Below are 115,343 nucleotides of genomic sequence, written 5' to 3'. Positions count from 1 at the left end.
ACTGGAGAATAAAGCCTGGGCCGTTGAAAAGGTAGCGGATGACCCCGAATATTTCAGCAGGCTGGCTCACCTGCAAACACCCGAGTTCCTCTGGATCGGCTGCAGCGATAGCCGGGTACCGGCCAATGAGATCACCGGAACCCAACCCGGCGAGATCTTCGTACACCGGAATATCGCCAATATGGTGGTCCATACCGACCTCAACCTGCTCAGCGTACTTGACTATGCCGTTGAACACCTTAAGGTGAAGCATGTGATCGTTTGTGGTCATTACGGCTGTGGCGGGGTGAAGGCCGCTATGACCCAGCACAACTTCGGCATCATCAATAAATGGCTGCGCAATATCAAGGATGTGTACCGTTTCCATCGGGAAGAAGTGGATAGCATCCCTGATATGGAAGAGAGGACCAACAGGCTGGTTGAACTGAATGTTCAGGAGCAGGTGATCAACCTGGCCAAGACCAGTATCATCCAGAAGGCCTGGAAGGAATTCCAGCGTCCCCACCTGCATGGCTGGGTCTACGGCCTGAAAGACGGCTTGATCAAGCCGGTTTTCGACATGCCACCCGGAACGCATATCGATGAAATTTACGAGTTTGACGACCTTTAACCGAGCTAAGGATAAGAAGGGCACCCAATGGTGGTGCCCTTTTTTTATGAATACCTTCCGGGCAGCGTCCCATCCTGTTTTTCTCATGTCATTTTTCAGTAGGTTTGTTGCACTATGTCCATTTCGGTTCAGTCTTTAGTGAAGGTCTATGACCAACAAACTGCAGTCAACAACGTTTCCTTTGAGGTACGCAAAGGCGAGATCGTAGGCTTCCTTGGCCCTAACGGCGCCGGGAAATCTACCACCATGAAGATCCTGACCGGTTATTTGCTCCCTACCGGAGGACGGACCGTTGTGTGTGGCATCAACGTGCAGGACCAGCCCCTGGAAGCCAAGGGCAAGATCGGCTACCTGCCGGAAGCCAATCCCCTCTATTTTGACATGTTTGTGCGGGAATACCTTCATTTCATGGCCGATGTGCATACCCTTCCCGACAAGGCAAAAAGGGTTGAAGAGGTGATCACCATGGTAGGACTCGGACCGGAAAGCAACAAGAAGATCGGACAGCTCTCGAAGGGATACAAGCAAAGGGTTGGGTTGGCCGCAGCACTCATCCATGACCCTGAAGTCCTGATCCTTGACGAACCCACTACAGGTCTGGACCCCAACCAGATAATTGAGATCAGGGAATTGATCCGCCAATTGGGCGCCAGCAAAACCGTACTTTTCTCTTCCCATATCCTGCAGGAAGTAGAAGCCATATGCGACAGGGTGGTCATCATCAACAAGGGAAAGCTGATCGCTGATGATTCACTGGCCAACCTGAGGCAACACAATAACCAACCCATCCTTAGGGTTCAATTTGCAGAACCCCTTGAAAGCCAATGGCTGGAGAGGAACGTCAGCAATATGGCGAACCTTACCCGGATCAGCCCGCAGGAATGGGAGATCAGCTCATCCGACCTAAATGAAACCAAGAAGCAGGTCCTGGAAATGGCCGTGGCCAATAACCTGAACATCATCTCCCTGCAAACAGGGAGCAAGGGATTGGAAGAGGTATTCCGGGAACTGACGAAGGCCTAAAGCCAGATTCCCTTATTTTTGTTTGCTTGCTATCCGCAAATACATTGTAAAACAAACCAAGCTAAATTAAACATGAGCTACATTACCGAAGTCCATGCCAGGCAAATTCTCGACAGCCGTGGCAACCCAACTGTTGAAGTGGATGTTATCACCGACGAAGGCGCATTGGGTCGCGCCGCGGTACCAAGTGGAGCCAGCACCGGTATTCACGAAGCCGTAGAATTAAGGGATGGTGACAAAAAGAAATACGTAGGCAAGGGCGTATTGAAAGCAGTAAAGAACGTAAACGATGTTATTGCAGATAAACTGCTGGGCTGGGAAGTTGCAGACCAGGCCGGCATCGACAACCTGATGATCCAGCTGGACGGCACGGCCAACAAGGGCAAACTGGGTGCGAACGCAATCCTCGCGGTGAGCATGGCCGCTGCAAAGGCAGCAGCCCAGGAAGCCAACCTTCCCCTTTACCGTTACATCGGTGGCACCAATGCCAGGACCCTGCCCATCCCCATGATGAACATCCTGAATGGTGGTGCGCACGCAGACAACAAAATTGATTTCCAGGAATTCATGATCATGCCCGTGGGAGCGCCAGACTTTAGCGAAGGGCTTCGCTGGGGCGTTGAGATCTTCCATACCCTGAAGAATGTATTGAAGAAAAAAGGCTACAGCACCAATGTGGGTGATGAAGGTGGTTTCGCTCCCAACATCCAAAGCAACGAAGAGGCGATCGAAACCGTATTGGAAGCGATCACCGCTGCAGGCTATAAAGCTGGTTCACAGATCGTTATCGCAATGGATGCCGCCAATAGCGAACTCTGGGATGCCAAGGCCAAGAAATATGTATTCCACAAAAGCGATGGCAAGAAGCTGTCCAGCGAGCAACTGGTGAAATACTGGGAAAGCTGGGTGAAGCAATACCCCATCGCTTCCATTGAAGACGGCATGGCGGAAGACGATTGGAACGGCTGGAAAATGCTGACCGAGGTCATTGGTAAAAAATGCCAGCTGGTGGGTGACGACCTGTTCGTAACCAATGTAGAGCGCCTGCAGCAAGGAATTGATAAGGGCATCGGCAATGGATTGCTGGTGAAAGTGAACCAGATCGGTACCGTAACCGAAACCATCAATGCGGTTACCCTTGCCCAGCACAACGGCTACAATACCATCATGAGCCACCGAAGCGGCGAGACCGAAGACACCACCATTGCTGACCTGGCAGTAGCCCTGAATTGCGGACAGATCAAGACCGGTAGTGCCAGCCGTACCGACCGTATGGCCAAATACAACCAGCTGATCCGTATCGAAGAGATGCTGGCAGAAAACGCCGTATATCCGAAAGGAAAGATTAAATTTGGTAAATAACCCATAAGGGAAGGGTAGTTCGGCAGCGAGCTACATTGAGGCCAGGCTACCCTTCCTTTTCTAATGAATTGACATTGAAAAAGTTGCCTTCCTTCCTCAAGAACAAATACCTGCTCACGCTGGCGGGTTTCTGTATTTGGATGGTCTTCTTTGATGACCGGGATGTGATCACCACCCATTTCCGGTACAAAAAGGAACTACGGCAACTGGAAGAAAGCAAGGAATATTACCAGGGCCAGCTGACCGCGACGCGTGCAGAACTGGATAAACTGCAAACAGATCCCGCCCTGCTGGAAAAATATGCCCGTGAAAAATACCGGATGAAAAGGGATAACGAAGACCTCTTCGTTGTGCCATCTACTGATAATCAATACCCTGAAGAATAATCTACCTGTTGTTGACCGACATTATCGCCAAACTTTCTAAATTATTTTTTGGTTAAGGCAATAATATCACCCTCACCCCGTTTTTAGTATCGGACGAACCCGACTGGACCTCGGGTATTTATAACTGGACAAAAAAAATGGTTTGCGTATGTCAATCTTTACTCAGGAAGATTTACTGCTGTATTTGTACAAAGAAACTTCCCCCGAACAAACTGCTGCTATTGAAGCAGCCCTCAAACAAGACTGGTCACTTCGTGAGAAACTGACCATCCTGCAGGAATCTATCAAGGAATTAGAACAGCCACTGCAATCGCCCAGGATGGAATCCATCCTGAATGTTTTGGCCTATGCCCGCGAAACAACCGTGGAAACGACTCATTAATGCATTGATTTGCATTAAATTCGTGGCCGGTTTTTTCCACACATGACAACCAGGGAACGTTACCAGCACGTAATAGATTATTTCCAACAGCATGCCCCCAATGCTGAAACGGAATTGTTGTACGACAATCCTTTCCAGCTTTTGGTGGCTGTTGTTTTATCTGCCCAATGCACCGATAAAAGGGTGAACCTGACCACTCCTGCCCTGTTTGAGCGCTATCCGGATCCGGAATCACTGGCCAATGCCAGCTACGATGACCTCTTCCCGCTGATCAGGAGCATTTCCTATCCCAACAACAAGACAAAACACCTGCTGGGCCTGGGGAAAAAACTGGTGGAAGAGTTCGGTGGCGAAATACCGATGACCGTAGAGGAACTGGTAAAACTCCCCGGGGTTGGCCGTAAAACTGCTAATGTCATTACCTCTGTGATCGATGCCCAACCCAATATGGCCGTTGATACCCATGTTTTCAGGGTGTCAGCCCGGCTGGGACTGACCAGGAAGGCCACTACTCCCCTGGCCGCGGAAAAGCAACTGATCTCCCACCTGCCCAAGGACCTGATCCATAAGGCCCATCATTGGCTTATCCTTCATGGCCGTTATGTCTGTACCGCCCGTAATCCCAAATGTGAAGCCTGCGGCCTGAGTGGAATCTGTAAATTTTATAGCGCATCAAGAAAAAAGAACAGGCCTTCGAAAGCACAGTAACCCGCTTGTAAATTCCCTGGTTTTCAAATATTTATCTCCCTTCCTTCCCCTTCACTGGGGAATTTTACGATTGCCTGGCCAGTTTTTACGCTAAAAAGAGGCCGTCCCGCATACAAAAAAGGTGGAAAACTCGTTTAATAGACAGTAATCCGAATTCTATCAAAATCTGGTCTATGAAAACAAAGTTCTACCTCGCAGAACTGGTATTGGCCAGCCTATTCCTGGGCTCCATACTTTTCGAGGACAAATCATCCCCCGCAACCAATGAGTTGCCGATAAGGGAAACCAAAATAATGCCCACGGAGGCGAAAGTGGCACTGGCTGCCAAAACACCCAATGGCAAGAAAGCCTTGCTGGCGAGTAATTCCACCTACCTGCAAAAGAAGGCCAACAAAAAGATCAGGATGGTGAACGAATCCTATGGCAAATCAGCCATTGCCGCCAGTAACAAGAATGCGGTAAAAGCCCCAGCTAAACTGGTGAACCTGAAACCCAGGATCAATACGGTGATGGCGGCCAAGATCGTACCCCTTCAACCGAAGAATTCCATCAACCCGGAACTGATATCAGCTGCCAGGGAAGTTCCCACCCAGGAACTGTCAGGTGAACCCGTGGCCAGGCAGGAAAAAAAGCAGCCTGCCGCCAATACCAGGACAATTGTGACAAATGTAGCCTATCCGGCCAAGGCAAATGAGACCATGAAGGTGAAGGTGAATAACGAAACAGTAACCACCCGTAACCTTACACTGGTTGATAATTCCGCCATTGACGCGGCCGAGGAAACAGAATCCAAAACGGTGAAGTACCGCGGCAAACTGAATGTGAAATACCACTTACTGAAATACATTCCACCCCAATATGATGGCTTCTCTGAAGAGATCGGAACCAACCGCTATGATGCACAGGAACTTACCCGGAAAGCCAACAAACTGGCCAATATGGCTAAGCAGAGGGGATACAATACCGAATATGCCTTCCTGATCGACATGGGAATGAAATCGAGCAAGAAGCGCTTTTTCGTGATCAACCTGAAGACCATGAGCATAGAAATGTCAGGCATGGTAGCGCATGGTAAAGGCAAGGAAAAATTCTCTATCGATAAGGACTATTCAGACCAATCCGGCAGCAGGTGTACCTCACTCGGCATCTATAAAATGGGCAGGCAATATGAAGGTGATTTCGGGATGTCCTACAAGATGCATGGCCTTGACCCCACCAACAAGAATGCGGAGAAAAGGGCCATCGTATTGCATGCCATGGGCGTAATACCCAATGAGGAAACCAACTTCCCCATCTGGCAAAGTGAAGGTTGTCCCTCCGTTTCCCCCGACTTCCTGGAATCCCTCAAGGGCGTAATGGAAAAAAACAAAAAGCCCATCCTCATGTGGATCTTTGATGACAACTACCTGCCGGATGAGGCCACCAATACTGGCGACGCAGGTCAATAAACTGAAAACCATAAGATTAGATAGATAGAATAGCAAGACCAGAGAATAGATTAAAAAAGCCTGTCAGCCCGACAGGCTTTTTTAATGGCCGGACAACTGTAAAATTTTCATAATAAATGCCGGGCGGAAAGGCCCTGATTTCCGGTATCGCTGGACAAAAGACTAATTTTGTACTATTAACTACCTAAAGGCAAGCGATGGAACCATTTTTACCCAAAGACCCGAAGATCAGGACAAGTCTATCTTTCAGGCCCCTGGTGAATGCGATCGAGAAAAAGGCTGTTTCCGGAAGCAAGGGAGCCAGTAAACTCTATGCCCGTTTATTTGCCCGTATCCGCCGCTATCCTGAACTGCTTGCCACCATTGATAATGAAGATATCCTGGCCCAACAGGCGGAATGGGTAGATATGCTCATGACCACCCTCTTCCCTGTTTCGGTTTCTGATGAAAAGGACCTGTATGCTGTCGGTGTGCCTTTCTCCTATAAAGTGGTCTATGCTTCGCAGTTGTTCAGGGAACATTTCCTGGACGAGGCGGGTAACCTGAAATACAAACCCGAATACAACCTGCCGGAACACCCGGTCAATTTTGAGCACTCCATTGCCTATAAACTGATCCTCTCTAAGTTCTATAACCAGAAGATCGATGGCAACATCTCCACCATCCATCATTTCATCAATGAGGAAACCGGGCTGATCAACTATGTAGAATTGGAGCTGGACCCAACCTTTATTGATGTTATAGCCTTAACAGAACTCCCTGAGCTGGGGGCACAAAAGATCCATTGCTGTAACATCAGTGAATTATCCAAGATAGACAAGCTGGAAGAATACTTGCCCCTGGAAAACTTCAGGTTTGAGGGTTTCACCATTGTCCGGCTCAAGGATGTAACCCACCGGGAGGTATTGAACAAGATCAAAACAACCCTGCTGGAACTAAATTCCATCCAGGACAATACAGTATTTGCCCGGTTGGAAAGGGATATCCAGGCATTGATCGGCATCAGTGACGCCAAGATGGGCATCACGCCCTTCTTCAGGGTTAATAACCAGTATGTCATCTCCGAAGAGTTCACCAAACACAGCCTTTTGCTGCACCCGGTGAACGGCATGGCCACCAGGCAGGACCTTTGCAAGGCCTTCATTGACCTGTTTAAAACCAGCGACCGTCCCATCCTTTTTTCCGAGATCAATGAATCAACCATTAAGGAATATCAATTCCTGGAAAGGATTTTGGAGCAGGGATACAGAAGCGCCGCATTTTTCCCATTGAAGGACGACGGCGAATTATTAGGAGTACTATCTGCGGTACACCATGAACCCTGCAAACTGCAGGCCCAGCACCTGGAACCGGTAACCAGTTCCCTTCCCCTATTCGTACTGGCATTAGAGAAGTCCGCCGAGATCCTGGCGAATGAAGTGGATAAGGTGGTAAAGCGGCACTTTACCGCTGTACAGTCTTCTGTTGAATGGAAGTTTACCGAGGCTGCCCTGCATTACCTGCTCAACAAAAGAATGGGAAAGAAGGCGAAGATCGAGCAGATCGTTTTCGACCAGGTGTACCCGCTATTCGGCGCTATTGATATCCGCAATTCCTCGATTGAACGCAACAATGCGACCCAAAAGGACTTGCTGGAACAACTGGAAGCTACCGGGGAGATCATCCGGCAGGCCCAGCAATTAAGTAGCCTGCCGATCCTGCAGGAAGTGGCCTATCGCATTGAAAAATACCGTTACAGCGCTTCCAACATCCTGTTCACTGGGGATGAGGTGACCATTGACGCCTTCCTGAAGGAGGAAATGGTGGAGTTGCTGGAGCACCTGAAATTGATCCTGCCGGAAATGAAGGACAGGATCGAACAGTATTTCCAGCAAATTGATGAGAAGGCCAAGCTGATGGTCCACCATCGCCATCATTTTGAGGAGAGCATTACGCTGGTCAATCAGGAGCTATCGAGGTTCATTGACCAGGAACAAGAAACCGCCCAGAAGATATACCCCCATTATTTTGAACGCTTTGTTACGGACGGCATTGAATTCAACATGTATATCGGCCAGTCCATAACACCGGGCCGGCCCTTCGACAACTTCTTCCTGAAGAACCTAAAAATGTGGCAACTGACCACCATGGCCAATGCTGCCATTTTGGTTGACCAACTTCAGGAGAAACTGCCCATTCCATTACAAACCACCCAGCTGATCCTGGCCCATAGCACCCCACTTTCCATCAGTTTCAGGAATGCGGAAAGGAAATTTGATGTGGATGGCGCCTATAATATTCGGTATGAGATCATCAAAAAACGGATTGACAAAGTACACCTTAAGAACTCCAATGAACGCCTGACCCAACCGGGAAAGATTGCTATCGTCTATTCCCAGCCCAAGGAAGCATCGGAATACCTCGATTACATTGAATTCCTCCAGAACAAGAAATTACTCAAGGACGACCTCGAGGAACTGGAACTGGAAGAACTGCAAGGGGTGGTGGGCTTAAAAGCCCTTAGGGTAGGCATCAATATGGTACCAGCTGTATCGGAAAATGAGGAAGGGTTGCCCAAAGTCACTGCCTCGGCATAACTGGGAGCCCTGCCGGCCCGATGTCAAAACTGGAAACCCGCGGATAGGAAAGGCAAGCCACCGTCATCTGAAAGCGCATAGCTGACCGTGAAAACATACCTGCCTGCAGGGGCAAACCACAAGCCTGCTCCATACCCACGGTGCCAGATACCGGATGATTCACCGGGATACCATACACGGCCGATATCATGGAATAATACCAGGCCGGTAGCCAGGGGAAGGATATAGCCCCTGAGGTCCGCCAGCCTAAGGCGAAGGTCTATATTATTGTAAAACTGGTTTTCCCCGGCAAAGCGAAACTTCCTGAAACCCCGCAGGTTGTCATGCCCTCCAAGGTATTGGGCATTGAAAAACTCATAAGTCCCGGCATTGAACCCGCCTCCTAACCTCACGGCTATGACCAGGTTCCCTTTTGCATTGAAACTGGTGTAACAGCTCAGGTCCGTACGGCCATAGGCAAAAGCATAGGCTTCCTTGTTCAAGCCTCCCAGCCATCTCATAAAGGTATTCCAATAAAGCCCCCGCGTCGGTATCACCTTATTGTTCCGGTTGTCCACCACCGCCTGAAATTGCCAACCCATATAGGTCTTGGGCCGGTACAGGGATACCTGGTCCAGGCCGCTTTCGGGACTGGTAATGAACCTTCCCCTGTTATCTGTACTATCGATCCAGTAATGCTGGAAGACAGGCCCGGTCAGCAGGGAAAATGAAGGGCTGGGATCAGCCTTTAGCAAAGCGCCGCCTTCCACGATATTAAAGCGGCTTCGGTAATAGTCAATTTTCTGGCTGCCCTTATTGGGGAACTGGGTACCATTGCCAAAGCCAAAAAAGTTCTGGGTGTTATTGGGCGCCCTGAAATTGGCCAGCAATCGTAGGTCGAGGCGGCCGATAAGGTCCACCAGGTCCAGCCGGTAGTTAAAATTATAGGCCCCGGTGGCAACAGCATAGCTGCCGCGCAATTGGTGCTGGGCACTAAAGGGTTCCTTGGCGAAAGCATGCCGGGTAGCCTTAAAGCCAAGACCAAGGAACAGGCCATCATCAGGGTTAATGGCCACGGAAACCAGTGGCGCAGTAACATTGTATTTAAAGGTGCGACGATCAAAGTCCATGGGAAACCAGGCCCCAACGCGCTTTACCCTCAGGCCTTTGTCGCCATCTACCACCGCAGAGTCCTTTTTGTTGATATAGGCAATGGCCTTGGTTGGGCCACTACCCTCCAATGCTGTTATTACCGTATCCCTGCCGCCGCCACCGATAATGCGTACCAGTGGCCCGGCAGACAAATCGCCGCTGAGATGGAAATGGTCTGCACCAGCCAGGCCGTAGAGCCTCACTTCCCTGGTGACAGAAGGGTCAAATTCCCGGTCATAAATGGCATCCTTCTTCTTTCCGGATTTACTGATCGGATAGACCCTGACCCGCAACTTGCCATCGGCGTTACGAACCAATTCAAACCATTCCCGTTTGTCGGAGCCGGCAATGCTGACTGACCTCGAGAGAAAGCGGTAATAGTCCAGCATTTCCTGTTCAAAGTATTGGCGCCTTTCCCTTAAGGTTGCAGCAATGCCCGGAGCAGCCTGGCTGCTGATCTCTTTGGGTTGGCGGAGTAAAGCCTGGTCAATAAGGCTATCTGTTATAACAGGCAGGAAGTCGGCAACAGCCTTTCTCCAATCCTTTTCGCCAACCGCATTCAGGAAGGAGCGATCAAAGAACCGGGCGTTGAAATTAAAGGTATTGATATTCCTTGCCCTGGCCCTGAAGCCCTGGAATTTGGGCTGCACCCAATCCCGGCTGAACATCCTTGGGAAAATTCCCTGGTTGGTAAAGAATACCTGGTCCCGGTCCCTGGGGATCGGAAAATAGACCTTCATTCCCTTCTCCCCCCGTACACCCCAGCGCCATTGGTCCTCATGCCGGTCAAAATCCATGAGGAACATATCCAATAAGCGGGCCTTCAATACAGCCTGCTGGTCAACCAGGTTATCATTGTCTTCTTCGATGGAAGCGATAACCTTGCTGGAACTATAGGTCTTCTTCATACCTTCCGGCTCACGGGGCTCAAAAAGGTAGAGATGACCGGCAAAATCCTTTCTGTTGGGACCAAGACGCGGGTCGTCCGGAACATAAACCAGCCGGGGCGGAAGATAGGGTATGCCTAATGCCCTGGCAAAGTCCGGAACAGAAAGGGCCGCAAACGGATAAGACGCAGAGATTCCATCCGTAACCACATCCTTTACAAAAGTGCGGCGGAACTCTTCAGGCAGGGTTTTATCGGGATACTTTTCAATGCTGCGGATAACATACTCCCGACCGGCACTATCCATCAACCGGAGGGAACGGGATTGAAAGCCCCCGCCGCGCTGGCCGGTGACCAACCCGCCTTTCTCACGACCTATATCCAAAACCGGGACCTTCACGGGTGTCGACCATTCGCTGCGGTAATTGGCACCCAGCAGGCGGGACTTGAACTTGCCCGCAGAATAATAAGGCGCAGGTACTGTTACGATCGAATCGGGAAAGAGAACAGTTTCCTGCTGAACGGTATCTTTTACATAGAGGGGCAGGTCAGCAAGACCTGCATGGTACAATGGCTCCCGGATGCCGGGACGATAAAAGGAAAGATCAACCTTCCCATTGCTCCTCACTTCGATCACGCCAAAACCAAGTCCTTCATCTACAAAAAGGGCATGCTCACCCTTCCTGACCCTGGTCTGGTGGATGCCTGCCCCGCTAACAATATAATGCTGGCCATTCTTCTCGATATGCTGAAGGCTATGTTCATGGCCTGCCAGCCGGAGACAATTAGGATGGGTGGATAATATAGTATCCATCCTTTGGACCATCTCTTTATACAAAGGATGCTTGAGGTCCTGGATGTTTCCGAAGCCACCCCTTACCAAAGGGTACAAGGAGCCAATCAATGGAAGCGGAAGATAAGCGTTAGGGGAAGCGTCGGTGAGGGGAAACAAATGTTGCTTGAACCTGTAATAGCCCCCATGGATGCCATAGGATTGAAAGGGGTGGTGGGTAACGAACAACAAGAGTTTATTACGGTAGTGATATACCAGCTCCTGCAAACGCAAGGCAACATCATCCTCCGACTGGCAATCACAATCGCTTTCGGAACCCGGACGATTTTCCTGTTGCAGCCACCATTGGCTATCCATGAAAACCACTGCAACCTGTGAAGACAATTCCACCACTTCGGGTCCGGGGCAACCCGGTGAAGGAAAGAAACGAATGGAGCTATCCCGGAGGGACCGGATGAGGTTGGCCTGGCGGTTGACTTGCTGTGCGCCATAGGAACGGCCCTTTGCCCAATCATGGTTACCCGGCACGAAGAATACCTGGGTAGCAGGAAGTTTGCTGACCAGTGCCTGCCAGATCAATATTTGCTCCTTGCTGCCGTAGGATTTATCACTCATCGGCGGAAGCCCGAGGGGATAAATATTATCACCCAGGTAGATCAGTGAAGTATTCGGTTGTTGCAAAAGTCCTGATTGCTCAAGGGCTGTAATGACAGGTTGTTCATCCTTGACCAGCGCGCCGGCATCGCCAACCAATACGATCCTTTGCACCACACTATCCTGTTGCCCAAAGGAAAGAAAAGGAGAAAGCAATAGCAGGGGAACTATTAACCAATACCATAAATTACATCGACCCTTACCATTCATAGATCAATTGTCATTTTCTGTATGGAAATACCAGGAGACTGGCCTTTGATTGCCTTCCTTCGTTGGTGATGTACATTTCGCCATCAGGGCCGAATGCGATCCCTTCAGGCTGGGGAAAGATATCAGGGTTGATGCCATATACAGCCAGTGGTTCACCTGCCGCGTTGCATCTCAATAGTACTTTACCTATTGATGCGATGATATACAGTTCATTGGTAACAGGATGGAAGGCTGCGGCAGAAGGCTGGCATTCCAGTGCATCATTCTTGGCAATTCTCCTGATCTCCTTCCATGCAATAGTGGCAATGGGTTGGCTGATGATGGCATCAGCAGTAAGATCCACCCGCCATATATTAACATAAGGCGCATTGGCACCGCAGGTCTTGCAGATCATTAAAAGTTGCCGGCTCCTGCTGTCATAACATAGACTCTCAAACTCTGTGAACTTATCGAAGTCACCCTTTATTACCTTCACCTCTTTTCCTGATCGGGAATCGATCTTGTGGATATTACCATTGCTCTTCAGCACATAATAGTGTTCCCCTACTGCTACGATATCTTCATAATCACCTTCCTTACCAAACTCCTGTTCAGTGAACTGACCGGTATTGGCATCAATAGTAAAAAGCACCCCATCCTCATCATTGATGCCCACCAACTTTCCGGGACTCGCATAGGTGATCCCTGAGATCTCACGAAGCGGCTTCTTGAGCAATACAGTCCTTAACGGCTTCTCCCCATAACCAGGAATAGCTGGCACAAAGGCCAAAGAATCCAGTCGGTTACAGGAAGTAAACGAAAGACCCAATATGCCCAGCAGGTGGAAGAATAGCATTCTTGGTTTTATAAGCATTTTATACAGGGACTTTGAAACAATCCTTTATTGTGTAAATTTAGCCGATAATACGGCAGAATGGAAGCAAATCACTCCTTAATTGCATTGGCTGAGCAGTACGTAAAGCAATTGTTCAATGACCAGGTACCATCAGCCTATCAATTCCATGACCTCCACCACACTGTAGGGGTGGTAGAGGCTGCCCGTACCATTGCATCCCATTACACTTTGACAGAGGAAGACAGGACCGCATTGATGTTGGCCGCCTGGTTCCATGATACCGGCTATAGCCGCCAATATGAAGGCCATGAACAGGCAAGCGTGGAAATCGCGAGGGCATTCCTGCATGCCAGGAATATTCCTGATCCGCTGATCGACAAGGTTAGCGCCTGCATCCTGGCCACCCAAATGCCGCAGTCGCCAAAATCAACCATCGAGGAGATCATTTGCGACGCCGACCTCTATCACCTGGGCACTACTGAATTTTCTACAGAACACAAACTATTAAGGAAGGAGTGGATACTGGTCTTTGGTAAGGATATCAGTAAAAAGGACTGGCGAAAAAACAATATTGCCTTCCTGCAAAAACACTCCTACTTCACGGAATATGCACGCACCCACCTGGAGCCGGTGAAGCAGGAACACCTGAAGCGATTGGTTGAAAAGAATGAAGCAGTAACAGCCGGGAAGTTGCCTGAATACAATCCCGAGAAAACAGCAGAGGTCATTGAGGCACTGGGAAAGAGCCCCGATAGCAATGGCCCGGACAATAAACCCAAGCAAAAGAAAGAATCGAGGACAGAAAGGGGTATCGCCACCATGTTCAGGATCATGAGTGACAATCATGTAAGCCTTAGCCAGATGGCAGATTCAAAGGCCAATATCATGATATCAGTAAACACCATTGTATTGTCCATCCTGGTTTCCGTACTGCTGGGAAAACTGCAATATTATCCCCAGTTCATCATACCCACCAGTCTCCTGGCTACCGTCTGCCTGAGTGCAGTGATCTTTGCCATTAGGGCGACAAGGCCCAATGTCAACAAAGGATATTTTACACAGGAAGATATCCGGATGAAGAAGATCAACCTTTTGTTCTTTGGAAACTTCTTCAAAATGGAATTACCGGATTATGAATGGGCCATGAAGGAGATGATGAACGACTCAGATTATCTCTATGGCAGCATGATCAAGGATATCTATTACCTGGGAAAGGTGTTGGCCAAAAAATACCACTACCTCAGGATCTCATACAATATCTTCATGTATGGACTGATCGTCTCGGTATTGGCATTTGCCATTGCAACCGTCATCGGCACCTTATAATCAGGTAAAGGGCAGGGCAGTTAATTAACCCATACCTCATCGCAAGCCAGCATCGCCTTGCGTTTTTTGTGCTGGCGCCAAATGGGCAGTTCAGGCTGGGGCAGGGCGATCACTTTTACGTACCTGGCTGGCACGCTTTCCTTTAAGGAGAACTGTACTTCCTTCCGCCTTATTGCATAGCCCTCCTGCTCGGGAAGTCCATGCTTCATTTCACCTGCCGGTTCGAAGTCCTTTCCATTGACCGAAACCCAAACCGAGATGGTTGAAGGAAGGAAGAACCAATGCCTGGGATCTTCGAGAAAACCAAGGGCAATACGATCCACTGTTTTCACTTCACCCATATCGAGGGTCGCCTGGAGTGGTTCATTATTGAAGCAAAGCCAGTTGTAACTGAAATCATCAAAACCATTATTGCCATCTACCAATATCCCGGCACTGGCAGCTGCATAATCCGGAATATGGGGACGCTCCAGTTGCACTCCTGCCCGGTAGGCAAGGTTGGGCCTGACCCCACCATTGAAAATGGAAGACCATTCCCTTTGGTAGGCTTGCAAATCCTTGCCGTCCTCATTCATCATACTCACTCCTTCTGCCCCACATCTTTTGATGAACTTATCATACCTGTCCCTGAATCCTTCCCTTACCTGCCACTCACCGCCAGTTGCCTTTTGGAAGATGCCATGCTTTTCCCGCCCATAGAAACGCGCCTGCTGGAAGGAAGCGTAATCCAGAGACAGCCTCAGTCTCAATACCCTTTCCAAATGCTGGGGCTCCTGTTCTACTGCTGCCTCTGCCTTATCAAGGATATGACTATAGTCTTCCATTCTGGCCGGGGAGAGGAACCTGCCGACCTCATTCACCGGGTTACCGTAGATATCAAGCGCGGCCTTCGTCTCAATGAGGGCATTATCCATTTGCTCGAGGTATTGCTGGATGAATAAACCAGCCTTGCCATAGTAGCCCTCCAGGAAATCATGTACGATGGAATCAACCAGGACACTGGGCTGCCATAACAGCCTCGCGATCAAATAGGCCTTTAATTCGGCCAGGTCACTATGATCGGCCCCGCTGCCCTGTGCGAAAACGCCTTTCACACCTTTCTCCTGCAGGTACTTATAATTGGGTTGCAAACAGTAAAGGTTCGGAAATGGTGAGAGGTAGTTGGTGAACTGGGTGCAGTAATCCCAGACAAAAATATTAGGTGTCTTTTCCTTCCAACCTTCCAGGTCCTTGCAGAAAGGCCGGGCAGTTGGTTCCTGGTAAAAGGGATAGGTCCTCAAAGCGTCAATGCTGCTTAGCATGATGGAAACATTCCTTGCCGGTTTGAGTTGCCGGGTGGGATGGGCGCTATACGTATAGGCCAGTGTGGAGAACTGATGCCCGGGAAAGGCAGCCGCCAGACGATTCACAAAGTTCACTAATGACCCCTGCGGGCCTCCCTCTTTTGCATCGGTTTTACTACATTGTTCACACTCGCAATAGATCGGTGAATCATTGGGACTGATAGACCAATACCTGGCATCAGGCCAGGCAGCGATTCTTTCGGCGAGTACTTTCTTAATAATCCTGAAAACAGCTTCGTTAGACAAGCAAAGTTGTGCGGGATTGCGTCCCTTACCTGTCAGGGCAAAATATTCCGGATGATCCCTGAAATAGTCTGCTGCAGGGAGAAGTTGTTCAAAACTATGGCCCCATAAGCCCCAATGGTCATCAAGGCGATGGAGGCGATGCCAATCGCGGTATTCCTCATCTGCCATGATCGGGAAATAGGCTTCCCGGTAGATAAATGCAGGTGATTCTCGTATATCCAGGCCGGCTGTTAATTCAAGCTTATCCTTGGGCATTACCAACGCAGGTCCCTGGTCATACTTCCGGCATCCGAGGTATTGTTCAATAAAATGATAGACCGCAAACACCACTCCCCTTCCTTCGCCTTCGATCAATAACCTTCCAGGCTTTGTCCTGATGCGAAAAGACTCTGGAGTTGAGAAAGTGCTGGGATTATCCAGGTATTTGGTATGGCCAATACTGATGACCATGGCCTGATGGTGCTGCTTTTTGGGGACCATTGGAATGGAAGCCCCGGTCACCTTTTGGAAATAGTCAGCAAAAACCTTAGCAGCCTTTTCTTCATATGCAGTTGGGCGCTCCGGCAACACCAACCCGAAACCAGTTTTTTTCCCTTCTGCGAGAAGGAGGTTTTGGGAGTAGGCATAACCAGCAGTCATCATTACCATGATCAGCGCGAGGAACTTTAGATACATAACCAACTTGGATACCCGGCAAATTAGAACATTTGCAAGAGGGTGAAAGTAATATCATACTGGTTATAGCTCTGCTTTTCCGCAATCCGCTGGTTGGTCCAAACCCCGGTTAGGTTTACAATTGTGTTGGTTTTGATGGTCTTCTGGATACCCATACCCGCCGAATGGGCAAGGAACCCAAGGAGATTATTGATCTGGTAGTTACGGCTCCTGTCATCGGGGCTGGTTCCCAATCCTCCAATAAAGGAGACATATTCATTAGGTTTTTTGAGGAAGAACCTGCTGGTCAGGGTATAGGCATGATACCACTCCCCTGCATCATTAATGATAAACCCACGGAAGTTGGTCCAGTTCTTTTTCCATGTCTTGCTGGCTGACCAAACACCCGACCAAACATTCTCACCGCCGGCATACAGGTACCGCGCACCCAATTCACCTTCCCAATTCTTACCCAGGTTTTTGAAGAGGGAATAACCTGCTCGCCATTGTGGCAATACATCATTGGTTGCCCATCCTGCCACCATGTAAGAATACAGGTACTGGTTGTGTTTCAGGTAACTCTCCAGCTCAAACTGCACACCTTGCTGGTTATTACGATCGGCAAAGTTTATCCTTCCCCCAATACTTCCTTTCTTATGGAAGCGCAGGTATTGTAAAGTGGTGATACTGGCCGTAGGGATATCATTATCGTAAATGCTCTGCAGGTGCATGACCCCAATTTGGTTGCGCTTGCTTTTGTACTGCAGGTAATTAACATAGGAGCGCAACTTCACATCGCCGGGATTGGATTGCAGCATTTGCCGGGCAGATTGGTAAGCTTTGGCATATTCACCCTTGGCTTCCAGTGCCTCGGTTTTCATGCTCTGGAACTTATAGGAAGCAGGCATGAGCAAAAGACCTTTCTCAATATAACCCAGTGCAGAATCGTAATGCTTCTCCTGGATCATGTTAGCAGAAAGGTATTGCAATGCGGCAGTATCCTTTGGAAAATCGGTATGCATCCTTGCCCATACCGCTGAGGCCGGCTTGATACTATCCTGCTTCATCAACCCTACACCATAACCCAACAACTGGTCATAATAGATTTGGGCGAAACGCTCATTGTCCGGATAGGACCTTGCCAAAAGGCCGGATGCATCAATAGCCTGTGCAGGCTTGCCGGATTCCAACAGGAAGGCCGACTGCTTCAACAGGAAGACAGAATCAACAGGATTGGCAGCCAGGCCCAGTTCACAATACCTGATCGCCTGGTCAAGCTGCCCGCTCGTATAGTAATGATTTACCAATGCGACCAAAGCATCCCGGTGCTGTGGATCAACTGCCAACAGTCGTTGCAAACCTCGGATCGCATTTTCGGTATTCCCCGTTCTCGCCTGCTCCCTGGACAACTGAAACAGTTGGTCGCAGTACATGGTTGTATATTTCTTATTGCCGGGAAATTGCTTGTATAAACTTTCGGACAACAAAACAGCTTCATCCAATTGCTTCATTTCCTCCAGCAAGTAAGCCTTCCTGAAGAGGAAATCCTCTTTGCCCGGCTGAACCTGCAGGGCCTGGTTAAGGTAAGCAAGTGCAGCATCATAGCGCTTCGCTTCAGATTCAAGGTTAAAGAGGCTGATGAGAGCGTCGGTATCACGTGGGTTCTTCTTAAGCAAGAGGAGGTACTCCTGCCTGCTAAGATCGGTTTCACCTGATACCCGGTAGAGCTTCCCCAGCAACTGGTGCACATCTGCATAATCGGGGCTCTGCCTTAGTGCGCGCTTGCATAATTCGATCGCCTTGGCTGTATTGCCCAAGGTATTGGCCTCATGCAGCGCCATTTTCAACAAATCATCCGAACTGGTGCGCCTGTCCTGTGCGCTGGAAGGCTGGCTCAGTAAAACCGCAGCCGGTATGGAGAGCATAACAATAAGCTTAGCTTTTTCCAGGATATTCATCACAATTGGATTTATCTGATAATTACACTTGGCTGATCTGCCTGTTGCCTGAATCCCTTCCGTTGCATATTCCCCCAGGCATGTTGCCTGCCGAACAGTTGGTTGAAGTATCCTTTCAGGGAGAAGAATATGATCAGCGGATGGTAAAGGAATGGTTCCAATACAGCAGCCATGCACAATTTCGCCAGCTCACGGGGACTGGAATAATTATTCATGGCGAACTGGTCATACATAATACTCAGCAGGGTAATAAACACGGAGAAGGAATACACGAACACCAACAGGATGCCTGCATGAACAAAATTGATCTGGCCAGTGGCAATCAATACAAAATAGGTGATCAGGCCCAGGAACTCAATAATCGGGGCGAGCAACTCAAAGAAGAAATTATACGGAAAGGTGATCAGGCCCATTCGCTTATAACGCGGATGGAGCAGCATTTTACCATGCTGGGCAAAGATCTGGAACAAGCCCCGCGCCCAACGGGTACGCTGGCGTCCAAATACCTTGAGGTTGTCGGGGGCTTCGGTCCAACACAATGCCTGTGGCACATAGCGTATAGCGTAGTCTTGTTTGTTGTCACACATATACTTTGCCATTCTGACGATCATGTCCATATCCTCACCAAATGACCGGGGATCGTAACCACCCGCCTTGATCAGGATATCCGTATCAAACAAGCCAAGGCCGCCGGAGACATTAGGCACGGCATTCATTTGTGACCAGCCAACTTTACCCAGCACGAAAGAGCGGATATATTCCACTTCCTGGAAACGAGGTATCATGCCTTCAGGCACTTTCACCTGCATCATGGTTCCCCTGTCTACCTCACAGGAATTAGCGATCCTCAGGCCCGCACCTACAGCGATCACCCGTTTGCCGTCTTCCATAAAAGGCTGGACCAGCTTCAATAAGGTGTCCCTGTCCAGGATACAATCCACATCAGTATTGAGGAGATAAGGATAGGAGGCTATATTGATACCTGCATTGACGGCATCTGCTTTCGACTTGCCGTTTACCTTGTCCACGACAATGAGATTGCTATACGCCATGCTGGTGGACTTGAAGAAACAGCGAATGGGTTGGGAAGGCACTTTTGATTCGTAAGGAATATCGTGGCGGACCAATTTGAACTCATTGATCAGTTTATCAAGAGTATCGTCTGTGGAACCATCATTTACAATGATCACCTCGAACCTGGGATAGTTCAGTGTAAGCAAAGACCGCACATTGGCAATGATAGTGGGCCCTTCATTGAAGGCAGGGGCAACAATGGAAATACCCGGAGTAAGGGGCGACTTCTCCAGGATAGTCTCCAGTCTCAATTTATTTCTTTCCCTGTTGCGGCGGATACCTTTATAGGCAAGTAAGGCCAGCATCAGGTACAAGGAAAACAGTCCTACTGAATAAAATAAGATCCCCAGGTCAAATGCCCAGATCACAGGATCCCAAAAAGAATAATTCATTAGTGTTTACTTATAGGATGAATGGATTGTTGGATCACTAACTTGTCAATACCCTTTGCCTCAGCGATCATGTCTTCAATAACTGATGCCGCCTGGCGTCCTTGCTCCACGAGGGAACGCATAGCCGATTTCTTGATGTCTACACTTGTGGCGCCATAAAATACATTCGCCAGGAAATGGATACACCTTCCTGAGGCAATCCTGCCAAGTGCCTTCAGGATCTCCAGCTTAACGGGAATGGATTCACTAGCATACCTCAACACCAATGCTTCCTCAGCCTCCAATGATTTGAATCTTCCCAATGCAACGATCGCTTCCTTCCTCAATTCCTGAGATCCTTCTTCCAGCAACCTGATCAGGACGGGAATGGCATCATGCTGTTTGAAATGAACAGCCATCTTAATACTAAAGGAAACAACACCCGGATTCAGGTCGGAACGGATCCATTGGGCAAACAAAGGCACATCCAGGCAATCGCGCCGAGCCATAATGGCATGCAATTCATATTGTTCCCAGGGAAGGAACTGGTCCTTTACCTGGTCCAGGAACTCGAAAGAAGCAGATGGAGCATGCTTGATCAGGAAACACCGGGCATACTTGCGGGTAAGTTCATCCTTATGGAACAATAAGGGCTGAACGATGGACTCATCCACTTTAATATCCATCATGTACAGTTCATGCATGGCTGCCAGCCTAACCTTGCGATGCTTTGACACTACATCGGCCAGGCTTTCTTTATGGAGTCCAAGCATCAGGTAAACCCTGGTGAGCATTTCATTGATCTCACCAGAGAAATTGTGCTTGTTATGGATCAGTCTTTTGGCCAGCACATCCCTGACCAATGGTTGGCGAAGGGGAAGCGACCTCAGCTGCTGAACACAACTGAGCAAGCCAACATCAGCATTGTGCTGTGACCAATCGGTCCTGGCAATGATTTGCTCGGTGAGGACCTGGTCAATTTGCTGGCTAAGCAAGGCTTCCCTTTGTTCCTTTTTCAATGTCCTGCTTTTCCAAGCCATCATCCTTATAAAAAGGAATATAGCCAGGGCTACAAAAAGGACACTAAAGGCCAAAACCAACCGGATAACGATTGGAAGGGCGAGGTAAAACTCAACTAGCGAGTGCATAGGCTTTATCGAATAGGATTCGGTTGATATTGTACAGGAATGATTTTGGAACAAAGGGCTTCTGGATGTAGGCATCCACCCCCATTTCAAAACATTCTGCAATAGTGGATTCATTCCCTATCGATGATATAACGAAGATTGAGGTATCCTTAGTATCCGCATTTTCCTTGGTTTCAGCGATGAGCTCAAAGCCGCTGCAGTAGGACATGGTAATATCTGTGATCACAAGGTCAAAAGAAGCCTCACGGATGGCCATCAGGCCCTGCTTACCACCAAGGGCGGTAACAACTTCAAAGTTTTCATTACGGAGGATAGTTGCCATGGCGTTCAGCAACTGCTGATCATCATTGATGAGGAGGGCTTTCTTAGCGAAGTACATACAATAGATTTAAAGGGTAATGATTGGTAATAGTGAGCCATTGGCTCTGGGGATCAAACAACAGGTCCTGCTGGCGGTTATGCAGCCAGGGGAGAATTAAGATTTGGGCAACTGTAATGATTGGGAAAAGCTCGTGCGCGGTCGGCACTTTGGGGTGTGGTAATAGTTTCCATCACTGGGTACGATTTAAAGGGATTAACGATTGGGGGGATACCAGATGATCAACAAGTGATGGCATTCAAACCTCGGATGAGGTAGGATAGATTGGAATCTGGATCAAAAGTATATCGCAGTTTTTGATCTTGCAATACCCCCCTTAAAAAATTTTCAGGAGGAAAAATCAGGGGAGAAAGGCCCGGGCAAACCGACTTTCACAAACCCATGGAGCACCTGGGGCTTCTGGCCAACCGGTAAAAGAATTATAGCCTATTGACAAACAACAACTTAATCATTGTTGCCAAGCCGGCCTGGAAAGCCCTTTCCGGTCGGGCAGTATGGCCATCCCAACTGAACAAGGACAGGAAAAATGCATACCAGTCACCTGCAAAATACCCAAGTTCCCTGATCGGGAAATCCTGCCATGCCGGGACACCTAACGGCTGGGTATGCACGAAAAGACCCTCCCTCAAGTTTAGGGTATGCCGTATTTTTGGGCCTGGATGATCGATTATATCAAGGCCTTTAAAAAATTCAGCAGCAGCTATTATCTCTATGAAGGGGTCAGGCTGACTGCGGGAGTGATGACACCTGTCCTGATTGCCAATTATTTTGACCAGTTGCAGACCGGTGTTGCCATGGCCCTTGGCGCCCTTTGCGTTGGCCTCACCGATAATGCCGGACCCATCCACCACCGCATCAATGGCATGACAGCTGCCATCATCCTTGTATTCCTCACCTCTGTCATAACCGGTATCAGCCTTTCCGTTCCCGGCTTGCTGGCCCTGCTGATCGCCACCGCGGGCTTCCTGTTTTCCATGGTGGGCGTTTATGGTTTAAGGGCCAATGCTGTGGGTGGAGCCGGCTTGTTGGTAATGGTATTGAGTATTGATGAAAGGGCTTCACTGGAAGAAATATTGAGGAATGGGCTGTTCATAAGTGCAGGTGGAATATGGTACATGATCCTAAGTCTCACCCTTTACCGGCTTCGCCCCTATAAGCTGGTACAACAGGCCCTGGGCGATGCCCTTATTTCCACTGCCGAATACTTCAGGATGCGCGCTGGCTTTTATGAAACGGAAGTAGACTATACCAGGACCTACAACCTCCTGATGGAGCAGCAGGTACAGGTCCATAATAAACAAAGCCTGGTGAGGGAAATGTTGTTCAAGACCAGGGCGATCGTCAAGGAGTCTACCCATACCGGAAGGATCCTAACCATGGTTTTCCTGGATAGCGTAGACCTCCTGGAAAGGATCATGACCTCCCAACAGGATTACAGGGTACTGCATGAGCAACTTGACGAATCCGGCCTGCTGCAAAACGCCCGGGACCTGATCCTTCGGCTGGCCAACGATACGGAAGAGATCGGCCTGGCATTACAGGAAGGACGCCGATCCAGGCCGGACACGGGAATAACGGAAGCCATTCAATCCCTGCGCCAGCAATTCCAGGAGAGAAGGGAAAAGGTAATGAATGAGACCAACCTGGAAGCTTTCATCAGCCTTCGGCATATCCTCGACAGTATCCAGGACCTGCATGGCAGGATCACCACCCTTCACCGGTACACCAGCTTTGACAAACAGGTGGGTGACACCTTCAGCAGGCAGGTGGATTATAATAAGTTTGTTTCCCCATCCGACTTCAACCTGAAATTATTCATCACCAACCTGAGTATCGATTCCAATATTTTCAGGCATACCATCAGGGTAAGCCTATCCCTGCTCGCCGGTTTTTTCCTGTCAAGGCTATTGAATGTTGGCCATGGCTACTGGATCCTGCTCACCATCATCGTGATCCTTAAACCTGCCTATAGCCTCACCAAACAGCGCAATATTGAACGTTTGTCCGGCACCTTCATTGGGGCAGTGGCAGGCGCGCTCATCCTCTATTTCATCAAGGATGACAGGGTGCTGGTTGGACTGATGATCATGGGAATGATCATCGCTTATAGCCTGATCAGGGTGCAATACCTGCTTTGCGTGATCGGCATGACGGTATACATCCTGATCGCCTTCCATTTCCTAAAACCCGGCGACTTTACTGAAGTGTTACGGGACAGGCTGCTGGACACCCTTGCCGGCTCAGCGATCGCTTTTATCGCCACCTTCGCCATCCCGCCGAAATGGGAACAGGAGCAGATCATGGACCTTCTGAAAAACACCATCAGGGCCAATGCCACCTATTTTCGTTTCATCACCCGGCCCTTCCTCGGCGAAACCCTCAGCAACACAGAGTATAAGCTGCACAGGAAGGAAGCACTGGTAAGCCTGGCGAACCTTTCAGATGCATTCCAACGCATGTTGAACGAACCGCGCCGCTACCAAAAGAAGGCCCAGGTGCTACACCAGCTGGTGGTATCGAACCATGTACTGGCATCACATATTGCCACCCTATCCTCCTACAGGAAGCTGGCAGAGGCATACAAGAGTGAGAATTTCAGGCCTATCATCAATGCCTCCCTGCTGCATATGGATACGGCTGCACAGTACCTGGACGAGGGAAAGGGCAAGATTACCCCTGCAGACAATGAAGCCAACTTTGTTATCCGCGAAGAGCTGAAACTCTTACTGGAACAACGTTCCAGGGAACTGGCCAGTGGCGCCCTCGAAACCAATACCCGGCAACGCCTTTCCGACCTCAAAACAATAGCTGACCAGTTCGAATACATCAACCTGTTGAGTATTGAACTGGAAAAGCTTACCGCCAAACTGGATATCGACTGAAATAAAAAAGGGACGCCATTGCATCCCTTTTTTTGAAGTTACTTGCTTATATCAATTCATGCCACCCAGCATTTCCTTGATAGCCAACACCAGTTCAGTTTTGGTGATGGGCACACCCATGATCTTGTTATAGCCTTTGGCATCTACCAGGTATTGGTCACGAATGATCTTGATGAGCTGGCCATTGTTGATCTCCGGGATCAGTACATGGTCAAAATTGCTGATGATCTGGCCCAGGTTCCTCGGGAAGGGACGCAGGTGGCGCAGGTGGGCGTGACTAACCGAATAGCCTTCAGCCTGCAGTTCGTACACGGCACTCTTGATGGCGCCATAAGTTGAGCCCCAGCCCAGTACCAGCAGCTTTCCTTTTTCAGGGCCGCTATCGAGTTGTTGTTCCGGGATATACTGGGCGATCCTATCCACCTTCTCCTGACGCAACTTCACCATCAACTGGTGGTTGTCGGGATCATAGCTGATATTACCGGTAATGTTTTGCTTCTCCAAACCACCGATCCGGTGTTCCAGTCCGGGTGTACCGGGCACGGCCCAGGGACGGACCAATTTCTCATCACGTTGGTAGGGTTGGAATTTCTCCTCCCCTTCATCGAGCCCCGTCTTGAATTTCACAGAGATGGCGGGAAGGTCAGCAGCCTGGGGAAACCTCCAGGGTTCGGCACCATTGGCAATATAGCCATCACTTAAGAAGATCACGGGGGTCATATGTTCAATAGCGATCCTCACCGCGTCGTATACCGCATCGAAGCAGTCGCTTGGGGTAGAGGCAGCTACTACCGGCATGGGGCATTCGCCGTTACGGCCATAGTAGGCCTGCAACAGGTCACTTTGTTCTGTCTTGGTAGGCAGGCCCGTTGATGGACCACCACGTTGGATATTAACGATCAGAAGCGGGATCTCCAGCATCACAGCCAGGCCCATGGCTTCTGTCTTCAGTGCCATTCCCGGACCTGATGTAGTAGTTACACCCAGGCTTCCTCCATAAGCGGCACCAATGGCCGCCGTAATACCGGCAATCTCATCTTCAGCCTGGAAGGTGCGCACACCAAAGGTCTTGTGGCGGCTAAGCTCATGAAGTATATCCGAAGCCGGGGTGATGGGATAAGTTCCAAGGAAAAGGGGCAAGCCGCTTTTTTGGGAAGCCGCTACCAAACCGAGGGCGAGCGACTGGTTACCCATAATGCTGCGGTAATTTCCCGGGGCCATTTTCGCCTTCTCCACCTTGTAACGGGTAGTAAAGGTCTCGGTGGTATCCCCGTAGTTGAACCCGGCCTGCAGGACTTTCAGGTTACTTTCCAGCAGTTCAGGCTTTTTCCCGAATTTCTCGGTAAGGAAATCGGAACTGCTCTTCATGTCACGGTTATACATCCAATAAAGGAAGCCAAGGACGAACATATTCTTGGCGCGGTCCTTCTCCTTGGTTCCAAGGGTGAAGTCCTTCAAGGCCTCACGGGTCATCTTGGTCACATCCATCCTGATGACCTCATAGTTATCCAGGCTGCCATCTTCGAGGGGGTTGACGCCATCGGGGTAATTTGCCAGCCTCAGGTTCTTGGCATCGAAACCATCGGTATTGACGATGATCTTCCCGCCTTTCTTAAGGCTTTTCAGGTTGGTCTTCAACGCGGCAGCATTCATAGCCACCAGTACATCGCATTCATCACCGGGGGTAAATACCCGGTCGCTGGAAAACCTCAGCTGGTAACCACTCACCCCCGGAACGGTTCCTTGCGGGGCACGGATTTCAGCCGGGAAGTCGGGGAAAGTCGCCAGGTCAATACCAAGCAAAGCTGTATTGGTGGTAAACTGGGTGCCTGTCAACTGCATACCGTCACCACTATCACCGGCGAACTTAATCACCACATCCTGCAAAATTTCTTCTTTCCGATCCATGGCGCGAAGTTAGGACAGTGGAACAGAGTAATAAAATTTAGAACGCTTAGCGGGACTTAATGGCCCCATAGATGATATCATGAACGGCAGGCCTTACATTCATCTTCAGGAAGCGGTTGGGGTCCCCGTTATTGTTCACCCTATTGCTCAGGAAGATATAAGTTAGGTTATAGCGGGGGTCGATCCAGACGCAGGTGCCGGTAAAGCCGGTATGGCCGAAGGTCTCCGGCGAGGCCGATGCACAAGGATAGGGCTCTTTCCTGCTGGCATTATCCTTTTCAGGCTTGTCGAAACCCAGGGCCCGTCGGCTGCTGTCACTGCCATAGGCCGTGAACTGGTCTACAGTAGCAGGCTGGAAGAAGCGGATCCCGTTCAGGGTGCCTTTGTTCAACAGCAGTTGGGCAAGGACCGCCAGGTCAGCGGCATCGCTAAATAACCCCGCATGGCCGGCAACGCCCCCGAACATGGCAGCACACGGGTCATGCACATCGCCCTGGATCAGTTGCTTACGGAAAAGGGGTTCGTCCTCGGTCGGGGCAACATATTGCTTATCAAAACGCTTCCTGGGGGTAAAGCCGGTAGTACGCAGGTTAAGGGGGCCATAAAACTGCTGCTGTACAAACTGGTCGAGCGACTGGCCGGAGATGGCTTCAACGATCTTTCCAAGGAAAATAAAATCATTATCGCTGTAGATGTATTTCCCCCTGGGCCCCAATTCACTTTGCAGGATCCTTTTGTAGAGCGTATCGGTCCAGTCTTTCCGCATATACAGGTTATCCGCAACCCTTACCTGGAAGACAGAATCGGCGCGGAAGGCGTAGAACCTCGCATCCGGGCTGCCATCAGCAGCGGTTATGGTCTCCCTGAAAAAGGGAATGAAGGCCTTCAATCCAGCCTGGTGCAACAATACATCACGGACAACCAGATTAGCCTTGTCGGACCCCTTGGTCCAGGGCAGGTAATCACCCAGGGTCTTGTCGATATCCAGGCGTCCTTCATCCACCAGTTTCATGACAGACAAGGTAGTAGCCATGATCTTGGTCACGGAAGCCAGGTCATAGATGGTTTCGCAATACACCGGTGAAGGGTCAGTATAGGCATAGGTGCCAAAGGATTTTTCGTAGGCGATCTTGCCGTCCCTGGCTACCAGCACCACACAACCGGGAATGGCCTTCTTATCAATGGCGTCCAGGCAAACCGAGTCAATGGCCTGCAGCTTCTGGAAATCGAGGCCAACATTGTCTGCATAGGTATCGGGCAGGAGACGGTGCTGTGTGATGCCCGTACCAGCCGGCAGTTCCGCACAAACCGAAACGGGCAGCCTGCCTTTGGCAGTGAATTTCCCGTTCAGCAGGTCGGCAGCTGTCTCCTGGGTAATGGGATCATCATCATAACAGGCCAACAGGGTTTTGTTGCTACATTGATTGGCAACTGCATAGGGGTTGCCGAAAAACAGGGAAACAACATTGGTCTCCCCTATCAACCCATTTGCCAGGTGAAAAGCCGAAGGGCTGATCCCGAAATTGTTAGCCGGGTTCCTTTTATAGGCATGGTAACCGATCACCACCACATCATAACGATGGCGCATAAGCGCTAATAACGCATCCGCCTTTGTACTATCCAGCGAATAGTCAAAATAATAGACATGGGCATTGTAATCCTTGCGCATCCGGGACGCGAACATATTATCACTGCTGAGGCCCATGCCAACATAGGCCACTCTTTTGCCTGAACCGGGCATCAGGGGATACACGGCACTGTTGTTATTGTGCAACAAGGTGATCGCCTGCTCCGCCACCCTTCTCCTCATGGCAGCGAGCCCCTTGTTAAGGTCAGCAGTGAGGTTGGTCAACTCAACTGGCTTCCAGTTGGCAAGGCCATATTGGTATTTGGCCATCAGCACTTTCTTCACCCTGGCATCGATATCTTTCCAGCTAAGCTTTTTCCGGCGGATGGCCTTTTTGATCTTGGCAATACTGCCAGGTATATCACCGGGCAAACAAAGCATGTCATTTCCTGCGATCAGCGATTGCAGGGAAGCTTCACCATCAGGATAATACTTCGCTACGCCCTGCATTTCCAGGGCATCTGTAAAACTTAGGCCCTGAAAGCCCAGCTCGTTGCGCAGCAGGTCGGTCACATTCTTCCTGGAAATGGAAGTAGGCCTGTTGGCAGTATTGTCAATGGCCGGTATGGCCAGGTGGGCGATCATTACGCTGCCTACTCCCGCCTTGAATATTTCACGGAAGGGATAGAGCTCAAGGGAATCGAGTTCCGCCCTTGTCTTATTGATAACAGGGAGATCGTAATGTGAATCAACAGCCACATCCCCATGACCGGGGAAATGCTTGGCACAACCCATTACACCGGCATCCTGCATGCCCTTCATGTAATCGATGGCATAGCTGCTTACCTTGTACTTATCCTCGCCGAAAGAGCGGTCATTGATAACGGGATTTCGGGGATTATTATTGATATCCACAACAGGGGCAAAATTCACCTGCACCCCCAGGCGCTTGCATTGTTCACCAACGAGGTGCCCGTATTCATACAGCAAGCCAGGTTGACTGGTTGCGCCCAGTATCATTTGCCTGGGCAATGGCATTACGCTATCGAGGCGCATGCCCAAACCCCATTCCCCGTCAACCGTAACCAGGATAGGCGTTTTCGCTGCTTGTTGATAGGCATTGATCCTTTGCGCATGCTGGATGGGTCCACCCTGGAAAATGCAGATACCACCAATATTATATTTACGGATAGCCTCTTCAACTTCCTTATCCAATAAAACAGGCCTGCCATCTTTTAAAGTGGAACTACGCACTACCATCAACTGGGCGATCTTCTCCTCTGGTTTCAACGTATTGAACACACTGTCCACCCACTGACTGGCATTCAAGGCAGATGACCTTTGCGCAGCAAGATCCATGGCAAACAGGATACAGGATAACCCGATCAATATTTTTTTCATAAAGCAAAAAAGATATTGACCGAAGTTAAGGAAGATGCCCAAGCAAACTCAGCAGCCTGGCATCATGCAAACAACCTTAACAAATAATCCTTGTTGAATTCAATGAAAGTTGCCTGTCCAGTCGGTGTGGTATTGGGTTGCGCGCAAACCAGCAGGTCTTCCGCCAGTTGCAGCATTTCGCGGTTGGTCAGGTTGGTTCCGGTCCTTATGGCATGCTGGGCCGCAAGAGAACGAATCAGGCGCTCCCGCTTGGAGAATTTCACATCACTGCTGAAGTGTTTGTATTGATCCAGTAAATGCTCGATGGCAACCCTTTCATTTCCCTGCAACACATCCGCAGGAGTTCCCTGGATAACAAAACTGTTCTGGCCAAAAGGCTCCACCAGGTAACCAAGTTGCGCAAGGTCAGGCAACAATTCATTCAGCAAGGCAGCATCTGCAGGCGGAAGGTCCATGGTGACCGGGAATAAGCTGCGTTGGGTGGACACAGCCCTTCCTACCAATGCAGCGGCATAGCGTTCATAGAGGACCCGTTCGTGTGCATATTGCTGGTGGATCAGGAGAAATCCCTGGGTAATGGGAGCAATGATATACTGTTGTTGGATTTGCAAAAACTCGGCATTCTCCAGCAACTGCCACTTCTTTTTGGGAATCTCCCAATCAAAGCCGGAAGGCTGTTCATATTCGAGTCGATCAGTTTGGCCGCCGGTTTCTTTTTGCGCTGGTTCAAAAAAATCGGACCAGTTCTTCAAGCCTGAAGCCGCCGGTTTCCCGCTGTCAATGAAATGGGCCTGGTGCTGCTGGGTGAAGCTTTTGAACAATCCGGAAGAACTGGCGGCAGCCTTCTTTTCTTCCGTGAAGGGTTTGGATACCGCATCCAGTTGCTGGATGCTGGCATCGATATCAAACTCCAGCGTAGGGGTGATACTGAACTGCGCCAGGGCATGCTTTACAGCGGCCTGTACAAAAGCATAAACGATCTTCTCATCCTCAAACTTGATCTCCTGCTTGGTGGGATGGACATTCACATCGATCTGCTCGGGGTTGAGGTCGATGAATAATACATACAAGGGAAAACTATCTGCAGCGATCAGGTCCTGGTAAGCCTGCATGATGGCATGGTTCAGGTAGGCACTGCGGATAAAGCGGTTGTTGACGAAGAAATACTGGTCACCCCTTGTTTTCCTGGCCGCATCGGGCTTCCCCACAAATCCCTGGATATTGAGGTAATCCGTTTTTTCCTGTACCGGGACCAGTTTCGAATTGTACTGGCTGCCCAACACCTGCACGATTCTTTGCTTCAGGGAGCCTTTATCGAGATGGAAGACCTGCTGTCCATTATGGGTAAGCGAAAAGAAAACATGTGGGAAGGACATGGCCACCCGGATGAACTCATCAATGATATGCCGCATCTCCGCAGCATTACTTTTCAGGAAATTCCGCCTGGCAGGCACATTGAAGAAGAGGTTCTTCATGGAAATGCTGGTCCCTACCGCCGCAGCGCAGGGTTCCTGGCGAACCACCATACTGTTTTCGATCTCAATATAGGTACCCACTTCATCATCGGCCCTGCGGGTCTTCATTTCCACCTGGGCAACAGCCGCGATGGAGGCAAGGGCTTCACCCCGGAAACCCATGGTCTGGATATGGAACAGGTCTTCGATCTGCCTGATCTTGGAAGTGGCATGCCGTTCAAAACAAAGCCGGGCATCGGTCTCACTCATGCCCTTACCGTTATCGATGACCTGCACCAAAGACTTGCCGGCATCATTGATGATGAGCTTGATCTCTGTTGCACCAGCATCAACAGCATTTTCCAGTAACTCCTTAACCGCGCTGGCAGGACGTTGGATAACCTCACCTGCAGCAATCTGGTTCGCAATATGATCGGGTAATAATTGTATGATATCAGCCAAAATGCACTCTCCTTTCAAACCCAAAGGTAGGAAAAGCGGGCGGATGGTCACGTGATCGCACCACCCATTGCCCCCAAATAAAATACATATGGAATAATGAATACATAGGAAGTCATTCCTTATCAGTAGGTCTTATAAAGGTGCATAAGGAATTGCTCCACGCTCCTCCTGACAGTAGATGCACTGGTATTGTGGTTATTGACCAATACCGAAAAAAGCAGGCGCTTCCCTTTACTGGTCTGCAGGTAGCCGCTAAGTCCTACCACACCGCTGAGTGTACCGGTCTTGGCATGGATCTTCCCTTTGATATCCTTGTAATAATTGGTAAGGGTGCCTTCATCTCCGGCGGGCAGTATCCACTCCAACCTTTTGGCTCCAAACTCGCGTTCCATTTTCTCCAACAGCCAGATAAAATCAGCCGGGGTGAAAAGGTTATACCTGCTCAGTCCGCTGCCATCGGCCCAGCGGGGGGCATGTGGCAGCCCCTTCAGGTCCGACCGGAGCAGGGTATCAATGATCCTTTCCGTATCCATTACCCCCAGCAACTGTTGGGAGGCCACTAACAGGGTCTGTTCAGCAAAAAGGTTATCACTGCGGTGCATCATGGGCGCCAGCATGGAATCCGTTGGCTGCGACCAGATGACCTTGGTGCCTTTCTTTGCCACTGAAGCCGGGATATAGGTGATCGACTTGCCGATCGTGTCCCGGAGGAGGTCGAGTGCAGAAAGCACCCCATTGGTCACAAAGGGAACTTCAACGGTCCTTACCGGCTCCTTGCCCTCCGTTATGGTGAAAATATTATTATCACGATCCCGGACAACCGAAAAACTCTTTCCACGTTCCGGCAGCAGCCGAACCTTCCAGTTTACTTCCGGATCGGAATAGACGAAAACATCCTCAACCGGCTCCCCCAGGGCATTCTCCATTTTGTCGATGGTCTGGGTCCATTTGATCACATTGCCGTAAACCGGAAGGGGGCTCCTTTCCGCCATATAGCTGCTGTTGTAATCATCCCAGCTCCACCCCATCCCCCATTGTTTGGACTGCCAGTTCGCATCGCTCAATACCAGTGGTTTCTGTTGGGCTTTCAACCAGGCAACCAGGGGCTGCTTCGGGTAATCGCTATGCAGGAAGCTGGGATCCCCTGTTGGCTCCAGGTAGATAGAATCAGCAGTTTCATGATAGCGGATGGCAGGCAGGGAATCCCCGATATATTTCAAGCCTGCATAGAGGCTAAAGAGTTTGGTATTGGAAGCAGGCACAAAATACTTGCCGGCATTGTGCTGGTAAAGGAATTGGCCACTGGCCGGGTCATAAATGGCTATGCCTATATGGGCGTTCGACATTCCTTCCTTCCCGATCACCTGTCGATCGGCCACTTTGGCCAGTTGCTTTTGCGTGGAACAGGCACCCAGCAAGAAGGCCGGGACGATCACTTTTGTAAGGGTAACAAATAGGTTGCGCATTGGCCAAATGTAGGGATTAAGCCCAGTTTTTCAGCGAAACATGACCCGAACCGCTTATCCAATTGACTGAACAATAGCCTTACCCCCCTTGTATATTCGTGACGCTAAACACGTAACACCATGAAACACTCTGGAAAACTTTTGGTTTTGGCCCTTGCAGCTGCTGGCACCATGGGCTTCACCCCTCCCGGTGGTGAAAAGCCAGCCAGGAAGCGCAAGTACATTGATCCGGCCAATATGGACATGTCGGTAAAGCCCGGCGACAATTTCTATCAGTATGCCAATGGCGCCTGGTTGAAGGCCAACCCTGTACCAGCTTCCAAAACAAGATGGGGCAGCTTTGATGAGCTGAGGGAAGAGAGTAGCGCCCGCCTCAGGAAACTGCTGGAAGAAGCCGCTGCAAAGGCAGGTACTGTTCCTTCAATGCAACAAATTGGTGATTTCTATTCAAGCGGAATGGATAGTGCCCGCATCGAACAGTTAGGCTATTCACCTATTAAAGCTGACCTGGACCGTATTGCAGCATTGAGAACCGTAGATGAAATGTTGCAGGAAATGGCCACTCAAAGGCCGCTTTCAGGCCCTTCCTATTTCATAGGCATGTTCATTGGCCAGGACAGGAAGAATGTAACCCAATACATCCCGCAGATCGGCCAGGGAGGAACCACCTTGCCTGACCGCGACTATTACCTCAAGAACGACCCCAGGAGCACCAATATCCGCAAGGAATACCTGGCTAACCTGGTTAAGATGTTCCAGCTGGTAGGCAAAACGGAAGCAGAAGCCACCCAGATGGCAGATGCTGTCATGCGCATTGAAACGACCATGGCCAAAGCGCAGATGAGCCGTGTTGAAATGCGTGACCCCTACAAGACCTATAATAAATTTGCCTGGAAGGACCTTTCTGCCACTACCCCATCCATCAACTGGCAGCAGTTGGCGGAAAAGATGCTGATAAAAGGTTCGGACAGTGTACTCGTATCCAATCCTTCCTACCTGAGGTCAGTGGACCTCCTGCTCACTGCCCTACCCATGAGCGATTGGAAGAGTTATATGCAATGGCATGTGATCCGCGGTGCCGCACCTTACCTCAGCAGCGCATTCGTTAACCAGAGTTTTGCCTTCAACAAGGTACTGACCGGGCAAAAGGAGCAGACGCCTCGCTGGCAGCGCATCAGCAGCCTGATCGATGGCCAGATGGGCGATGCCCTGGGACAGTTGTATGTAGAGAAGTATTTCAAGCCGGAAGCCAAGGCCCGCATGCTGGAACTGGTGGGCAACCTCCAGAGCACTTTTGCAGAACGCATCAACCGCCTGAACTGGATGAGCGCTGAAACCAAGGAAAGGGCCCTGCTCAAATTGAACAGCTTCAGCAAGAAGATCGGCTATCCTGATAAGTGGAAGGACTATAGCAGCATCCAGATCGACCGCAACGATTTTATGGGCAATATCCGCCGCAGCAGCCAGTGGGCCTATATGGATATGGTGAACAGGCTGGGTAAACCCATTGACAAGACCCTTTGGGGCATGACTCCCCCAACGATCAATGCCTACTACAACCCGGTGAATAACGAGATCGCCTTCCCTGCAGGCATCCTGCAGTTCCCCTTCTTCGACTTTGGTGCCGATGATGCCGTAAACTATGGCGGCATAGGCGCGGTGATTGGTCATGAAATGACCCATGGCTTCGATGACCAGGGAAGCAAATATGCCGCTGACGGCAACCTGAAAGACTGGTGGACGAAAGAAGATGCGGAAAAGTTTACCAAGCTGGCCGGGGAGGTAGTGGCGCAATACAATGGCTATACCGTGCTGGACACCATCCATGTGAATGGCAAGCTGACCCTCGGGGAAAATATTGCCGACCTCGGCGGATTGGCCATGGCCTATGAAGCCTTTACCAAGACAAAACAATTCAAGGAAGGCAAGAAGATCGATGGCTTTACACCAGCCCAGCGTTTCTTCCTGGGTTGGGCACAGGTTTGGCGCAACAATGCCCTTCCGGAGACCCAGGCTCAGCTGATCCTCACCGACTCCCATGCACCGGGCGTCCACCGTGCCAATGGTCCCCTGACCAATATGGACGAATGGTATGAAGCCTTTGGGGTAAAGGAAGGCGACAAAATGTATAAGGCCAAAGATAAAAGAACGAAGATCTGGTAAGGAAGACCAATAGGTTCACCCTACAATGATCCGTAAACAATAAAAAAGGATGGAAGCATATACACTTCCATCCTTTTTATTTCTATAGAGTCAAATAATAAGCAGTTCTAAAATAGCCTCCATGACTTTTTAAAGTCAATCAACTCACAAACTCCTTTCCTGCGCCCTGAGCCATCTTTCAGGGATATCATTGTGGCTGGCCACCAGGTAATCCTTATAGGAGCAGGCGATGAACTTGTCATCGGGCATGCGCATCCACCACCTGCCGGTCCGCTTGCTTTGCAGGAAAGTGGTCTCCACTTCCGCAAAAGCAGTATGGTATTCATAGAACGACTCCCTGTCCTTCAGGTCTGCTTCCCTTTTGCCTTTGCTGATACCGTCAATCAGGTACCAGACCATCTGGCTCACCTGTTTGGCCGTGAGCCCATCAGGATCAGCCTCCGGACGGTAACCATATATTCCAAAACTATTCACCTTCTCGCTCATGCCTGCATAACGGGTAAGCGCACACGCTTCTTCACCTGTTAGTCCGTTAGGGGAAATGGCCGTTCCCGGTGCATAGGCATGGGCCAATGCAGAAAGGTCAAAGCTCATAAGGTGGCAATGGCGGATCACCGGTTCCATTTCTTCCAAATGCTCTTTCACATGACCTACCCTGAAGCAGTCGAAGCGCAGTTTGTCCATGTTCTCCAACATATAGGGATGCACATAGTAGCTCTGGAAAGCCAGGTGGCTATAATGGCGAATGAAATTAGGTTCACCGGTCAGGATCTCCATCAGGAAATGCTCTGTTTGGGGCAGGGCATCCATATCCAGGTTGATCAAGGCATCTACGCAGGCCGCCTCGATCACCTGCTTGCGGTCAGCATAAGCATGGTATTGCGAAAGGGTAAGGTCATGCGAACCACCCAGGATCAGTACGATCTTTCCCGCATCGGTCAGGTCCTTGATCACCATCTTCAGGGCAGCATAGGTATCGCTAAGGGATTCCCCTGCCCGGATATTACCGATGTCGGCCAGCTTCACATCCGAATGCCAGTAGAAGAGCTTATAAAATGCCTGCCTGATCACATCGGGTGCAGCAGAGAATGGCCTACCCATTCCCATCCCGCGTTCTTCCCCACAGCCAACAAGCACCAGGTCGATATCGGAAAGATCGGGAAACTCTTCCTCATAAACCATGATATGCCTTCCCATCTGTCCGGCTTTAAAACCCTCGTCTTCACTCAATTGTGCAAGGGACAGCGGCTCCAGGAAATCCGTTAAATGTTGCAGGTCACTCATGGGCGCAAGATAATAATTGCCGGCTGATGGAAAGGGCACATTTCAGAAACTGTTGGCTATTGCCTAATTTTGGCGGATAATCAATCAACATGACGATCCATAGGGAAGGATACAAATCCATTGCTATCGCTGCAATCATCTTCGCCGTACTGAATTTCCTATCCTTCAGTTTTATCAGCGCCTCTTATCCGGTATTGAGCTGGATCATACTCTTTGTATTGCTTGGCCTTTTGTTATTCATCATATCTTTCTTCAGGATCCCTTCACGAACCATGACCTATGGTGATCACCAGGTGATCTGTCCCGCGGACGGAAAGGTGGTGGTGATCGAGGAAGTGGTGGATGAAGAATATTTCAAGGAAAAGAGGCTGCAGGTGAGTATTTTCATGAGCCCTGCCAATGTACACGTGAACAGGAACCCTATCGCCGGTGACGTGGTGTACAGCAAATACCACAAAGGGAAATACCTGGTGGCATGGCATCCCAAATCTTCCACAGAGAACGAAAGACATAGCGTAGTGCTGAAAAAGGGCAACACTGAGATACTGGTCAAGCAGATCGCTGGCGCCCTCGCCAAAAGGATCGTGAACTACCTGCAACCCGGAATGGCCGTAAAGCAAAACGAGGAACTGGGCTTTATTAAATTTGGCAGCCGGGTGGATGTCCTGTTACCGGTCGGCACCAGGGTTAACGTAGAACTCAACCAGCACGTTAAAGGTGGGGTGACCGTCCTGGCCACAATTTAACCGTCGCAAAAACGTTATAGGGTAAATTTTGATAATACTATTCCCCTAAACCAAGAAAAGTATGAAAAAACTATTCCTCCTTTCCATGGCTGCCCTGCTGACCACAGGAGCCGTAATGGCTTGCGAAGGCAAGAAATGCGACAAGAAAGATTGCTGCAAGAAAGAGGCCAAGGCAGAAGACAAGAAATCCTGCTGCAAGAAAGCCTCTTCTACCAAAGCATAATAAAAAAGCGCCTCAGGAAGGCGCTTTTTTATTGAAGGCGGTTAAAATATCCCTTCCAGTTCCTTTAGCGAATAAACCGTATAGGTAGGCCTGATCGCCGGTACTTCGTTGATATGGTTTACAAAAACCTGGTCCATGCCGGCATTCATGGCACCCTGGATATCCACCTCAAGGTTATCCCCCACCATGATACTGGTTCCCGGGTCGGCCCCCGTTTCCCGGAAAGCATACTCAAAGATCTCCCTATGGGGTTTCAGGCTGTTGCTACCCTCTGAAGTGATCACTTTCCCAAAAAATTTTTCGAGTCCTGAGTACTTTAATTTCTTGTGTTGCGTTTCTTCAAAACCATTGGTTATCAAATGAAGTGCGTAACCCTTATCCGCTAAATAACCAAGGATCTCCAGGGCATACGGAAAGAGTATGGTCCGGCTGGGTAGCAGGTCAAGGAACCTGGTGCTCATTTCACGGGCCAGTTTCTCGTCACCGATCTTGAAATCGAGCAGGGTATGCCACATCCTTTTCCAGCGCAGTTCATCAACCTTGATGTAGCCATTCCGGTAGCGTTCCCAGAGGCGATCGTTATGAGCGCTGTATTGCTGGTGGAAGCGCCCGAAATCGTCTACCCCCTTTTCGGCAAGGGATAACCCATGGTAAAGGTCCTCCAGGGTTTGTTTGGCATTAGCCTCAAAATCCCAAAGGGTATGATCAAGGTCAAAGAAGATATGTTGATAGGTTTTCATAAAAATAATGTGCAAATATATTGTAGTGTCCAGACAGGCTGTGTATATTTAGATACCGTAAATCCCGTACCCTAAATTCAATACTTATGAGAAAACTATTGGCAGCAGCCCTCCTGCTCCTGATTGGCCCTAACCTATGGGCCGGTGAAAAAGATAGTTCCCAGGTTTCCCCTTCTAAAGAAACGCTCCAGGCTATGGAGCAATGGATCACCAGGCTGGACTCCACTGAAGCCGCCATGGATTATATGGCCGGCACCATTTCACTCAATGACCACATGGCCAGCCTAAGTATTCCCAAAGGCTACAAATTCATTGGCAGGGACCAGGCCCGTTTCATCCTGGAAGAATTATGGGAAAACCTTCCCGATGAGCGGGTGTTGGGCATGATCGTACCGGAGAACTTCCAGGTCAACCAGCTCAATGGTGAATGGGCCTTTGTCGTGAGCTATGACAATATCGGGTTTGTGAAGGACAAGGATGCCGACGATATCAACTACGAGCAATTGCTACAGCAATTGAAAACAGATGAAGCAGCAACCAACATGGAAAGGGAAAGGCTCGGCTACAATACCATGAACATTATGGGCTGGGCAGCCGCACCCTATTATGACAGGGAGAAAAAGATATTGCACTGGGCGAAGGAATTCAGGATCCAGGGCAATACCCTGAATACCCTGAACTATGAAGTAAAGATCCTGGGAAGGAAAGGACTGATTAGCCTAAATGCAGTTGGCACCATGGAACAGTTCCCTGCAATAAGGGAACAACTGCCCCATATCATTGGCATGGTACAGTTCAACGAAGGTCATCGCTATGCCGATTTTGATTCAGGTGTTGATGTGGTGGGAGCATGGAACCTCGGCAGCCTGGTAGTGGGAAAGGTAATGACCAATGATGGCATCCTGCAATGGCTGCTTAGCTCCTGGAAGTACATTGGACTGGGAATGGTGATCCTGGCAGGGATTGGTTGGCGACAGCTGAAAAGCAGGAAAGATTCAGCGCTGAATCCCAAAGAGATCCTCGATATGAAAGCATAAGCAATGGAAATAGTAATTTTACAAAGCGGTAAGCAAAATGCTTACCGCTTTGTTATTATACAAAAGCCGAAAGATGAACATAGTCATAACAGGTGGAAGCAAGGGAATTGGAAAAGCAATCGCAGAACAGTTTGCAGCCGATGGTCACAACCTATTCCTTGCCAGCAGGGGGGAAGCAACCTTATACAAGACCATGGAAGAGCTGTTGAACAGGTTCCCGACTGCCAGCATCAAAGGTTTCCCAGCCGACCTCTCAAAAAAGGAAAGCATCAATGCACTAGCCGCCTGGGTTTTAGGGTATGGTGTCCCTGACATTGTAGTCAACAATGCCGGGCAGTTCATTCCCGGCAGTATCTACAATGAGGAAGAAGGCGTATTGGAAGCCATGCTGCAACAGAACCTTTACAGTGCCTATCATTTCACCAGGGCCCTCTTGCCTGCCATGATGGAACGCAGGCAGGGTCATATCTTCAACATCTGCTCTATTGCATCGCTGCACGCCTATGCCAATGGCGGCTCCTATAGCATCAGCAAGTATGCATTGCTGGGATTTAGCCGGAACCTTCGGGAAGAAATGAAACCCCATGGCATCAAGGTAACGGCTGTGATGCCCGGGGCAGCCTACACAGCCTCCTGGGAAGGCGCAGGCGTTGATCCCAACAGGCTGATGAAGGCAGAGGATATTGCCGTGATGGTGGCCGCAGCAGCCAAACTCTCACCCCAGGCTTGCGTGGAGGATATTATCCTGCGACCCCAGTTGGGCGACCTCTAAACGCTAACCTTTAACCTGGCCTTAACGCCTTTCTTCAAAAGACGTTAAGGCTTCCGGCAAGACAGGTGTAATTTCATTCCATCATCCAGGACCTTGAAGCAGATAAAGACATTCATCATCACCATATTTTTCCTGTTACCCTGCTGGGTAATGGGCCAGGCCAGGTTTTCCACCATTGCCGATGAACTCACCATTACCACCCAGGATGTTTTGCAGGTACAGTATGTGGTGGAGAACGCTGAAGACTTCACAGCATTCAAGACCCCTGAGTTCAGGGATTTCAGGATCGTGCAGGGACCGGTGGAAACCACGGGGATGAGCTTCATGAACAATACCCTGACCCGCTACAAGGCCATCAGCTACGTTTTACAGCCATTGAAATCCGGACGCCTGCTCGTTCCGGGCGCCCAGGCAACAGTGGATGGCAAAAAAATGGTATCCAATAAGCTGATGATCGAAGTAGCCGATGCCGGCAAGCGCTCCCCAACACCTGTTAGTCCCATCAATCCGGGAATCAGTGGCCTTTATGAGCGACCTGAAGAAGATTATACGATCAGGGAAGGGGAATCGGCTACCGAAAAGATCAGGGAGAACCTGATGGTTAAACTGGAGACCGATAAGACCAGCGCTTATGTTGGCGAACCGATCGTTGCCACCTACAAACTATATACCCGACTCAGGTCGCAGTCGAGGGTGAGCAAAAGGCCATCCATGAATGGTTTCAGTGTTTATGATATGGTGGAGCCCGACGGTTCCATGACCAGGGTAGAAAAGTTAAATGGCAAGTCCTTTACAGTACACCTTATCCGACAGACCCAACTACTGCCCTTGCAGGAAGGAAAGTATGAGTTGGAGCCGGTTGAGTTGGAAAACAATATCAGGTTCCTCAGGCTCAACAAAGAAGCGGGACCGGTAAGGTCTGGAAGGACCCCACTGGAACAAATGTTCGAGGAGTTCATGGATGAAGAGAGAGGCAAATGGGAAGAACACCAGGTTACCCTCACCAGCAGCCCTGCCACCATCACCATAAAACCACTACCATCTAATGCACCTGAAAGCTTCAATGGGGCAGTGGGCAACTTCACACTTTCGGCAAGAATGGTAAGCAATACGGTTGGAGCGGGCGACAATGGCAACCTGGAATTGGTCCTGGAAGGCAGTGGCAACCTGCCGCTGGTCAATGCGCCCCAAATCAATTGGCCAAAGGGTTTAGACAGTTATGATCCTACTACTACTGAGAACATCAATAAGACGGTGGCACCGATGGCAGGCAAAAAAACCTTCACCTATGCCTTCACCTCTTCCACCCCCGGTAAGTATGAATTAGGTCCTGTTGCCTTCAGTTATTTCGACCCGGCAAGCAAAACCTATAAAACGCTCCAGACAGAGCGGTTCACCATTTCCATAACGCCCTCCTCTAACCGTAAACCTGCGACTGCACCAACAGGATCGCAGGGTGGTGAAACACCCCGTAACCAATGGCCGGTTTGGCTTGGGGCTGGACTTTCAATCCTATTGCTGGCAGGGGGTATCCTATTCTGGACAAGAAGGAGAAGAAAAAAAATCGAGCCTGTTGAAGAAGCCAATCCACCGGCAGTGCCAGTGCCTGTTGAGGAAGTAGTAGCGATAGACCGCTTATTGGATGCAAAGCAGGCAGCCGCCAACAACGATATCCATGGATTTTACCAGCACATTGAAAGGGTGCTTGGCGAAATCGTGTACAATAAGGTTTCACTTCCTCCTTCCAGTCAGCTTAAACAGGAAGCACTGAAAAGACTCGCAGAAAAAGGAATACCACAGGAAACACTGGCGGACCTGCAAGGAATTTGGCAGGAGATCGATTGGGTGAGGTACGCAGCGGGAAGCACCAGTGCCATCAACCAGGAATTGCTGGTTAAATCAGAAAAGGTAATGGACGCCGTTGACCGGCTTAGCTAGGCTGGCCTGCTTGTTCATTTTCCTTACTCGCTGTACTTATAGCCCACCCCCCTGACAGAATGGAAATAGCGCGGGTTACGGCTATCCTCTTCAAAGTATTTACGGAAGTTGAGGATAAAATTATCAATAGTGCGGGTAGTAGGATATACATTATACCCCCATACAGCCTGTAATATCTTTTCCCTGGTTACCACTTCATTCTTGTTCTCGATGAGCAGTTTCAGTAACATGGCCTCCTTCTTGCTGAGCTGGATCTTTTCGCCGTTCTTGGTAGTCGCCTCCTGTGCCTTGAAGTCCACCTTATTGTTACCAAAAGTATAGGTGTCACCTATGGTTTCCTTGTCCTGCAATTTCTTATTCTTCTCGATCAGTTTGCTCACCCTCAACATGAGCTCTTCCAGGTTGAAGGGTTTGGTCAGGTAGTCATCAGCCCCCTTCTTCAATCCCAATACCCTGTCGGCACTGGTATTGCGCGCACTAAGGATGAGGATGGGCACCTCATTGTTCTGGATACGGATGGTTTCCATGACCGTCAGGCCATCCATCTCAGGCAACATGATATCAAGGACGATCAGGTCGAAATATTCGTTTTGTACGGCCTTTACAGCTTCCAGTCCATTCCATGCAGAAGTCACCTGGTAGCCTTCCAGTTCCAGGTTAAGCTTCAATGATTCATGCAGGTTCTCCTCGTCTTCTACCAATAGTATTGATGGCTGGTTCGTACTCATGTTAGTTGCTTATGCCTTCACAAAATTAGAACTGAATGATGAATTTACTACCCCGCGGTGTATTATCTTCGATATGGATACTGGCCGAATGGTCCTCCGTAATTTTCTTACACAGGTATAGGCCAAGGCCGGTACCCTTGGTCTTCCTGACCTCTTCATTCCCTATCCGGTAAAACCGCTTGAACACTTTGTCTTTTTCCTCATCGGGTATTCCTTCACCTTCATCCGTCACTATGATACAAGGTCCTGCAGGCTTGCTGACCAGGGCAAACCTGATCAATCCAGCTTTCGGTGAATACTTGATGGCATTGTCGATCAGGTTACTCATTAGGATCTGGATGAGCAGGGCATCGCCCTTGATCTCCAAACCCGGTACCACTTCCCACTCAAACCTCCGGTCGGGAAAACGCTGGCGAAATTCCGCCATCATCTTATCAGCCATGGCAGACAGGTCAAGTTCCTCGCGGGTAAACTTATAGCCCCCGCCTTCCAATTGGGAAGAGATCAGGATATTATTAGTGAGTGTATTGAGCCGGTTCGTTTCCTGGAGGGTCATGCTGATCAGCTTCTGTTGCTTGCTTTCCTCCAATTTATGCTTCTGCAGGGTTTCCAGGTTGAGCTTGGCTACAGCAATAGGGGTTTTCAGTTCATGCGTGATGGCCATCATGAAATTCTGTTGTTGCTGGGCTACGCGGAACTGCCTTCTTACAGCGCGGTAAACAAAAACCGCCCCGATGAGGATCACCAAAAAGAAAGTAACTCCTTCGCCAATGAACTGCGTATTCTTCCTGGCGGCTTCTGTAGTGATCTTATCAACTTTCTGGAGGTAGGATGGGTCATCCGCCACCAATTCCATGAGCTTATAGTTCGCCATCTGCTCATTCTGCTGGCGTAACTTCACGAACCAGAAAAAGAGGGCAGCAATGATATAGAAGAGCAGGAACCAATAAATGGCCGTTGCCAGTGCCAGTTTCTGTTTGGGAAGGAAACGTAAGGGCATAATCAGATTTTGGCTCTTTCAACACGCAACCCAACGTTCAACACATGGTCAAGGGGTTCATCGCGCATGATTTGCTCCAGCCTGAAACGGTATAAACCGGGCTTGAGCTGCACAGGCCTGGCGGTGATCCTGACACGATGCTCAAATATATCATCCATCCCTGTGCCAAGCCATCCCTTTTCATTGGTGGCCAGTTGCAGGTCCAACACCTGCTTGTCTGGCTGGGCGGCACCGGGTGCCTGCGTGTAGATATTCATCCAAAGGTTATTGTACCGATAGGCATCAGTATGCCTTACCACTACATAGATATTGTAAAGGGAGCTGGTATCCGCTATGGAGAAGTTGATCTCCGGGTGCAGGGCTGATGACCACTTTTGTTGGGGAATGGCAATATTCTTTTCGAATACATCAACCTTTTCACAACCGGTTACCACGGTAGCCAGGACCGACAATCCCAGCAGGTATTTAATTGCGCCTTTCATGCTCGTAAAAATAAGAAGGGATCAGATTAGTTCATGGTTACAGTACATTCAAGACCTGCTCTTTGGCCTTCTCCAACTCATCCTTCATGATCACCACACTCTTCTGGATGGTGGCATCATAGGCTTTGGCACCTGTGGTGTTGATCTCACGGCCGACCTCCTGTAACAGGAACGATAATTTCTTTCCGATCTCGGCATCATTATCACTGAGCAGGGTCCGGAAGTAATCACAGTGGTTCTTCAAACGCACCTGTTCTTCACTGATGTCAATCTTCTCGATATAATAGATCAACTCCTGCTCCAGGCGATTCTTATCGTAATTATCGGCACCCACATTCTCCTCCAGGAGTTTCACCAGGCCTTCGCGGATCTTCTGCTGGCGCCTGGGCTCCAGTTCTGCGATCACCACCTGCTGCGCTTCAATATTGGCGATTCTGGTTAAGAGGTCATTCTCCAGGATCTTCCCTTCTTCCACACGATGGTAGTCGAGGTCTTGAATGGCCGCATCTATCACGGTCTGGAATTCATGCCACTCCTCTGCAGTCAGTGTATCAGAAGTTGGGGTGATCACTTCCGGCAGTTTGAGGATATTACCCAATATCTGGCTCGCATCAAGCCCCAGTTCATTGGACAAGGCCGCAATGGGTTCATAATATGCCTTAGCAAGAGAAAGGTTGATGGATACCGGCTTGGCCGAGCCTGTCTGCTTCAGGCTGATTGTGCAATCGATGGTTCCACGATTGAGGCGGGAAGACAACAACCGACGAATATCAAATTCAAAAGGCTTGAGGAAAGCCGGCATTTTCAGGGAAAGCTCAAATTGCTTTCCATTGAGGGACTTGATATCTACAAGAAAGGTCTTATCACCAACATTTCTTTCCGCCCGTCCAAATCCAGTCATCGATTTCAGCATGTAGCAAATTTTAGATAGCAAGGTAATAAATAAGGTCCAGCCTTAACGTTGTCGTTTAGGTTTGTTTGGCCAACCCGAAGTCCTGACCCGGGGCCTGGGCAAAGCTTCCTTTCCAAATAAAGCCCAATAGATCTCCTTTTGGTCCATCTCACGGCAGTCACCAGGCTGCATCCCATCTATGGTAAGCTTCCCGATACTGTATCGGATCAGTCTTAATGTTGGGTATCCAACCCTCGCGGTCATCCTTCTCACCTGCCTGTTCTTCCCTTCGGTTAAACCGAGACTGATCCAGGAAGTTGGAATAGCAGCACGATAACGAATGGGAGGATGACGATCCGGTACGCTTACTGGTCCTTCCAATTTATGCGCTTTGGCAGGTAAGGTGCGGTGCAGCTTTCCATTTACATTGATCTCTACACCTGTTGCCAATTCTTTGATCGCCGAAGCCGTGATGTCGCCTTCCACCTGCACCCAATAGGTTCGTTCATGTGCTTTCTCCGGTTGAAGCAGCGCTGCATTAAGACCTTTATCGTTGGTAAGGATCAATAAGCCTTCACTGTCATGATCCAGTCGGCCAACCGGGTAAACATCAGCAGGAACATCAAAACAATCTTTAAGTGTTCGCTTATCACCTTCAGGACTGAACTGCGACAATACTTCGTAAGGTTTGTATATGACGAAATAGCGAAGCATAGTAAAAGAAAAAAGCCCGGTAAAAACCAGGCTTTTGTTATTTGGATGGGTTAGTAAGTACGGGAACAAAATTTCCCTACACAATATTAAAAATAATTTTTGCGAACGAAAAAAATTTTACAAGAAATTTTATTCACATTTTTTATGTGGCTGTGGAAAAGCGAAAGCTTTCTGCTCGATAAAAAACCGGTGAGGCAACACAATAAAACGATCCTTCTATAAACACAAAACATGAAATGCAAAAACATCATTCGCTGAAACATGCATAAACAAAGGGTTTCATTGAAATGATCATGACATCATGGACAACTACAGTTGCTGTATACCCATAAAAAAGTCGTTTTGCATAGCGCCATTCAAGCCCTCCCAAATTATCATCCCTTCGAAATCCGGGCCGAAAAAAATTTTTCGCATCCATAAGGAAAGCCAAGTCTTTTTCAACAAAACAGCTCCCGGGAGTAATACCTTTGCCCAAAATTCACTCTATGCGTTTTCCGGCACCAGTTGCACTCACCTGGATTGCAGACCTCATTAAAGCCGAACTGCTGGGCAATAGTACCAGCATGGCAACAGGCATCAATGAAATTCATCGGGTAGAAAAGGGCGACCTTGTATTTGTAGACCATCCCAAGTATTATGATAAATGCCTGAAGTCTGCGGCTTCGTTCATCATCATCAACACCCGCGCGGTTGAAATACCTGAAGGGAAAGCACTGCTGGTGGTGGACAATCCATTTGAAGCATATGTCACCATCGTCAATCATTTCCGTCCCTTCCAGCCGGCCGGTTCTGCCATCAGTGAAACCGCAGTGATAGGCGAAGGGACTTATATCGCCCCCAATGTCACGATTGGCCACCATGTGCAGATCGGGAAGGATTGCATCATCCAACCCAATGTCAGCATACTCGACCATTGCATCATTGGCAACAATGTGATCATCCAATCGGGAACCGTGATCGGCTCTGATGCCTTCTATTACAATACCAAAAAGGACCGCGAGGTATGGTATAAGAAAATGCCGAGCTGCGGCAGGGTGGTGATCGAAGACTTCGTGGAGATCGGCGCGGGATGTACCATCGACCGTGGCGTAAGCCATGATACCCTGATTGGCCAGGGAACAAAAATCGACAACATGGTACATATTGGCCACGATACCATCATCGGAAAGAATTGCTTATTCGCTGCCCAGGTAGGTATTGCTGGTGCCACTACCATTGAGGACGGTGTTGTTCTATGGGGACAGGTTGGTGTCAGCAAAACCCTTACCATTGGCAAGAATGCCGTAGTACTGGCACAAAGTGGGGTACCTTCTTCACTGGAAGGTGGCAAGACCTATTTTGGCAGTCCTACTGAAGATGCTTCTATTAAGCGAAGGGAATTGGTCTGGATCAAACGCATTCCCGAGATCTGGGAAAGGATCAAAAACCTGCAGTAATAAACAGGACCATGTAAATAGCCGGACCGGACATAAATTTGTCCGGTCTTTTTTATGCAAGCTTTTGAAGGAAGAACCATCGCCATTGCCACCATGCATGGCAAAGAGAAGATCATCGGCCCAATCCTGGAGGAACTGGGCATGAAACCCTGTTTGCCGCATTCCTTCGATACCGACCAGTTCGGCACTTTCGCCGGCGAAAAAGAAAGGGAACTTTCACCACTGGATACAGCCATAATGAAATGCAAAGCAGCCATGGAGCTTTGCCATACAGATCTTGCCATTGCGAGTGAGGGCTCTTATGGCGCCCACCCCCTCATCCCTTTCATACCAGGTGGTGAAGAATTGGTGGTGCTGGTGGACAAAAAGAACAACTGGACGATCGCAGCCAGGCATATTTGTGAAGCCACCAATTTCAACGGTTCATCCATTACCAGCTGGGAAGAAGCTGGCTTATTCCTGAAAAATATCGGATACCCGGAACACGGGGTGATCCTCAAGGACCGGCAGAGTAATCCCGAAGTGATCTTCAAAGGCATCAGCGATTTAAAAGAACTGGAAGCGGCCTTGTCAGGATTGATGCAAAAAAATAAAATTGCCTGGATGGAATCGGACATGAGGGCCGTGCACAATCCAACCAGGCAAAATGAAATCGGGACGGCTACCAGGAAACTTGTCAATAAACTTTTTCAATGCTGTCCATCCTGTAATGCACCGGGTTTTGATACAGTAGACTACACAGAAGGACTACCCTGTTCCTGGTGCGGGCAACCCACCCGCAGCGTGCTAACGGTGATCTATGGCTGCGTTGCCTGCGACTTCAAAAAAGAACAATGGTATCCAAAAGGGAAAGAACAGGAAGATCCCATGTACTGCGACCATTGCAACCCTTAGTCGCCCGGTTCATAATCGTAGGGAACCGCTTCAGCCATTCGTTCGTAACTCCAATAGCCGGTATTGATCAGGTCGGCCTGTTCAAACCAATATCCATTCTCTTCGATGGTGAAAGCGTCAAGGATATCCAGTATGGAGAGTTGAACCCTGATCTGTGATGGCAGCTTGAATTCCTTCACAAACTTCGGATCCGGCAATTCATTCTTGTATTTGATACGGAACCTGCCCTTGAGATCGATGTCAACCATGGCACTATCTACCTGGTAAAAGTTGCTGTCATAAGGATTGGCAATCCTTGTTGCCTCAAAATTCTTTGCAGCTGTATTTACCCTTTCTATCTCAAACCCTTCATTCTCCAGGTCGCCTTCATACCAGCTGCGCATGAAATGCAATTTGCTGCCGCGATAGGCAATATCCCTGTTCTTCTGCCATTGCGTCTCCTGCTCTGGGGTCCCTGTCATCTTTTCGAAAAACGGGAAACCGGAAACAGTGCTGATAGATGTACCGTATTCAAAACTGAGGGAATCCAGTTGATACCGGATCTTATAACCAAGTGCATTGTTCACCACCTGCAGTTCTTCCTTCGCCAGCACCTTTAACCTGTTGCGCTTCTTGCTGTAGAAGAATCGCAAGGCTTCCGGATTCAGCAGGGTACACTGGGCGGCGTTAGCAGTGGAGCCAAAAAATTGCTCCTGGAAGAAACTGCCATACTTAGCCCAACCATCCGGCACTTCATTACTCCCGGCAACGGTAACCGCTTCCATACTTTTGTCTTTCGCCTTCAGGGCAATGAGCAATGGTTCAGAACTGGCTGTACTGATACGCTGGCCGGAAGACTGGTAACCGGTATAAGTAACTACCAGGTCATAACCGCCCTTGGGCAATTTGATGATAAAGCGGCCTTCAGCATTGGTAATGACACCAAATGTGGTGTTCTGGCAGAAAACAGAGGCACCGGTCAGGGGTTGTTGCGTAGCTGAGTCGATCACCTGGCCGGTCACGGTAAATTGCTCCTGCGCCTTTGCCGTCCGGGCAAATGAACATAGGGACAAGAGGAAAACAAGGATCAGTTTTTGCATAAGGATTCAGTTAAAAGGATAAAACGATCAAATTGGGCAGATGGTATGCGGAAGACCATACAAAAAAGAGGCCACGCTAAGCGTGGCGGTCGAGGTATTGTTTGCAGGAAAGGGCTATGGCCTCTTCCAAAGGGGTATAGCGAAATTCCGGCAGGAACTTTAACAGTTTGCGGTTATCAAAATAGGTCTTGCTATGGGCCACCTTGGCACTTTCCTTACTGAGCAGCGGACGTTGGCCGGAGATCATCGACTTCACCTTTTCCATCCGCCAGGCGATCTCACCAAGCAGGGGCGTAGCCTTCCGATTGGGATGCTTCTTGCGGAAGCCGTCTGCTATTGTATTCAATAATTGGCGGAAGCTCCAGTTCTCCCCATTGATGATAAACCTTTCACCAGAGATGTCGCTTTCCAGTAAAGCCACAATTGCCTTGGCAACATCATGCACATATACAAAACCATTAACGCCTTCGGTAAACCAGGGAAACTCATTGTAAACATTCCTGAACAGGGCACAACTGCTGTTGTTCCAATCGCCATAACCCAGGATGGTACTCGGGTTGAGGATCACTCCTTCAAGTCCCTCACCAAAGCCCCGCCAAACCTCCATCTCAGCCTTATACTTGCTGATGGCATAATGGGTATTGGTATTGCTCGCGGCCCATGCCTTTTCTTCATTCACCTTTTCCCCCTGGGCGCTCCGTCCAAGGGCCGCGACAGAGCTGATATGCACCAACCTTGGCACCCCCAATTCCAGTGCAACATTCACCACATTGGCCGTACCCTCTACATTGGCCTGGTACATTTTCTCGCGATCTGTCCTGATGAAGGATACTACGGCTGCCGAATGCACTACGGCATCCACACCTTCCATATGCTCCATCAGGGAAACCACATCCAGCACATCTCCTTCCACCCATTGGACAGCGGAAAGAATGGCCTGGTCAATAAAGAATGGGATGGCGGAACTAATGCGCTTCAAGGCTTTCACCTTATAGCCTGCCCGCAGGAGGTGTTCCATGATATAGGCCCCAAGAAAACCGGTACCACCAGTCAGTAATACGGTACCCCGTGACTCCAAAGGGCTATTGGCTTGCATCATAAATCAAAACTAAGCATTAGCGTTGAAAGGCTTCAATATTCGTAATAGCCCCTTCCTGTCTTACGGCCAAGGTTACCCGAACGCACCCTTTCCTCCTGGATGGGCGAAGGCTTCAACCGCTCCGGCGAGCCCAGTTGATCATACACACTGCAGCTCACTGCGTAGTTGATATCATTACCGATCAGGTCCATTAAACGGAATGGGCCCATTTTAAATCCACAGGATTCCATCAGCGCATCTATGGTGGCATAATCCAGTCCTTCTTCTGCCAACCGCAAGGCTTCAATATAATAAGGCCGCGCCACGCGGTTGACGATAAAGCCGGGCGCATCCTTACACAAAACGGGGGTCTTACCCATTGCCTTCGCCAGATCCACGATGGCTTGCACCACAGCTGGATCACTGGCATCCGTCCTGACCACTTCAACCAGTTTCATGATGGTGGCGGGATTGAAAAAGTGCATGCCCACCATCCGCGAAGGATCAGGAAGGGTGGCGGCAATAGCGGTCACGGGCAAGGAAGAAGTATTGGTTGCGTAGATCACACCAGGATCATTGATGGCCACCAGTTGGCTGAACAGGGATTGTTTGGCTTCCAGTTTTTCAATGATGGCTTCAATGATCACATCGGCCCTGGCATCATTGATAGAAGAAGTAAACAACATTCGCTGGAGGATGCGTTCCTTTTCTTCCGCACTGATCTTTTCTTTGGTCACTAATGTATCCAGGTTGGACTGCACAGCCATTTCGGCCTTCCCGATAACTGCTGCATTGAGATCGAACAGGACAACCGAAAACCCATGCTGGGCTGCCGCTTGGGCAATACCGGCTCCCATCGTTCCTGCACCGCATACACAGATTTGCTTAACCATCGTAAGTCTCGATTAAAGGTTAAAGGTAACCCCTTTTAGGGGCTCCCTGCCCAATAAAAAAGCCTTGCGATGGAAAACCGCAAGGCTGCTTGAACAAAGGAATAATTTATAAAGCCGCATTGAACTGCCTGAGGAAACGAACATCGTTTTCACTGAACAGTCGCAGGTCATTGATCTGGTATTTCAACATGGTAATGCGTTCAATACCCATACCAAAGGCAAAGCCGGTATACTTATTACTGTCGATACCGCTATTCTCCAGCAGTTGCGGATGCACCATGCCACAACCCAGGATCTCTACCCAACCGGTATGCTTACAAACATTACAACCATCGCCATTACAGAGCAGGCAGCTGATGTCCATCTCGGCGCTGGGCTCCGTAAAGGGAAAATAAGAGGGACGGAAGCGTACCTTCACATCCTTGCCAAACATTTCCTGCACAAAGAAATAGAGGGTCTGCTTCAGGTCGGCGAAGGAAACATGCTCATCAATATACAAGCCTTCTACCTGGTGGAAGAAGCAGTGTGCACGCGCGCTAATGGTCTCATTACGATAAACCCTTCCCGGGCATACCACCCTGATGGGCAACTTGCCTTTCTCCATTTCCCTCACCTGCACATTACTGGTGTGGGTACGAAGCAACCAGTCTGGGCCCTGGTTCAGGTAAAAAGTATCCTGCATATCCCTGGCGGGGTGGTTCTCCGGCAGGTTCAATGCTGTAAAGTTGTGCCAGTCGTCTTCGATCTCCGGGCCTTCGGCTACAGAAAAACCGAGCCTCCTGAAAATAGACACGATCTCATTGCGCACCAGGCTGATCGGGTGCCTGGAACCCAGTGGCATCGGGTCACCGGGCAGGGTCAGGTCAATGGAACTGCCCTTCTCCTCTGTAGCGGAAATAGCAGCTTTCCACTCTTCGTATTTGGATTCAGCAAAGGTTTTGAATTCGTTCAGGATGGCACCAAAATCCTTCTTCTGTTCATTCGGGACACTCTTCATTTCACCGAACAACCCTTTTACAATGCCCTTGGTACCGAGAAACTTGATCCTGTAGGCTTCCAGCGAAGCAGCTCCGTCAACCTGGTATTCCGATATTTCTTGCCTGTATGCAGCGATCTGCTGTACGATTGATTCCATAGGGCAAAGATAACCCTTTAAGGAGATGTACAGGAGTGAAATTCAGGGTTGCCGGAACGGCACCTTGTGAGACTATAACCCATGCTATTCGGCTTTTACCAACCTTCCATGAAGGCCCTTACATAGATCCAAACGAATGGGGTGGCAAAGAGCAGGGAATCGAAACGATCCAGGAAACCACCATGTCCAGGCATGAAACTGCCGCTATCCTTCACCCCTGCCATACGCTTCAGCTTGCTCTCCAAAAGGTCACCTATTGTTCCGGTGATCGCAGCAATGGCGGCTATGATACAGGCGTCAACAATCGGGAAACCAAATCCCCTGGCAATAAGTCCCATTACCACCACGCTCAGGATGATACCCCCGATGGTCCCCTCCCAGGTCTTCTTGGGGGAGATAACCGATAGCGGGGTTTTCCCGATCAGGGACCCTACGATATAGGCCATGGTATCGTTGATCCAGATGGAGAAGATGATGGCCAATGGCAAGACCTTCCCCAGTTCAAATGGACTTCCGTTCGCCCTGGTCCAAACCGCATCGATGCAGCGAAGGTCCAGCAACAATCCCCAGCTGAGGGAGATATAAAGAATGCCGAGAAAGGAAGCTTTGATATTCTTTGGCTGGATGCGCCGGGCGAAAAGCAGTTCAATGATGGGAAGGAAGAAGAAGAAAAGCAAGCCCATCCACCAACCCAGGGAATGAAGGCTTAAGCCACCCAATGCCAATTGGTCGCCACTGAGAAAGAGCATCAGCGCATAGCCTGCCAGCATCACACCAAACCGGTGGAAGGGGGTGATGCCCGCATAATCAGGCTCAAAACCCGCTGTCAGTTTTTGGTATTCATACCAGCAACCAAAATGGATCACCGAGAACAGGAGGAAGAAGGACCAATGGTTCCAGAGCAGGCCAGCCATCATCACCAAAACAAAGATGACAGCAGTGCCACTCCTGGTCCTGAATGTTTTCCAGTTGAATGCCATGGATCAAATATTATAAGGGTTTGGTGTCGTTATCAGTAGGCATGAATAATTCTTCATCATTATCGTACACCTCACCATAATGGGTATGGGAAATCCTGATACTGTACCAGATCACCGCAGCAATAAGGGCCAGGCTCACAAAGACCCAACCAGGGGAAAGGTTGGGTTCCTGGTCGGCAAAGGCCGGGTTTTTATACACCATGAATATCTGGAGGGCATTGTTGAGGAAATGGCCGATAATGCTTGGCCAGATACTGCCACTATACCAATACAACAAACCCAGCAGCACACCCAGCATCAGCCTGGGCAGGAAACCATAGAATTGTCCATGGAAGGCCGAAAATAGGGCAGCGGTAATGATCACGCCAACCAATGGCCTGGTGGTGATCTGGATAAACAAACGCTGCAGCACGCCCCTGAAAAACAACTCCTCACAAACAGCGGGCAATACCGCCAGCAGGAAGATCATGGCCACCAGGTCGCCGGTTCCCTTCATGGCCAGCATGGCCTTCAGTAATTTATTGGCATTCTCCTCAGCCAGTTTCATGGCATCTTCAGTGGATTTCATGGAAGCAGGCAAGTGCAGGTGCTGGTTCAGGTAGGACAACCAGCTGGCCACCGGGAAGGCCCCGATCAACAGGATCACTCCCAGTACATAAAAAACAGGGGGGATTGGTTTACGCAATCCCACATAGGGCAGGGGCCTGGGATCGGAAAGATAGGCGAAGACCAATGCAGGCAAAAGGAAGATGACCACAGAGAGCAATCCCTGCAGGAGTTTCATCGCCGGCAGCACCCCCGGCTTGTCAAAGGAAAGCTCCGTGAGTTGCTGAACTGGCAGGTTAAAGTATTGAGCCACACCATAAAAGGCTACAAAACCAAGTACGAGATAGATGCCGAAGGTCAGCGATCCAAAAATAAACAGCTGCAACCAGGCCGGTTTATATTTCAAATAGGTACTATTCATATCTCCAAAATGAAGTGATTAGCCTTTTAGTAAGTAATTTCGCGTTTTGCAAAAGGGCAATCCCCTGCAAGATGCGTATTTTTTAGCAACCCAGCCTGTGGTAAAAATAGATAACATAGCGTTACCCGAGTTTCCCTTACTGCTCGCCCCGATGGAGGACGTGAGTGACCCGCCGTTCCGTGCCGTTTGCAAGGACAATGGTGCAGACCTCATGTATACCGAGTTCATTTCCAGTGAGGGACTGATCCGTGACGCCATCAAGAGCCGTCAAAAGCTGGACATTTTTGACTACGAGCGCCCCATCGGCATCCAGATCTTTGGCGGGGATGAGGAAGCCATGGCCATGAGTGCCCAGATCGTGGATACGGTGAACCCGGACCTGCTCGACATCAACTTCGGCTGTCCGGTCAAAAAAGTGGTCACCAAGGGAGCAGGGGCTGCGGTGCTGAAAGACATCAACCTGATGGTTCGCCTCACTTCCGCTTGCGTAAGATCCACCCGCCTGCCGGTAACGGTAAAGACCAGGCTGGGTTGGGATCACGACTCCATCAATATTGTAGAAGTAGCAGAAAGGCTCCAGGATGTAGGCATCAAGGCCCTGTCCATCCACGGCCGTACCAGGAGCCAATTGTATAAGGGAGAAGCCGACTGGACCCATATTGCCAGGGTAAAGGAAAACCCCAGGATCAAGATCCCCATCTTTGGGAATGGCGATATCGATTCCCCTGAAAAAGCAGTGGAATACAAGAAGCGCTTCGGTGTTGACGGCATCATGATCGGCCGCGCGGCTATCGGTTATCCCTGGATCTTCAATGAGATCAAGCATTTCATGGCCACCGGTGAACACCTCCCCCCTCCTACCATTGAACAAAGGGTGGAAGTGATCCGCAAACACCTGCACAGGTCTGTAGAGTGGAAAGGAGCCCTGGCCGGCATCAATGAAATGCGCAGGCATTATAACAATTACCTCAAAGGACTTCCCAATATCCGCGAATACCGGCTGAAGCTGGTTACTTTTAAAACAGTGGAGGAGATCGATAGTGTGCTGGATGAGATCACCAGGACCTACACCGGCTTCCAGTTCGAAAGAAGGAAAGTGGATATGGGTGCGATGGCCTATAGCTGCGACAGCTAGGTCAGTTCTGCCTTCTTCCATACCAGGCTGTCGTGCAAGCCCGGCAACCGGCGGTCAAACATGGCCATATATTCTACATTCTTTACGGAGGGATCAGCATCTGTTGGTACAATATCCTGCAAATAGAACCCGAAAGAAGCTGCACTTTTCATCACATCCAGGACAGCTTGCTTCCTGAGCTTACGGTCCTTTACAATCCCCCCTTTCAGGTGGACTTTCGGTCCCACTTCAAACTGCGGCTTGATGAGGGCAATGATCTTCCCATCCGGCTGAAGGAACTGGTCAAGGTAGGGAAAGACAAGTGTAAGGCTGATGAAGGAAACATCGATCACGATCAGGTCCACTGGTTCTCCAAGATCGCCAGGTTTCAGGTCCTTGATATGCAACTGTTCCCAATAACGGATACGATCATCCGAACGCAGGCTGGGATGCAGTTGGTCTGTACCAACATCGATGGCAAAAACCTTCCTTGCACCATGCTGCAGGCTGCAATCAGTAAAGCCACCGGTAGATGCCCCAATATCCAGCACTACCTTTTCGGCCAGCTGAAGGCCAAAGGTCCGGATGGCCTTCTCTAATTTCAGGGCCCCTCGGCTAACGTAACGCAAGACCTTTTCGGTGACTACAATAGTATTGGATTCGACAACAAGAAAGGCGGGCTTTGTGACCACATTCCCGTTTACCTTCACCACCCCGGCCTCGATCATTTGCCTGGCTTTTTCCCTTGATTCCACCAGGCCATTTTGCACCAGCCATTTATCCAGTCGTAATGGTTCTTCCATTGTTAATGCGCAGTGATTAATTGTACGATCTGATCATCGAGGGGGGATACACCGGGATCAAAATACCCCAGTAGGCGTCCTTGTTCATTCACCAGGTATTTACTGAAATTCCAGGTAGGGGCCTGTTGGTTCCAGCCGTTCTGCGCAGGGTCAGACAACCAGGCAAAAACGGGGTTTTGCTGGCCACCATTGACAACCACTGATTTCTTCATCAACGGGAAACTCACGCCAAAGTTGACCTTACAAAAGGTGGCAATCTCCTCGTCGGATCCCTTCTCTTGCTCCTTAAAATCATTGGCAGGAAATCCCAGCACCACCAGTTCATTGGGAAAGCGTTCCTGCAGCGCCTGCAGGGATTCATACTGTGCCGTATAACCGCAATCACTGGCTGTATTCACCAGCAATACTTTCTTTCCCTTCAGTTGACTGAAGTCGAAACCAGTGCCATTGCCCAATTGGGAACGAAGGGAATAAAAATCAACAGGGGGAGCAATATCCTTTCCCTTCAATACTTTATCCCTTGCGCCGCCGAGGGACGACAATTTCATGATCACGGGATAGAACCATTTCAAAATACGTTGCCTACCGGTCATATGCTCGTTTGATTGAAAGATTACTAACAGTACAATGGCCAGCAAAGTTCCGGCAAGCAGGAGTTTCTTCCACATCAGCCCAATACTTTTTTAAAGAGTCCAAGCTTACCCTTGAATGGCGGGTACTTGATAGCGGGATCGAACCAGGTGGGCGTTTTCATTACGGACTTGCGGTGGCTGAACACATCAAAGGAGAACTTACCGTGATAGGCCCCGGTTCCACTAAAACCCCTTCCACCAAAAGGCAGGTTATGGTTGGTAAGGTGCCAGCTGGAATTGTTAACGCATCCACCGCCAAAAGGAACGGCATTGATCCATTCCTCCTCTTTCACACTACTGGAAGTATACACATAAAAGGCAAGTGGATTCGGGTGCCTCGCGATGATGGCCCTCGCCTCTTCAGCTGTCCGGAAGGAAATGATGGGCGGGATCGGACCAAATATCTCATCCTGCATTACAGGCACATCGAGGGAATAGGGCTCCATGAGTGTAGGCTCCAGGTAAAGGGAATCCTCATCAAAAGAACCACCATGCAAAATATTCCCATTGGCCAGATAGGAACGCAATCTGGCCAATTGACGGGCATTGATGATCCTTCCATAATTGTAACTCTGCTTTGCGTCTTCAGAAAAGAATTTGAGGATGCAGTGTTTCATCTCTTCGATAAAAGCAGCTTTCACGGACTCATGCACAAGGATATAATCAGGGGCAACACACATTTGCCCCGCATTGGAAAATTTGGTCACAGCGATCCTTTTCACAGCCACTTTCAGGTTAGCATCGGACTCCACTACGCAAGGGCTTTTGCCGCCCAGCTCCAGGGTAACGGGCACCATTCTTTTGGCAGCCATCTCATAGATGATCTTTCCAATGGCCGGACTACCGGTAAAGAACACATGATCAAAACTGAACTCATTCATCATGGCCGGGATCACCACTGCGCCATCCCCTTCCACCATACTGATATACTCCGGTTCAAAGGTCGACTCAATAATCTTGCGCATCACCACCGCCGTGGCAGGTGCAAACTCACTAGGCTTCAGCACCACCACATTACCTGCTGCTATGGCGCCCACCAGTGGACTGAACAATAGTTGCAGCGGATAGTTCCAGGGCCCGATGATCAATACCACACCCATTGGCTCCTTATAGATATAACTGGTCGATGGAAGATTGAGCATATTGGTGGACACACGCTCAGGACTCATCCAACGCTTCAGGTCCTTGATGGTAGCCTTGATCTCTGCCAGCACAAAACCGGTTTCGGTGATCCATACTTCCTCCTTATTCTTATGCAGGTCGCGATGCAGGGCATCATATAATTCCGCTTCATGGTGCAAGAGCGCTGAACGTAAACGCTCCAGCTGGGCGCGCCGGAAACCATAGGAACGGGTAGCACCGGATTGGAAATACTGACGCATGGCATTCAGTTTACCGGTCAGCGCAGAGGTGCTTACATCAGCAGATGGGGCAATCGATTGGGTCATCATGGACTAATTTTATTGTAATGATTCAGGTCAGCTTCAACGGGGACAGCCTCACTATACTAAGTTAACATCATTTCAATACTTGCGCTACAATTAGCCAGAAATGGACAAGAAGACCCTGGCAACAGGTTTTCCCAAACCAATCAGCCGAATGATTAATTTCGCTGTATGCTGAATGACGAGCATTTTATGCGACACGCCCTCCGGGAAGCCCAAAGGGCCTTTGAAGAGGGCGAAGTACCAGTGGGCGCAGTGGTGGTCATGAATGGCAGGGTGGTAGCGAGGGGTTATAACCAGGTGGAAAAACTGAATGACCCTACGGCGCATGCCGAAATGATCGCCCTGACCTCTGCCTTCAACCTTCTGGGTGCCAAATACCTTCCTGATGCCACCTTGTATGTAACGGTGGAACCCTGCCTGATGTGCACGGGTGCCCTATACTGGAGCAAGGTTGGCCGTATCGTTTGGGGCGCGAGTGATGAAAAGAATGGTCATGAACACATCACGCGCGACCAATGGCCATTTCACCAGAAAGCCACCATTGAAAAAGGAGTACTGAAAGAAGAATGCGCGCAATTGATGAAAGACTTCTTTAAAGCCAGGAGATAACCCATAAACTTTCCGGGAACAATTCAGGTAGGCACAAATATGGGGAACGTATTAATTCAACATTTACACCAAGAAACCATACACTAAGATTTCTGCTGCTTTTAAATATTCAAGTGCTGGCGGGGATCGCCATTACCAAGGTCAGCACCTTTACAGTTTAGGTATCCATCCCGGTATTCCCGGTAGTATACTCCTCCACAACATCTGCAATGGTGACCTTCCGGCTGACATGCCCTACCATTTTTTCGATGCCCTGTTTACGAAGGATATCCCGAACCTTGGAGTGAGCGTCAACAATACGGAGGAGCACCCCTTGCTTTTCCAACTGTTCCGAAAGCTGGAGCAGCATTTTGGAGCCCGATACATCTACATAGATCGAAACGGACAGGTCAAGCACCACCAGTTTCAAGTCCTTTCCCTTGTCCAGGATCTGCTGTGCGATCTTCGTTTGGAGGTTCTCGCTGTTGAAATAAACGATAGCTGTTTCCGGCCGAAGGATGAGGATACCCGGATATTGGATATTCTCAGGATGTCGCGCCACATCAGAATAAGAATGGGACTCCCCGATCCGACCCAGCACAGCAACATAGGGATCAGACCACCGTTTGATCAGCATCACCAGCGACATCATAACAGCCAGCAATACCCCTTTTAATATGCCAAAGAGCAGAACAGATCCAAAAGCGAACATTGCAACGGTAAATTCCATCCGGCTTAGTTGGCGAAGGCGTTTGAGTTCTTTCACTTTGATCAATCCCGACACTGCATGTAATACAATAGCAGCCAGCATCACTTCAGGAAGGTTATACAACAATCCCGTCAGGAACAACAGGATGATTGAAAGTGCAGCAGAACAGAATATAAGGGACAAAGGGGTTTTGGCACCTGATTTATCATTGACCGTTGACTGTGATAACCCTCCTGCCACCACATAGCCACTGAAAAATGCCGTGCCAAGATTGGCAAATCCCATGGACAATAATTCCTGCCTTGCATTGACATCATAACCATGCTTGATGGCAAAAGTGCGGGCCGCAGACACAGTTTCTATATATCCCATAAGGAAGCAGGCAATGGACAATTCCAAGACCCCATCCACGTCCTTGAAACGCAGGGATGGACGGCCGAAGGAAGGTAGCGTGCCGGGTATATTGCCGGTAACATGAATACCAAAAGACGCTAAATTGGTAAGGCTAACCACTACTATGGAAAGAATGACCACTGCAAGGGAAACGGGCTTACCAGGGAAATAGCGATCACCTAAAAAGAGCAGCAGTAATGCAACCAGGCCAAAGAGCAATACTACCCAATTTGAATCCGGAATCCGCTGCACCAGCAACCAAATGCGTTCAAAGAAATGGGCACCACCTCCTTCTACCCCAAAGAGTTTGGGAACCTGTGTGACCATAATAGAAAGGGCAGCCCCGGCTTTAAAACCGAGCAGGATACTGTCACTGATAAAATTCACCAATGAACTTAGACGGAAACCAAAAGAAATAAAACAGATCAATGCCACTGCCAGTGCAGACAAGGCGGCAATGGCGGCCCATCGGGCAGGATCACCGCCGGAAAGGGTGGCCACTGTAGACCCAACCATCAATGAGATAGCGGAGGTAGGACCTATAGCCATTTGTTTTGAGGTGGTGAAGAAGGCAAATACCAAACCTCCTACAAGGCAACAATAGATCCCGAAATAAGGTGGAACACCTGCCAGGGTAGCATAGGCCATCGACTCCGGTAATACAAAGGAAGCAAGGGTGACACCAGCCACCAAGTCACTGGTCAGCAGGCCCGTTTGATACCGTGGCATCCAGTTAAGGATAGGCATATAGGAACTAAGCTTCCCAATGATATTCGCTAGGGGCATTGGCTGAGATCAGGCTATGAATTTACCACTATTCCCGGGCAGCAGCATCACAGTACCCCATGTAACGGATAAATGATCATCCCGTATAGGGCATAAAAAAACGGGGTGAAATGCATTCACCCCGTTTGGTTCAATTCGAAAAGATCAGCGATCCCACCACAACCTTGATGTCACATCTGTAATATCAGGCGCATTGGCCCCATTCCGGCTGGTTTCCACAGTGGGGTAAACCAACCTCCTGACAAAAGCTGATGTAGAGGCGTTCAGCGGCAATCCAAAATCCTTGTACTGGTAATCCGCACGCCTTGCATCCGACCAGGTTTCCGGACTCAGGAAGAGCGCCTTGTACTTTTCCTTAAAGATCAACTCAAGGGTCAGGGCATCGGATCCAACTGCAACACTGGCATCATTCAGGTAGGCATCCCGGTCTGCAGCGGCAACACCCATCTTATCAAAACTTTCCCTGATTCCCTTCAGGTAGGCGGCATAAGCCCTTTCCCTGTTGCCTGCCCTCAATGCAGCTTCCGCTTCAATGAAACGCACTTCTTCCAAACTTGCAATATAAAGTGGCGAACCGGTGCTGGAATAATACCCGGTGGTATTGATATAGCATTCCTCATTATTGATGCCGGATCCGCTCCTTCCCCTTCCATTTGGCGTACCCCTGTAATCACCAAACTTGGTTGGGTCCGTCATTTTCTCGAGGCGCTTATCAAAAATGCCAAAGCTCTTGCCGTTCATGGCATCGATCAACTGCTCCGATAACCAGCCGTCGAGCAGCAACGCCTGGTTGTTGACCGCCACCTGGCACCAGGGGTTGCGCACATCGAAGGTCCTGATCGCAGCATCCTGTCCTGGTGCAGTATAAGCAGCTTCAACTTCTGCCAGAACAGCGGAAGCATTGTAATTGGTGGTCTTGCTTACCCTATTGAGCATACGGGCTTTCAATGCATGGGCTGTCCTGACCCAGGAGGCAACATTCCCATTATGGATCAGGTCGGAATTATCGGTTGGCAATGTGGTGCCAGCGGGTGTCTGGCCCAGCAAGGCAATGCCATCATCCAGCAATTTCAGGATACTGGCATAGATGGTTTCCGCATTGTCATAGGTAGGCGCTACACTTGCCCCTGTAAAAGCATTACTGAATGGTGCTGCACCCCAGAGGTCATGCACATGGATCAGGTCCATCGCCTGCAGGACCTTTGCCACACCCTGGTATTGGGTGGAACCATTCTCAACGCCCAACTGGTGCAGGTCGTAGGCATCACTCATGTTATCATACAACTCCGTCCAGGTACCACTCGCATCAATGGGTTCATAAGTATCGGCCGGACTGGCTGCGTTGGGCGAAGACAGGTACTGCACGTAATAGGAAGTAATATTGGAAACCCTGAATACATTTTGGGCTGCATCATAGGTCACCCTGGATAGCAAACCTTTAATGGGAGGTTTGGTGGCCGCGTTTGGATTGGTATTCACGTCCAGGTACTTCTCACAGGAACTGAGCCCCGTTACCAACCCGGCCATTATGATGAATTGGGTTATCTTTTTCATGATCGATCAGGTTAAAAGTTTAAGTTCAAGGTTAGCAACAGGCTTCTTACGGCAGGGTAGGTAAATCCACTGAAGGCATCCACATTACTTCCTGCTGAAGAACTGGAACTCTCAGGATCGAAACCTGAATAATTGGTAATAAGCCAAAGGTTGTTCCCTGTAAGGGTAATGGAAGCACCATCAATAAAGGTCTTGCCTAACAGGTCCCTGGAGAACTGGTAGCTGAGGCTGAGGTTGCGCAAACGAACCCAGGAAGCGTCTTCCACAAAATTCTCTGTGATAGACCGGTACACATTCCTGTAATAACCATTGCCATAATTGCGGCCATCGGGACCTACCCCTTGTCCCAACCATACGGACTGGGTATTGGTGGTTCCATTATTCAATACACCATTGAATACCCTAGTATCGTTACGGTTCTCTGTATAGGCCGCAATACCAAATGCACTCATGAAATTATCCAGCTGGTTGTAGCGGAACTGGCCCTGCTGGGTATCGAACAGGAAGGAAAGTGACAAGTTCTTATAGGTGAATGTATTGGTGATACCACCGATCCATTTGGGCTGAGAGTTACCAAGGATACGCTGTGCCCCGTCACGAACAGGGAATCCAGCATTAGAACCACTACTGGCGATCACCCATGGCAGGCTGCCATCAACAGTGGTCTTGTCATCTTCCTTATCACCGTAATACCTGAGATAGGTTGACCCATAAATATTGCCTACTGGATAACCGGGAACATACTTCATCGTTGCCGTTGAGCCTGCATAACCAAACTGGCTCGCAACCGTGATCTCGGTTAGGCCGGAGGTCAGGGCCAGCACCTTGTTGCGGTTACGGGAATAGTTCACACTTACGTCCCAACGGAAATCACGTGTTTCCACCGGTGTGGCGGTCAACCCGATCTCAATTCCCTTGTTCTCCAACTCACCCGCATTCAGGAAGAACTGCGTATAACCGGTGGATGGTGACACGCTTACAGGGATGATCTGGTCTACACTCCTGAGCTTATACCAGGTGAATTCCAATCCCAGCCTGTTCTTCAGGAACCTGAAATCCGCCCCCAGTTCAATGGTCTTGGTGCGCTCCGGCTTCAGGTTCAGGTCACCACGAGAATCCGCCCTGGTCCAGAGGATCTGGCCGTTGGATTGCAATTGGGTGGAGGTATAATAAGAGTTGTTCCGGTAGGGATCGGTATCCTTACCGATCTCTGCATAGGAAGCCCTGAGTTTTCCAAGGCTGATCCAATCCGGCAGGTTGAACATGTCAGAGAAGACATAAGACAAGCTGGCTGATGGATAGAAGAAAGAGTTGTTACCCTTGGCCAGTGTGGAAGACCAGTCATTCCTTCCGGTCAGGGTAAGGAAGAGGTAATTATCCCAGCTCAGGGTAAGGTCCCCGAAAACACTGACAATACGGTACATGCTATTGTTCTGGCTATTGGTCCTGAACTTGGTATTGTTGAGGCTCAGCAGGTCCGGTATATCCAGTTCCTCACCCTCGGCAACCAGGCTCTGGAATTTTCTGTCCCTAACGTCATGGCCTACCCGAAGAATTGTATTGAACTTATCTGTCCATGATTTGCGCATGGTAGCGATCAGGTTGGAGTTGAGGATCCTGTTGTTGATCCGGTACTCATACACGAAGCCTAAACCGTTATCCTCATATGGCCTTTCCCCGGTAATGCCCTTAGGGCCGGGAGCTGTATGTGTCCTGAAATCCGCATAATAGTCGATCCCGAAACGGTAGTCGATCGTCAGCCATTTCACAGGGCTATAGCTTACCAGGCCATTGGCAATGATCCTGTTCACGTCATCCTTGTAACGGTTGGTGGCCGTACCATAAACCGGGTTGTTGTTGCCATAGGTCTTCATGGTACCGTCGGGATTGATATAATCCATCACATCCCATCTGGGCGACCAATAGGTCAGGCTTTCATTGTAGCGATCTGCATTGTAGCGGTAGCCACCGGAATTGATGTAATAAATGGATGGGCTGAACTTCAACTTTTCACTCAACTTGAACTGGCCACCGATCCTTGCGGAGATATTCTTGTAATCCGTATTGGGAATGGTTCCGTTCTGCTTGAAATAGGAGAAGGAAGAGGTGAGCAATGCCTTTTCTGTACCACCCGACAAATTCACACTGGCCCGGAATTGGTTACCATCCTGGTAGCCCTGCTTGTAGTGATGGTAGATGCGGTCAGGATGGGTGGGATCAATCGCCTTGGCCGCTTCAGTGGTTGGCCCCCAGCTGGGCCAGAAACTGGCCGGATCATACACCCCAAGGTAACCCTGGGAATAGGTGCGTTGTACATCGGGGAACTTGTTCACCTGGTCAACACCATAAGTGGTAGAGAAATTCACGCGCATCTTGCCGGACTTTGCCGATTTGGTGGTGATCACCACCACGCCATTGGAGCCGGCCTGACCATATAGGGCTGTTGCGGCGCCGCCCTTCAGTACGGAAAGCGTTTCAATGTCATCAGGGTTGATATCGGCAGCACGGTTGGACATACCCCTCAGGCCGGATTGGTCATTACCCGACAGACCGGTGGTGGTACTGTTATCCATAATGATCCCATCGATCACGAACAAAGGCTGGTTGTCTTTGGAAGGATCCAATGACTTGATACCACGGATAACGATCCTTGAACCTTGTCCGGGTGCACCACCCGTACTGTTGATCTGCACCCCTGCCAGCTTGCCCTGCATGGCATTGAGCACGTTGGGTTGCCTGGCATTTACCAGGTCAGTACCCTTGATCTCCTGTGCAGAATAGCCCAGTGCCCGCTTCTCGCGTTTCACGCCGAAAGCGGTCACCACCACTTCCTCCATGTTATCACCTTCCTTTAGTACAATGGAGATAATGGAGCGGTTCCCTACTTTAACTTCCTGTTGTTGATAACCGGCGGAGGAGACCACCAGTACGGCATTGTTGTCATTGACGACCAGGTTGAAATTACCCTCTTCATTGGTGGAGGTGCCTGAATTGCCTCCTTTGACCAGGACAGATGCAGCATTGAGGGGTTCACCTTTCGCATTGGTTACTTTCCCGCTGACCTGCCGTTGCTGGGCAATACCCAGCAGGGGCAGACATAGTGTGGCCACTATGTTTACCCATAGCAGTAGTTTTCTCATACTGATAAAGTTTTAAGCAGTGTTTAGAAAAAAAGAATTGTGACAAGGTAATATATAAACAATTATTGCAGTTTTATGCAGTTAATCGCATTTTAATGCAAGTTTTACATGAACGGTCAGGGTAGATAATTTTTTCCTGAAACCTTATGCCATTAATTTTGTTTCTCCTTTACAAGTTTTATTCACGCTATAAATAAACATTAATACTATGGCATTCACACTACCCGCGCTCCCTTATGCACATGATGCACTGGAGCCACATATTGACACCCTTACCATGCAGATCCACCACGGCAAGCACCACCAGGCATATGTAGACAACCTGAACAAGGCCATTGCCGGCACCCCCAACGAAGGCAAATCACTGGAAGAACTGGTGGCTGTTGCAGGATCCATTTCTGCTGCCGTTCGCAACAATGGCGGTGGCCACTGGAACCACACTTTCTTCTGGGAAAGCCTGGCGCCTAACGCTGGCGGCCAACCGACAGGTGCGCTGGCCGATGCGATCAATGCTGCCTTTGGTTCTTTCGATGCGTTCAAGGAGCAGTTCAACAATGCAGGAATGACACGTTTTGGCAGTGGCTGGGCCTGGTTGCTCGTAAAGGATGGCAAACTGGCGATTAGTTCTACCCCCAACCAGGACAACCCATTGATGGATGTTGCCGAAGTAAAAGGCACCCCTATTTTGGGCGTTGATGTTTGGGAACACGCCTACTACCTGAAGTACCAGAACCGCAGGGCAGAATACCTGGGTGCCTTCTGGAACGTGATCAACTGGAACAAGATCGCGGAAAGGTTTGCTGATGCGGCCAAATAATGAGCGTTTTCACATTATCTTTATAACGATCCCGCAGGTAGCGGGATCGTCGCTTTTAATACATTACCATGAAAAAGAACCTTCTTGCATTTTCAATGATCGCGCTCCTCGCCGCATGTACGGCTGCCCCTGAGAAAAAGGTTGTCGTAATGGCCAGTGGCAAACTCACCATTAATGGCGATGCCATCAAGATCGAACCCGGCACTACCCATAATGAGGCAACCATTTCTGTTAAAGGGGATAAGATTACCGTTGAAGGATTTAATGGCGCCGGCTCTTTCCCGGTTACGGAAGCCGGAACCTATCTGCTGAACCTGAAGAAAGATACCCTTATCGGCGGTTACCAGTCCTTTGGGGAGGCCAGCACCAGGGAAGCCAGGATCAGCCAGGAAATATTGATGGAAAGGATGGATAGCCTGAAACAATTGATGGTAGGTGCCAATGTAAGCGAGGCCAGGAAGAACAATTTCCTTGCACCCGGGCAACTCAAGAAGATCTCCGCAATGGACAATGCCATACTGGTAGGCCCCTACAAAGGTTTGCCCGCCAGCCTGGAAGCCGACAAGGACGGCAAGGTCCCCGAGGTTTACAAATTCGTCACCAACAAGGACGCAAGGGAAACCATCGGCAGGCTGGAGAAGATGTTAAAACAGTAAGTTGTAAATTATCGATGGCTAAAAACCTGTCGGCTATATTGGTCGACAGGTTTTAATTTTGGATGCGGCTAACTTTGCGCCCCAACATCCAAACATGAATCCATCCATCATCATCAGCAACCTAACCAACCCTACACTGTTGTTTTTCCTGTTGGGTATTGTTGCCGCGATGATCAAGTCAGACCTTGAAATCCCACCCCAGATCTCCAAATTCCTGTCCCTCTATCTGTTGTTTTCCATCGGCTTTAAGGGAGGAATGGAACTTGCGCACAGCGGATTGAATAAGGAGATCATGCTGACGCTGGGTCTTTCCATAGTATTTTCCATCCTTGTTCCCCTGTATACCTATTTCATCCTTAGACGGAAACTGGATGTATACAATGCCGGTGCATTGGCAGCAACCTATGGATCGGTAAGCGCTGTAACCTTCATCACCGCCACTACCTTCCTTACAGACAAACAGGTTCCCTTTGGCGGCCATATGGTGGCGGCCATGGCATTAATGGAATCACCGGCCATCATCATCGGGGTATCCTTGATCCGCTGGTTTAGTAATGATGATACCAACACCAATCACCATAGTGTTGGCAGTATAATGAAAGAAGCTTTCAGCAACGGATCGGTACTGATGATCCTGGGTAGCCTGGTGATCGGAATTGTATCCGATGAAAAACAAGCAGAAGGGATCAAGCCTTTCACATCAGATATCTTTAAAGGCTTCCTCGCTGTTTTTTTGCTGGATATGGGTATTGTTGCGGCCAAGCGCATCAAGGCATTCGGGAAAGCCGGGTGGTTCCTTACCGCATTTGGGATATTCATTCCCCTGATCAATGCCGCACTGGCCATCCTGATCGCCCATTCCCTGGGCATATCCGATGGCAATGCCTTCCTGCTGGCCATCCTGGCGGGTAGTGCTTCCTATATTGCCGTTCCGGCCGCACTCAGGCTGGCCATTCCCCAGGCCGACCCGGGATTGTATATCCCGATGGCACTGGCCATCACCTTCCCATTCAATATTGTCGTGGGCATTCCCACTTACTATTGGCTGCTTAGTGTTTTGTAAGGAAGAGGGGTTAACGGACCGCCTTGGCCTGACACCCGGACCCATCTTTTTTTCATTGTTGCTTCGCGATTCAGGGAAGGGGGTCATAGCCACTGCCACCCCAGGGATGGCATTTGGACACCCGCTTCAGGGTAAGCCAAAAACCCTTGATAGGACCATACTTCTGGAAGGCCTGCAGCCCATAAGAAGAACAGGTGGGGGTAAAACGGCATTTGGGCCCAAGCAAAGGGGAGATCACCCATTGGTAGATCCTGATCAGGAGGATAAAAGGGAAGCTTAATATGGTCTTGAGCCAACTAGGCATGGCGTTCTTTTACCATTTGGGTCAATCGCTGAAGGGTTCGCCCTACCGTTTGTACACAATCAGCCAAAAGAGGCAATTCCTTGCCCGTAAAAATGAAAAATACCGCAAGCTGACCTCCCCTTGTCGCCATTGCCGCAAGCAGCTCATGCTTCTGTGTCCGGTAGGCCTCCCTGGTCAGTCGTTTGATCCGGTTCCTGTCCACTGCTTTCTTGAAATGCTTTTTCCCTACGCCACAGCCAAACAAAACGGGTGAGCCTGTACCGTTCACCAATGCGGGATCGAGCCAGAGGTAATAGACGCGATAGGGAAAAACAGCAAAGCTTTTGCCCTTTGAGAAAAGGGCATCCACTATTTCCTTTTTTTTGATCCTTTCTGTATGGCCTAAACTGTTCCTGATAACAAGGGGTTATTACAAAGGTATTCAAACAAAATTAGCTCCGTTCCGGCTAACCGGTGCGGAGCTAATGATTACTATCGTGAAACTCGCTCTTGGCGGGTTCGCTTACTTCAGTCTAGATTCGTCAGAAACGGTCAGCTTCTTACGACCCTTAGCGCGACGGCTAGCCAATACTTTACGGCCATTTGCAGTTTGCATGCGCTTGCGGAATCCGTGAACGGTTTTACGACGACGACGGTGTGGTTGAAACGTTCTTTTCATTTTTACAGTTTTTTACTAACCCAAAGATTTCGTCTGTGGAGAGCCAGACGATTGAATTCCAATCACATGGGGCCACCATGCCCGCTTGTGCCGTGAAAGGGACGGCAAAGGTAGAGAAATCTTTGGAATTTCGGAAAGCAGATTCAAGGTTTTTTGGAAACAAGCGTCTAACCACTTGCAAATCAATAGCTGTTCCGGCAACAATGACTACCTGACCTAAGGATTACTCCTTTTTTCTGGCCTGGATCAGCTTCCCAGGTCAATATGTTCTGCCTGCAAGGCCCGTCCATAGAACAGGGAAGCATGCCTTTCAAAATCAACGGCATCATCAGTGGTACAGAAGCGCCGCTGGCCACCCCTCGTGATCCTGGCCTCCATTTCGGGATGCCGGTGAAGGTAATCCACCAGGCTGGTCGCTACGATCTCCCCCTGTGACAGTACCGTAATGTTCCCTGGAAGGAAGGCCTTTATCTTATCCTGCATCAGCGGATAATGGGTACAGCCCAAAAGGATGGCATCTATTCCCTTGTCATTGGCCAGCAAACGGTCCAGGTGCTGGCGAACAAAATAATCAGCCCCCGGCTTGCCGTGTTCATCATTCTCGATCAGGGGTACCCACATCGGACAAGCTTCCTGGTATACCTCCACGCCGGGAAAGAACTTATCGATCTCAATCGGGTAAGATCCCGAAGCCACAGTCCCTGCAGTGGCCAGGATCCCCACCTTGCCTGATGCTGAATAATTACCGATCACTTCGGTGGTCGGCCGGATCACGCCCAGCACCCTGCGGTCAGGTGCCAGGCCGGACAGGTCATTTTGCTGGATGGTCCGCAAGGCTTTCGCAGAAGCGGTATTACAGGCAAGGATCACTAACGGGCATCCCTGATCGAAGAACCATTTCACGCATTCCAGCGTGTAACGATAAACGGTCTCAAAACTCCGTGTACCATAGGGTGCCCGGGCATTATCGCCCAGGTAAACATAGTCGTACTGGGGAAGCGCCTTCACGATCTCTTTCATCACGGTAAGGCCGCCATACCCCGAATCAAAAATGCCTATTGGTTGTGGTGTTTGCATAGCCAAAAATAACAAACGCCGGGATGCTATCCCGGCGTTCATACAGAGCCTATAAGAATCTTTATTTCAATCCTAGCTTTTTCTTAACCAGGGGCAACAGGTCGTCAGCGGGAGGATAAACGATCAGGGCTTCCTTAGGGAATACATAACCGTAACCATTTTCTTTGGCAACTGAATTAACAGCATCCATTGCTTTCTTCTGGATGGGCTCGCTCAGCTCTTCCTGCTTCTTCTGCAGTTCCTGCTGGATACGCTGCTCTTCACCCTGAAGCTCCTGGAGCTTTTGCTGCAATTCCTTGCGCTTAACTTCCTTAACAGCTGCAGTCATTTTGCTGGAATCAGCATTGAACTTCTGGATGCCTTCGTTCAAGGCATTCTCTTTTTCCTGTGCGCTCTGGATCAGGGCATCACGGAACTGCACCAGTGCAGAATCAGCCTTTTTAGCTTCAGGCATAGCAGCCACTACTTCATTCAGGCTAATGTAACCAATCTTATTCTGTGCATTAGCCTCTGTATGGAGAACCATCAGGCCCATTGCTACCACCAGAATGGAGAAAACTTTTTTCATGCGATTCTAAGTTGTTTCTTTTTAGTTGATTTAGTTATTGTTTTGGTTGTCAGTACTAGTTGATTTTCACTTTATTTAACACCCAATTCCCTAAGCACGTCCTCGCTCTTGTCCAGCTTGGGGTCGGCAAATATAACGGTAATTCCTTCACTTTTATCCAAAATAAAATCGTACATCCTGGCTACCGCAATTTTCTGGATGGCCGTGTAAACCTTGTCCTGTATGGGTTTTACCAGTTCCTGGCGCTTCTTGAACAGGTCACCTTCGAACCCAAAGCGCTTACGCTGTAATTCCCTCACTTCCTTCTCCCTTACAAAGATCTCGTCCTCCCGCTTCTTCTTCAATTCTTCACTCAACATCACCTGTTCGGCCTCGTAGTCCTTATACAACTTATCGAGTGCCTGCTGCTTCTGGTCGATCTCACGCTGCCACTGCTCACTGAACTGGTCGAGCTTCTTCTGCGCTTCCTTATAATCAGGCAGCCTGTCCAGGATATACTTGGTATCTACTATGGCATAACGCTGGGCCTGAACCGCAACGGTCGCAACCAAAAGAATGGCGATGGTAAAGAAAAGCTTTTTCATGGCATACATATTTTCAGGTTTAATGCATTGATTATTCTGGTTCAAAGCCTAACATGAAGGTGAACTTGGCGGCATCACGAAGGCGGCCATTGGGTGTAACACGGTCGAAACCGATACCATAGTCAAATCCAAGCAAACCAAACATGGGCAGGAAGAAACGCATACCCAAACCGGCACTTCTCCTGAGGCGGAAAGGATTATAGTCTTCATAATTGTACCAGCCATTGGCGGCTTCAAAGAAGGCGAGTCCAAAGATGGTACTGTTCGGGTTGGTGGAGAACGGATATCGAAGTTCAAAGGTGTACTTATTGAAGATCGTAAAGAACTGGCTAGGCCTTGAGATATCAGGATTCACATTCGGGTTGGAAGACTCATATACCGGGTAACCACGGTGGGCAATGATATCATAACCCAGTAATCCGAAGTTATTGGTCAAGCCCGCATCACCTACCTGGAACCTTTCAAATGGTGAGAAGTCAAGTTCGCTGTTGTACCTGCCCATGAAACCAAACTTGGCGGCGGCCTTTAACACGAACTGGCGACTCTTGTCGGCGCCCATCGGCTTACCAATGGGAACATACCATTCACCTGTAAAGCGCCACTTATGGAATTCCGGCAATTCATAAGGGTTGGCCGATTTCACCCTGCTGGGGTCAAGCAGCGAATACGGTGGCGTCAACTGCACGCTCGCAGTGAAATTGGAACCACTCCTCGGGAAGATCGGCTGGTCAATAGAGGATCGGCTCAGCGCCAGTTTCAAACTCACGTTATGTGCCGTCGTATTATCCAGGCCCGGGAAAAGGTTAGGATAATTCCTCAGCTTATACTGGGTGAAGTTCAATGAATACACCAGGGTGAAGAAGTCATCCGGCCACCTCAGCTGCTTACCGAGGGCAATGGAGAAGCCGGTTGTCTTCAGGAAGGAGGTATCCCCTGCCTTACGGTCATACCTACCCGTAAATGGATTGTAGGAGTTGGTGAACCTGGTAGAGTAGAAACTTAGGGTAAATGAGTTCCTGCGCTTTCCACCCAGCCAGGGCTCGGTGAACGAAGCGTTGAAGGAGCGGAACTGGCGACCATTACTCTGGAAGCGCACACTCAGCTTCTGGCCATCACCTGACGGAAGCGGATCCCATGTTTCCTTATTGAAGATATTCTTGATCGAGAAGTTGTTGAAGGAAACACCAAGTGTACCGGTCAGACCGATACCTCCGCCCCAACCAGCCGACAATTCCAGCTGGTCATTGGATTTCTCTTCCAGGGAGTAGTTGATATCCACCGTACCGTCTTCAGGGTTGGGAACGGGGTTAATGCCGATCTTCTCCTGGTTGAAATAACCCAGGTTAGCGATCTCACGCTGTGAACGAATCAGGTCGGCACGGGAGAACTTCTCACCCGGAACAGTACGAATCTCGCGTCGGATCACATGTTCCTTGGTCTTGTCGTTACCTGAAATATTTACATTCTTGATAGTAGCCTGGGGGCCTTCGCGCATCCTGATCTCGAAATCGATGGTATCATTATATACTGCGGTTTCAACGGGTTCTACCTGGAAGAAGAGGTATCCATCATCCATATAAAGACCGCTGATATCGCCGCCTTCCGGTGAAAGCTGCTTACCCAGTTTCTTGTTCAGGGTTTCAAGGTTATAGATATCCCCCTTCCTGATACCAAGGAGAACATTCAATAAAGAATCAGGATACTTCGTGTTTCCTTTCCAGGAAATATTTCCGAAGTAATACCTTCTTCCTTCATCCACCTTCAGGTCCACTTTCAGGTTACCCGTCCTTGAAAAATATTGGGTATCTGCCTTGATATTAGCGTCACGGTAACCCATGGAGTTATAGTATTCCAGCACCTTCTCCTTGTCCTCATCGTACTTCTTCTGGTTGAACTTGGCTGAGCTGAAGAGTTTGAAGCGGAAATACGGGTCGAGGTAGTCTTTTGTCTTGCTCAGGGAGAGGAATCCCCAGTCCCTGGCATACTCCTTGAAACTCGGGCGGTGCTTTGAACCATAGCTGCTGGAATCGAAAGTGGGATAAAGGGTGATCCTGGTCATTTCCTTTGTACCCTTCATTTGCTTCTTCAACTTCAGTTCACTCACATTCTCGTTCCCATAGAAGTTCACATCGCTGATCCTTACCTTGCTACCCTTGCTGATGACAAAGTCAAGGTGCTGCATATTCACATAGGCAGGGTCAACTTTCTCTTCGATCTTTACGGTGGCTCCCTTGAAACCCTTCTCCACGTAGTATTTGATGATCATCTCTACCGCAGTACGCTTCATATTCTCCGTGATCACCCTTCCCTTGATCAAGCCGGTCTTGCCTTCCAGGTCTTCTGCTTCGGTCTTCTTGATCCCTTTAAAACTAAAACCGGAAAGGGATGGCCTTTCCGAAACATTGATCTCGATAAAGATATTGGTGCCTTCTACCTTGGTATAGTAGATCTGGACATCCGAGAACAGGTTTTGCTTCCAGAGGTTTTGGATAGCCTTGCTGAACTGGTCGCCGCCGGGAATGACAATTTTATCACCAACTGAAAGACCGGAAATGGAAAGCAGCAAGGCCTGGTCGCGGTATTTGGTACCGGTTACCTGTATGCCTGCAATGGTATATTCCTTAGGGGTTTTAGCGTTCCTGAGGGCTTCCAGTTCAGGGTCAACTGCAGTAGTGATGCTGGTATCTGGTTGTTGCGCCTTTACCTGAAGGCCGATCCCGGAAAACAAAAACAATAAAGCAACAACGAGTAATCTACTATGCATCCAGTTGGTTTTATAAAGTCAGCAAATTAAGGGGATTGTTCGAAAAGCTTTGTTAAAAGCAAAAGGTTGATTGCTGTGAATCCTTTGTATGTCAAGGGTTCCACAAATGATCAACCATTGGCTAATTCTGATTGTATCTGGGCACTGGTCTTACCAAACCTTCTTTCCCTTGACTGGAAATCGAGAATGGCTTCATAAAGGTTTTCCTTCCTGAAATCAGGCCAGCGCACGTTGGTAAAATATAATTCAGCATAGGCCAGCTGGTATAACAGGAAATTACTGATCCTGTATTCCCCGCTGGTCCTGATCATCAATTCAGGATCGGGGAAATCGCTGGTACACAGATAGGATTGCAGGGTATCCTGATCAATTGCGGCAGGGTCCACCTTCCCGTCCTTAACATCATGGGCAATCTTCTTTACGGCTTCAACCAGTTCCCAGCGGCTGCTGTAGCTGAGTGCCACGATCAGGTTAAGTCCGGTATTCTGGCTGGAAAGTTCCAGTGCCTCATTCAACTCCTTCCGGGCATTTTCCGGAAGCATGTTGGTGTCACCGATCACATGCAGTTTGATATTGTTCCGGTTAAGGGTGTCGATCTCCTTCCTGATGGTATCGATCATCAGCTCCATCAGGCCATTCACTTCATAGGCAGGGCGATCCCAGTTTTCCGTGCTGAAAGCATAAAGGGTAAGGTATTCAATGCCCAGTTCTGCGCAACCTTCTACAATGTTGCGCACACTTTCCACACCATGGAAGTGGCCATAGAGACGGTCCTGCCCTTTCTCCTGGGCCCAACGTCCATTGCCATCCATGATGATGGCGATATGGCGAGGCAGTCTTTCCATATTTAATTTCGCTTTGAGCGAACTCATATTTGCAAATTTCAGGGTGCGAAGGTACAAAAATTCAATAGGAAAGCCCGCTTTGGCGGGCTTTATGCAAAAGTTTATAAATTGATCCGGGTCAAAGTTTTGCAGTAGGGCAACGATAGGAACTGAGGTTGAAGCTCAGGGTGACCATAGCTGTCACGAACTGGTCCTTCTGTCCCGAATACCCTCTCTGCCTGCCTTCCACCCCAATAGGGTCCCCCAACTCGTAGCTGCGGTCCTGGAGCAGGGAGGCAACGGATGGTGTACCATCGGGTAAGGGAGGGAATTTATCAATTCCTACATATGTAGTACTCACATCATCAAGGTAATCGGTGCCGGTGAAGCGGTACAATACTTCAAAACCGAGGTTCATTTTGCTGGTAAGCGCATATTTTACCCCAACCCCAAAAGGTATGGAAAGCGCCATGCTGCTATAGGCTTTCCTGTCGGGATAGGCTGCTGTACCCTGACCCTCCGTACCGAGCGGGCGCAGGAAATACTTGGTCCCATTCAGGTAAGCATAGGGGTCATAACTGAAAATCCCCACCCCCAGGGTTACATAGGGGGTAAAGATATGGGCAGGGTCATCCGGTGAGAATTTGAAAAAATTGAAATCGCCCTGCAAGCTCAGTTCCCAGATATTGGAATTGAAACTAAGGTTGCGGCGGTATTGGTAATCATTATCCTTATAGTATTTATCGGCATACCCTACCTTGGCATAGCTGGCACCCACCCTAAGTGCCACATAATTCCCGAACTGTTTCCGGAAGAAGGCACTAACAGCAAGTTTGGGGCGGTTTACCTTGGCACTGGTGTTGAGGTCCCCAAAATAATGGGCCGCACCAAGACCGATACCGATCTCCCCTTCGTGGGTGACTGATTCCATCTGGGCACTGGCGGTGGTTTGCAAGGTGAAGCCGGTAAGGAATAGCAGGACAAGTTTCTTCATAAACGCAATATAAAAGGTTTCCCCTGTTTAAAAGATTAATCACAACGGTAAGCGGGGGACTTTGGTATAAATAAAAACTTAATTTCTGGTATCGAGGCCCCAGGACAATTTGTTTCGCAGGGTCCTTAAAAAATTATTCTCATTGAGCCTGATGATGCTAACGTCGAATTTTTCCCTTTTTACCGCCAGTTGAACGGACCGGGAAACGATCTCCCTCCTGCTGTCCAATGCGCAGATGAAATGGTCGGCCCTACCCTCCACCTCAAAGGAAATGACATTGTCATCGGGCACTACGATCGGTCTTACATTGAGGTTATGCGGGGCCACCGGCGTGATCACAAAACTGGAAGAATCGGGAAAAACGATAGGCCCGCCACAGCTTAGTGAATACCCGGTTGAGCCCGTTGGGGTACTAACGATCAGGCCATCGGCCCAATAGGTATTAAGGAATTCCCCATTCAGGTAGGTATGTATCTTGATCATTGGGGAAGTATCCGTTTTGTGGATGGCAAATTCATTCAATGCATATGGAGTATCCCCGAACAAAAGACGATCGGCATCCAGGTGGATCAGAGAACGCTGGTCAACGACAAAGGTCCGGTTGACCAATGCCTCTACTGCAGAATACAACTCCTCCTTTCCTATACTAGCCAAAAAACCAAGTCGACCGAAGTTGATGCCAAGGATGGGAATATTCTTATCCCTCACCAGGGTAACCGTATCAAGCAAGGTGCCATCACCGCCCAGGCTGATGATGAACTCAATGGTTTCGTCGAGGTCATCAGAACTACTGAAAGTAGAAATGTTGTTGCCATTGAACCGGACAGAGTTGATGATCTGCTCAAAAAAAGGCTGATAGATCACCGGTTCAATTTGCCTCCTGCCCAATTCACTAAACAGAATTTGGATCTCGTTCTGGTCATCATAATCAATAACCCGGCTATAGATCGCCACTTTCATGCTTGCTTGTTTTGGAAGGGGGAAGATACCGCAAGTAGGGCATTCTAGCAATGGACCGAATACCTTAATTAAAAATCATTCTTGAAATGGAAGAAGAATCCACTTTCCCCTAACTGGTTAAAACCATATTCAAAGCGCATCACGATATCGTAAAAAGTCACCACATCAATGCCTGCGCCGGCAGTGTACAGCATTTTATTGACAAGGGAATTATCGGGGAAATTCTTGTTATGGGAATACCCCATATCGCCATAGGCCTTGGCGTATATCCTGAAGGGAATCCTGTCATGGCTCTGGCTTTTGATGGGGAAAGGGATGTAAAAGCTGGTCAGTTCCCGCCTGATGGTATTGCGCAACAAGGCACCAGCCACCCCATCCACCACATATTTTTCCAAACCCCTGAGGTAAAAATCGCCGTACCCGAAGAGCCTTGAATGCACAAAGGGCTGATCGAAGGGCAACCTTAGCACCCCGCCGAACTGCAGGGCCGCAGAGCTCTTCCAACCCAGGTCCCAGGCCTTTGTACCCCTTACACTTACAGAAAACATATTGACCCCATTACCAATTCCCCGCTGTGACAGGGTAAGGTCACCCATTACACCCTTCAGGGGATAAGGGGCATAATCCACATTGACATGGTTCACTGTATAGGATAACTCAGGATAGGCTACCCTCGTTTTACCATTATTAAGGTAGTTGGGATTGACCTCAATGACGGCGCTATCCACCTTATCCACATAGTAGCCGAGGCGGACATAATGCCGGGTCTGCTGCAGTCCCGGGCGGTAGCTGTACTGCAAGGTTCCACCCCATCTTTCCTCCAGGAATTTCCCGGCCTTTGGAAGGGAATCTGCCCGCAGGAAAAACTGTTTATTATCAATGGTAAGGGGGTTTACCTCTTTCTGTGCAGAATACACGAAACTCACGCCGAAGCCATGCTTCAAGGACTTGTCAGCAAAGGGCTGCTCATAGGACAACTGGATCTGCCTCGAATAACCTGTGATCAGCCATAACCTTAACTGGTCATTGCGTCCTGTAGTATTATAGTAGGTAAACTTTGCACCATAATTCACCCGGTCGAAACTATACCCTTTATCAGCCCATGCCTGTAGGTTGCGGTCAACCGGTTTGAAATAGGGAATGGGGAATATATACCAGCGCTCCTTTACATCCACCTGTACATCTACCAGGTACCCCCGGAAACTCTTCAGGGATATGACCACATCATTGAATAATCGCGTATTGATCAATTGCTGGCGACCTACCTGGAACTTCTCCACCAGTTCATTCAGCACCACAGAGTCCCCTTCCTGGAAAGGTAGTTCCCGCTTGATGATATACTCTTTGGTTTTACGGTTCCCACTAATGAAGATCCGGCTGACCAAAAAGGGTTTGCGAACAGAAGCGGAATCAGGAAAAGCAATGCCTTCAGCAGCGGCTGAGGAAACCAGGGACTGCAGGTTGGGGGGATTGAAATTATTCTGCGCCTTCAGGACACTGCACAAACAACAACCTGCCACCACAAGTAGAATACGATATTTCCTCACAATGTTCATTCAAATATGCCGGAGCATGAATATACGGATTAGCCCCCTAATATGCCAATTCTGTGGGAAATAATCAGAGATTAAGATAATTCATCAGGTGGTCATAATTGCTCTTCAACTCATTCTCATATTGTTCTTCGCCGAAATAATAACGGATATGATATTCATAGCGTTGGAAGGTCGCAAGAATGTCTGAGAGTTCGAACTTATTGATCTTCACGCTAACGAACAACAGGCCCTGGCTGTTATCAAAATAGGTATTGAGCTGGGTGATCTGGGCATCATTGGTTTCTACCAGTTTGGATATCTCTGAAAAGGAGAAATTCCGCTTTTCCATTTCCAGCACAATGATACCACCAGGTTCATCAGCCCCGAAGAAGTGCCCGGCGTATTTCAAAAGGTCCATGGAGGAGATTGAGCCCACCCAGGCATCATCCTTTTCTGCCACCGGCACAACGGTCAGGCCATACTCATTTGCCACCTGCACTGCAGTGGTAAAATGGCCGGATGGAAGCACCTTAACCCTGGACAGGTTAGGCACAAGACCTTCCAGCAAGGCCGCATCATCGGCATTCAGTAATTCATCCTCACTTACCAATCCCACATATTTGTCTTCGGCAACAATAGGAAGATGGACCACATTATAGTCATCCATCATCTGCAGAGCCCGGTAAACAGGATCTTGCAGGGAAAGAAGGGGCAAGGAAGCTGATATCAATTCCTTATTGACCACTTTGATTGTTTAAGTATAGACGTCGAAGTTCAGGCTACCGCTGCAGGCTCACTGAGCTTTGTCAAAAATTTATGCAGGATCCTGTTGAACTCATCCGGCACCTCCATCATGGGGGCATGACCGCACTTATCGATGAAATGCAATTCACTATTAGGAATCAACCTGTTGAACTCACGGCCGACAAAAGGCGGGGTGATGGTATCATTATTTCCCCAAACCAGCAAGGTCGGCTGGCTGATCTGGTTCAATTCTTCCCCAAGGTTGTTACGGATAGCGCTTTTGGCCAAAGCGATGATCTTGATCACCTTCAGCCTGCTATTCACGATATCATACACCTCATCTACCAATTCCTTGGTAGCCATTTTGGGATCATAGAAAGTAAGTTCCGTTTTCTTCCTGATATAGTCATAGTCGCCTCTTTTGGGATAGGTATCCCCCATCCCATTCTCGAAAAGGCCTGAACTTCCTGTCAGGATAAGTGATTTTATTCTCTCGGGATGTTTCAGGACATGCACCAGGGCCACGTGACCACCCAGGGAGTTACCCAGCAGGTGGATATGCTGGTATCCTTTCGCTTCAATGAATTTGTGAACAAACTTTTGGAGGCCTCCAACAGAAGTGTGCAATATATCCAGGTCAAACAAGGGCAGGATGGGAACAACCACTTTATGGGTGTGGCGGAAATACTCTATCAGGTCCTTGAAATTGCTGAGTGCGCCAAAAAGGCCGTGCAGCAAAACAAGGGGTTCTCCCTCACCTTCCTCAATGTATTTGAACTTATCCAGCTGTTTGATCTCGTATTGCATCTCTATCTAAAAATAATACTTCCAATGAATTGCTAAAATAGGCCATTTGCCGCAAAGTTAGCCGCATTAGCCCAAGCAGCCAAGTAACCGGGCAGCATAGCTTGGGCCATCAGGAACCATTGACGGCCTCTTGGTTTCATGCTTGTGGAGCAGGTTCCAGCTTTCCTGAGAGCTGGTCAAAAAACTCTCCAAGGTCATGGAAGATATCCTTGAATACCGGAACCACTTCCCCAAACCAACCCATGACCTTCTCGCCCCAGGGAGCAATAACCGGATAGGTAACCGAAGCCTCCATGGCATTATCGCTAAGCAAACCGATCTTTTGAGTGTAGAACAGGAATACACTCCACATCAAAGAATACAACAGGGCAAAGAAAACAATGCCCCCTGCCCGGTTCAGCCAACCCAGGAAGGCCAGTTCTGCTGTTTCTTCCAAGAGTTTACCTGCCAGGTTCACCAGCATTACTACCCCAACCAGGACGAGGATAAAAGAAAGGACGGGCAACCACTTCGCAGAAACATTAATGGTGTCTTTCAGGTAATTGGCCGTTACAGCCGAGAGTTTCAGGGCCGCTGCCAGGCCAATGAACAGGGCGACAAAGGAAAATACTGCCATCAGCAGGCCTTTTGTCACACCTTTGTATACAGCCCAGGCCAATATGCCCAGGTAAATGATATCCAAAGCCATAAGCAATCGTTCTGTTGGGGTAAATATAATGAAGCAAGGGGTTTGAAAAGTCTTGACTGGTTTTCCAACCCCAAGTTTTTTGAGGAAAAAGAAAAAGCGCTGTTCTGCACAGCGCTTCAATCTGTATTTAATATGAAATTAATTGGGCCGGGAGGAACTGGACTTAGCCAAGGAGTGATTTCACCATGGCGCTGATCGCCTTTCCATCTGCCTGTCCGGCCAGTTTTTTGGTGGCAGTTCCCATCACTTTTCCCATATCTGCAGCAGACTGGGCGCCTACTTCCGCGATGATGGCCTGTAAAGCAGCTTTGAGTTCTGCCTCATCCATCTGCTTGGGCAGGAATTTCTCGATCACCTCTATCTCTTCCTGCTCCTTCTGGGCCAGGTCTTCCCTGTTCTGCTGGCGGAAAATATCCAGGGCGTCCCTGCGTTGCTTCACCATCTTCTGCAACAACTTGATCTCACCCTCAGCAGTCACTTGCCCATTGGCGCCGGGCTCGGTCTTGGCCTTGATGATCTCAGCCTTGATGGCACGCAGCCCCCGCAGGGCAGCTTCATTCTTGGATTTCATGGCCTCTTTCATTTCGGCCATCACTTGTAACTCAAGACTCATATGGAATGATTTTAAGATGCACTATTTTCTTTCATCTGGATCTCACGGAACTTATTGTAAAAGGTCTTCGCAAACTGCTTCATTTCCTTTACCAGTTCCTCCTGGTGGGTAGCCCTGTTGAAAGTGTCGGCCATGGTCATCATGGTCTGGTACATGAAATCGGCCATCTCGTCAACCATCATTTCCTTGGTCCACAGGTCGATCCTCAAGGCTGATTTATCTGCCCCATCCCAGAAGGAAAGCATCATGGCTTTGGCTTTCTGGGCATTCTCCGCCGTGCTTCCGGTGGCCGTCCAGCTGATCTGGGAAGGCACTTTATCCGGGTCCAACTGCACGTCTATGGTAATTGTAGACTGGTTCATTGTAATCATTTAAGGTTGCGAAATTAATGATGTTCCTCCAGAAACCTGGCCGAAGAGGCTGGCATAGGCCCTTAGTGTGGCATCACGGTGATGGATGGAAGCATGTTCCTGCCCTTTCTCCACCAACTTGCCCCGCAGGTTCTCGTCTTTGTACAGCAACATGATGGTATGGGCCAACTGGTCGATATCACCCTTAGGCACCATTGCTACTGCCTGCCCGGCAACCTCTGCGGTATCTGGATCTTTCCCCAGGACCACGGGAATGCCCGCTGTCCAGGCCCACTCAACCGGATAAAAAGCATAGAGACCGGGTGATGGGGCCACCAGCAGATAGGCGGAGGCCACTAGCTGGCGAAACACTTCCGGCTCCGGGTCCAGTTCCAGGAACACGTCCGCCCGGTACTTATAGGTGGATAACAGTTGCTCAAAACGAGGGGTCCAACCCGTTGAAGGGCCGGCAATGATGATCGGCATGCTGGTCAGCAGCCATTTTTTCACTAGTGAGTAAGCCTTCAGCAACTCTACCAGCTGCGCTTCTTCCCTGATCGGCCCGGCATAGAGGAAGTAATCACGGCCCCCGGAATACCTGACCTTGATGGATGCCTGCTCCGCCCATTCCAGCGGTGCCAAAGGTTCCTGCAGAATCGGGGGGATAACCGAAACCCGCCTTTCTAATTGGGGAAAGGTTTGTATAAGGGTCTCCCTGGAGGCATCAGACTGGACCACTACCCGATCAGCCGCCAGCCACCCGGGATGGTCTTTTTTACCCAGGAGGGATTTCAGGAGGGGCTTCTTAGACTGCCACTCCACTCCATTGCTCAATAGCAATACAGAGGAAACCCCAAGCTCCGGCCAAATGGAAGCAGGATCGGTGGTAATGAATAATTCAGTAGACAGGGATTTCAAGGCCTTGGCCAGCGCCATACGGTAAGCCCTTCTTTCCCCGGCCAGCAGGCCTTTCCTGACCTTGAGCGGTACGGGCTTGAGGCTGCCGAGTTCCTCGCCAAGATCCCATTCATCGGTGTAAACAGCAGACTGTGACTGATCGGGATACAGTTCTGCCAAACGCTTAAAAGCCCTTACAAGGGCCAGTTCAAGGGGTTCGGGATGCTCCGACAACAAAGGATCCAAATGATAGGTCCAGCTCATCTCGCCAAATTTTGCCCCTGCAAATTGGGGCATTTCGGCCAAATGCGGCAAGAATCCCTTATTTTCACCCTCCGGAAGAATCTCGCTTTTCAGGAAAGCGTTATTTTTGACAAACATTTGCCCTGCGAACGATAATCCCGCCTCTCATATCTCCGGCGTTTGGTTTTTGCAGCCCGGCTACAATAGTGGATCAACTCAATTAGATTGAATGGAGTATAATAGTACAAGAAACCACCTGGTCATGCGTGAATATGGCCGGCATATCCAAAAGATGATCGAATATGTGATGAGCATCGAGGATACGGTAAAGCGCCAGAAGAATACCCAAGCCGTTATAGAATTAATGGGCTTCCTGAATCCCCACCTCAAGAATGTGGAAGACTTCAGGCATAAGCTTTGGGACCACCTCTTCCTGATCAGCGACTTTAAACTGGAGGTAGAATCACCCTACCCGATCCCTACCAGGGAAACCCTGAAATCAAGACCAGCACCCTTAAAATACCCTGCTTCCCATCCCAAGTTCTCCCATTTGGGCAAGAACCTTGAAACAGTTATCAATAAGGCCCTGAGTGAAGAAAATCCTGAAAAACGCAAGGGTTTCGCCAATGCCATAGCCTATTATATGAAACTGGCCTATGCCAACTGGCACAAGGAAATTGTTCATGATGATGCCATCCAGGGCGAACTGAACTCCATTACCCAGGGACAACTGGAGTTCACCAATACACCCTATGTAAAGAGCTACCGCCAGAATGAGGGTGGACGCGACTTCAGGCAAGGCGGGGGTGGCAAGCGTCCGCAAAAATTCCAGCAAAGAGGCGGCGGAGGCGGAGGCAACCGCAATAGCGGCGGAGGCGGAGCCAGCAATCGTCCGGGTGGTGGTAAATTCAACAAGAAACGCTTTAAGTAATCCACCAGTACGAGCTATAAGCAGAATAATCAAGTATTCACATAAACGCCAACCATACCAGCAGGCATGGTTGGCGTTTATGTTTTTACCCCTCCCTTATTTGACCATAACTGGCGCAGGAAGCAACAAAGAACCTGCAGAACCATGCTGCCCTCTTTCCTGAAAGCCTAATTTCATCGTATTTTGCAGCCCTGTTCATCAGGAAAATTTACCATTACCAACCACCCAGTTCATGAATAGCTTCGAAGTAATCGGCGGAAAAAAATTACAGGGCACCATCATCCCGCAGGGTGCCAAGAATGAGGCCCTCCAGATCATCAGCGCAGTAATGCTCACTCCCGAGCCAGTTACCATCAGCAATATCCCGGATATCCTGGATGTGAACCTGCTGATCGAACTGCTGGCGGATATGGGCGTTAGCGTAGACAGGTTAGACAGGCATACCGCCATTTTTAAGGCCGATAATGTAAATGTCGATTACCTCTCCAGTGAAGCCTATCGCAAAAAGAGCGGGCGCCTGAGGGGATCGGTGATGCTGGCCGGACCCATGCTGGCGAGATTCAAAAAAGCCTTTATTCCCAAACCGGGCGGGGACAAGATCGGCCGCCGCAGGCTCGACACCCATATCATTGGCTTCGAGAAACTCGGCGCCACCTTTACCTATAACCCCGATGACAGCTACTTCCACCTGGATGCTTCCAATCTTCGCGGCACTTATATGCTCCTGGATGAACCTTCCGTAACCGGCACTGCCAATATAGTAATGGCCGCGGTAATGGCCAGGGGCACCACCACCATCTATAACGCAGCTTGTGAGCCCTATCTCCAGCAACTCTGCAAGATGCTCAACAGGATGGGGGCTAAGATCAGCGGGATCGGCAGTAATATGTTGGTCATTGAAGGCGTGGATTACCTGGGTGGAACCGAACACAGGATGCTTCCCGACATGATCGAAGTCGGCTCTTTTATTGGTCTTGCGGCCATGACGCAGAGCGCCATCCGCATCAATGGTGCAGGGGTGGAACACCTTGGGGTGATCCCTGACAAATTCCGCCAACTGGGAATCCAAATGGATATTGAAGGCGATGATATTGTGATCCCCGAACAGGAATTATATGAGATCCAGACCTTCCTGGACGGATCCGTACTGACCATTTACGACCATCCATGGCCCGGCTTCACGCCTGACCTGCTCAGTATTGTTTTGGTAGTGGCGACACAGGCAAGAGGGTCCGTTCTCATTCACCAGAAGATGTTTGAAAGCAGGTTGTTCTTTGTGGACAAACTCATCGACATGGGCGCCCAGATCATACTCTGCGACCCCCACCGTGCGGCAGTGATCGGACTGGCAAGGGAGCAAAAACTCCGTGGCATCACCATGAGCAGCCCTGATATCCGTGCAGGTGTTTCCCTGTTGATAGCGGCACTCAGTGCAGAAGGCAGGAGCATCATCCAGAACATCGAACAAATTGACCGTGGCTATCAATATATCGACCAGCGCCTGCAAGCCCTGGGCGCGCAGATCAAGCGGGTAGCCGGATAAACCTTAACAGGTGTCCAGCGTTTATTCCTAACGGTTAGAAAAGCAGCAAGAATTCCATGCAATTCCATACAAAGAACAAGATCATCATCATAACTGCACCATCGGGGGCGGGCAAAACATCCATTACCCGTTACCTGTTGGCCAAATACCCTGAGCTTTCCTTTTCCATCTCTGCCGCAACCAGGTCGCCGAGGGGAACCGAACGCAATGGGGTGGAGTACTATTTCATGGATGTGGAAACCTTCCAAAAGCATATCAGGCACAATGACTTTGTGGAGTGGGAAATGGTGTATGAGGGTAAGTATTATGGCACCCTCAAGAGTGAACTGACAAGGATTTGGGACAATAACCAGGTACCCATGCTGGACATTGATGTGAAAGGCGCCATCCATGTGCAGCAGCAATACCCCCAATCCACCTTATCGCTGTTCATTGAACCCCCATCAGTAGAGGAATTGCGCAGGCGTTTGGAGAGCAGGGGTACAGAAACCCCGGAAAGCCTCAATGACAGGGTCAACAAAGCCAGTTTTGAGATCTCTTTCAAACACCACTTCGATCATATCATTGTGAACGATGACCTGGACAAGGCCTGCAGCCAGGCGGAATCCATAATTGTTGCCTTCCTGTTGCAGCCAAGTCCGGAAAGCAATAGCAACGAATAAAACAATTCTTATATTCGTCAACGTATGCCGAATTTAAACTCATTAGGCTGGATCATTTTTTCCCTGGTACTGGTAGGTTTTTTTGCCGGTGTGGAAACTGCCTATTCCAGCATTAACCGTTTATCTGTTGAATTAAGGAAGAAACAGGGAAGGACAGGGGGAATCCTCATGGGCCAATTCCTGGAAAGGCCCTCCAGTTTTATTGGGGTGGTCCTGATCGGGTTCAATATTTTCCTGGTGGTGTATGGCCTCATGATCGGGGAATTCCTGGAGCCCGCATGGAAATACCTGGAACAAAGGATCAATGTCACCTACGTGAATATTTTCCATTTATTCTTTGAAACCATCTTGGGCACCTTACTCTTTATGGTTTTCGGGGAATTCATCCCAAGGGCTGTTTGGCGTGCCCGGAATGAATGGATCCTCAACAGCGCCATAGGAAGTATCATTAATTTCTTCTACCAGGTATTCCAACCCATCGCCACCTTCTTCGTAGTGATAGCGGAAGGGATACTCAAATACCTCTTCGATATCCGCATTAACGAGAAGAAGGAAGCCTTTATCAAGACAGATGTAGAATCCATCTACCAGGCTAACAATGGGGAGAAGGATGGCGAAGGACAGGATGTCAATGCCAATCTTTTTGAGAACGCATTATCCCTGCCCTCCATCAAGGTCAGGCAATGCCTTATCCCCAGGAAGGAAATTGAAGGGGTCGAAGTCAATACACCGGTGGAGAAGCTGATGGAGAAATTCACTGAAACCAAGCTGAGCAAACTGGCCGTTTTTGAAGGCAATATTGATCATATCATAGGGTATGTACACCAGTTGGATATGTTCAAAAAGCCTGCTGATGTAAAATCGATCCTCTTACCCATTCCCGCTGTACCGGAAAGCATGAATGCCACCGACCTGATCAACAAATTCACGAAGGAAAGGAAAAGCATGGCTTGGGTAGTAGATGAATTTGGCGGCACCTCAGGCATTGTGACCATGGAAGACCTGCTGGAAGAGATATTTGGGGAGATCAGGGATGAACACGATACCGAGGAATTCGAGGAAAAGAAGATGTCTGATTCCGAGTATATATTTTCCGGAAGGCTTGAACTCGATTACCTGCGGGAAAAATATGGACTTGAATTTGAAGAAGAAGAGTCAGAAACACTTTCAGGTTATATCATTCAGCACCACGAAACCATTCCCAAGGTAAAAGAGCGGATCATTATCGACGATTTCGAATTCGACATCATGAGTGTTAGCGATACCCGGATCGAAATGGTAAGGTTGAAAGTGTTGAAATAGTATAAGATCAGTAATCACTAAGAATATCAAAGCGCAATGAAGCAGGCCTGTTTGATTGCGCTTTTATCTTTTACCTACCAATGCGGAAGAGGCTTAAGCTCTTTTTTCTTTGCCTTCTGCTCTTCAACATAATACAGGGCACGGGTCACAAAATGCCCGATCGCCGCACCCACCCATACATCACTACTCCAATGGCGGTTATCATATAACCTGGACAAGGCTGTGAGCGTGGCTACAGAATAGGCCAATGGCGGCACCCATTTCTTATGCTTGTATTCAAGGGCAAGTGCGGTAGCCAGCGTGAAAATAGTATTGCTATGTCCGGACGGGAAGGAAGTGTATTCCTTGCCACCGGAAAATGGCGGTTTGAAATTATAAGGGTAGTCGGTATATAACGGTCGCTGGCGCCTGATCAGCTGCTTGGTGGTCACATAGAATGCTGTCGAAAAGACCATTGACTTGGCACTCATCAGGGCCGCATGCTCCATCTTTCTATCCTTGGTCACCACCCCGGCCAGATAGAGACCGCCAATGATAATAGGAGGATAAGTATTCCCAAAGGGCTCCACCACCTTTGCAACCTCGTCAAGAAAAGGGCTCCTATTGGCGTTCATAATATTATACACCTGCTTATCTAAAAGGAACAGCAAACCAGCCCCACCTGCAACAAGGGCCACATGGTCCCAATTCCTACGATCGTAATGGGCAGGACGGCTGGCCACAGCCTTAATATCCGGCCAGAAAGAACGCGCATAACGGGCATTCAACCTGTACCAACGACTGCTATCAAGGGTAAAGCTAAAACCTGCAGCACGCCTGGCACCCTGGACAGCACCGGCATTGGCGCTATCCGGTACCTGGGCGTTTACATTCATGGCACCCATGACCAATAAGACTGGCAACAGGAATATATACCTGCAAAAAAGCGACCCGAATGATAAATGAAAGCATCTCTGCATAGCGCAGCAAATATAGACGAGGAAGGCCTGAAACCGTCAGGATGGAAGCCCCTTGCAAGAAAATCCATTGGGGATAATGAACATTTGGCCAGGCAGGTACCGGAAGAATGGCAAAACAGGGCAACCACCAATGATGGCAATGGCTGAGATACACCGGATTGGTCATAGCCGGAAACCATAGCGGACCAGTAAGTTCAATGAGTCCTGCAACAAAAAAGGAGCCCCTGTTGGGACTCCCTTATATAGCATTTGGTAAGCCTGTTACACCGATTGCATTTCTGCGATCTTCTCGCGGATCTTGGTCTCGATCTCGGCTTGCAGTTCTGGGTTATCCCGTAGCAATTGCTTAACGGCATCCCTACCCTGGCCAAGTTTGTCGTTATTATAGCTGAACCAGCTTCCGCTCTTCTGGACAATACCCAGGTCAACACCCATATCAATGATCTCGCCGACCTTGGAAATACCCTCACCGAAGATGATATCAAACTCTGCCGCGCGGAACGGAGGGGCAACCTTATTCTTTACCACTTTTACTTTAACCCTGTTACCTACGGCTTCATCACCATCCTTGATCTGGCTCATCCTGCGGATATCCAGGCGCACAGAAGCATAGAACTTCAACGCATTACCACCTGTAGTGGTTTCGGGGTTGCCGAACATTACACCGATCTTCTCACGAAGCTGGTTGATGAAAATACAGATCGTATTGGTCTTATTGATAGTGGCAGTTAGCTTACGAAGTGCCTGGCTCATCAAACGGGCCTGGAGCCCCATTTTGCTATCGCCCATTTCCCCTTCCAGTTCACCCTTTGGCACGAGCGCGGCCACAGAATCGATCACCACCACATCGAGCGCTCCAGACAGGATTAGCCTATCAGCGATTTCCAGGGCCTGTTCGCCATAATCGGGCTGGGAGATCAGGAGGTTATCTACATCCACACCCAGTTTTTGCGCGTAACTGCTGTCAAAAGCGTGCTCCGCATCGATGATCGCGCAAATACCACCCTTCTTTTGGGCTTCCGCTATGGCATGAATGGCAATTGTTGTCTTACCGGATGATTCTGGTCCATAGATCTCAATGATACGTCCACGGGGAAAGCCGCCAATTCCCAGCGCTACATCCAATCCAAGTGAACCGGAGGAAACCACTTCCTGCTGCTCAGCAGACTTTTCATTCATCATCATCACCGATCCTTTCCCAAAGTCCTTATCGATCTTATCCATTGTCAGCTTTAGCGCCTTCAGTTTTTCTGCATTTGACATAGTATCAATTTGAATTGTTAGTAATGGAAGCCAAAATTATTGGTTCGTCAAAGATAGGGAGAAATAGTTTTGAACACTAATATTTTTAGCAAGTTTTCGCTAAAAATATTACCGCTAAAACACCCATTTCCCGGGAACCCGGTCTTACCCAGTTATCACTATGTTCCTTTTCTACCATCCGGACTTTGTTTCCTTTGGTATATTTGGTAAAATTTTCTGACCATGAGAAAACAGATCCTCGTATTACTGTTAGCAGGATTCAGCCTGGGTGCTGCTGCACAATCCCCCAGCCCGGCTGCAAAAGGCGTTACCTATGGGGCTGGCACTACAGCTGCAGGCGCGATTAGCGTGAATGAATTGGACAAAAAGATGACCGACAACCATTATTCCGGGAAAGTTACCGGTAAAGTAAGGGAGGTTTGCCAGGAGAAAGGCTGCTGGATGAAGCTGGAAAAGGAAAATGGCGAGACCCTGATGGTAAAATTCAAGGATTATGGCTTCTTTATGCCCAAGGATATTGTGGGAAAGGATGTGGTGCTCGAAGGCGAGGCCATTGTAAAGGAGGTATCGGTTAAACAGCAGAAACATTATGCTGAAGATGCCGGCAAGAGCAAGGAGGAGATAGAAAAGATCAAGAAACCTAAAAAAGAGACCCAGTTCATCGCTTCAGGCGTTCTCGTTCAATAACACTTTACAGCCGGACCCCCATCCGGCTTTTTTTTGGTTTTGTTAAGGGCACCTTAAACTCCTTCCTTTTCTACCCGGTCATTAAACCCAGGCGACCCACTGACTTCTGAGCAATAGCAACAAACAATACAACCATGAAGATTTTTCACATTGCCAAGGCTATTGGCTTTTTTTTGCTCTGCAGTTGGGGACTGCCGGCCAATGCCCAACAACAAGGGATAGCCGACATCAACCAACCTGAAGGAATATACGCGGCAACCATTCCCTGTGCCGATTGCAGGGGCATCAGCCAGGTTCTCGAGATCAACAGCAATAAATTGTTTACCCTGGAAGAGACCTATCTAGGCAAATCAGGAAAGGTATTCCGGACAGATGGGGTCTGGAAGGTGAAGGAAGGCAAACTCTATTTGTATGATGAGGCAGCTGTAAAGCTGGTGCTTGGCATCAGGGATGGCCAGCTTTTTGAACTGGACCGCAACGGGAAGTTCATTGAAGGCAAAGAAAAGACCCGGTATAGGTTACACCGGATGGAAAAGGCGGAGCCTTCCACCTGGCAGCTTAAGAAGGACGCAGGCATTGATATCATTGCATTGGGAAATGAACCCTTCTGGAACCTGGATATTGAAGAAGGCAAGCAAATTGTCTTTAATGCTCCGACACTCGATAAACCTGTCATCCTGCCTTATGCGAAACCATTACAGCAGGAAAAAGCACTGGTCTATGATATCAGGACAGAAGCCGGCAGGCTGGTTGCCGAGATCAGGTACCAATATTGTTCAGAAGGCATGAGTGACCGTATCTATCCCTATGCCGTAAAGCTCCACTTCAACGGCAAGGACTATTCGGGTTGTGGCGTAATTTTAAATATGCCTACGCAAACAGAACAACTGAATGGCGAATGGGAGCTCGAGTTCATTGACGCTCCGGGCCAACCATTTGACTCACTCTATGCAAGGGTAAAGCCCAGCATCCTCTTCAATCCCGAAACCCATAAGGTTGGAGGTACTACAGGGTGCAACCGCTTTAATGGCCCTTATACCACAGACGGCCGCAAACTCGAATTTGACCTGAACAAAACCGCACTCACCAGGATGGCCTGCCCGGGGGATGGCGAGCGGATATTCCTCGATAACCTGAAAAAGGTGAAGCGTTTTCACTTTTATGAAGGGAAGCTGGAGCTGTTGTCGGAGGACAAGGTGGTCATGCGCTGGAAGAAAAAGATCTGATAAAGGATATTCAAGAAGCAGGAGGGGCCGCAACATTGTGGCCCCTCCTGCTTACAAGTAATTGAGCTAATCGCTACCTTGCAGGGATATGATTGGTAAATTATTCTGGTCGGCTTACTGGAAATCTGCCGGATGGAAAGTTATCGGTCGCTGGCCATCCGAATTAACTAAAGCGATTATTATTGTTGGTCCTCATACCAGCAGCGAGGATGTTGTGGTTGGAATGGCAGCACGTGCGGTCATTCCCATCAGGAATGCACATTTCCTGGGAAAGAAAGAATTATTTGACGGGCCTTTTGGCTGGTTCTTCAGGATGGCCGGAGGAGTACCGGTTGATCGTTCCGGCAACAAGAATATGGTTGACCAGGTAGTGGAGATCATTGCCAGGAAAGAAAAGTTCGTTTTAGCCCTTTCCCCTGAAGGCACAAGGAAGAAGGTTGACCGCCTCAGGACTGGCTTCTGGCATATAGCCCATAAAGCAGGCCTCCCCCTTGTAATGGCTGGTATGGATTTTGGTAAAAAGGAATTGGTCTTCTCCGAACCCTTCATGACCGGTGAAAGTCCTGAAATCGATATGCCCAGGATCATCGACTTTTTTGCCAACATAGAAGGAAAGGTTCCGGAAAATGACATGAGGCACCTGAAGCAGATTCAATAACGATGGGCCCTAACCGAAGCCATATTACCATAAAACACCATAAGCATATTTTAATGGATATTTTAAGGTTTTATACGGTTAACCCGGTGCCTCAATTAGCTTCAATCCGTTAAATTTGTCACGCTAATTTCTATTGCTCATTAATAACAGACCAGATTTCACTCCATCATTAAAACAAAACCAAATATGAAAGTATCTTACTTAGTTCTTGCTGCTTTCACATCAGTATCACTGTTTTCCTGTGTAAGCTCTAAGAAGTTCAAGGCTGAGCAGGCCCGTTATGCTGAACTGAATGGCAAATATGACCAGGCCCAGGCCGCCCTGAAAGGTTGCGAAGACGCCAAGGCTGATGCTACACGCAAAATATCATCTCTTGAATCGGAGATCGCAGGCCTGAACAAGCAGATCGATTTCCTGAAAGAAAACAATACCACTGCCCTGAAGCAATTGCAGGACCTGTCCGTGATCTCTTCTTCCCAGGCTGAGAGCATCAAGAAGTCACTGGAGAGCATCGGCGCCAAGGATGCCTATATCCAGGACCTGCAGTCTGCCATGGCCCGCAAGGACTCACTGAATATGGCATTGGTGATGAACCTGAAAGGTGCAATCGGCAACCTCGATGACCAGGACATTAATATCAAAGTGGACAAGGGAGTAGTATTTGTTGACATTTCAGACAAGCTCCTGTTCAAAACCGGCAGCTATGACATTACTGACAAGGCCAAGGCCGTTCTGGGCAAGGTAGCTACCGTGCTGAAGAACCAGCCTGATATCGAGTTCATGGTAGAAGGCCATACTGACAATGTTCCTTTCAAAGGCACAGGAGTGATCAAGGACAACTGGGACCTGAGTGTGATGCGTGCAACCACTGTTGTTCGTCTCCTCCAAACCCAATATGGCATGGAGCCAACCAAGATGGCAGCAGCCGGTCGTGGTGAATACCTGCCTGTTTCCGGTAACGATACAGCAGAAGGCCGTGCCGCTAACCGCCGCACCCGTATCGTGATCCTGCCCCAGCTTGACCAGTTCTTCAAGTTGCTGGAACCTAAAAAATAAGACAAGCGACATCATAAACAGAAAAGCCACCGCAATGGTGGCTTTTCTGTTTTATTCAATATCCAAGGCTATTTCATGGTCCCTTGGATGGTCCGGTGCATCACCTCCACAAGGCCTCCACGGTAGGCATCAAGCGTAAGCTCCCAGAACATGATCCCACCAAGGTTCTTACTCACCACATATGCAGATTTTGCTGTTATGGAACGCTCATTATCATAGGTAGCGAACTCCTTTTTGGTTTTGTTGTAACGATAGGGGGCCATACATTGGTCATCCCAGTACTCAACAAATCCACTCGATGGCCCAAACTCCTGGCCAAATTTCTTATAGTCAATGGAAGTCTTGAAAATCCCCGGCTGGTGCAAGCCATTATTAACAGCTGCTACTTCCTTCCATACTCTTGCATAGAAGGCTGCCCCTATCACCAATTTCTCAGAAGGCACCCCCAACCGCAATAAATAATCAACACAATGATCAGTGGCTTCTGGTTGGCCCTGACTGGCCTGCAATGCAGTATGGTGACCGGTCACCTTACTGAACCCGCTTACGAGGTCATAGGTCATCAGGTTGACCCTGTCCAGCAGGGGCATTACCTTATCCCATTCAATGGACTGCTCCAGGAACTTCGTAAATCCACCGGCGGCAAAACTCAATTCAAGACGGGGTCCCATTTCTTCCCTTAGTTTTACCACAAGGTCAGTGAAATTAGGACGGTCTTCTGCACGCCACTCATGACCCGGATAGCCCTCGATGGCAGGATACTCCCAATCCAGGTCGATCCCATCAGCATTATAGGCCTTCAATAAGCCTGCTACACTCTTCGCAAATTGCCTGCGGTTCTCTTCGGACGCGAATACAGGCGAACACTTCTCACAGCCTCCCCAGCCCCCTATAGAAACCATAACCTTAAGGCCGGGATATTTCTTTTTCAACCCAACCAGGCTGGTCAGTACTTTCTTCTGGTTGTCGTTTTGAAAAGCGAGGGAATTACCTTCCAGCTTAAGGAAACTATAGATGATATGCGTCAATTTATCGACCGGGTATTTTTCTATCTCTTTCTCATCTCCGGTATAATAGGCAATGATAGATTTCTTGCCCGGCGACTGGGCAATGGCACTGGCCGTCATCAACACCAGGAAACTACACAACAAAAGGGTTTTGTTCATTTGCTATATTTTGGGGTTTGGGTTATCAGCATTGAAGGAATGAATACTGCGGGAAAAGCACAGGAGGGAAGTTACAACTTACTAAAGTTTAATCATTGATAAATCCATGGTAAGAGAATCTTGTAAATCGAGTATACAACACGTTTACCTTCTTTTTCATAGTACAAAAAAACAAATCCGGGAGGGGCATTTTTCCCCTTCATCCCGGGAATAATTTTTTAGCAAGTTGATGTAAAATTTTTATAACTTTAATATATCGATGTAAAAGTACATATCCCATCTACTTTTATCACTCCATTTCTTATCCCACCCTATAATCGCTAACCTTGGCTCAGATTATTTTCGGTAGTCCACTACCGGAGAGTTTAACATCTAAACCCCAGCCAGGCATGAAACCTAGTTTACCTTATCGTGTAATTCCCCGATTACTTATCGCCGTTCTTTTTTGCTTAACCACCTTTGCATCTACCATCCTTGCACAGGTAACCATTTTCCCATCCAACTATCAATTGTACCCGAGGAACCTTAGTACGAATATGGCCACATACAGAGTAGCGGGATCCGTAACTGAATCATCAGGCTATAAAGAACTCCGATTGAAAAGGGTAAGAAGCGGAACCATCCAAAATACCATGGTTATCCCCCTTAGTTATGTTGATGGCGTTGCCAATTACGATGTGACCGACCAGTTGAAGGCCGAATTGGCCAACTATAATATCGAACTGTACGGTTGGAATGGCAGTTCTGAAACCCTGATCAGGAGGGCCATGTACGTATTGGCTGGTGATGTTTATATCATCGAGGGACAATCCAATGCCGTTGCCAACCTTAGGGGTACCTATTCATCCGCCAATGATGCCAACACCACCACCAATTCACCCAACCGTTGGTGGGTAAGGGTTTATGGAAGCGCAAGTCCCACCATGAGCTATACCAAAGGCTGGTACCAGGCCAATGGAAATGTATGGTATGATGTCAATGGGGCTTGCGGTCAATGGGGGGTGCGCTTGGCATCCAATATTGCCGGTGCACAAAGGGTCCCGATCGCCCTTTTTAATGGTGCTTACCCTGGTGCCCCTATCAGCTATTTCCAACGCAACGACAACCAACCAGAAGACCCCAATACAAACTACGGAAGGCTGCTGGCCCGCTTAAGGGAGGCCGGTTGTGCTGAAAACGTCAGGGCTGTATTTTGGTACCAGGGCGAATCAGATGCAGCGGGCACCTTGAATCCTAACCAAACCAGCCTCGAGCAGTACAAGGCATCGTTCACCAACCTGTACAACGACTGGAAAACAGACTACCCTTCCATCAGTCGGTTCTTCATCTTCCAGATCAGGAATGGTTGTGGCATTTACAGTAAGGATGGTGTTTTACAGATCCAGGAAGCGCAACGGCAATTGGCAAAGGAACTGGCCAATACCCATATCATGACCACTAACAATACAAGCCAATTGTTCGATGGTGGAACTATAGACTATTGTCACTACAACTTCCCCAATGGTTATAGGGAGATCGGCGACTGGATGGCAAAGATCGTTAGGAAATACCTTTATGGTGTTACCAACCAATCCTCCAGTATTGAAGTGCCAGAACCTTCTGCAGCAAAGATCACTGCATTCAATGATGATGGCAGCGCAAAGGAACTAACCCTAACCTTGAAAGACCAGTATAGCACTTACACGCTGGACGGGGATGTGAAGAGTGAATTCAGGCTGGAAGGAGGAAATTTTACTATTGATTCGGTGAAGGGCAGTTCAAACAGGCTTATCCTGTATTTTAAGAGGGCCAATGTAACCAACAATGATCCGACTGGCATTTCCTACCTGAGTCATGATGGCATAGCATCGCCTATCGTGAGGAATAGTAGTGGGGTGGGGCTTATTCATTTCAGTAACTTCCCGGTTGAAAACCCTGGTTCAGGAGGAAACAACCCGCCTCCAGTGGTTTGCGCTGATGCTTTTGAACCTAATGACATCCCCTCTTTAGCCAAACACATCAACAACCTGATCCAAAACAAGGGCAGTATAAGTTCTGCTACAGACGTAGATTGGTTTACTTTTAAGACCTATAGTTCATGGATCTATATAAAGATCAGTTTCTCTAACCTGACTGCAGATTACGACCTATACCTGTATGACAATGCCCTGAATCAGTTAGCCTCCTCTGAGAAGACCGGTACAAGTAATGAAGCTTTCATCTATAACGGAGCCACCACATTTGGAACCTATTATCTGAAAGTTGTACCCAAGACCTCACAGGTAGACCCATCAACATGTTATTCCATCAGGATAGATGCTAGTTCAGCCCCCTACTCAACAAGTTCACCACCGATATTGACACAAGTCAACGGAACAGAAAGCCCGATGGAGGAGGTGGCCATGGATCAGAACAACCAGACCAACTTCTATCCTAACCCGGCAACCGACAAATTATATATCAACCATACCACCTCAAAGGCAGGCCCGCTTAGCCTGCGCATCATTGATCTTTCAGGCCGCACTATGATCCAGCAAAATCATTCGGCCAGCAAGGGTAGGAACACCTATGACCTTGATGTTTCAAAATTTGTCCCGGGTGTTTATATCCTGCAGATCCAGGAGGGTAGTAAAACTACCATCAAAAAGATCACGATCGGGATGCAGTAATTGCACCATCCAGGTTTACCAGGAGCCCTTCCCTTCAAAAGTCAGGAAGGGCTCCTGCTTACCAGCAATTTCATGGCCATGACCAGCTGGTTTGGACACAGTTTTACAGAAAAGCAAATTGGATTTTGCATAAATAGGATAATTTTTATAACTTCAACAAGGCTACCAGCCGCATCTAATCCATAGCTTCAAGCATTTTCCACTGCCTAGAAAGATCCCAACTGTTGTCACCCCTTTAGGCTTTTGATAACTCAATACTTTATACTAAAGCCTTCATCATGAATTTTTTTGAGTATAGCCATTCAAAAGCAGGAAAACGGCTATTGCTTGCTTTAGCAATGGTTACTGTTACTAGTTTTTTGTTTGCACAGGTTACATCTTTCCCGAAGGACAACCAGTTATATCCCCGTGACTTATCGAACAACCAGGCTGAGATTGTAATTGCAGGTCTTCTTGACCAAAGCACTGGATTCACAAGCTTGGTGGTAAAAAAATACAGGGATGGCAGCCTGATCAATACAAGCACCATTGTGCTTGCTTATCAAAACAATAAAGCCAGTTACCTTTTCAAGGAGACCATAACTGCGGAACTTCACTCCTACAGTTTTGAATTACTGGGATCTACTGGAACAAATGAGACACTGATCCAGGCTGCTACCAATGTGGTAGCGGGAGACGCATACATAATTGAAGGGCAGTCAAATGCCGTGGCCAATAACAGGACCTCTCCCTACACAGTAGAAAATGACGCCAATACTATAACCAATGCACCACAACGCGCATTTGTTCGGGTTTGGGGAAGCGGTAGCCAGACGGCCAGCTATACAAAGGCCTGGTTCGTTGGGAATGGGAATAGCTGGTACGAGAACGATGGGAATACCGGTCAATGGGGAATGAGGCTAGCCTCCAACCTCGCTGGCGCACAAAATATTCCCATTGCGCTCCTTAACGGCGCGCATCCTGGTGAATCCATTGCTTTTTTCCAACGCAATGATGCCAACCCAACTGACCCTTCCACAAATTATGGCAGGCTGCTGAAAAGAACCGAGGAAGCCGGTCTTAAAAACAAAATAAGGGGAATCATCTGGTACCAGGGTGAATCTGATGCACAAGGAGTATTGAGCAGCAACCAAATGACCACTGCCCAGTGGAAACAAATGTTTAGGCAATTGTACCAGGACTGGAAAACAGATTATCCTAAAGTTTCACAGGTCTACATTATCCAAACCCGCTTTGGATGTGGCATAACCAGCAGGGATGGGGCATTACAAATCCAGGAGGCCCAACGCCAACTGGCAGTTGAAATCCCTTATGTAAAAATCATGACCACCAACAACCTCGATCATCTTATGGATGGCGGCAGCATTAACTATTGCCATTTTGCCTTTGAAAAAGGATATAAGCAATTGGGCGACTGGCTGACCAACCTTCTCAGGAGGGATCTCTATTATGTCTCGGGACTTCCGGGATCAATTGAGCCCCCGCAACCCATGAAAGCCAGCTTTTCTGCATTTACCCCTACAGGGGAAGCCAACCAGGTAATGCTCCAGATCAAAGGCCCTGCCAATGGCTACACCATCGACGGCGACATTGCAGCTGACCTAAGACTGGAAGGGGGTAGCTACACCATTACCGGCGTAGCCATACAATCCAATAAACTACTGGTAAACTTTACCAGGAATGCCGGAACTAACAATAACCCTTCAGCGATCTCCTACCTGGGTCATGAAGGGAAAGCAAGTCCTGTCCTTTTCAATGCAAACGGTATTGGGCTTACCTATTTTGCCAATTTTCCCATCAGCAAGCCCGGGAACCCACCTATTGCACTTACCTGTACGGATCTATATGACAGGGATAATTCTGAGGCGAACAATATTAAATTGGGAAAAACGGTGACTGCAATCATCAAGTCATCAAGCGATGTAGACTGGTTCAAATTCAAGGCTGACGACGATAAGCCATATATGAGGATAAGCCTATTCAAACTTCCGGCTGATTATGACATTTACCTTTACGATAAAAAGAAAAAACTGATGGCCTCATCAACTGCAACAGGTAATAATGCCGAGGTAATTTTCACAAAGGTTGATAAAAAGCAAGATGAACATTTTTATATCAAAGTAATTGGAAAGAATGGCGCCTTCAATCCCGGTGCCTGTTATTCCCTAAAGGTAGAATGCAGCAAGAACAAATGGCCGACTAATTCCGGGCCTGCCACTTCTACCATGAGTTCTGAGGAAAGCCAGATAGACGGAGAAGATATTTCCCTACAAAAAGTATTTAATATTTACCCGAATCCGGCAAGGACTGAAATAAATATCAGTTTATCAGTTGACCATCCAGGATCAACTGAGATCAGGATAATTGACATGACCGGGAAGCAATTATTAATGCAGAGAAACAGTACAAACAGCGGCTTGAACAGGCTCCGGCTCAATGTATCAAACATTCCACCAGGCATTTACCTGCTGCAAATTGCTAATGGAGAAACCACTACCATTAAAAAGCTCACCATCATTAAGTAACTGTTTAAATAAAAGACGGCCTATTTCAGGGCCGTCTTTTATCAACATATCCAAGCCAACTTTAAAAATGTCCTGGTTGCATTAGTGAAATTTAACCTCAATCCCTAACCGCATTATGGGATAAATACCCTAAAATATTGGCTCAAACAGCCAACTTTATTGGAAAATCTACTGTAACTTTAATGAACTCCTAATAAAGGCAACTATTGTTTGCCCTCGAAGCAATCCTCCCTTCCAAAGCTTGTCGATCAAATGGTTTAGGCTAAAATAGCAGCGTCCCAATTACTTTAAAGCTATACAGTCATGAACCTTATTGCCCCATGCCCAAGAAATGGAGGATTCCGCATTCTTCTATCAATAGTGCTGACGCTGGCCAAAGGAATAATACTTGCCCAGGTCACTTTGTTTCCAAAAGACAACCAATTGTACCCACGTAACCTGGTCACCAATAATGCCACTATTTCAGTTTCGGGTTCATTGGATCAGAATTCAGGTTTCACCCAGGTAAGGTTGAAAAAGTTCCGGGATGGCATATTGGTTACCAACACAAATTTCAACCTTTCTTATTCGAACAATACAGCCACCTACAATTTCACAGAAACCATCCCTGCAGAATTGAATAACTACCGCTTTGACCTTTTTGGTTTTAATGGCACAACAGAGACACTGATCCAATCGGCTAATAATGTAGTTGCCGGTGATGTTTACATCATTGAGGGACAGTCCAATGCTGTCGCCAACTGGAGAAGCGACTATACGGTGAACAATGACGCCAACACAGCCACCAATGCCCCTTACCGGAACTTTGTCCGCGTCTGGGGAAGCGGCAGCCAGACGGCAGCGTACACAAAGGCATGGTTCATTGGCAATGGGAATATTTGGTACGAAAATGATGGAAATACGGGCCAATGGGGTATGCGCATGGCCTCCAATATTGCCGGAAGCCAGAATGTACCGATCTGCATCATGAATGGCGGACATCCGGGTGCACCTATCAGCTTCTTCCAGCGCAACGATGCTAACCCCACCGACCTGGCTACCAACTACGGGCGCCTGTTGAACAGAATGACAGAAGCCGGTTTAAGGCAAGCTGCAAGGGGCATCATCTGGTACCAGGGTGAGTCAGATGCATTGGGTAGCACTTCAACTGTTCAGCTTACTACTGCACAATGGAAACAATCCTATACCAATCTTTACCAGGACTGGAAAACGGATTATCCCGGCGTAACGCAGTTCTATATTATACAAACCAGGTTCGGCTGTGGCATCAATACCAGGGATGGGGCACTACAGATCCAGGAAGCACAGCGGCAATTGGCCCTTGAAATACCCGACCTGAAGATCATGACCTCAAATAACCTGGACAACCTTTTTGACGGGGGAGTGATCAATTACTGTCATTACCTTTTTGAGAACGGCTACAAAGTAATGGGAGATTGGATGACCAATCTTTTGAGAAGGGACCTTTATGGCGTATCCGGCCTTCCCTCTTCCATTTCCCCTCCAGAACCCAAACAGGCCGACCTGACCGCATTTGCGCCAACCGGGGAGGCCACACAGGTAACCTTAACCCTGAAAGACCCCAATGCCAGTTATACATTGCTGGGAGACCTCATTCCGGACCTTCGCCTGGAAGGTGGAAGCTATTCGATCACCGGACTTACCATTAACGCAGATAAGTTGATCATCAATTTTACGAGGAACACAGGCACCACCACAAACCCTAGTGGCATCACTTATCTCAGTCACCAGGGAACGGCCTCACCCGTGCTTCACAACAACAGTGGTGTTGGCCTGGTCTATTTTTCCAATTTCCCGATCAGTGCTGCACCACCACCACCGCCGCCACCACCACCAGCCTGCACAGACCCTTATGAACCAAACAATTCCAGTGGACCAAGCATCAACCTCAACACCACTATTAAAGCTTTGATCAGTAACAGTACTGACCAGGACTGGTTCAAATTCAGGACCCAGAACCCCAGGTACCTCAAGATCAGCCTTTTTAACCTGCCTGCCGATTATGATGTTTACTTATACGACAGCAAGAAGAGGTTCTTAGCAGCAGCCACCACAAGCGGTACATCACCTGAAGTATTGCTGTACACAGGCATTAGCAAGACACAATACCAACTCAGGGTGATTGGCAAGAATGGCGCATTCAATGCCACCACCTGCTATTCCCTGAAAATAGAGGCCAGCAGCACCCCCTGGACCAATACTTTACCTGCTACTTCGAGCATGAATACTGTTGCCAGTCCAATGGAGGAAGAAGCCATAAGCGTCCAACAGGGATTACAGCTGTATCCCAATCCTGCAATATCTGAACTCAATATTCGGATGGCAGTTGAGAAATCGGGTAATGCCGAATTCAGGATCATCGATATGACGGGCAGGCAGCTATTGGTACAGCGAAAAATGGTGAATAGCGGACCCAATACTTTCAGGTTGAATGTTTCAACCATCACACCGGGTATTTACCTGCTTCAGATCATTAATGGTGAGAATATAACCACCAGGAAGATCACAATAGGAAGCCGGTAAGGACCTAAACGGGCAAAAACAAAAAACAGGCTTTTATAGCCTGTTTTTTGTTTTTACTAGGATGCAATCAATACTTAAGGAAATCCTTTCCTATCAATTGCCAACCCTACGCTGCTCATCAGAACTGCTTCCTCCGTTCCTCCTTCCACCATCCTTAAAGCTCTTTCCAAACTTGTAGGTGAAGGAAATATTGAACACCCTGGTATCCCTTGATTGTACGAAACGCTCACGCACATTCTGGTACCGGATATCACCTGTGATTTGTTGGGTAAAGAAGATATCCCTTACGTTCAATTTAACAGACCCCTTGTTCTTTAACACTTGCTTGGATAGCCCCACCGAAACCTGTCCGAACGGATAGATGACAAACTGCGCATCTTCATTCTTACTGTTATAGAATCCTGACAATTCCCCGGCCCAGCCTTTATTGAACTTGAATTGGTTGTTCACATTGAACTGGCCACTCACAGCATTGCTGTTGAAGTCGCTATTCTCCCCATAGCCACGAACCACACGATGTACAGCAGATGCAGAAATATTCACTGACCACCATTTGGCAGGATTCACCATGGCGTTAACGGAAAGTGAGGTATTCTTCATATTGGCCAGGTTGCCTTCGGATACAATGGTAACCTGTCCTTCGGTACGGAATACCTGTGAAAAATATTGCTTGGTATCGCCATAGCTGAGCGTGGTGGTAAACCAGCCTTTATAGGTGTGCGACAATTCAAAGTTATACGTGTATTGGGGGAGCAGGAAAGGGTTACCCACCTGGTAAGTGTACTTATTGATAAAGAACATGAACGGGTTCAATTGCTGGTAAGCAGGCCGATCGATCCTCCGGCCAACACTGAGGCTGAAGGTATTATTGGAATCAGCAGCATAGGAAATATATGCCGTAGGGAACAGGTTATTATAGTCACGCTGGAAGGAAGAATCCGGACGTTGGGGATTACCTAACTGGTGGCCTTTATAGGTAGTATTCTCAAACCTTAAGCCGGCCTGCAAGCTCCATTTACCAATGGTCTTGTTGGCGTTCAGGTAGAGCGCATTGATATTCTCCTGGTAGCGGAAACTGTTGGTCTTGTCATAATCAGGCTCCCATTCACCATTCACTTCATTAAAATAGTTCGCTGCATTGTCTGTCTTCACCAAACTTGACTTCCAACCGGTTTCCAACTTCAGCCCGGATTTGAATACATGCGAATAATCCGCTTTGGCAGCATAGATCCTGATGGTAGACGGGAGGTCACCCTTTAGCCATTCATTGGCTGTCACCGCACCTTCATTATCATAAAGCTGGTTGTTGAACAATTGGGAATTGGTCATATCATAGTGCACATAATCCAGGTCTGCGCTAAATTCCTTACCCTGCCCAAATTGGTGACGAAGGTTCAGGTTAACCGTTCCATTCAACCAACGGTTGGTATTATTGCTCTTGGTGTATGCTGATGAATCCAATACCATATCCGTTCCCATCAGGGAGCCGGTGCTGATGCCATCAAAGGTGCGTGGTGAAATAAACCCGCTGGTGTTCAGGCCAAGGGTGGTCTTCTTATTCAGGAAATAATCCATCCCGAGTTTAAGTGTATTGTTATTCCTTTTCACCACCATGTTGGTGGGTTGTTCAAAATAATACTCAGGCGTTTTCCCATCGCTGCCCACATAAGTTCGCTTGATCAACAGGTCATTGAAATCCTTTGCCGCGTTCTGGCTGTAATTCATGAAAAGGTTAACCTTCTCATTACGGTAGTTCAATCCCAGGCTGTTGTTGGTCTTCCAGTAACGTCCTTGCCCATAGCCTAATGTCAGGTTACCATTCCAACCCTTTTGCTTGCTCTTCTTGGTCTTGATATTGATCACACCTGAATTACCGGCGGCATCGTACCGTGCAGGCGGATTGGTCATGATCTCGATCTGGTCGAGTTGATTGGCATTCATGCTGGACAGCAGGCTGGCCAGCTCAGAGCCATTAAGGTAACTTGGTTTACCATCGATCATCACCATTACACCCTGGCGCCCCTTAATACTGATATTGCCATCACGGTCAACCGAAACACCCGGGGACTTTTCCAATACCTCCAGTGCGGTTGCACCAACATTAGTGACACTCGCTTCTACATTGACAAGCGTGCGGTCAGCCTTCACTTCCACCATTGGACGGCGCGCTGTAACAGTTACACCGCTCAGTGAACGCTGAGCTTCGGAAAGTTTTACACTGCTAAACTCCTTAACAGGTGAAGCCGCACTCAATTCAAATAGGGGACTGGTCCAGGTATCGTGCCCAACAACGGAAACAGACAACAGGTATTTTCCTTCAGGCAATTTATCCATCTCGAACTGACCGGTATTACCGGCAACGGCAAACTTGGCAACGGTGGAATCCTTAGCCTTCAACAAGGATACAGTTGCACCTTCAGCTGCACGTGATTTTGCATCAACCACAGTGCCGGTGACTTTTCCTGAAAACTGGGCTGAAGCAAAAAGCCCATTAACGAGAAGGATCAATAAGAGTTGTACAGCCTTTTTCATAACATCAGGTTTTATCTATGAGGATGTAAAGATTTAAAACCACTGATGAACGGCGAATGGAAAAAGGATAATGGGCCAAATAATCATGCCAATGCATGAACGGTAAAAATCAATGTATGAAAGGCTTCGTAGATACCACATATTTATGTGGTTATGGGCTGCAAATGCCCTGAAAGATGTGTCACATCAGGTTTTACAATTTTTTTCAACTGCTTGTAATGAATGGGGATTCTTTGCAACAGATACATTAAAGACCATATGCTCATCTCAAATAATGACCGGAAAGACTATTGGACGAAATACGCCAACAAGGCAGGATACTTATTGTTTGTATTAGTGGCAGCATGGTTCATAATACGCAGGCAAGACCCATCAACAGGACTTACCTACATGGCATTGGCCATGGTGTTTGACCCATTTGACCCCAGGCGAACATGGCAGGAACGGACCCGCTTTCAGCGGATTTGGCTCCTGACGCATTTGGTGTTGATTGTTCTATTACTCATGCATACCTTAACAACAGGATAAAACCAGGACACAAAAAGTACCAGTGAGCGAAAAAGAATTCCTACAACAGATAAAGGCAAACCAGGGCATTATTTACAAGGTGGTGTCACTCTATGCCGCAGATCCGGAAGAGAAGAAAGACCTCTACCAGGAGATCATCCTTCAATGCTGGAAGGGATGGGAAGGATTTCGCGGGGAGGCCAAATTCAGTACCTGGTTGTACAGGATTGCACTGAATACCGTTCTTACAACGAAAAGGAAACAAAGCATCATATACTACCAGGATGATCTTCCAGATCATGAAGGGAATGATCCCGCCCTGGAAAAAGAAGATGTCCAGATGCTGAGAATGGCTATCAGGCTACTCACCGATATTGATAAGGCATTGGTATCACTTTATCTGGAAGGCTATAGCAATCAGGAGATAGCGAATATTATGGGTATCACCCCTAATAGTGCAGGCGTGAAGCTACACCGTATCAGACAGCGATTAGCAAATATCTTAAATGCAACCAACCATGACTGAATACAATAAATGGAAAGAGTGGGAGCCAACAGATAAGGATCTGGAAAACCTGTTGCGTACAGGATTCCTGAGCAGGAAGGCCAGTCATCACCCGCTTGGGAAACTAAAAAAGAATCTACTCACTAATATATTCTGGGCCATTCTAATTACCATTGGTTATGGCATACTGTTAATCAAATACCCGCTATGGCCTGTCAGGATCGCATTAGTGATCATGATCGGATTTAACGTTTTTGGCATTGTGAGTGGCTGGCAGCTCTACAAAAACATACCTGAAAATTTCTCATCAGGCCTGAATGTACTGGGAATGTTAAGAAAATGCCACAGCAATATAATGGAATGGGGAAGGCAGCAAATGCGCCTCGCCGTTTTCGTTTACCCTATAGCTGTTACAGGAGGTTATATTTTAGGTGGCGTCTCCGGATCAGGTAAATCACTGGAACAGCTGTTGCGGTCCCCGATATTCGTTTGGGCGCTCCCAATTTCATTGCTGATCCTGGTGCCATTGGCAATGCTCCTGGCGAAATGGTTATTCCGCAGAGCTTTTGGAAGGCACCTTGAAACGCTTCAGCAAATGATCATTGACCTGGAAAAACTAGACTAATGGCATACAGGGTTTACGGAACCATCAATTCCTTAACCATTCAACCATCTTTTCAGCGGTTAACTCCCAGCCTTCCTGCATGAACCAATTATGGGACCCGTTAGCTACCCATACCGGTTCAACACCATATGCCCTGGCAGTAGCCTGAACATCTTTATGGTTAAACAGGAAGTCGACCTCTCCCCCTACAACCATCACCGGTACCTTATGATTGGGTTTAGTCGGAAGGTCAAGTATGAGGGTATCCAAATAGGACAGGAATGATTCATCCTGCATCCGGCTCAGCACCTGTGCAGCTCTATCCTGACTTTCCTGTCCGGAAAAGATATATCGGTTGCAACGGTCAACGGTTCCAAAGACAGGCTTCAGGCTCCAGGTAAGATTTGCCTTGAGGAATACCAGCGGGTAATTCAGCATGGTCTTGAGCGTTAACCGCCATACACCATGCGGAGGTATAGAGCAGACCAGGATGGCCTTTGCTGCAAGTTCTGGGCTTTGGTTCAGGAAATGCTGGATAACAAATCCTCCCATGGAATGCCCGAGCAGATAAACCGGGCCTTCACAAGTTGCTACTATCTGCCTGAGGTCATCAACATATTCCCTGATCCTCCTGAACTTCAGGGAGCCAAGATGATCACTTCCACCATGATTGCGCAAACTCATTGCCTTTACCTGGTACCCTGCTTCAGCAAAGAAAGGCAATAGGTTTTCCTCCCAGCACCAGGCGGCAAAACAGGCACCATGCACCAGCACAATCGTTCCGCGTGGCTCAGCAACATACTTTCTTTCGATGACCTCCAGTTTCATTCTAAACAGGTTTTGGCTATCATGAGCGCTATGGATGACTTTCCGTTGCAAGTGGATGGCGACGGATATAGTCTTTTGGCAAATGCTTCAATAACCTCTTGCGGAACAAATGGTAATTGACCGTAATAGTATGACGAGGGGTATTGATCTGGTGGAAGTCTGGGTGCCGCAACTCCCTCTCCACCAGTTCCGCAACGTTGGAAGGTCTTTTCCACTTGCCGGCAATTTCCCGGGCCATGATCTTACTTTGCAATTCCGACCCGGGCCAGATACAACCCAATGGCTGGAAAAGCCCGATAAAATAGAGATTGGGTATAACGGGATGGATCATGCGCAGCCATAGCGGCACCTGCCCCTCTGAATAATCAATGAATTGCTGATCGAAGAACGGATGGGAAATGACATAACCGGTGCAGGCAACGATGGTATCATACTCCCCTGTACTACCGTCAGTAAACAGTACTTTCCTTCCTTCTACCTTTTCAATACCCGGGCGGGGCTTTATCTTGCCGTGACGTATGGTAAAAAAAAGGTCTTCATTGATAGTAGGATGGTGCGAACCTATGGGGCCATCAGGTTCCTGCAAGCCATACATACTATTCTTTCCATTGCGGATGAACAGGCTAATGGCAGTGAGTCGTTGCCATAACCATCTTGGCAACCAATCGACACGATGACTGAAAACATCAGCGGGCTTACCCATGATGAATTTCGGTGCTATCCAATAGCCCCTTCTCCAACTCATGTCAACACTGGCAGCCACCCTGGAGCTTTCAACGGCCACATCACAGGCAGAGTTCCCTCCACCTATTACCAATACCCTCTTGCCTGCAAAACGACTAAACCGTTTTACGTGATGGGAATGTAGCAATTCGCCCTCAAAATGGCCGTTCAACTCCGGCATCCTTGGCAGCCAGTGATGCCCGTTACAAACGGCCAATGCATCAAACTGATGAACAGAGACCTCCCCGTCCTTTTCTATGGTCACCTCCCATTTACCCTCCTGGTTGAGGGAACAATTGCGGACAAGTGTTTGAAATTGGATATGCGGTATCAGGTTAAAAGTCTGGGCATAATCCTGGAAGTAGCGCTTCAGCTGCACGTGGGAAGGGTAATCCGGGTAATCTTCCGGCATAGGGAAGTCTGCATACTCACTTAAGCTCTTCGAGGATATGATATGTGTGGTCTCAAATACAGAAGAATGGCTTTCTTCCTCGGTGAACACCCAGTTCCCCCCAACCTCCCTACCATAATCATACACGGTAACCTGCAATCCTTCATCCAGCAGGTTCTTGGCAGCAGTAATTCCAGAGGGTCCGGCACCGATAACACAAACATGTTTAGGCATGACAATCATTTAATCGCGATTAATTTAAGCTTTCTGGATAAAAAATCAGCAGATCGTCTATAAAAGCGGCATAAAACATAGCACCCTGGTCATTCTGGACAAGTTTCAGTAACTTCCTTTAAAACCAGCACAAATGGATCAACGCATCATCAATCTCTATGATGAGTACACTCATCGCCCGTTAAGTCGGGATCAGTTCATCAAAAAACTGGTACTCCTGACCGGTAGCATGGCTGCAGCGATGGGGGTATTGCCCATGCTGGAAGGGACCTATGCTGTTGCACAGACCAGTCCAACAGCCGACCTTTTCACCGAGCGGGTGAATTACCCGGTTGAAGGCGGTCAGATGAAAGCCTATGTGGCCAGGCCAATAGCTGTTAAGCCATATGCTGCGGTAATAGTGATCCATGAGAACAGGGGACTCAATCCCCATATAGAAGATGTAACCAGAAGAGCCGCGGAAGCGGGCTTCCTGGCCATTGCACCTGATGCGCTTTCCCTATTGGGTGGCACCCCGGCTAATGAGGATGAAGCCAGGGCAATGTTTGCCAAATTGGACATGCCCGCGACCATCAGCAGTTTTGCAGCCACCCTACCCTACCTCAGGCAGCGAAAGGATTGCAATGGCAATATTGGTTGTGTAGGATTCTGTTGGGGCGGAGCCATGGCCAATAACCTGGCAGTATCTGTCCCGGAATTAAAAGCTGCTGTCGCCTTCTATGGCAGGCAGCCCGATGCCGCCCAGGTTGGAAAGATCAAGGCCGCAGTCCAATTGCATTACGCGGGCCTGGACGAAAGGGTCAATGCCGGGAAGGATATTTACGAACAGGCATTAAAGGCCAATAATATCAGGTATGAATCCTATTTGTATGAAGGGGTAAATCACGCCTTTCATAATGACACTTCAGCAGCCAGGTACAATGAAGCCGCCGCAAAGCTGGCTTGGGGACGGACCATAGATTTCTTCAGGACATACCTTGCCTGAGAAGGGCTTATTCTTTCAACCCGACAACAGTTGCCTTCATTTTCCGGCAAACAGGAACGCCATCCTGAAAAACAGGTAACCGCCATCGATTTCCTACTCAGCTGGTATGGTCGGAAGTGATCACCCATCGGCCATTGATCCGTCGGAAGATCAGTGTAAAATGGCCGCCGACATCACCTACTGTCCTTTTCAGGAACCATTTTCCTACCACCATATAGACATCATCGCTGATCCTGTTAATGTGCAACAGGGAAAAAGTAAGTGTTCCCATCTTCTCCCTTGAATCATACCTTTTCTTATATCGATCAAAGGTATTCTGGAATCCATAGGTAACCCCGTTACTGCCAATGAACATTAATGAGTCGCTTTTCCAATAGCCTTCCATGAATGCAGTTATATCTCCACGGTTCCAATCTGCCTGCTGCCGGGCCATCAGATCCGTTATGGCACTTACTGCAGGGTCCTGTGCATTCACTGCAAACCCTGCCATAAACAATAAGGAAAAAACAATTGCTCTCATCAGGTATTTTCCCCGAAAATAGCAAAGAATCCGACCCGACTCCGACCCGTCTCCGACCCGGCTCCGACCCGTCTCCGACCCGGCTCCGACGTGAACCGTGATTCCACCCTTTGCAGAGGGGGTTTATTCACGGAATTAAGGGAACCAAACCTTATGGTCATTTTTTTGTTTTATGCATAAACGTTTCAACAAATGAAGAAGATCTATCACCTGGCCAATTGCGGGACCTGCCAGAAAATTCTAAAGGAGGTGCAAGCGGAGAAAAAAGGAGTAGTGCTGCAGGATATCAAAACTGAACCGATCACTGCTGAACAACTTGATGAAATGAAGAAGCTTGCAGGTTCTTATGAGGCCTTGTTTAGCAGGAAAGCCATGAAATACCGGAGCATGGGACTTCACGAGAAGGAATTGACTGAAAAGGATTACCGAAAACTGATCCTTGATGAATATACTTTCCTGAAAAGGCCGGTTGCAGTAGTGAATGGCTCCATTTTTATTGGCAATACCAAAGCGGTTGTAGAATCTTTAAAACAGGCATTATAATAAGAAAGCCCTACTCCTAAACAGTAGGGCTTTCTTATTAAAGGATTCCTTCATCATAATTGTACAGCCTGATCACAAACAGGCTAAGGTTGCGATAGGGTGGGACGTATTCTGCGAACAGGTCACGGGTGAACGGCGTCTTACTAAATCGCTGCCCCATCGTTAACCATAATTCCGGCCAGTTGATGTCAGAACCCTTATACAAAAGGTCATTCAACTCCCTGATCATAGGGTCGTTGATAAGTTTGGACCCGATTTGCTTGGTGGCTACAATTTGCGCTGAAGGACTTTTGTAGGCCACTGTCAGGATATTCTTGTACCCCCCGCAAGAACCAAGAAATGCAAGCTTAATGGCTGGATTAAGGTAGTTAAGGGTGGAAGGCAGATGATAACTATGTCCCCTGTGAATGATTATGGCCGGAGTAGCTTTCAACCCATTGATATAATTCAGCATCGCTAGTTGTGCCTGTTCATCCAGGTTGTTGGAGTGATCCAGTGGCAGGTTGGCAAAGATCTGTATCGGCTGGGCTGCATTTCTGGAACGTATCTCATACCAATTTGGCAATTTGGTGATCTGCCATTGGCTGGTGTCGCGGAACATCGCCAGAAAATTTTGCCAGGATGTCTTACCATCTTCGTCTCCGTAAAAAATCACCAATTGGTTGATCACCCCATTGCTGTCCTTTAAGGTGGAAACGGGCAGGTATTCATAACTTCCCACCTTGGCAAACAAGTCCTTCAAGGCCTTCGGGTCATTGGAAACGGTAAATACCTGGTCCAATATGGTATACAACCTTACCCCATAATAACTATTCTCACGCTGGCAACGCCCAAGGTTCTCGATCAACAACTGTTTCGTCACATTGCTGTATGCGGAATCATTAGACAGGCCTATGAAAGCATCTGCCACATCCATAGCCTCTTCCACACCATTATCCGTATTGGCCTCGATCCCACTGATGAAGCGCCTTAACAGGTCAGTCCTGTTCGCCTCCGGCATATTATTCAGGTAATCCGTAAGTACATTGTAGTGAGAAGTGATCCTGATGAACTTGCGGAAATTATCGTATTGCACCCATTCCATCAGGCTATCGGCATGGCCTTTTGGCAAGGATGCCATCAACCTCCTGTAGATCCCAAGGAAACTTGAAGTATATAGCTCGTCCTCTCCGCTTGTGATGAGATAATACAGGTCTACCGGACGAAGGGATTTGATACTGGCAAACCGCACCTGGTCCTTCGACTCATGCAGTTCATTGATCGGCTGGACATAAAATGCCATGGCCTTCTCATGCAATGCAGTGCGAATGGCCGGCTGCATGGGAGTAGGTAAGCCTTGCGACCTCCTTACCTTATTTTCCTGGCTACAATTCACCAACATTTGAAAGTATCCCGTAACGTTGGATCGGCGGAGTTTCAAAACTGAATCAGCAGTAATGATCCCAACAGCCATCCGGCCTGCAAAGGGCACCAATTCAGTCGCATTGCGGTTACCGGCAAGTTGCACCAGTTGCTGGATGACAGGGTGCGGCATCTGGCGGAGATAGTCAGCCAAGGGGGTTTGCCTGGCTGCTACATACTCCACTATTTGCATGGGTGTTTGCTCCGCGACATAGATCAGGGAAGTGTCCAGGTAAGGGAAATCCTTTTGCTTTTCAAGATACCCAAGGATATTCTCAGGATTCACCGCGATCCTTCGGATGTCAGCCAACTTCTGGAACCGTCCACCTTCAGGAAACTGCCGGAAAGCATCAGCCATTAACTGGGTCCTCCGGGGCCCAAGACCAAGGAAGAAATTCCTGAAAGGCGTACCATGCATCAAGGCATCTGCAATAAGTGGAAACTCCAGCTGTGCACTGGGCACATCATACAACTCAAACTTCTTTTGCGCCAGGCTTGCCCTGAGTGATTGCAAAAAGAACCGCACACTATTGATGCCTTTGATTTTTACCGAATCTTCCAATGCAGCATCCTTGTTGATCTCATGCTGCATACTATCCACTACCTTGTTGGCGAAATGTTTCATTTCCTTAACAATACCCCCATCGGCGGCAAAACTGTTAAGGAAGCCTTTATACTGCATCAGCTCGGCCTTCAATAGGGAGTTGGCCTCAAGAAGATTGGACTGTCCCCTTGCCGTAGCAAAAAAGAAAAGACAGCCAATTAATAAAAAACGGGTGGGTTTGGGGATGGTCATATTAACAATTCTCCTCACAAATTACGACTATCCCGCCGAATGAGTCATTTAACAGGTGACCGCCCGACCCGCCTGGGCTGACATTTAACCGTTTACAGCACCTGAAACAGTATATTAGCATTATGCCGGAAAAGCTTCACCTTTCCTACCAACTATGCCAGCCATCGGCTGCTTTGGCCTGGCTGGTCGAATTCTACTATGAAGCCGAATGGCAGCTTGAGGAAGGCATAGATTATGTGCAACCCATTCTGCCTTTCCCGGGCTGCGAATGGACCATACAAATTGGTAACCCTCCCCTTCATTTGCTCAATGACTCAAAGGAAGTCCTGCCAACTGCATATTTGCTGGGGCAACCCACCCATACCCACAACTATCAATGGCAGCCCCCAACCAAACTTTTTGTAACCCGTTTACGCCAATACAGGCTAAAACAATTACTAAATATTACATGGTCCTGGGCAGACCTCATCATGCCTGCACCTGAAGTTTTTGGCGAGAAAGCCAATACGGTGGAAAATGTAATACGGAATTCGCCATCTTTCAAGGAAAGGGTAACATTGATGGAGGCTTTTCTAACCCAATGGGCTGCCTCTATCCCACCGGAAAGATTATCAGCATCTGACAGCATTTTCAAGCATGAAAACCTTGCCAACGCGGGGGAAGCGATCCCCCTCGAACTCGGCAACATCGGGAAACGCCAGCAACAGCGCTATTTCAGGCAATGGTTCGATATGACCGCTACAGATTACCAGCGGATATGCAAACTAAAGTTGGCCCTTGACCAGTATGCTGCTGATCAGCAACTTAATGCAACGGATGTAACCTATCTCAGCAACTATACAGACCAGGCACATTTCATCCGCCAATTCAAACGCTACAGCAATGAAAGCCCGGCCTCCTTCTTTCGAAAAAGGCCATTCATTCGCGGGGCAAGGTCCAGCTAAGCATGTCGCTTTCGTTCAATTTTCCCGGATTCCCCCTCACTAGTTTTGCCTAAAAAAATGGCAAGTTTCAAAGGAAAGACAGCAATCATAACAGGTGCAGCCCAGGGTATTGGTGCAGCAACTGCAAAAGCTTTTGCTGAAGCAGGGGCTAGGGTTATCCTTACCGATATCCAGGATAGTAAGGGGAATTTACTGGCTGCCCAATTGGGCGACCAATGCCATTATGTCCATCTCGATGTAAGGAATGAAATGGATTGGGAGGAACTGGGGCAATGGTTCAAAGTGCAGGGGATCCATCCTGATGTAGTGGTTAACAATGCCGGCATCACCGGATTCACTGAAACTGAAGGCCTCCATGACCCGGAGCATGCCAGCCTGGAAGCCTGGCGACAAGTGCACGCCACCAATCTTGACGGGGTATTCCTGGGTTGCAGGTACGCTATCAGATGGATGAAACACAACCCTGGCAAGGCCAGCATTATCAATATCAGTTCCAGGTCAGGTATTGTAGGTATCCCGCAGGCAGCTGCCTATGCATCCAGTAAGGCCGCAGTCCGCAACCACACCAAAACGGTTGCCCTTTACTGTGCTGAAAAAGGATACCCGATCCGATGCAATTCCATCCACCCGGCTGTTATCCTTACCGAAATGTGGGAACCAATGCTCGGAGAGGGAGAACAAAGGGAAGCAACGATCAGGGAAATCTGCAAGGATGTTCCCCTTGGGATTGCAGGCCAACCGGAGGATGTTGCCAAGGCTGTACTCTTCCTGGCAAGTGAAGATTCCCGCTACATTACAGGAACCGAGTTGAATATTGATGGCGGAATACTTGCGGGAGCCGCAAATGCCCCTTCAAAAAAGTAATAAAAAATGCATTGCTCCTTTACTATTCGGGGCAATGCATCGCTGACAAAGGTGAAATAACTATTACAAATACCTTTTAATGCAACTTAACGATTAAATTTCTCAATATTCAACCTGGGCGGCAAGCCACTGATGTAAAAAGAGGCAATAGCCCTTGCAAAAGTTGGCAACAACTCGCCATCATTGGCCAGTACGATGAAGGTATATCCTTCGCCCGGGAACCTTAGGATATCCGCAAGTCCGGGTCCGCCGCTATGCCCTGCATACCTTATCCCATTCTCATTTTCGAGGATCCAACCTGCCCTTGTATATTGTGAAGCCTTTCCTCCTATACTATCCTTCCCATAAATATGTTCTTCTAATAGTCCCCTGGGAATCAAAGTTTCATTATCCAGGCCTACTGCCCAATTCGCCAAATCACTAATGGACGCATAGTACCCTCCGGCAGAATAGTAGTATTGTGGATACATGAATTTATATGCTTGCATACTGCCTTCCAGGTCATAATATGTAGTCGCCCTTTCCTTAACCAGGTTTGTTCGCATAAAACTTCCTGTTCTCTGTTCCATATCATAACCGCCATCATTCATATTCAATGGAACTGCGATCTCGCCTTGTATTAATGCGGGCAATGTCTTTTTATAGATCCTTTCCAGTATATAACCCAACAACATAAAATCAGCCTGCGCATAATGCTGACCGGTACCAGGCGCGTATTCAAGCGTAGAGTCCTTCAGTGCTTTCACCACAGTCCCTGTAGAAATATAGTAATCCCCCTTAAAATCCTTCAGGCCGCTGGAATGGGAGATCAAATGCTTTATTTGAATGGGTTTCCATGATACAGGTATAGTATCAATGTATTTTCCGACATGATCCTCTAACCGGATCCTCCCATCCCTTATCGCCTTAAGCAAAAGGGTGGAGGTCAGCAACTTGGTACAGGAAGCGATCTGAAAGTTTGAATGCTCCGACACTTTTGTGTTCCACTCAAGGTTAGCCATACCGTATGTTGAAAGCTTTACAATTTTTCCGCTTTTAACCACGGCTATTGCCATTCCGGGTATTTTAAGCTGCCCCATTTTTTCGCTAACGAAAGCATCAGCCCTGTTATTAGCGGAAGCTATATCAGCCTGTCCGAAGCTGCTGCCCTTCACTAATAACACCAATACCCATATCAGTAATTGTTTCATATGCCAGAGTGGTTTATGTGGAATGCCTGTTTTTTCGCAGCGTCAAAGCTTTATCCCTGACGAAACTACAATTCCTGCAGCCATTTAGCCACTTCTTCCCTGGCGGCAGCAACAACTTCTTTTCCAGCCCGAAAACACATTTTCCATTCCTTTGGCTTGGCCTCATACCTGGGATCAGCAAAACGAGACCCATTCAGGGCAGCATCAAAATCGACAGTAGCCGAAACTTCCATAAATTTTTCCAACCGCTTCTTCACCATCTGCTTCGGATCTTCAGGGATGGAATTATCCTCCCCGCCGACTACCTTATCTACCTGTTTATCAATAGCGCTATTTAGGACATCCATAGGGTTGCGTAACCTGAATTTCTTCTTTCCCCCATTCAGGTACTCCGAACGCCATTGCTTATAATCCTTCCTGAAGGCTTCCGTCTGGCTATAATCTTTCGCAAACTGGATCAATTGACGGG

98 protein-coding genes (2 of these 98 running past the window's edge) are annotated in these 115,343 nt (G+C 48.7%); 41 read left to right on the top strand and 57 right to left on the bottom strand.

The features are described 5' to 3' along the window. From KJS94_RS16035 to KJS94_RS16000, 8 genes are all read left to right on the top strand, one after another. A protein-coding gene (locus KJS94_RS16035) for a carbonic anhydrase (RefSeq protein WP_214448425.1) crosses the window boundary here: on the top strand, nucleotides 1-610 show its 3' portion. It extends 23 nt beyond the left edge of the window; 610 of the gene's 633 nt are visible here — the last part of the coding sequence; its start codon lies off the left edge, out of view; it ends in the stop codon at nucleotides 608-610. A gap of 114 nt (nucleotides 611-724) precedes the next feature. Further along, nucleotides 725-1,633, top strand: coding sequence for a gliding motility-associated ABC transporter ATP-binding subunit GldA (gene gldA, locus KJS94_RS16030; protein ID WP_214448426.1), 909 nt, complete (start codon nucleotides 725-727; stop codon nucleotides 1,631-1,633). A 72-nt stretch (nucleotides 1,634-1,705) separates the two neighbouring features. After that, nucleotides 1,706-2,995 (top strand): phosphopyruvate hydratase, encoded by a 1,290-nt coding sequence (eno, locus tag KJS94_RS16025; protein ID WP_214448427.1) that lies wholly within the window; start codon nucleotides 1,706-1,708, stop codon nucleotides 2,993-2,995. A 74-nt stretch (nucleotides 2,996-3,069) separates the two neighbouring features. Beyond that, nucleotides 3,070-3,381 carry an FtsB family cell division protein gene (locus KJS94_RS16020; RefSeq protein WP_239804195.1) on the top strand — a complete coding sequence of 104 codons (312 nt, stop codon included), beginning with the start codon at nucleotides 3,070-3,072 and terminating at the stop codon, nucleotides 3,379-3,381. 148 nt (nucleotides 3,382-3,529) lie between these two features. Next, a complete protein-coding gene (locus KJS94_RS16015) occupies nucleotides 3,530-3,763 on the top strand; it encodes a hypothetical protein (protein ID WP_214448428.1) in 234 nt (77 codons plus the stop codon). A 42-nt stretch (nucleotides 3,764-3,805) separates the two neighbouring features. Beyond that, nucleotides 3,806-4,471, top strand: a complete 666-nt coding sequence (nth, locus tag KJS94_RS16010; protein ID WP_214448429.1) for an endonuclease III — start codon at nucleotides 3,806-3,808, stop codon at nucleotides 4,469-4,471. A gap of 173 nt (nucleotides 4,472-4,644) precedes the next feature. Continuing rightward, nucleotides 4,645-5,919, top strand: coding sequence for a murein L,D-transpeptidase catalytic domain-containing protein (locus tag KJS94_RS16005; protein ID WP_214448430.1), 1,275 nt, complete (start codon nucleotides 4,645-4,647; stop codon nucleotides 5,917-5,919). A gap of 197 nt (nucleotides 5,920-6,116) precedes the next feature. Beyond that, nucleotides 6,117-8,495: a GAF domain-containing protein gene (locus KJS94_RS16000; RefSeq protein WP_214448431.1), complete on the top strand. Its 2,379-nt coding sequence runs from the start codon at nucleotides 6,117-6,119 to the stop codon at nucleotides 8,493-8,495. Between the two features lie 23 nt (nucleotides 8,496-8,518). Here KJS94_RS16000 and KJS94_RS15995 read toward each other — a convergent pair whose 3' ends face one another. Next, nucleotides 8,519-12,076 (bottom strand): BamA/TamA family outer membrane protein, encoded by a 3,558-nt coding sequence (locus KJS94_RS15995; protein WP_214448432.1) that lies wholly within the window; start codon nucleotides 12,074-12,076, stop codon nucleotides 8,519-8,521. 103 nt (nucleotides 12,077-12,179) lie between these two features. Beyond that, nucleotides 12,180-13,004 (bottom strand): SdiA-regulated domain-containing protein, encoded by an 825-nt coding sequence (locus KJS94_RS15990; RefSeq protein WP_214448433.1) that lies wholly within the window; start codon nucleotides 13,002-13,004, stop codon nucleotides 12,180-12,182. Nucleotides 13,005-13,082: 78 nt separating this feature from the next. Here KJS94_RS15990 and KJS94_RS15985 point away from each other — a divergent pair, with 78 nt between their 5' ends. Continuing rightward, nucleotides 13,083-14,330, top strand: a complete 1,248-nt coding sequence (locus tag KJS94_RS15985) for a Pycsar system effector family protein (RefSeq protein ID WP_214448434.1) — start codon at nucleotides 13,083-13,085, stop codon at nucleotides 14,328-14,330. Nucleotides 14,331-14,350: 20 nt separating this feature from the next. Here KJS94_RS15985 and KJS94_RS15980 read toward each other — a convergent pair whose 3' ends face one another. The 5 genes from KJS94_RS15980 to KJS94_RS15960 all read right to left on the bottom strand — a co-directional run bounded on the left by KJS94_RS15980 (nucleotide 14,351) and on the right by KJS94_RS15960 (nucleotide 21,503). After that, on the bottom strand, nucleotides 14,351-16,594 hold the full coding sequence (locus tag KJS94_RS15980) for a glycoside hydrolase family 20 protein (protein ID WP_214448435.1): 2,244 nt from the start codon (nucleotides 16,592-16,594) through the stop codon (nucleotides 14,351-14,353). Between the two features lie 23 nt (nucleotides 16,595-16,617). Then, nucleotides 16,618-18,531 carry a tetratricopeptide repeat protein gene (locus KJS94_RS15975; RefSeq protein WP_214448436.1) on the bottom strand — a complete coding sequence of 638 codons (1,914 nt, stop codon included), beginning with the start codon at nucleotides 18,529-18,531 and terminating at the stop codon, nucleotides 16,618-16,620. A gap of 11 nt (nucleotides 18,532-18,542) precedes the next feature. Next, nucleotides 18,543-19,997, bottom strand: a complete 1,455-nt coding sequence (locus KJS94_RS15970; protein WP_214448437.1) for a glycosyltransferase family 2 protein — start codon at nucleotides 19,995-19,997, stop codon at nucleotides 18,543-18,545. Then, on the bottom strand, nucleotides 19,997-20,995 hold the full coding sequence (locus KJS94_RS15965; protein WP_214448438.1) for a HEAT repeat domain-containing protein: 999 nt from the start codon (nucleotides 20,993-20,995) through the stop codon (nucleotides 19,997-19,999). The genes KJS94_RS15970 and KJS94_RS15965 overlap by 1 nt, the downstream gene beginning before the upstream one ends. A gap of 112 nt (nucleotides 20,996-21,107) precedes the next feature. Next, nucleotides 21,108-21,503 (bottom strand): response regulator, encoded by a 396-nt coding sequence (locus tag KJS94_RS15960; RefSeq protein ID WP_214448439.1) that lies wholly within the window; start codon nucleotides 21,501-21,503, stop codon nucleotides 21,108-21,110. Nucleotides 21,504-22,141: 638 nt separating this feature from the next. Between KJS94_RS15960 and KJS94_RS15955 the strand changes: the two genes are divergently transcribed. Further along, nucleotides 22,142-24,385 carry an FUSC family protein gene (locus KJS94_RS15955; protein WP_214448440.1) on the top strand — a complete coding sequence of 748 codons (2,244 nt, stop codon included), beginning with the start codon at nucleotides 22,142-22,144 and terminating at the stop codon, nucleotides 24,383-24,385. 51 nt (nucleotides 24,386-24,436) lie between these two features. Here the strand turns inward: KJS94_RS15955 and KJS94_RS15950 are convergent, their stop codons facing one another. From KJS94_RS15950 to KJS94_RS15935, 4 genes are all read right to left on the bottom strand, one after another. Further along, the gene (locus KJS94_RS15950) at nucleotides 24,437-26,293 is read right to left on the bottom strand and encodes a 2-oxoacid:acceptor oxidoreductase subunit alpha (protein WP_214448441.1); all 1,857 of its coding nucleotides are present in this window, start codon (nucleotides 26,291-26,293) and stop codon (nucleotides 24,437-24,439) included. Nucleotides 26,294-26,339: 46 nt separating this feature from the next. Further along, nucleotides 26,340-29,261 carry a serine hydrolase domain-containing protein gene (locus KJS94_RS15945; protein ID WP_214448442.1) on the bottom strand — a complete coding sequence of 974 codons (2,922 nt, stop codon included), beginning with the start codon at nucleotides 29,259-29,261 and terminating at the stop codon, nucleotides 26,340-26,342. A 62-nt stretch (nucleotides 29,262-29,323) separates the two neighbouring features. Next, nucleotides 29,324-31,177 (bottom strand): DNA mismatch repair endonuclease MutL, encoded by a 1,854-nt coding sequence (gene mutL / locus KJS94_RS15940; RefSeq protein ID WP_214448443.1) that lies wholly within the window; start codon nucleotides 31,175-31,177, stop codon nucleotides 29,324-29,326. A 122-nt stretch (nucleotides 31,178-31,299) separates the two neighbouring features. Further along, the gene (locus tag KJS94_RS15935; protein ID WP_214448444.1) at nucleotides 31,300-32,643 is read right to left on the bottom strand and encodes a D-alanyl-D-alanine carboxypeptidase/D-alanyl-D-alanine-endopeptidase; all 1,344 of its coding nucleotides are present in this window, start codon (nucleotides 32,641-32,643) and stop codon (nucleotides 31,300-31,302) included. 120 nt (nucleotides 32,644-32,763) lie between these two features. Between KJS94_RS15935 and KJS94_RS15930 the strand changes: the two genes are divergently transcribed. After that, nucleotides 32,764-34,806, top strand: a complete 2,043-nt coding sequence (locus KJS94_RS15930; protein ID WP_214448445.1) for a M13 family metallopeptidase — start codon at nucleotides 32,764-32,766, stop codon at nucleotides 34,804-34,806. Nucleotides 34,807-34,950: 144 nt separating this feature from the next. Here the strand turns inward: KJS94_RS15930 and KJS94_RS15925 are convergent, their stop codons facing one another. After that, a complete protein-coding gene (locus KJS94_RS15925; protein WP_214448446.1) occupies nucleotides 34,951-36,090 on the bottom strand; it encodes a formimidoylglutamase in 1,140 nt (379 codons plus the stop codon). 89 nt (nucleotides 36,091-36,179) lie between these two features. Between KJS94_RS15925 and KJS94_RS15920 the strand changes: the two genes are divergently transcribed. Together KJS94_RS15920 and KJS94_RS15915 are read left to right on the top strand one after the other, a co-directional pair. Continuing rightward, nucleotides 36,180-36,836 carry a phosphatidylserine decarboxylase family protein gene (locus tag KJS94_RS15920; RefSeq protein WP_214448447.1) on the top strand — a complete coding sequence of 219 codons (657 nt, stop codon included), beginning with the start codon at nucleotides 36,180-36,182 and terminating at the stop codon, nucleotides 36,834-36,836. A 61-nt stretch (nucleotides 36,837-36,897) separates the two neighbouring features. Continuing rightward, complete coding sequence (locus KJS94_RS15915) at nucleotides 36,898-37,059, top strand: hypothetical protein (protein WP_214448448.1); 162 nt, start codon at nucleotides 36,898-36,900, stop codon at nucleotides 37,057-37,059. A gap of 41 nt (nucleotides 37,060-37,100) precedes the next feature. Here the strand turns inward: KJS94_RS15915 and KJS94_RS15910 are convergent, their stop codons facing one another. Continuing rightward, nucleotides 37,101-37,799 carry a YjjG family noncanonical pyrimidine nucleotidase gene (locus KJS94_RS15910; protein WP_214448449.1) on the bottom strand — a complete coding sequence of 233 codons (699 nt, stop codon included), beginning with the start codon at nucleotides 37,797-37,799 and terminating at the stop codon, nucleotides 37,101-37,103. Nucleotides 37,800-37,885: 86 nt separating this feature from the next. Between KJS94_RS15910 and KJS94_RS15905 the strand changes: the two genes are divergently transcribed. The 3 genes from KJS94_RS15905 (at nucleotide 37,886) to KJS94_RS15895 (ending at nucleotide 41,546) form a co-directional block, all read left to right on the top strand. Then, on the top strand, nucleotides 37,886-38,836 hold the full coding sequence (locus KJS94_RS15905; RefSeq protein WP_214448450.1) for a DUF2167 domain-containing protein: 951 nt from the start codon (nucleotides 37,886-37,888) through the stop codon (nucleotides 38,834-38,836). A 73-nt stretch (nucleotides 38,837-38,909) separates the two neighbouring features. Next, nucleotides 38,910-39,608, top strand: coding sequence for an SDR family oxidoreductase (locus tag KJS94_RS15900; RefSeq protein WP_214448451.1), 699 nt, complete (start codon nucleotides 38,910-38,912; stop codon nucleotides 39,606-39,608). 93 nt (nucleotides 39,609-39,701) lie between these two features. Further along, nucleotides 39,702-41,546, top strand: a complete 1,845-nt coding sequence (locus tag KJS94_RS15895) for a BatD family protein (protein WP_214448452.1) — start codon at nucleotides 39,702-39,704, stop codon at nucleotides 41,544-41,546. Between the two features lie 23 nt (nucleotides 41,547-41,569). Here KJS94_RS15895 and KJS94_RS15890 read toward each other — a convergent pair whose 3' ends face one another. From KJS94_RS15890 to KJS94_RS15870, 5 genes are read right to left on the bottom strand one after another with little or no spacing between them, the layout of a single operon-like run. After that, nucleotides 41,570-42,274, bottom strand: coding sequence for a response regulator transcription factor (locus tag KJS94_RS15890; RefSeq protein WP_214448453.1), 705 nt, complete (start codon nucleotides 42,272-42,274; stop codon nucleotides 41,570-41,572). A gap of 25 nt (nucleotides 42,275-42,299) precedes the next feature. Further along, nucleotides 42,300-43,274: a sensor histidine kinase gene (locus KJS94_RS15885; RefSeq protein ID WP_214448454.1), complete on the bottom strand. Its 975-nt coding sequence runs from the start codon at nucleotides 43,272-43,274 to the stop codon at nucleotides 42,300-42,302. Nucleotides 43,275-43,276: 2 nt separating this feature from the next. After that, on the bottom strand, nucleotides 43,277-43,756 hold the full coding sequence (locus KJS94_RS15880) for a gliding motility lipoprotein GldH (RefSeq protein WP_214448455.1): 480 nt from the start codon (nucleotides 43,754-43,756) through the stop codon (nucleotides 43,277-43,279). A 37-nt stretch (nucleotides 43,757-43,793) separates the two neighbouring features. After that, on the bottom strand, nucleotides 43,794-44,669 hold the full coding sequence (locus KJS94_RS15875) for a YicC/YloC family endoribonuclease (protein ID WP_214448456.1): 876 nt from the start codon (nucleotides 44,667-44,669) through the stop codon (nucleotides 43,794-43,796). Between the two features lie 42 nt (nucleotides 44,670-44,711). Beyond that, complete coding sequence (locus KJS94_RS15870; RefSeq protein WP_214448457.1) at nucleotides 44,712-45,362, bottom strand: pseudouridine synthase; 651 nt, start codon at nucleotides 45,360-45,362, stop codon at nucleotides 44,712-44,714. Between the two features lie 485 nt (nucleotides 45,363-45,847). Between KJS94_RS15870 and KJS94_RS15865 the strand changes: the two genes are divergently transcribed. Together KJS94_RS15865 and KJS94_RS15860 are read left to right on the top strand one after the other, a co-directional pair. Further along, on the top strand, nucleotides 45,848-46,798 hold the full coding sequence (locus KJS94_RS15865; RefSeq protein ID WP_214448458.1) for a UDP-3-O-(3-hydroxymyristoyl)glucosamine N-acyltransferase: 951 nt from the start codon (nucleotides 45,848-45,850) through the stop codon (nucleotides 46,796-46,798). Between the two features lie 54 nt (nucleotides 46,799-46,852). Then, a complete protein-coding gene (locus KJS94_RS15860) occupies nucleotides 46,853-47,692 on the top strand; it encodes a DUF6671 family protein (RefSeq protein ID WP_214448459.1) in 840 nt (279 codons plus the stop codon). On the opposite strand, the gene KJS94_RS15855 is transcribed toward KJS94_RS15860, so the two are convergent. From KJS94_RS15855 to KJS94_RS15830, 6 genes are all read right to left on the bottom strand, one after another. Beyond that, complete coding sequence (locus tag KJS94_RS15855) at nucleotides 47,689-48,771, bottom strand: carboxypeptidase-like regulatory domain-containing protein (protein WP_214448460.1); 1,083 nt, start codon at nucleotides 48,769-48,771, stop codon at nucleotides 47,689-47,691. The genes KJS94_RS15860 and KJS94_RS15855 overlap by 4 nt on opposite strands. 76 nt (nucleotides 48,772-48,847) lie before the next feature. After that, nucleotides 48,848-49,870, bottom strand: coding sequence for an NAD-dependent epimerase/dehydratase family protein (locus tag KJS94_RS15850; protein WP_239804194.1), 1,023 nt, complete (start codon nucleotides 49,868-49,870; stop codon nucleotides 48,848-48,850). A gap of 32 nt (nucleotides 49,871-49,902) precedes the next feature. Next, nucleotides 49,903-50,742, bottom strand: coding sequence for a 3-hydroxyacyl-CoA dehydrogenase NAD-binding domain-containing protein (locus KJS94_RS15845; RefSeq protein ID WP_214448461.1), 840 nt, complete (start codon nucleotides 50,740-50,742; stop codon nucleotides 49,903-49,905). A 106-nt stretch (nucleotides 50,743-50,848) separates the two neighbouring features. Beyond that, nucleotides 50,849-51,877, bottom strand: coding sequence for a phenylalanine--tRNA ligase subunit alpha (pheS, locus tag KJS94_RS15840; protein ID WP_214448462.1), 1,029 nt, complete (start codon nucleotides 51,875-51,877; stop codon nucleotides 50,849-50,851). A gap of 95 nt (nucleotides 51,878-51,972) precedes the next feature. Then, a complete protein-coding gene (locus tag KJS94_RS15835) occupies nucleotides 51,973-52,857 on the bottom strand; it encodes a phosphatidate cytidylyltransferase (RefSeq protein ID WP_214448463.1) in 885 nt (294 codons plus the stop codon). A 10-nt stretch (nucleotides 52,858-52,867) separates the two neighbouring features. Then, the gene (locus KJS94_RS15830; RefSeq protein WP_214448464.1) at nucleotides 52,868-53,824 is read right to left on the bottom strand and encodes a CPBP family intramembrane glutamic endopeptidase; all 957 of its coding nucleotides are present in this window, start codon (nucleotides 53,822-53,824) and stop codon (nucleotides 52,868-52,870) included. 97 nt (nucleotides 53,825-53,921) lie between these two features. Here KJS94_RS15830 and dusB point away from each other — a divergent pair, with 97 nt between their 5' ends. Continuing rightward, nucleotides 53,922-54,959, top strand: a complete 1,038-nt coding sequence (gene dusB, locus KJS94_RS15825) for a tRNA dihydrouridine synthase DusB (RefSeq protein WP_214448465.1) — start codon at nucleotides 53,922-53,924, stop codon at nucleotides 54,957-54,959. On the opposite strand, the gene KJS94_RS15820 is transcribed toward dusB, so the two are convergent. The 3 genes from KJS94_RS15820 to KJS94_RS15810 are packed head-to-tail and all read right to left on the bottom strand — an operon-like array spanning nucleotide 54,956 to nucleotide 57,824. After that, nucleotides 54,956-55,741 (bottom strand): TlyA family RNA methyltransferase, encoded by a 786-nt coding sequence (locus tag KJS94_RS15820; protein WP_214448466.1) that lies wholly within the window; start codon nucleotides 55,739-55,741, stop codon nucleotides 54,956-54,958. The two genes, dusB and KJS94_RS15820, sit on opposite strands and share 4 nt — an antisense overlap. Nucleotides 55,742-55,743: 2 nt before the next feature. Then, nucleotides 55,744-56,409 (bottom strand): glutathione peroxidase, encoded by a 666-nt coding sequence (locus tag KJS94_RS15815; RefSeq protein WP_239804193.1) that lies wholly within the window; start codon nucleotides 56,407-56,409, stop codon nucleotides 55,744-55,746. Next, nucleotides 56,409-57,824: an aldehyde dehydrogenase gene (locus KJS94_RS15810; RefSeq protein WP_239804192.1), complete on the bottom strand. Its 1,416-nt coding sequence runs from the start codon at nucleotides 57,822-57,824 to the stop codon at nucleotides 56,409-56,411. Before KJS94_RS15810 ends, KJS94_RS15815 begins: the two co-directional genes overlap by 1 nt. Nucleotides 57,825-57,989: 165 nt before the next feature. Between KJS94_RS15810 and tadA the strand changes: the two genes are divergently transcribed. Further along, nucleotides 57,990-58,430 carry a tRNA adenosine(34) deaminase TadA gene (gene tadA, locus KJS94_RS15805; protein ID WP_214448467.1) on the top strand — a complete coding sequence of 147 codons (441 nt, stop codon included), beginning with the start codon at nucleotides 57,990-57,992 and terminating at the stop codon, nucleotides 58,428-58,430. A gap of 157 nt (nucleotides 58,431-58,587) precedes the next feature. On the opposite strand, the gene KJS94_RS15800 is transcribed toward tadA, so the two are convergent. The 3 genes from KJS94_RS15800 to KJS94_RS15790 form a co-directional block, all read right to left on the bottom strand. Then, the gene (locus KJS94_RS15800; RefSeq protein WP_256450003.1) at nucleotides 58,588-60,258 is read right to left on the bottom strand and encodes a SulP family inorganic anion transporter; all 1,671 of its coding nucleotides are present in this window, start codon (nucleotides 60,256-60,258) and stop codon (nucleotides 58,588-58,590) included. Nucleotides 60,259-60,441: 183 nt separating this feature from the next. Next, nucleotides 60,442-61,851, bottom strand: a complete 1,410-nt coding sequence (locus KJS94_RS15795; protein WP_214448469.1) for a SusD/RagB family nutrient-binding outer membrane lipoprotein — start codon at nucleotides 61,849-61,851, stop codon at nucleotides 60,442-60,444. An 11-nt stretch (nucleotides 61,852-61,862) separates the two neighbouring features. Then, nucleotides 61,863-64,991 carry a SusC/RagA family TonB-linked outer membrane protein gene (locus KJS94_RS15790; RefSeq protein ID WP_214448470.1) on the bottom strand — a complete coding sequence of 1,043 codons (3,129 nt, stop codon included), beginning with the start codon at nucleotides 64,989-64,991 and terminating at the stop codon, nucleotides 61,863-61,865. 208 nt (nucleotides 64,992-65,199) lie between these two features. Here KJS94_RS15790 and KJS94_RS15785 point away from each other — a divergent pair, with 208 nt between their 5' ends. The 3 genes from KJS94_RS15785 (at nucleotide 65,200) to KJS94_RS15775 (ending at nucleotide 67,527) form a co-directional block, all read left to right on the top strand. Then, a complete protein-coding gene (locus tag KJS94_RS15785; RefSeq protein ID WP_214448471.1) occupies nucleotides 65,200-65,808 on the top strand; it encodes a superoxide dismutase in 609 nt (202 codons plus the stop codon). A 68-nt stretch (nucleotides 65,809-65,876) separates the two neighbouring features. Further along, the gene (locus KJS94_RS15780; RefSeq protein ID WP_214448472.1) at nucleotides 65,877-66,464 is read left to right on the top strand and encodes a hypothetical protein; all 588 of its coding nucleotides are present in this window, start codon (nucleotides 65,877-65,879) and stop codon (nucleotides 66,462-66,464) included. Between the two features lie 94 nt (nucleotides 66,465-66,558). After that, nucleotides 66,559-67,527 carry a sodium-dependent bicarbonate transport family permease gene (locus KJS94_RS15775; protein WP_214448473.1) on the top strand — a complete coding sequence of 323 codons (969 nt, stop codon included), beginning with the start codon at nucleotides 66,559-66,561 and terminating at the stop codon, nucleotides 67,525-67,527. A 70-nt stretch (nucleotides 67,528-67,597) separates the two neighbouring features. Here KJS94_RS15775 and yidD read toward each other — a convergent pair whose 3' ends face one another. From yidD to KJS94_RS15690, 17 genes are all read right to left on the bottom strand, one after another. Then, a complete protein-coding gene (yidD, locus tag KJS94_RS15770; protein ID WP_214448474.1) occupies nucleotides 67,598-67,831 on the bottom strand; it encodes a membrane protein insertion efficiency factor YidD in 234 nt (77 codons plus the stop codon). After that, a complete protein-coding gene (locus KJS94_RS15765; protein WP_256450002.1) occupies nucleotides 67,824-68,198 on the bottom strand; it encodes a ribonuclease P protein component in 375 nt (124 codons plus the stop codon). The genes yidD and KJS94_RS15765 overlap by 8 nt, the downstream gene beginning before the upstream one ends. Nucleotides 68,199-68,333: 135 nt before the next feature. After that, nucleotides 68,334-68,489: a 50S ribosomal protein L34 gene (rpmH, locus tag KJS94_RS15760; protein WP_214448476.1), complete on the bottom strand. Its 156-nt coding sequence runs from the start codon at nucleotides 68,487-68,489 to the stop codon at nucleotides 68,334-68,336. Between the two features lie 246 nt (nucleotides 68,490-68,735). Next, entirely contained in the window at nucleotides 68,736-69,566 is an 831-nt protein-coding gene (gene murI / locus KJS94_RS15755; RefSeq protein WP_214448477.1) for a glutamate racemase, read from the bottom strand. Between the two features lie 61 nt (nucleotides 69,567-69,627). After that, complete coding sequence (locus tag KJS94_RS15750; protein ID WP_214448478.1) at nucleotides 69,628-70,134, bottom strand: OmpH/Skp family outer membrane protein; 507 nt, start codon at nucleotides 70,132-70,134, stop codon at nucleotides 69,628-69,630. 71 nt (nucleotides 70,135-70,205) lie between these two features. Next, nucleotides 70,206-70,718, bottom strand: coding sequence for an OmpH/Skp family outer membrane protein (locus KJS94_RS15745; RefSeq protein WP_214448479.1), 513 nt, complete (start codon nucleotides 70,716-70,718; stop codon nucleotides 70,206-70,208). A 31-nt stretch (nucleotides 70,719-70,749) separates the two neighbouring features. Beyond that, nucleotides 70,750-73,482, bottom strand: a complete 2,733-nt coding sequence (locus KJS94_RS15740; protein ID WP_214448480.1) for a BamA/OMP85 family outer membrane protein — start codon at nucleotides 73,480-73,482, stop codon at nucleotides 70,750-70,752. A gap of 110 nt (nucleotides 73,483-73,592) precedes the next feature. After that, the gene (uppS, locus tag KJS94_RS15735) at nucleotides 73,593-74,354 is read right to left on the bottom strand and encodes an undecaprenyl pyrophosphate synthase (protein WP_214448481.1); all 762 of its coding nucleotides are present in this window, start codon (nucleotides 74,352-74,354) and stop codon (nucleotides 73,593-73,595) included. 91 nt (nucleotides 74,355-74,445) lie between these two features. Then, the gene (gene porG / locus KJS94_RS15730) at nucleotides 74,446-75,300 is read right to left on the bottom strand and encodes a type IX secretion system protein PorG (protein ID WP_214448482.1); all 855 of its coding nucleotides are present in this window, start codon (nucleotides 75,298-75,300) and stop codon (nucleotides 74,446-74,448) included. 78 nt (nucleotides 75,301-75,378) lie between these two features. Then, a complete protein-coding gene (locus KJS94_RS15725) occupies nucleotides 75,379-76,260 on the bottom strand; it encodes an NAD kinase (RefSeq protein ID WP_214448483.1) in 882 nt (293 codons plus the stop codon). 68 nt (nucleotides 76,261-76,328) lie between these two features. Then, on the bottom strand, nucleotides 76,329-77,807 hold the full coding sequence (locus tag KJS94_RS15720) for a POTRA domain-containing protein (protein WP_214448484.1): 1,479 nt from the start codon (nucleotides 77,805-77,807) through the stop codon (nucleotides 76,329-76,331). 73 nt (nucleotides 77,808-77,880) lie between these two features. Next, nucleotides 77,881-78,540 (bottom strand): CBS domain-containing protein, encoded by a 660-nt coding sequence (locus KJS94_RS15715; protein ID WP_239804191.1) that lies wholly within the window; start codon nucleotides 78,538-78,540, stop codon nucleotides 77,881-77,883. Nucleotides 78,541-78,569: 29 nt separating this feature from the next. Next, complete coding sequence (locus KJS94_RS15710; RefSeq protein WP_214448485.1) at nucleotides 78,570-79,346, bottom strand: alpha/beta fold hydrolase; 777 nt, start codon at nucleotides 79,344-79,346, stop codon at nucleotides 78,570-78,572. Between the two features lie 136 nt (nucleotides 79,347-79,482). Beyond that, a complete protein-coding gene (locus KJS94_RS15705) occupies nucleotides 79,483-80,034 on the bottom strand; it encodes a CvpA family protein (protein WP_214448486.1) in 552 nt (183 codons plus the stop codon). A gap of 163 nt (nucleotides 80,035-80,197) precedes the next feature. Further along, the gene (locus KJS94_RS15700; RefSeq protein ID WP_214448487.1) at nucleotides 80,198-80,647 is read right to left on the bottom strand and encodes a GatB/YqeY domain-containing protein; all 450 of its coding nucleotides are present in this window, start codon (nucleotides 80,645-80,647) and stop codon (nucleotides 80,198-80,200) included. 11 nt (nucleotides 80,648-80,658) lie between these two features. Beyond that, on the bottom strand, nucleotides 80,659-81,009 hold the full coding sequence (gene gldC / locus KJS94_RS15695) for a gliding motility protein GldC (RefSeq protein ID WP_214448488.1): 351 nt from the start codon (nucleotides 81,007-81,009) through the stop codon (nucleotides 80,659-80,661). Between the two features lie 9 nt (nucleotides 81,010-81,018). Next, nucleotides 81,019-82,191: a glycosyltransferase gene (locus KJS94_RS15690; protein ID WP_214448489.1), complete on the bottom strand. Its 1,173-nt coding sequence runs from the start codon at nucleotides 82,189-82,191 to the stop codon at nucleotides 81,019-81,021. A gap of 175 nt (nucleotides 82,192-82,366) precedes the next feature. Between KJS94_RS15690 and KJS94_RS15685 the strand changes: the two genes are divergently transcribed. The 4 genes from KJS94_RS15685 (at nucleotide 82,367) to KJS94_RS15670 (ending at nucleotide 86,575) form a co-directional block, all read left to right on the top strand. Continuing rightward, nucleotides 82,367-83,068, top strand: coding sequence for a DUF4290 domain-containing protein (locus KJS94_RS15685; RefSeq protein ID WP_214448490.1), 702 nt, complete (start codon nucleotides 82,367-82,369; stop codon nucleotides 83,066-83,068). Nucleotides 83,069-83,300: 232 nt separating this feature from the next. Beyond that, on the top strand, nucleotides 83,301-84,611 hold the full coding sequence (gene murA / locus KJS94_RS15680) for a UDP-N-acetylglucosamine 1-carboxyvinyltransferase (protein WP_214448491.1): 1,311 nt from the start codon (nucleotides 83,301-83,303) through the stop codon (nucleotides 84,609-84,611). A gap of 56 nt (nucleotides 84,612-84,667) precedes the next feature. Beyond that, nucleotides 84,668-85,273 (top strand): guanylate kinase, encoded by a 606-nt coding sequence (gene gmk, locus KJS94_RS15675; RefSeq protein ID WP_214448492.1) that lies wholly within the window; start codon nucleotides 84,668-84,670, stop codon nucleotides 85,271-85,273. Between the two features lie 24 nt (nucleotides 85,274-85,297). Then, entirely contained in the window at nucleotides 85,298-86,575 is a 1,278-nt protein-coding gene (locus KJS94_RS15670) for a hemolysin family protein (protein ID WP_214448493.1), read from the top strand. 74 nt (nucleotides 86,576-86,649) lie between these two features. Here KJS94_RS15670 and KJS94_RS15665 read toward each other — a convergent pair whose 3' ends face one another. Then, a complete protein-coding gene (locus tag KJS94_RS15665) occupies nucleotides 86,650-87,477 on the bottom strand; it encodes a phosphatase PAP2 family protein (RefSeq protein WP_214448494.1) in 828 nt (275 codons plus the stop codon). A 39-nt stretch (nucleotides 87,478-87,516) separates the two neighbouring features. Here KJS94_RS15665 and KJS94_RS15660 point away from each other — a divergent pair, with 39 nt between their 5' ends. Continuing rightward, nucleotides 87,517-87,681, top strand: a complete 165-nt coding sequence (locus KJS94_RS15660; protein ID WP_214448495.1) for a hypothetical protein — start codon at nucleotides 87,517-87,519, stop codon at nucleotides 87,679-87,681. Between the two features lie 114 nt (nucleotides 87,682-87,795). Here KJS94_RS15660 and recA read toward each other — a convergent pair whose 3' ends face one another. Continuing rightward, entirely contained in the window at nucleotides 87,796-88,797 is a 1,002-nt protein-coding gene (recA, locus tag KJS94_RS15655) for a recombinase RecA (protein ID WP_214448496.1), read from the bottom strand. Between the two features lie 222 nt (nucleotides 88,798-89,019). Here recA and KJS94_RS15650 point away from each other — a divergent pair, with 222 nt between their 5' ends. The 4 genes from KJS94_RS15650 to KJS94_RS15635 all read left to right on the top strand — a co-directional run bounded on the left by KJS94_RS15650 (nucleotide 89,020) and on the right by KJS94_RS15635 (nucleotide 92,424). Beyond that, nucleotides 89,020-89,484 carry a DUF4920 domain-containing protein gene (locus KJS94_RS15650; RefSeq protein WP_214448497.1) on the top strand — a complete coding sequence of 155 codons (465 nt, stop codon included), beginning with the start codon at nucleotides 89,020-89,022 and terminating at the stop codon, nucleotides 89,482-89,484. Between the two features lie 134 nt (nucleotides 89,485-89,618). Continuing rightward, on the top strand, nucleotides 89,619-90,710 hold the full coding sequence (locus KJS94_RS15645; protein WP_214448498.1) for a copper resistance protein NlpE N-terminal domain-containing protein: 1,092 nt from the start codon (nucleotides 89,619-89,621) through the stop codon (nucleotides 90,708-90,710). 88 nt (nucleotides 90,711-90,798) lie between these two features. Next, complete coding sequence (locus KJS94_RS15640; protein WP_214448499.1) at nucleotides 90,799-91,368, top strand: 1-acyl-sn-glycerol-3-phosphate acyltransferase; 570 nt, start codon at nucleotides 90,799-90,801, stop codon at nucleotides 91,366-91,368. Nucleotides 91,369-91,554: 186 nt separating this feature from the next. After that, a complete protein-coding gene (locus tag KJS94_RS15635) occupies nucleotides 91,555-92,424 on the top strand; it encodes an OmpA/MotB family protein (RefSeq protein WP_214448500.1) in 870 nt (289 codons plus the stop codon). Between the two features lie 68 nt (nucleotides 92,425-92,492). Here the strand turns inward: KJS94_RS15635 and KJS94_RS15630 are convergent, their stop codons facing one another. Then, nucleotides 92,493-93,590: a glycoside hydrolase family 18 protein gene (locus KJS94_RS15630; RefSeq protein ID WP_214448501.1), complete on the bottom strand. Its 1,098-nt coding sequence runs from the start codon at nucleotides 93,588-93,590 to the stop codon at nucleotides 92,493-92,495. 536 nt (nucleotides 93,591-94,126) lie between these two features. Between KJS94_RS15630 and KJS94_RS15625 the strand changes: the two genes are divergently transcribed. The 3 genes from KJS94_RS15625 (at nucleotide 94,127) to KJS94_RS15615 (ending at nucleotide 101,307) form a co-directional block, all read left to right on the top strand. Then, nucleotides 94,127-96,238 carry a T9SS type A sorting domain-containing protein gene (locus KJS94_RS15625; RefSeq protein ID WP_214448502.1) on the top strand — a complete coding sequence of 704 codons (2,112 nt, stop codon included), beginning with the start codon at nucleotides 94,127-94,129 and terminating at the stop codon, nucleotides 96,236-96,238. 482 nt (nucleotides 96,239-96,720) lie between these two features. Beyond that, on the top strand, nucleotides 96,721-98,763 hold the full coding sequence (locus tag KJS94_RS15620; RefSeq protein ID WP_239804372.1) for a T9SS type A sorting domain-containing protein: 2,043 nt from the start codon (nucleotides 96,721-96,723) through the stop codon (nucleotides 98,761-98,763). Nucleotides 98,764-99,066: 303 nt separating this feature from the next. Further along, nucleotides 99,067-101,307, top strand: a complete 2,241-nt coding sequence (locus tag KJS94_RS15615) for a T9SS type A sorting domain-containing protein (RefSeq protein WP_214448504.1) — start codon at nucleotides 99,067-99,069, stop codon at nucleotides 101,305-101,307. 93 nt (nucleotides 101,308-101,400) lie between these two features. On the opposite strand, the gene KJS94_RS15610 is transcribed toward KJS94_RS15615, so the two are convergent. Beyond that, nucleotides 101,401-103,839 carry an outer membrane beta-barrel protein gene (locus tag KJS94_RS15610; RefSeq protein WP_214448505.1) on the bottom strand — a complete coding sequence of 813 codons (2,439 nt, stop codon included), beginning with the start codon at nucleotides 103,837-103,839 and terminating at the stop codon, nucleotides 101,401-101,403. Nucleotides 103,840-104,389: 550 nt separating this feature from the next. On the opposite strand from KJS94_RS15610, the gene KJS94_RS15605 reads away from it, so the two are divergent. Together KJS94_RS15605 and KJS94_RS15600 are read left to right on the top strand one after the other, a co-directional pair. Then, on the top strand, nucleotides 104,390-104,872 hold the full coding sequence (locus KJS94_RS15605) for an RNA polymerase sigma factor (protein ID WP_214448506.1): 483 nt from the start codon (nucleotides 104,390-104,392) through the stop codon (nucleotides 104,870-104,872). Next, nucleotides 104,853-105,476: a hypothetical protein gene (locus tag KJS94_RS15600; RefSeq protein WP_214448507.1), complete on the top strand. Its 624-nt coding sequence runs from the start codon at nucleotides 104,853-104,855 to the stop codon at nucleotides 105,474-105,476. The genes KJS94_RS15605 and KJS94_RS15600 overlap by 20 nt, the downstream gene beginning before the upstream one ends. Nucleotides 105,477-105,500: 24 nt before the next feature. Here the strand turns inward: KJS94_RS15600 and KJS94_RS15595 are convergent, their stop codons facing one another. Together KJS94_RS15595 and KJS94_RS15590 are read right to left on the bottom strand one after the other, a co-directional pair. Continuing rightward, nucleotides 105,501-106,283, bottom strand: a complete 783-nt coding sequence (locus tag KJS94_RS15595) for an alpha/beta hydrolase (protein WP_214448508.1) — start codon at nucleotides 106,281-106,283, stop codon at nucleotides 105,501-105,503. A gap of 28 nt (nucleotides 106,284-106,311) precedes the next feature. Next, entirely contained in the window at nucleotides 106,312-107,631 is a 1,320-nt protein-coding gene (locus KJS94_RS15590) for a flavin-containing monooxygenase (RefSeq protein WP_214448509.1), read from the bottom strand. A 133-nt stretch (nucleotides 107,632-107,764) separates the two neighbouring features. Between KJS94_RS15590 and KJS94_RS15585 the strand changes: the two genes are divergently transcribed. Further along, nucleotides 107,765-108,616 carry a dienelactone hydrolase family protein gene (locus KJS94_RS15585; protein WP_214448510.1) on the top strand — a complete coding sequence of 284 codons (852 nt, stop codon included), beginning with the start codon at nucleotides 107,765-107,767 and terminating at the stop codon, nucleotides 108,614-108,616. Nucleotides 108,617-108,713: 97 nt separating this feature from the next. Here the strand turns inward: KJS94_RS15585 and KJS94_RS15580 are convergent, their stop codons facing one another. Continuing rightward, nucleotides 108,714-109,136 carry a YybH family protein gene (locus KJS94_RS15580; protein ID WP_214448511.1) on the bottom strand — a complete coding sequence of 141 codons (423 nt, stop codon included), beginning with the start codon at nucleotides 109,134-109,136 and terminating at the stop codon, nucleotides 108,714-108,716. A 192-nt stretch (nucleotides 109,137-109,328) separates the two neighbouring features. On the opposite strand from KJS94_RS15580, the gene KJS94_RS15575 reads away from it, so the two are divergent. Beyond that, on the top strand, nucleotides 109,329-109,679 hold the full coding sequence (locus KJS94_RS15575; protein ID WP_214448512.1) for an arsenate reductase family protein: 351 nt from the start codon (nucleotides 109,329-109,331) through the stop codon (nucleotides 109,677-109,679). 37 nt (nucleotides 109,680-109,716) lie between these two features. On the opposite strand, the gene KJS94_RS15570 is transcribed toward KJS94_RS15575, so the two are convergent. After that, the gene (locus KJS94_RS15570; RefSeq protein WP_214448513.1) at nucleotides 109,717-111,894 is read right to left on the bottom strand and encodes a hypothetical protein; all 2,178 of its coding nucleotides are present in this window, start codon (nucleotides 111,892-111,894) and stop codon (nucleotides 109,717-109,719) included. 104 nt (nucleotides 111,895-111,998) lie between these two features. On the opposite strand from KJS94_RS15570, the gene KJS94_RS15565 reads away from it, so the two are divergent. Continuing rightward, nucleotides 111,999-112,820: a helix-turn-helix domain-containing protein gene (locus KJS94_RS15565; RefSeq protein WP_214448514.1), complete on the top strand. Its 822-nt coding sequence runs from the start codon at nucleotides 111,999-112,001 to the stop codon at nucleotides 112,818-112,820. Between the two features lie 57 nt (nucleotides 112,821-112,877). Next, nucleotides 112,878-113,684 (top strand): SDR family oxidoreductase, encoded by an 807-nt coding sequence (locus KJS94_RS15560; protein WP_214448515.1) that lies wholly within the window; start codon nucleotides 112,878-112,880, stop codon nucleotides 113,682-113,684. An 86-nt stretch (nucleotides 113,685-113,770) separates the two neighbouring features. On the opposite strand, the gene KJS94_RS15555 is transcribed toward KJS94_RS15560, so the two are convergent. Together KJS94_RS15555 and KJS94_RS15550 are read right to left on the bottom strand one after the other, a co-directional pair. Beyond that, nucleotides 113,771-114,874: a serine hydrolase domain-containing protein gene (locus KJS94_RS15555; protein ID WP_214448516.1), complete on the bottom strand. Its 1,104-nt coding sequence runs from the start codon at nucleotides 114,872-114,874 to the stop codon at nucleotides 113,771-113,773. A gap of 65 nt (nucleotides 114,875-114,939) precedes the next feature. After that, on the bottom strand, nucleotides 114,940-115,343 hold the 3' portion of the coding sequence (locus KJS94_RS15550) for a hypothetical protein (protein ID WP_214448517.1). It continues 205 nt past the right edge of the window; 404 of the gene's 609 nt are visible here — the last part of the coding sequence; the start codon falls outside the window, past its right edge — the gene reads right to left on this strand; the stop codon is at nucleotides 114,940-114,942.

It is taken from the genome of Flavihumibacter rivuli (genome assembly GCF_018595685.2).
In the GTDB taxonomy this organism is placed as follows: domain Bacteria; phylum Bacteroidota; class Bacteroidia; order Chitinophagales; family Chitinophagaceae; genus Flavihumibacter; species Flavihumibacter rivuli.
This window is presented reverse-complemented; position numbering and strand designations above follow the sequence as displayed.

Bases quoted from the DNA above. Each gene is read 5' to 3' on its own strand.
- tadA (WP_214448467.1), top strand. From the start codon at position 57,990: ATGCTGAATGACGAGCATTTTATGCGACACGCCCTCCGGGAAGCCCAA.
- KJS94_RS15880 (WP_214448455.1), bottom strand. From the start codon at position 43,756: ATGAAAGGCGCAATTAAATACCTGCTGGGATTGTCGGTCCTGGCTACC.
- KJS94_RS15950 (WP_214448441.1), bottom strand. From the start codon at position 26,293: ATGGATCGGAAAGAAGAAATTTTGCAGGATGTGGTGATTAAGTTCGCC.
- KJS94_RS15815 (WP_239804193.1), bottom strand. From the start codon at position 56,409: ATGTGGAAGAAACTCCTGCTTGCCGGAACTTTGCTGGCCATTGTACTG.
- KJS94_RS15800 (WP_256450003.1), bottom strand. From the start codon at position 60,258: ATGCCTATCCTTAACTGGATGCCACGGTATCAAACGGGCCTGCTGACC.
- KJS94_RS15640 (WP_214448499.1), top strand. From the start codon at position 90,799: ATGATTGGTAAATTATTCTGGTCGGCTTACTGGAAATCTGCCGGATGG.
- gmk (WP_214448492.1), top strand. From the start codon at position 84,668: ATGCAATTCCATACAAAGAACAAGATCATCATCATAACTGCACCATCG.
- gldA (WP_214448426.1), top strand. From the start codon at position 725: ATGTCCATTTCGGTTCAGTCTTTAGTGAAGGTCTATGACCAACAAACT.
- KJS94_RS15645 (WP_214448498.1), top strand. From the start codon at position 89,619: ATGAAGATTTTTCACATTGCCAAGGCTATTGGCTTTTTTTTGCTCTGC.
- KJS94_RS15705 (WP_214448486.1), bottom strand. From the start codon at position 80,034: ATGGCTTTGGATATCATTTACCTGGGCATATTGGCCTGGGCTGTATAC.
- KJS94_RS15785 (WP_214448471.1), top strand. From the start codon at position 65,200: ATGGCATTCACACTACCCGCGCTCCCTTATGCACATGATGCACTGGAG.
- KJS94_RS15820 (WP_214448466.1), bottom strand. From the start codon at position 55,741: ATGGAAGAACCATTACGACTGGATAAATGGCTGGTGCAAAATGGCCTG.
- porG (WP_214448482.1), bottom strand. From the start codon at position 75,300: ATGAAGAAACTTGTCCTGCTATTCCTTACCGGCTTCACCTTGCAAACC.
- KJS94_RS15685 (WP_214448490.1), top strand. From the start codon at position 82,367: ATGGAGTATAATAGTACAAGAAACCACCTGGTCATGCGTGAATATGGC.
- KJS94_RS15905 (WP_214448450.1), top strand. From the start codon at position 37,886: ATGAGAAAACTATTGGCAGCAGCCCTCCTGCTCCTGATTGGCCCTAAC.
- KJS94_RS15890 (WP_214448453.1), bottom strand. From the start codon at position 42,274: ATGAGTACGAACCAGCCATCAATACTATTGGTAGAAGACGAGGAGAAC.
- KJS94_RS15660 (WP_214448495.1), top strand. From the start codon at position 87,517: ATGAAAGCATCTCTGCATAGCGCAGCAAATATAGACGAGGAAGGCCTG.
- KJS94_RS15870 (WP_214448457.1), bottom strand. From the start codon at position 45,362: ATGCTTCGCTATTTCGTCATATACAAACCTTACGAAGTATTGTCGCAG.
- KJS94_RS15930 (WP_214448445.1), top strand. From the start codon at position 32,764: ATGAAACACTCTGGAAAACTTTTGGTTTTGGCCCTTGCAGCTGCTGGC.
- KJS94_RS15850 (WP_239804194.1), bottom strand. From the start codon at position 49,870: ATGATGCAAGCCAATAGCCCTTTGGAGTCACGGGGTACCGTATTACTG.
- pheS (WP_214448462.1), bottom strand. From the start codon at position 51,877: ATGGAATCAATCGTACAGCAGATCGCTGCATACAGGCAAGAAATATCG.
- KJS94_RS15595 (WP_214448508.1), bottom strand. From the start codon at position 106,283: ATGAAACTGGAGGTCATCGAAAGAAAGTATGTTGCTGAGCCACGCGGA.
- KJS94_RS15635 (WP_214448500.1), top strand. From the start codon at position 91,555: ATGAAAGTATCTTACTTAGTTCTTGCTGCTTTCACATCAGTATCACTG.
- KJS94_RS15955 (WP_214448440.1), top strand. From the start codon at position 22,142: ATGCCGTATTTTTGGGCCTGGATGATCGATTATATCAAGGCCTTTAAA.
- KJS94_RS16015 (WP_214448428.1), top strand. From the start codon at position 3,530: ATGTCAATCTTTACTCAGGAAGATTTACTGCTGTATTTGTACAAAGAA.
- KJS94_RS15970 (WP_214448437.1), bottom strand. From the start codon at position 19,997: ATGAATTATTCTTTTTGGGATCCTGTGATCTGGGCATTTGACCTGGGG.
- KJS94_RS15575 (WP_214448512.1), top strand. From the start codon at position 109,329: ATGAAGAAGATCTATCACCTGGCCAATTGCGGGACCTGCCAGAAAATT.
- KJS94_RS15745 (WP_214448479.1), bottom strand. From the start codon at position 70,718: ATGAAAAAGCTTTTCTTTACCATCGCCATTCTTTTGGTTGCGACCGTT.
- KJS94_RS15590 (WP_214448509.1), bottom strand. From the start codon at position 107,631: ATGCCTAAACATGTTTGTGTTATCGGTGCCGGACCCTCTGGAATTACT.
- KJS94_RS15600 (WP_214448507.1), top strand. From the start codon at position 104,853: ATGCAACCAACCATGACTGAATACAATAAATGGAAAGAGTGGGAGCCA.
- KJS94_RS15810 (WP_239804192.1), bottom strand. From the start codon at position 57,824: ATGATGACCCAATCGATTGCCCCATCTGCTGATGTAAGCACCTCTGCG.
- KJS94_RS15710 (WP_214448485.1), bottom strand. From the start codon at position 79,346: ATGCAATACGAGATCAAACAGCTGGATAAGTTCAAATACATTGAGGAA.
- KJS94_RS15875 (WP_214448456.1), bottom strand. From the start codon at position 44,669: ATGCTGAAATCGATGACTGGATTTGGACGGGCGGAAAGAAATGTTGGT.
- KJS94_RS15925 (WP_214448446.1), bottom strand. From the start codon at position 36,090: ATGAGTGACCTGCAACATTTAACGGATTTCCTGGAGCCGCTGTCCCTT.
- KJS94_RS15725 (WP_214448483.1), bottom strand. From the start codon at position 76,260: ATGAAAGTGGCGATCTATAGCCGGGTTATTGATTATGATGACCAGAAC.
- KJS94_RS15855 (WP_214448460.1), bottom strand. From the start codon at position 48,771: ATGCAAAAACTGATCCTTGTTTTCCTCTTGTCCCTATGTTCATTTGCC.
- recA (WP_214448496.1), bottom strand. From the start codon at position 88,797: ATGTCAAATGCAGAAAAACTGAAGGCGCTAAAGCTGACAATGGATAAG.
- KJS94_RS16005 (WP_214448430.1), top strand. From the start codon at position 4,645: ATGAAAACAAAGTTCTACCTCGCAGAACTGGTATTGGCCAGCCTATTC.
- KJS94_RS15630 (WP_214448501.1), bottom strand. From the start codon at position 93,590: ATGAACAAAACCCTTTTGTTGTGTAGTTTCCTGGTGTTGATGACGGCC.
- KJS94_RS15780 (WP_214448472.1), top strand. From the start codon at position 65,877: ATGAAAAAGAACCTTCTTGCATTTTCAATGATCGCGCTCCTCGCCGCA.
- eno (WP_214448427.1), top strand. From the start codon at position 1,706: ATGAGCTACATTACCGAAGTCCATGCCAGGCAAATTCTCGACAGCCGT.
- KJS94_RS15835 (WP_214448463.1), bottom strand. From the start codon at position 52,857: ATGGCATTCAACTGGAAAACATTCAGGACCAGGAGTGGCACTGCTGTC.
- KJS94_RS15610 (WP_214448505.1), bottom strand. From the start codon at position 103,839: ATGAAAAAGGCTGTACAACTCTTATTGATCCTTCTCGTTAATGGGCTT.
- murA (WP_214448491.1), top strand. From the start codon at position 83,301: ATGAATAGCTTCGAAGTAATCGGCGGAAAAAAATTACAGGGCACCATC.
- KJS94_RS15845 (WP_214448461.1), bottom strand. From the start codon at position 50,742: ATGGTTAAGCAAATCTGTGTATGCGGTGCAGGAACGATGGGAGCCGGT.
- KJS94_RS15615 (WP_214448504.1), top strand. From the start codon at position 99,067: ATGAACCTTATTGCCCCATGCCCAAGAAATGGAGGATTCCGCATTCTT.
- KJS94_RS15560 (WP_214448515.1), top strand. From the start codon at position 112,878: ATGGCAAGTTTCAAAGGAAAGACAGCAATCATAACAGGTGCAGCCCAG.
- KJS94_RS15580 (WP_214448511.1), bottom strand. From the start codon at position 109,136: ATGAGAGCAATTGTTTTTTCCTTATTGTTTATGGCAGGGTTTGCAGTG.
- KJS94_RS15555 (WP_214448516.1), bottom strand. From the start codon at position 114,874: ATGAAACAATTACTGATATGGGTATTGGTGTTATTAGTGAAGGGCAGC.
- KJS94_RS15865 (WP_214448458.1), top strand. From the start codon at position 45,848: ATGCGTTTTCCGGCACCAGTTGCACTCACCTGGATTGCAGACCTCATT.
- KJS94_RS15830 (WP_214448464.1), bottom strand. From the start codon at position 53,824: ATGAATAGTACCTATTTGAAATATAAACCGGCCTGGTTGCAGCTGTTT.
- nth (WP_214448429.1), top strand. From the start codon at position 3,806: ATGACAACCAGGGAACGTTACCAGCACGTAATAGATTATTTCCAACAG.
- KJS94_RS15990 (WP_214448433.1), bottom strand. From the start codon at position 13,004: ATGCTATTCTTCCACCTGCTGGGCATATTGGGTCTTTCGTTTACTTCC.
- KJS94_RS15795 (WP_214448469.1), bottom strand. From the start codon at position 61,851: ATGAAAAAGATAACCCAATTCATCATAATGGCCGGGTTGGTAACGGGG.
- KJS94_RS15650 (WP_214448497.1), top strand. From the start codon at position 89,020: ATGAGAAAACAGATCCTCGTATTACTGTTAGCAGGATTCAGCCTGGGT.
- murI (WP_214448477.1), bottom strand. From the start codon at position 69,566: ATGCAAACACCACAACCAATAGGCATTTTTGATTCGGGGTATGGCGGC.
- KJS94_RS15740 (WP_214448480.1), bottom strand. From the start codon at position 73,482: ATGCATAGTAGATTACTCGTTGTTGCTTTATTGTTTTTGTTTTCCGGG.
- KJS94_RS15885 (WP_214448454.1), bottom strand. From the start codon at position 43,274: ATGCCCTTACGTTTCCTTCCCAAACAGAAACTGGCACTGGCAACGGCC.
- KJS94_RS15775 (WP_214448473.1), top strand. From the start codon at position 66,559: ATGAATCCATCCATCATCATCAGCAACCTAACCAACCCTACACTGTTG.
- KJS94_RS15790 (WP_214448470.1), bottom strand. From the start codon at position 64,991: ATGAGAAAACTACTGCTATGGGTAAACATAGTGGCCACACTATGTCTG.
- rpmH (WP_214448476.1), bottom strand. From the start codon at position 68,489: ATGAAAAGAACGTTTCAACCACACCGTCGTCGTCGTAAAACCGTTCAC.
- KJS94_RS15700 (WP_214448487.1), bottom strand. From the start codon at position 80,647: ATGAGTCTTGAGTTACAAGTGATGGCCGAAATGAAAGAGGCCATGAAA.
- KJS94_RS15960 (WP_214448439.1), bottom strand. From the start codon at position 21,503: ATGTACTTCGCTAAGAAAGCCCTCCTCATCAATGATGATCAGCAGTTG.
- KJS94_RS15860 (WP_214448459.1), top strand. From the start codon at position 46,853: ATGCAAGCTTTTGAAGGAAGAACCATCGCCATTGCCACCATGCATGGC.
- KJS94_RS15690 (WP_214448489.1), bottom strand. From the start codon at position 82,191: ATGCCCCAATTTGCAGGGGCAAAATTTGGCGAGATGAGCTGGACCTAT.
- gldC (WP_214448488.1), bottom strand. From the start codon at position 81,009: ATGAACCAGTCTACAATTACCATAGACGTGCAGTTGGACCCGGATAAA.
- KJS94_RS15975 (WP_214448436.1), bottom strand. From the start codon at position 18,531: ATGAATATCCTGGAAAAAGCTAAGCTTATTGTTATGCTCTCCATACCG.
- KJS94_RS15935 (WP_214448444.1), bottom strand. From the start codon at position 32,643: ATGCGCAACCTATTTGTTACCCTTACAAAAGTGATCGTCCCGGCCTTC.
- KJS94_RS15980 (WP_214448435.1), bottom strand. From the start codon at position 16,594: ATGTATCTAAAGTTCCTCGCGCTGATCATGGTAATGATGACTGCTGGT.
- KJS94_RS15945 (WP_214448442.1), bottom strand. From the start codon at position 29,261: ATGAAAAAAATATTGATCGGGTTATCCTGTATCCTGTTTGCCATGGAT.
- KJS94_RS15750 (WP_214448478.1), bottom strand. From the start codon at position 70,134: ATGAAAAAAGTTTTCTCCATTCTGGTGGTAGCAATGGGCCTGATGGTT.
- KJS94_RS15585 (WP_214448510.1), top strand. From the start codon at position 107,765: ATGGATCAACGCATCATCAATCTCTATGATGAGTACACTCATCGCCCG.
- yidD (WP_214448474.1), bottom strand. From the start codon at position 67,831: ATGCCTAGTTGGCTCAAGACCATATTAAGCTTCCCTTTTATCCTCCTG.
- KJS94_RS15915 (WP_214448448.1), top strand. From the start codon at position 36,898: ATGAAAAAACTATTCCTCCTTTCCATGGCTGCCCTGCTGACCACAGGA.
- KJS94_RS15625 (WP_214448502.1), top strand. From the start codon at position 94,127: ATGGCCACATACAGAGTAGCGGGATCCGTAACTGAATCATCAGGCTAT.
- KJS94_RS15670 (WP_214448493.1), top strand. From the start codon at position 85,298: ATGCCGAATTTAAACTCATTAGGCTGGATCATTTTTTCCCTGGTACTG.
- KJS94_RS15910 (WP_214448449.1), bottom strand. From the start codon at position 37,799: ATGAAAACCTATCAACATATCTTCTTTGACCTTGATCATACCCTTTGG.
- KJS94_RS15985 (WP_214448434.1), top strand. From the start codon at position 13,083: ATGGAAGCAAATCACTCCTTAATTGCATTGGCTGAGCAGTACGTAAAG.
- KJS94_RS15565 (WP_214448514.1), top strand. From the start codon at position 111,999: ATGCCGGAAAAGCTTCACCTTTCCTACCAACTATGCCAGCCATCGGCT.
- KJS94_RS16000 (WP_214448431.1), top strand. From the start codon at position 6,117: ATGGAACCATTTTTACCCAAAGACCCGAAGATCAGGACAAGTCTATCT.
- KJS94_RS15920 (WP_214448447.1), top strand. From the start codon at position 36,180: ATGACGATCCATAGGGAAGGATACAAATCCATTGCTATCGCTGCAATC.
- KJS94_RS15900 (WP_214448451.1), top strand. From the start codon at position 38,910: ATGAACATAGTCATAACAGGTGGAAGCAAGGGAATTGGAAAAGCAATC.
- uppS (WP_214448481.1), bottom strand. From the start codon at position 74,354: ATGAGTTCGCTCAAAGCGAAATTAAATATGGAAAGACTGCCTCGCCAT.